Below are 111711 nucleotides of genomic sequence, written 5' to 3' on the forward strand. Positions count from 1 at the left end.
GCGAACGTCCCACCCCAGGGCGGCGTACACCGGCATCCCGCCGGAGTGCGCCGCCCGTTCCCCTGCACGGGCGAGGCCCCGGCACACAGGCCAACGCACCGCGTGACAAGGCCGAAACGCGCCCCCGCGCGCACTCGCGAACCCTTGACAGTGGTTCCACGCGCGTCAAACCTGGGCGCAGAGCCGCTCGCCCCAAGGGGAGGCGAAGATGCCTGCAGCGCGGGAATCGCTACTGGACGCCGCTTACACGGCGCTGGTGCGCCGGCCCTGGTCCGCCGTACGGATGGTGGACGTGGCCGCGGCGGCCGGAGTGTCCCGGCAGACGCTCTACAACGAGTTCGGCAGCAAGGACGGTCTCGCCAGGGCGCTCGTGAGGAGAGAGGCCGACGGCTATCTCGCCGGGGTGGACCGCGCTCTCGCCGGGCACAGCGATCTCTGCGACCGGCTCACCGCCACCGCCGAGTGGACCGCTTCGGCGGCCCGGGACAACGTCCTCGTCCACGCCATGCTCACCGGCTGCTGGAGTGAGCGGCTGCCCGCCCCGGTCCTGACGGCCGTGCCGTCCACCTCCGTCGTACCGGCCCAGCGCCGCGCCGACGGGCCGCTGCCCTCACCCGGCGACTTCGTCGCCCTCGTCCGCGACCGGGCCGCCACTCTCCTGGCCGGCCCCGGCACGCCCAAGTCCGACACCGCCGAGCTGGCCCGCTCCTGCGAACTCGCCGTCCGGCTCGCCCTGTCGTGTGTGGCCGCGCCACCCGGCGAGGGCGGCGTCGCCGACCTGGTCCGCAGCGCCCTTCACCGGCAGGCCGGCTGACAGGGCGTCAGTGCGCCGACCCCGACAACTGCAGCCCGACCACACCGATGATGACCAGACTGATCGACACGATCTTCAGCGTCGACACCAGGTCACCCAGGAACACCATGCCGTAGATCGCCGTCCCCGCCGCCCCGATGCCGGTCCACACCGCGTACGCCGGGCCCACGTCGAGCTTTCTCAGCGCGAGGGTCAGCAGCCCGAAGCTGCCGAGGGCGAAGATGCAGAACGCGACCGTCGGCCAGAGCCGGGTGAAGCCGTGCGACAGCTTCAGGCACACGGCGAAGCCGGTCTCCAGCAACCCGGCCACGATGACCAGCAGCCACGCCATGAGTCGTCCTCCCGTATCCCACGTTCAGTGACCGCTTCTTCAGTTTCACCGAGCTCGTCAGGCTATGGCCAGGCTTGCGCCCCGCTTGGGTGCGATTATGCACTTACCGTCCGCACGCCATGACAAACAACGCGAAGGTCAGTCGCCTTCCGTTCGCTCCCGTGTGGCCAGCAGCCGCCGCAGCGAGTACAGCCGCGCGGGATCCGCGTGCCCCTCGGCCACCCACGCGTCCAGCGCGCAGTCCGGCTCGTCGTGGCTGCACGCGCGCGGGCAGCCCTCGGTGCCCGGCTCCAGATCGGGGAAGGCGTGGATGACCTGGGACGGGTCCACGTGGTGCAGCCCGAAGGACCGCAGGCCCGGCGTGTCGATCACCCAGCCGGCACTGCCCGACAGCGGCAGCGCCAGCGCCGAGGTGGTGGTGTGCCGGCCGCGGCCCGTCACCGCGTTCACATGCCCGGTCGTACGCCGCTGATCCTCCGGCACCAGCGAGTTGACCAGGGTCGTCTTGCCGACGCCGGAGTGGCCTACGAACGCGGTGATCTTGCCGTCGAGCTGCGCGCGCACGCGGGCGACGGCGGTGCCGTTCTGCAGTTCCTCGCGACTGGTGACGACGTAGGGGATGTCGAGGTGGCCGTACAGCTCCAGCAGCTTGTCGGGCGGGGCGAGGTCCGACTTGGTCAGCACCAGCAGCGGGTCCAGGCCGCCGGCGTAGGCCGCGACCAGGCAGCGGTCGATCAGGCGGGGGCGGGGCTCCGGGTCGGCCAGGGCGGTGACGACCGCCAGCTGGTCGGCGTTGGCCACGACCACGCGCTCGTACGGATCGTCGTCGTCCGCCGTGCGGCGCAGAACGGAGGTGCGCTCCTCGATGCGCACGATCCTCGCGAGTGAGTCCTTCTTGCCCGTCAGGTCGCCCACGATGGCCACCCGGTCGCCGACGACCGCGGCTTTGCGGCCGAGCTCGCGGGCCTTCATCGCCATGACCACGCGGCCCTCGACGAGGCAGGTCAGACGGCCCCGGTCGACGGTGAGGACGAGGCCCTCGGAGGCGTCCTCGTGCTTGGGGCGGATGTTCGTCCGGGGCCGGGTGTTCCGGCGGCCCGGACGGGTGCGGATGTCGTCCTCGTCGGTGTGCTTGCCGTAGCGGCGCATGACCTGATCCCCGCGTCCTACGCCCCGAGCATCCCGGTCCACAGATCGGGGAAGTCGGGCAGGGTCTTGGCCGTCGTCGCCACGTTCTCGATCTGCACGCCCTCCACCGCGAGTCCGATGATCGCGCCGGCCGTGGCCATGCGGTGGTCGTCGTAGGTGTGGAAGATGCCGCCGTGCAGCCGGCGCGGGCGGATGTGCAGACCGTCGGCGGTCTCGGTCGCGTCACCGCCGAGTTCGTTGATCTCCTTGGTCAGCGCGGCCAGCCGGTCCGTCTCGTGCAGGCGCAGATGGGCCACGCCGCGCAGGGTCGACGGGGAGTCCGCGAGGGCCGCGACCGCCGCGATGCCCGGCGTCAGCTCCCCGACCTCGCCCAGGTCGACGTCGATGCCGTGCACCGAGCCGGAGCCGGTGAACACCAGCCCGTACTCGGTCAGTTCGCAGGAGCCGCCCATCTCGGTGAAGATCTCGCGCAGCCGGTCGCCGGGCTGTGTGGTGCGGGCCGGCCAGTCCGGGACGACGACCTTGCCGCCGGTCACCAGCGCCGCCGCCAGGAACGGCTGGGCGTTCGACAGGTCCGGCTCGATGACCAGGTCCCGGCCGAGCAGGGCCCCCGGCGAGACCCGCCAGACGTTCGGCTCGCCGCCCGACTCGGGCGTGTCCACCTGGGCGCCGACCGCGCGCAGCATGTCGACGGTCATGCGGATGTGCGGCATGGAGGGCAGCGTGGCGCCGGTGTGGCGGACCTCGACGCCCTGGTTGAAGCGCGGGCCGGACAGCAGCAGGGCGCTCACGAACTGGGACGAGGAGGAGGCGTCGATGGCGACCGTGCCGCCGTCCAGGGCGCCGCTGCCGTGCACGGTCAGCGGCAGCGCGCCGCGGCCGTCGTCGTCGATCCGGGCGCCGAGCCGGCGCAGCGCGTCGATGACCCCGTTCAGCGGGCGCTCGTAGGAGCGAGGGTCGCCGTCGAAGCGGACGGCGCCGTCGGCGAGCGCGGCGACCGGCGGCAGGAACCGCATCACCGTGCCGGCGTTGCCGACGTCGACCGTGGCCGGGCCGCGCAGTCCGGTGGGGAGCACACGCCAGGCCTCGCCGGTGCCGTCGGGGCCCACGCCCTCCTCGATCTCGATGCCCATGGCGCGCAGCGCGCCGGCCATCAGCAGGGTGTCGCGGGAGCGCAGGGGGCGGCGCAGCCAGCCGGGCTCGGAGGCGAGGGAGGCGAGGACCAGGGCGCGGTTGGTGACCGACTTGGACCCGGGCACGTGGACCGTCGCGTCGACGGCTCCGCTCGCGTGCGGGGCGGGCCAGAGGGCGGTGTCTGCGGTGTTCGGGGCCATGCCTTTACTTTATAAGCAGGCCGTCGCCCGAGTGCGGCGCCGTGGGGGCCTGCCGCGCTCGCGTGGTGGAGCCGCACATCGCGGCAGCCCCGGACCCCTCGAGCCGGCCGTCACATCTCGAGCAGCCAGCGTCCCCCGCCGATGAGCGAGCACAGCGACACCGCGTGGAACAGGAAGAACCACAGCCCCGCCGGCACGTGCGTCAGCCGCGACAGCTGGTCCGCGTCCGAGTCGCCCGCCCCGCCCCGCGCCCGCTTCGCCTGGAGCTCGAAGGCCGGGCGGACTCCGCCGATCAGCAGGAACCACACCACCGCGTACGCGAACGCCGCCTGGACCTGAGGGCCGGCCAGCCAGGACACCAGCACGAACAGGCCGCCGGTGACGATCATGGTCAGGGCGCCGTAGGCGTTGCGGATCATCACGAGCATGGAGAGGAGCAGGGCCGTCGCCAACCACAGCAGGAGCGTGATGCGGCCGGAGCCCAGCAGGGCCGCCCCGCCGAGACCCAGCAGGGGCGGGGCGGTGTAGCCCGCGGCCGCGGTGAGGATCATGCCGATGCCGTGCGGCTTGCCGCGGCTCACGGTCAGGCCGCTGGTGTCCGAGTGCAGGCGTATGCCGGTGAGGGTGCGGCCGGTGAGCAGGGCCACGAGCCCGTGACCGCCCTCGTGGGCGATGGTGATGGCGTTGCGGGAGACGCGCCACAGGGCGTGCGGGATCACCACGGCGGCCGCGGCGGCCAGGGTCGCGATCACCACCCACAGGTCGGGGTCGGGCTGCGTGCCGGAGACCTCGTCCCAGAGGGAGGCGAGCGAGGCGATTGCGGTGCTGTCCATGTAAGGCGTTGGCTCCCTGTGGGCGAGTCGACGGGGGGCCGGCGCGTAGCGCCGTCGTTGGGGGGTGGTGGTCGGGTGACGGGTGGGCCTGGCAGTGTGGCACGTATGTGCGGACGGTATTCAGCGAGTCGTAGGCCAGAGGATCTCGCAGGAATCTTTGAGGTCGAGAAGTGGGAGCCCGAGGAGACCCTCGAGCCGGACTACAACGTGGCGCCCACCAAAGAGGTCTACGCCGTCCTGGACCGCCCTCTGAAGGACGCGGACGACCCGCGGCCGGTTCGGCAGCTGCGCACGCTGAAGTGGGGACTCGTCCCGTCCTGGTCGAAGACCCCCGAGGGCGGCGCCCGGATGATCAACGCCCGCGCGGAGACCGTGCACGAGAAGCCGTCCTACCGCCGCGCCTTCACCTCCCGGCGCTGCATCCTGCCCGCCGACGGCTACTACGAGTGGGTCACCGGCACCCAGGAGCGCGAGCTGGAGGTCGAGGGCAAGAAGAAGCGGCCCCGCAAGCAGCCGTACTTCGTGACACCGGCGGACGGGTCGGTCTTCGCGATGGCCGGGCTGTACGAGTTCTGGCGCGACAGGACGCTGCCGGACGACCACCCGCAGGCCTGGTGGGTGACCTGCTCAGTCATCACCACGGAGGCCGAGCAGAGCCCGCTCGCGGTGTCACCGGCCGACGGGCCGCGAGCGCTCGCCGAGATCCACCCCCGGATGCCGCTGATGCTGACGCCCGACCGCTGGGACGCCTGGCTGGACCCGTCCCGCACGGACGCCGACGACCTGCGCGAGCTGCTCGCCCCGCCCCCCGCCGGGCTGATGCGCGCCTACCCGGTCGCCACGGCCGTCAGCAACGTCCGCAACAACGGGCCGGAGCTGCTGAAGGAGCTGGAAGGGCCCGAAGAGGGCACACTCTTCTGACGTGACGCATGTGACGAAGGCGACCAGTACGACCACCGAGACCGTCGAGACCGACGCCGGAACCGCCCGTATCACCTGGCACGAGGCGAAGCAGGCCCGGCTGGTCCTCGCCGTCAGCCACGGCGCGGGCGGCGGCATCGAGGCCCGGGACCTGAAGGCCCTGGCCGAGGTCCTGCCCGCCCACGGCGTGACCGTGGCCCGGGTGGAGCAGCCCTGGCGGGTGGCCGGGAAGAAGCTGGCGCCCGCTCCGAAGACCCTGGACGCCGGCTGGCGGGGCATCTGGCCCGCACTGGCGAAGTCGGGTCTGCCGGTCGTCTCCGGCGGGCGCAGCGCCGGGGCCCGAGTGGCCTGCCGCACCGCCACCGAGCTGGGCGCCCACGCCGTACTCGCGCTCAGCTTCCCGCTCCACCCGCCGGGCAAGCCGGAGAAGTCCCGCGCCGACGAGCTGCTGGGCTCCGGGGTGCCCACCCTGGTCGTGCAGGGCGGCAACGACCCGTTCGGGAAACCGGAGGAGTTCCCCGAGGGGACGTACGCGCTCGTGGAGGTCCCGTACGGGGATCACGGCTTCGCTGTGCCCAAGCGTGCGGACATCTCGCAGGACGAGGCCGTGGCGGTCGTCACGGACGCGGTTGTGGAGTGGACCGGGTCACTCGGGTAAAGCTTCGGGAATGCCGGGGCGGCGGTCACTGTTGTGCGGGACGTACGTGCTGGAGACCAGCACCGACGTCGTAGGAGAGGGAGTCCGCCGCATGGGTTCGACCATCTGCCCGCCCGTCACCCGCCATCACCCCGTGGACGGGCTGCGTCCGGCAGAATCTGATTCGACCCGCAGCAGCCGCGCCGACCTGGACTGGACGGTGCTGCACGCGGCCAAGACCGCCCCTGTTCGGGCGGCGGGCGGACCGGATCGTCGTCTATCCTCCGATTCGGGTGAGACCGGTCTCGGTCTCACGAGAACACTCGAGGAGGTGGGTCCGGTCACTGGGACCGACGCAGGGACCGAAAACGGCCAGGCGGAGCAGCCCGATGGCCAGGGCGGCACGGGCGCGGAGACGGCCGCGGAGCGCAGTGCGCGCTTCGAGCGGGACGCGCTCGAGTTCCTCGACCAGATGTACTCGGCCGCGCTGCGCATGACGCGCAACCCGGCCGACGCCGAGGACCTGGTGCAGGAGACGTACGCCAAGGCGTACGCGTCCTTCCACCAGTTCCGCGAGGGCACCAACCTCAAGGCGTGGCTGTACCGGATTCTCACCAACACCTTCATCAACTCGTACCGCAAGAAGCAGCGCGAACCTCAGCGCTCCGCGGCCGAGGAGATCGAGGACTGGCAGCTCGCCCGCGCCGAGTCGCACATGTCGACGGGCTTGCGCTCCGCGGAGTCGCAGGCGCTCGACCACCTGCCCGACTCGGACGTGAAGCAGGCGCTCCAGGCGATCCCCGAGGAGTTCCGCATCGCCGTCTATCTCGCGGACGTCGAGGGGTTTGCCTACAAGGAGATCGCCGACATCATGGGGACACCCATCGGAACGGTGATGTCCCGGCTGCACCGGGGCCGCCGTCAGCTGCGCGGCATGCTGGAGGACTACGCCCGTGACCGCGGGATGGTCCCGGCCGGTGCCGGAGAGACGAACGAAGCGAAAGGCTCGGGGTCATGAGCTGCGGAGAGCCGCACGAGACGGATTGCAGCGAAATCCTCGATCATCTCTACGAGTTCCTCGACCGTGAGATGCCGGACTCGGACTGCGTGAAGTTCGAGCACCACTTCGAGGAGTGCTCGCCCTGCCTCGAGAAGTACGGGCTCGAGCAAGCCGTGAAGAAGCTCGTCAAGCGCTGCTGCGGGCATGACGACGTGCCGGGCGACCTGCGGGACAAGGTCATGGGGCGGATCGAGCTGATCCGCTCCGGCCAGGCCGTCCCCGACCAGGACGTCACGGCCTCGCCCGCCACGCCTCAGGAGTCCTGACACTCCTGCGCTTTTCAACTACCCCACCCCAGAACGGGTAGTCCCCCTCGAACACGTCACTCGAACGTGCGAATCCGCGGGATATCGGCCCGTGGACCCCCTGCCGCCGCCCTAGGCTCCGGGCCTGACGGTCATGGCCGGGGGAGGGGCTCATGGAAGCGGTACCGGCACGGGCACGTGTCTACATCGCCTGTGTCGCCATAGCCGCGCTGCTCTGCCTGCTCCCGCCGCCGGGCGTGCGCACGCCCTGGTGGGCGGTCGCGCTGCTCGCGGCGCTGTACGCCGGCTGTGAGCGCGTCGCCCGGTCCCGGTTCGTGGGGATCTCCTACCCGGCAGGGACCTTCTACCCCGTGCTGCTCGCCGGCGCCTTCCTGCTGCCGGCGCCCGCCGCGGCGCTGGTGGTCGTCCCCGGTGCGCTGCTCTCGCAGGTCGGGCGGCGGCCCGTGGCGCTGCGGCGCGTCTGGCGGGCCGCCCAGCTCGTTCTCGGGGTGTGGGCCGCGGCCACGGTGCACTGGCTGCTCGGCGGGCGGGACGCGGTCGTCGCGGGCGACGTCCCCTACGCCCTCGGTCCGGCCGGGGCGGCCGTGCTGGCGTTCTGCCTCGTGCTCGCGCTGCTCGACGGCGGGATCCTGGCCGCGGCGGAGCGGGTGCCGGTGCGGCGGGCCTGGCGGGGACTGGTGGCGCGCTCGCTCGCGCCGATCGCCGTGCACGGCCTCGCGGGGCTGATGATGGCCGTCCTGTGGCGCAGCCCCTACGGGCCTGTCGCCGCGCTGCTCGTGCTGCTGCCCATGTGCGTCTCGTGGTGGGCGTTCGCGCAGTACCACCGCGAACGCGCGGCCCATCAGGCCACCATCCGGGCGCTGGTGCAGGCCGTCGACATCAAGGACGGGTACACCCGCGGGCACAGCGAGCGCGTCGGGCAGGCCTCCATGATGATCGCGCGCGAGCTGGGCATGGCCGACGAGCGCGTCGAGGTGCTCCGCTTCGCCGGGATCCTGCACGACGTGGGCAAGCTGGGCGTGCCCACCCGGCTGCTCAGGAAGGACGGTCCGCTGACGCCCGAGGAGCGGCGGGTGATCGAACTGCACCCCGAGTACGGGCACGAGATGGTGCGCGGCATCGGCTTCCTCGGCGAGGCCCGCGCCGCGGTGCTGCACCACCACGAGCGGCTCGACGGCAGCGGCTACCCCTACGGCCTGGTGGGTCGTCAGATCCCCGAGTCCGCACGGGTCGTGGCGGTCGCGGACGCCTTCGACGCCATGACCTCCACCCGGAGCTACAGCAGGGCCCGGCCCGTCGCCGTGGCCCTGGCGGAGCTGGAGCGGTGCGCGGGCAGCCAGTTCGACCCGGTGATGGTCGAGGCGCTCGTCGAGGCCGTCAGGCGGACGGGATGGCACCCGGCGGTGACCGCAGACGACGAGGAGACCCGCCCGCCCCGGGTGCCTCAGCCCGGCGCACCCCTCCCCAGCCGCCCGGGAGCACACCGATGAGCGCCTACCGGCCGCCACCGCTCCTCACCCTCGTCCACGCCTGCGCCGCCCTCCTCGCCGCCGGCTCCCTCGCCGTCACCCTCTACCAGGGGCTCGAGGAACGCCGGGTCGCTCTCGCCTTCGGCGTCCTCGTCGCCGTCGGCGAACTCACCCGGCGCAACGGCGCGCAGATCCGGGAGCCGGCGCCGCTCGGGGCCGCCGCGGCCCTGTCCTACGCCCTGCTCGGGGAGGCCGGCGGACGGGCCACGCACCACGGCCCCGCCCAGGTCGTCGCCGTCGTCCTGGCCGCCTCGCTGCTCGGCAGCGTGCCGCACGTCGCGCGCGGGCAGGGGCCCACCCTCGACCACCTGGCGCGCCGCGTGCTCACCGTCGGATTCGTCGCCGTGTGTTTCCAGGCCCCGTACAACCGGGGGATGTTCGACGACTTGGGCGGCCCGGCCTACGCCCTGCTGCTGCTCGCGCTGCTGTCCCTGACCGCGCTGTGCGACGCGGTGCTCGCCGCCGCCCAGGCCCACACCCGCACCGGCTGGCCCTTCGGGCCGGTCCTGCGGGACGAACTGCGGGCCGTGTGCGGCATCGGGTCCGCCGTCATCGCCACCGGGGCGGTGATGGCGCTGGCGGTCGCCGTCGTGGGGCTGTGGGCGCTGCCCGTCTTCTCCGTGCCGCTGCTGCTCGCCCAGATGTCGTTCCGCCGGTACGCCGCCGTCCGGGCCACCTACCGGCAGACCATCGCCTCCCTCGCCCGGGCCACCGAGGTCGCCGGATACACCCCCTGCGGCCACGCCCGGCGCGTCGCAGCGGTCAGCCAGGCGGTGGGGCGTGACCTGGGGCTGACCGAGCCCGAGCTGGCCGTACTGGAGTACGCCGCGCTCATGCACGACATCGGCCAGCTGAGCCTCGTCGACCCGGTGCCGGCGGGCGCCACCGCCGCGCTGCCCGCCGCGGAGCAGCGGCGGATCGCGCTGCTCGGCGGAGCCGTCGTACGGCAGACGGGCGTCGACGAGGCGGTGGCCGTGGTCGTGGAACGGCAGGCCGACCCCTACGCCGAGCAGCCGCTCGCCGCGCAAATCGTCCGGGCCGTCAACGCGTACGAGGAGAAGTCCCGGGAAGGAGGGCCCGGCGGGCCGCTGACGGCGCTGGAGGAACTCCGGCTCGCCACCGCCGGGACGTACGCCCCGGAAGTGGTGGAATCACTGGCACGAGTACTGGCAAGGAGCAGTCTGACCCTGCCCGTGACTGGGTAACCCATGGGTAATGAGCGCCCTCGAGGCCGTACGTGGTTGGATGCGAAGGAGAAGGTGTCCGGGGGCTCGAAACACAGCTACGGCCAGCCCACCGCACGGAACTGGCAGGCGGGAATCGTGAGGATCTTCGGCAAGGGACGGCACCGGCCCTCCGCCTCCTGGCGGCAGGCCACAGACCGGGCGTTCACCCTCATCGGCGACGGCCGGTACGAGGACGCAGGCGCCCTGTTGACACGTGCCGCCGATCTGGAGCCCTGGCTTTCCGAGTCCTGGTTCAACCTCGCGCTGCTGCACAAGTTCCGGCACGACTGGGAGCAGGCGCGAGCGGCCGGACTCAGGGCCGTGGCGCTGCTCGACCGGGATACCGGAGCGCCTGACTGGTGGAACGTCGGCATCGCCGCGACCGCGCTCCAGGACTGGCCGCTGGCCCGGCGCGCCTGGCAGGCCTACGGGCTGCGGGTGCCCGGGGCGGCCAACGACTCCGGTGAGCCCCTCGGCATGGACCTCGGCAGCGCGGCCGTACGGCTGTCCCCGGAGGGGGAGGCCGAGGTCGTGTGGGGGCGGCGGCTGGATCCCGCGCGGATCGAGGTGCTGTCCATCCCGCTGCCGTCGTCGGGGCGGCGCTGGGGTGAGGTCGTCCTGCACGACGGGGTGCCGCACGGGGAGCGGACGACGGCCGCCGGGCACACGTACCCGGTGTTCGACGAGATCGAGCTGTGGGCGCCGTCGCCCGTGCCGACGTGGGTGGTGCTGCTGGAGGCGGCGACGGAGGCGGACCGGGACGCGCTGGAGCAGCTTGCCGCGGACGCCGGGTTCGCCGCGGAGGACTGGTCCTCCTCGGTGCGGTTGCTGTGCCGGATGTGCTCGGAGTCCCGGATGCCGTCCGACGAGGGCGACGGGGAGCATCTCGATCCGCATGATCACAGCGAGCCGGGGCATCCCGGGCCGCTGGGGCACCGGACGGACGGGCAGCTGTGGGTTCCCGAGCGGGAGTGCGGGTTGGCGGCGCCGGCTTCGCTGGTTCGGGGGTTGCTGGACGGGTGGGTCGCCGACAGTCCGGATTCTCGGGATTGGCGGGATTTGGAAGAGGTGTGCTAGGTCGTCCCGCGGGTGCGGCGCCGTGGGGGCTGATCGCGCAGTTCCCCGCGCCCCCGAGGCAAGAAGGGGCGTCCGAGACCGGCGTAATCTGTATCAGCATCTCAGCCCGGTCAGTTTCAGGAAGGCGTACGTAACGTCATGGCTCAGCAGGACACCGATCAGCAGCACGCGGGCGTGCTCCCCGTCGATGACGAGGGGTACGTGATCGACACGGAGGACTGCGAGGAGCGCGAGGCGGCCTGGCGGGAGCGGGGGACCTCGCGGCCGATCACGGTGGTCGGGAACCCGGTGCTGCACAAGGAGTGCACGGACGTCACCGACTTCGGTGACGAGTTCCAGCAGCTCGTCGCGGACATGTTCGCCAGCCAGCGCACCGCCGAGGGCGTGGGCCTGGCCGCCAACCAGATCGGCGTCGACGCGAAGGTCTTCGTCTACGACTGCCCGGACGACGAGGGTGTCCGGCACACCGGTGTCGTCTGCAACCCCAAGCTCGTCGAACTGCCCGCCGAGCAGCGCCGCCTGGACGACAGCAACGAGGGCTGCCTGTCGGTGCCCACCGCGTACGCGCCGCTCGCCCGGCCCGACTACACCGAGGTGACCGGGCAGGACGAGAAGGGCAACCCGATCCGGGTGCGCGGCACCGGATACTTCGCACGGTGTTTGCAGCACGAGACGGACCACCTGTACGGCTACCTGTACATCGACCGGCTCTCCAAGCGCGAACGCAAGGACGCGCTGCGGCAGATGGCCGAGAACGAGCCCCGCTACCCCGTGGTGGCCAACGACTGAGACCTCAGCCTCATCAGGCGCACGGCGTCTGTTCGGGTTTCCCACCCCGAACAGACGCCGTTCGACTGCGCCGTTCGCCTGTCCGTCGCATGTTCGATCGCTTCTGCTCTCCTGGTGATCCACCGGTAGTCACACAGCGGGAGGTTCCCGGCACTGTGGGGTAGTGAATGAAGCAAATACGTTCCCAGAACGGTCAGTTGTAGTGCTGAATGGGATGAGCGGGGTATGCAACGGCGCACGCCCGGCACGAAGGGAGGGGCGGCCCGCGCCAACTGGCGTCTGAGAGGGGTTAGTTCGTGCATGCTTTGTCACACGGCACCACATCGACACCGACCGCGATCGCAGTTCCACCGTCGCTCTCTCTCCCGGTGATCGAGGCGGCGTTTCCCCGGCAACTCCACCCGTATTGGCCGAAGTGCCAGGAGAAGACCCGGGCCTGGCTGCTCGAAAAGCGGCTCATGCCGGCGGACAAGGTGGAGGAATATGCCGACGGCCTTTGCTACACCGACCTCATGGCCGGGTACTACATCGGCGCCTCCGACGAGGTCATACAGGCGATCGCCGACTACAGCGCGTGGTTCTTCGTCTGGGACGACCGTCACGACCGCTACATCGTGCACGGCCGCCCTGCCGCCTGGCGGCTGCTGCGGGACCGGCTGCACTCGGCCCTCGACTCCCCCGGGGAGCACCTGCACCACGAGGACCCACTGGTCGCCGGGTTCGCGGACAGTGTGCTGCGGCTGTACGCGTTCCTGCCCCAGACGTGGAACCTCCGGTTCGCCCGGCACTTCCACGCGGTGATCGACGCGTACGACCGGGAGTTCCACAATCGCACCCAGGGAATCGTCCCGACGGTCGAGGAATACCTGCGGTTGCGCCGGCTCACCTTCGCGCACTGGATATGGACGGACCTGCTGGAGCCGACCGCCGGATGTGAACTCCCGGACACCGTGCGGAAACACCCGGCATACCGGCGGGCGGCGCTGCTGAGTCAAGAATTCGCCGCCTGGTACAACGATCTCTGTTCGCTTCCGAAAGAGATAGCGGGCGACGAGGTGCACAATCTCGGAATCAGTCTTATCACCCATGAGGGGCTGACTCTGGAACAGGCGGTCGCGGAAGTGCGGCGCCGTGTCGAGGAATGTATCGCCGAATTCCTCGATGTCGAACAGGAAGCCTTACGGTTTGCCGACGACCTCGCCGACGACTCCGTGCGGGGAAAGGAACTGAGCGCCGCTGTGCGGGCCTGCCTGAGTAATATGCGGAACTGGTTCAGTTCCGTCTACTGGTTCCACCACGAGTCAGGCCGGTACATGGTCGACAGCTGGGACGACCGGTCCACACCCCCGTACGTCGACAACGAAGCGGAAGGTGAGAAATGACCGTCGAGTCTGTGAAGCCCGAAACCCCGCCGGCCGTGGAACTGCGGGAGCCGCCCCGGGCGGGCGGTGGTGTCCCCGTCCTGGGGCACGGCTGGAAGCTGGCGCGCGACCCGCTGGCGTTCATGTCCCGGCTGCGCGACCACGGCGACGTCGTGCGGCTGAAGCTCGGGCCGAAGACGGTGTACGCGGTCACCGCCCCGGCCCTGACCGGTGCCCTGGCGCTGAGCAACGACTTCATCATCGCCGGGCCGCTGTGGGAGTCCCTGGAGGGCCTGCTCGGCAAGGAGGGCGTGGCCACGGCGAACGGACCGCGGCACCGGCGCCAGCGGCGCACCATCCAGCCCGCCTTCCGGCTCGACGCCATCCCCGCCTACGGCCCGATCATGGAGGAGGAGGCCCACGCGCTCACCGAGCGCTGGAAGCCCGGCGAGACGATCGACTGCACCTCCGAGTCCTTCCGGGTGGCCGTGCGCATCGCGGCCCGCTGCCTGCTGCGCGGCGACTTCATGGACGAGCGGGCGGAGCGGCTGTGCGTCGCCCTCGCCACCGTCTTCCGGGGGATGTACCGGCGGATGGTGGTCCCGCTCGGACCGCTCTACAACCTGCCGCTCCCGGCCAACCGCGAATTCAACCGGGCATTGGCTGATTTGCATCTCCTCGTCGACGAGATCATCGCCGAGCGCCGGGCATCCGGTCAAAAGCCGGACGATTTGCTGACGGCATTGCTGGAGGCCAAGGACGAGAATGGCGACCCGATCGGGGAACAGGAGATCCACGATCAAGTCGTCGCGATCCTCACCCCCGGCAGCGAAACCATCGCCTCCACGATCATGTGGCTGTTGCATATGCTCGCGGAGCACCCCGAACACGCGGACCGGGTGCGTGACGAAGTGCAAGCCGTCACCGGTGGGAGGCCGGTGGCATTCGCAGACGTCCGAGGACTCAGGCACACCAACAATGTCGTCATCGAGTCCATGCGTTTGAGCCCCGCCGTCTGGATTCTGACGCGCCGGGCGGTGCGGGACACGGAACTCGGTGGATACCGTATTCCGTACGGGGCGGACATCATCTACAGCCCGTACGCGATCCAGCGCGACCCGAAGTCGTACGAGCGGAACCTGGAGTTCGACCCCGACCGCTGGCTTCCGGACCGGGTCAAGGACATCCCGAAGCACGCCATGAGCCCCTTCAGCGTGGGCAACCGCAAGTGCCCGAGCGACCACTTCTCGATGGCCCAGCTGACGCTGGTCACGGCGGCGCTGGCCACCAGGTACCGGTTCGAGCAGGTGGCGGGTTCCAGGGACGCCACCCGCGTCGGCATCACGCTGAGGCCGCACGACCTGCGGGTGCGGCCGGTCGCACGATGACGCCAGCCGGGTCTCAGGCGGCCGCCTCGGGGCCTCTGAACGTGCGCCGGTAGGCGTTCGGGGTGGTCCCCACCGCCCGGACGAAGTGGTGGCGCAGTGTGGCCGCGTTGCCGAACCCCGTTCGGCCGGCGATCGTGTCCATGGTCTCGTCCGTCGCCTCCAGCAGCCGCTGGGCCAGCAGCACGCGCTGGCGCAGGACCCAGCGGTAGGGAGTCGTACCCGTCTCCTGCTGGAAGCGGCGGGCGAAGGTGCGCGGCGACATGTGGGCGCGGGCGGCCAGCTGCTCGACGGTGACCTCCTCGTCGAGATGGCGCTCCATCCACGCCAGCACCTCGCCGATCGTGTCGGCCTCGGAGTGCGGCAGCGGGCGCTCGATGTACTGGGCCTGGCCGCCGTCGCGGTGCGGCGGCACCACCATCCGCCGGGCGATCTTGTTGGCGACCTCGGAGCCCTGCTCCTTGCGCACCAGGTGGAGGCATGCGTCGATACCGGCGGCCGTGCCGGCGGAGGTGATCACCGGGTCCTCGTCGACGTAGAGCACGTCCGGCTCGACGGCGACACGCGGGTACTGCCGGGCGAGTTCCTTCGCGTGCTTCCAGTGCACGGCGCAGCGGCGGTCGTCCAGCAGCCCGGCAGCGGCCAGCACGAAGGCGCCGGAGCAGACGCTGAGCACCCGGGCGCCGCGGTCGACCCCGCGCCGCAAGGCGTCCAGCAGCTCGGGCGGGAACGCACGGGACGCATAGCTCTGCCCGGCCGGCACGGCGATCAGGTCGGCCCTCTCCAGCCGCTCCAGACCGTGTTCGACGTGCAGTGAGAAGCCCGAGTTCATGCGCAGGACCGGGCCCTCGGCCGAGGCGACGGCGAAGTCGTACACCGGCAGGCCGTCGTCGCTGCGGTCGGTACCGAAGACCTCGCACACCACACCGAGTTCAAAGGGGTTCACGCCGTCGAGGAGGGCGACGGCCACGTTCTGCAGCATGCCTTCAGTGTGCCTCCCCGGTGGCAGTAATTCGAGGGTCCACGGCAGTACTGCCACTGACGGTAAGGAGTAATCGGCGCGACAGTGGTGTCCATGAACACGAACCAGGCACAGACACTCATCGCGATGGTCTTCGTACTCGGGACGCTGGTCCTCCTGGTCCTCCCGTCCGTGCTCGGTCTGGTACGCGAGCGGCGCATCGACCGTCAGATCAGGGAGGCCCAGGAGATCCGTGAAGGCGAACCGGCTCAGAAGTCCTCGTCCAGGTCGACGGTGCCCTCCACCGCCACCTGGTACGCGGAGGGCCGCCGCTCGAAGAAGTTGGTCAACTCCTGAACCCCCTGGAGCTCCATGAAGGAGAAGGGGTTCTCGGAGCCGTACACCGGAGCGAAGCCGAGGCGGGTGAGCCGCTGGTCGGCGACGCACTCCAGGTACTGCCGCATCGACTCGGTGTTCATGCCCGGGAGGCCGTCGCCGCACAGGTCGCGCGCGAACTGAAGCTCGGCCTCGACGGCCTCCCGCAGCATGTCCGTCACCTCCTGCTGGAGCCGGTCGTCGAAGAGCTCCGGCTCCTCCTTGCGGACGGTGTCGACCACCTCGAAGGCGAAGGACATGTGCATCGTCTCGTCGCGGAACACCCAGTTGGTCCCGGTGGCCAGGCCGTGCAGCAGGCCCCGGCTGCGGAACCAGTAGACGTAAGCGAAGGCGCCGTAGAAGAACAGGCCCTCGATGCAGGCGGCGAAGCAGATCAGGTTGAGCAGGAACCGGCGGCGGTCGGCCCGGGTCTCCAGCCGGTCGAGCTTGTCCACCGAGTCCATCCACGTGAAGCAGAACGAGGCCTTCTCGCGGATGGACGGGATGTTCTCCACGGCCGCGAAGGCCGCAGCACGGTCCTCCGGGTCGGGCAGATAGGTGTCGAGCAGCGTCAGATAGAACTGGACGTGCACGGCTTCCTCGAAGAGCTGCCGGCTCAGATACAGCCGCGCCTCGGGGGAGTTGATGTGCTTGTACAGCGTCAGCACCAGGTTGTTCGCGACGATCGAGTCGCCCGTCGCGAAGAAGGCGACCAGCCGGCCGATGAGGTGCTGCTCGGCGGGGGAGAGCTTGGCGAGGTCGGCGACGTCCGAGTGGAGGTCGACCTCCTCCACGGTCCAGGTGTTCTTGATGGCGTCCCGGTAGCGCTCGTAGAAGTCCGGGTAGCGCATGGGGCGCAGCGTGAGCTCGAAGCCGGGGTCGAGAAGGTTCTGGGTGCTCATTACTGGCAGGCCTCGCAGGACTCGGGGTTTTCCAGGGAGCAGGCGACCGCTTCGGGGTCCGGGGTGGCCTGCACGGGGACGGTGGCCTGGGCGGCGCGGGCGATGCGGGTCGCCGGGCGCGAGCGCAGGTAGTACGTCGTCTTCAGCCCGGACTTCCAGGCGTAGGCGTACATCGAGGAGAGCTTGCCGATGGTCGGCGTCTCCAGGAACAGGTTCAGGGACTGGGACTGGTCCAGGAACGGGGTCCTGGCCGCCGCCATGTCGATCAGACCGCGCTGCGGGATCTCCCACGCCGTGCGGTAGAGGGCACGCACGTCCTCGGGGATCCAGGCGAAGTCCTGCACCGAGCCGCTGGCCTCACGCAGGGCCTCCCGGCTGCGCGCGTCCCACACGCCGAGCCGCTTCAGCTCGTCCACCAGGTAGGAGTTGACCTGGAGGAACTCGCCCGACAGCGTCTCGCGCTTGAACAGGTTGGACACCTGCGGCTCGATGCACTCGTAGACGCCCGCGATGGAGGCGATCGTCGCCGTGGGAGCGATGGCGAGGAGCAGGGAGTTGCGCATGCCGGTCGCGGCGATGCGCTCGCGCAGGGCCGACCAGCGCTCCGGCCAGGTGAGCTCCGTGTCGTAGTGGTCGGGGTGCAGCACGCCCCGGGCCGTGCGGGTCTTCTCCCAGGCCGGCAGCGGGCCGTTGCGCTCGGCGAGGTCGGCGGAGGCCTCGTACGCGGCGAGCATGATGCGCTCGGCGATGCGGGTGGACAGCGCCTTGGCCTCGGGCGAGTCGAAGGGCAGGCGCAGCTTGAAGAAGACGTCCTGCAGGCCCATGGCGCCGAGGCCGACCGGGCGCCAGCGGGCGTTGGAGCGGCCCGCCTGCTCGGTCGGGTAGAAGTTGATGTCCACGACCCGGTCGAGGAACGTCACGGCCGTACGGACGGTCTCGTCCAGCCGCTCCCAGTCCAGGCCGCCGGTCGATGTATCGACAAACGAACCCAGGTTGACCGAGCCCAGGTTGCAGACCGCCGTCTCCCCGTCGCTGGTGACCTCCAGGATCTCCGTGCAGAGGTTGGAGGAGTGGACGACGTGGCCCGGCTCGGCCGTCTGGTTGGCGGTGCGGTTGGCGGCGTCCTTGAAGGTCATCCAGCCGTTGCCGGTCTGCGCGAGGGTGCGCATCATGCGCCCGTACAGCTCACGGGCGGGCAGGGTCTTCCTCGCGAGGCCCTTCGCCTCGGCCGCCCGGTACGCGGCGTCGAACTCCTCGCCCCACAGGTCGACCAGCTCGGGCACGTCCGAGGGGGAGAACAGCGACCAGGGCGCGTCGGCGTTCACGCGCCGCATGAACTCGTCCGGCACCCAGTGCGCGAGGTTCAGATTGTGCGTACGGCGGGCGTCCTCACCGGTGTTGTCGCGCAGCTCCAGGAACTCCTCGAGGTCGGAGTGCCAGGTCTCCAGGTAGACCGCGGCCGCGCCCTTGCGGCGCCCGCCCTGGTTCACGGCGGCGACCGAGGCGTCGAGGGTCTTCAGGAACGGGACGATGCCGTTGGAGTGCCCGTTGGTGCCGCGGATCAGTGAACCGCGGGCGCGGATGCGGGAGTACGCGAGTCCGATCCCGCCGGCGTGCTTCGACAGCCGGGCCACCTGGTGGTACCGGTCGTAGATGGAGTCCAGCTCGTCCTTGGGGGAGTCGAGGAGGTAGCACGACGACATCTGCGGGTGCCGGGTGCCCGAGTTGAAGAGGGTGGGGGAGGAGGGGAGGTAGTCGAGGCGGCTCATGAGCCCGTAGAGAGCCGCGACCTCGTGCAGTGCGCGTGGGGTGTCGTCCTCGGCGAGGCCGCTCGCCACCCGCAGCATGAAGTGCTGGGGCGTCTCGACCACCTTGCGGGTGATCGGGTGCCGAAGCAGATAGCGGCTGTGCAGCGTGCGCAGCCCGAAGTAGCCGAAGCGGTCGTCGGCGCCGGTGTCGATCAGGGCGTCGAGCCGGGCCGCGTGCAGCCGGACGAACTCGGCGGTGCGGTCGGCGATGAGACCCTCGCGGTGGCCGGCCGCGACGGACTCGGTGAAGGACGTGACGCCCTGCGAGGCGGCCTCTTCGCGGATGCCGATGGTCAGCAGCCGGGCGGCCAGCCGCGAGTAGGCGGGGTCCTCGGAGATGAGACCGGCGGCCGCCTCCGTCGCCAGCTCGCGCAACTCCGACTCGTCGGCCCGCGCGGACCGGCCGCGCAGCGCGGCGGCGGCGACCCGGCCGGGGTCGGCGTCGGGGAGGTCGGCGGTCAGCTCGGTCAGGGTCCGCAGCAGCGCGGCACCGGGAGCGTCGTGCTCTTCTTCGGCGGCTGAGACCGGTTCGGCTGGCGCGATGGTCACGTGGGGCTCTCCCTCGCTCGGCACGGGGGCCTCGTCGAGGGCAGGGGGCAGCACACGAGCGCACGCGGCGTCGCGTCCACCGGCCCATTCCACGAGGCCCGGACGTCAGGGCACACCGGCCGGGTGGCCGGGTGCGCTGTCGGCAGGTCCTCGGACTGACTCTCGTGCACGAAACATGCACAAGTACACCGTTGCGGGACAGTTCCGGATTCGCACCGGATTCCCCTGCGGCGGCAGCGAGCATGAGCATACATCTTGTGCCGGGTTCCGAAGACACCCCCAGATGTTGTGTCGCGCTGGTTTCAGAGCGTCAACTGGCAGGCGAGGAGAGTGAGGTCCGCCGGTGTGAACGACGGCGGGCCGCCGTGAAGGGTGATCACGGCGGCCCGCTGCGGGTCGTTCGTGGCTTGTCGCGCGGTTCCCCGCGCCCCTGAGCCGGTTCAGTGAGCGGAGCCCGCGGTGGCCGGGGGAAGCTCCACCCGGACCCCCGGGTCGCCCGCGTCCGCCATGTAGTCCTCCGGCTTGGTCTCGTCGATGCCGTCGGGGGCCTTCAGGGCCCTCAGGACGAAGGTCAGGACGACCGTCACCACGACGTTCAGGACGAACGCCGTGAGGCCGATGTAGCCGATCTCCCCGATGCCCGGGATCTCCTTCGCGGAACCGCCGAAGTGCTTCTGGGTCGGGGAGGCCACGCCGTATGCGGCGACCGTGCCGTAGATCATGCCGACCGCCCAGCCGGCGAGCAGGGCCCAGCGGTGGAACCAGCGGGTGAACAGGCCGCCGACCAGGGCCGGGAAGGTCTGCAGGATCCAGATGCCGCCCAGGAGCTGGAAGTTGATGGCGACCGTCTTGTCCATGGTGAGGACGAAAGCCAGCGCGCCCACCTTCACCAGCAGGGAGACCAGCTTGGAGACCTTGGTCTCCTGCGCCGGTGTGGCGTCCGGCTTGATGAAGTCCTTGTAGATGTTACGGGTGAAGAGGTTCGCGGCCGCGATGGACATGATGGCCGCGGGCACCAGCGCGCCGATGCCGATCGCCGCGAACGCCACGCCCGCGAACCAGTCCGGGAACATCGTCTCGAACAGCTGCGGGATCGCCAGCTGCCCGTTCTGCACCTTGATGCCCGCCGCGATCGCCATGAACCCGAGCAGCGCCAGCAGGCCCAGCATCAGCGAGTACAGCGGCAGGATCGTGGTGTTGCGGCGGATCACCTCACGGCTCTTCGAGGACAGCGTCGCCGTGATCGAGTGCGGGTACATGAAGAGGGCCAGGGCGGAGCCCAGCGCCAGCGTGGCGTACGTCCACTGGCCGGCCTCGGCCGGTACCAGCGCACCGCGCGGCGCGCCCGTCGCCGGGTTGGTCTGGCTGTACGCCTCGCTCGCCTTGGCGAAGATGTCGTCGAAGCCGCCCAGCTTGATCGGGATGTAGATGATCGCCACCGCGATGACGATGTAGATCAGCGTGTCCTTCACGAACGCGATGAGCGCGGGGGCCCGCAGACCCGACGAGTACGTGTACGCCGCCAGCACGCCGAACGCGATCAGCAGCGGCAGGTCCTTGACGAACCAGTTGGTGTTCTCGCCGCCGCCGACGCCCATCACGTCCAGCACGGCCTGGATGCCGACCAGTTGGAGCGCGATGTACGGCATCGTGGCCAGGATGCCGGTCAGCGCCACCGCCAGGGACAGGCCCTTCGAGCCGTAGCGGCCGCGCACGAAGTCGGAGGTGGTGACGTAGCCGTGCTTGTGGGACACCGACCACAGGCGGGGGAGGAACGTGAAGATCAGCGGGTACACCAGGATCGTGTACGGCACCGCGAAGAAGCCGGCGGCGCCCGCCGCGTAGATCGCCGCCGGCACGGCGACGAAGGTGTACGCCGTGTACAGGTCGCCGCCGAGCAGGAACCAGGTGACCCAGGTGCCGAACGAGCGGCCGCCCAGGCCCCATTCGTCGAGGCTGTGCTCGTTCTCGGCCTTGCGCCAGCGCGCGGCGAGGAAGCCCATGACCGTGACGGCCAGGAAGAAGAAGATGAAGACGGCGAGTGCGACGCCGTTCACGCCGTCCTTCACTGCGACGCACCGCCCTTCGCGGCCGAGCGGGCGCGCTGGTCACGCTGCCACAGCTTGTAGGCGATCATCGTCAGGGCGGTGGAGATGAGCACCCACGCCATCTGGTACCAGTAGAAGAACGGGATCCCGATGAAGGCCGGGTCGGTCTTGGCGTACGAGCCGACCCACAGCATGGCCACGAACGGCGCTATGAGGCAGACGGCGATGACGACGCGCAGGGGCGTCACCACCGGCCCTCCGCTGGCTTCTGGGGCTTGCGACATCAGGCGGCTCCGTCCCCTCAGTGATCACCTGTGCAATGCGCAGGCAATCTAGGTCAGGGCGCGGCGACAGCGGAACCCCTCGTCCGCAATGCGGTACCCAACCGAAACCAGGCCTCGGCGACAGCCCTCAGCAGCGGCAAAGCCCTCTCCGCAGGCCCCGGTCGACAGGTCCTAGTCGACAGGCCGCTTGAGCCGGGCCACGAACTTGTACCGGTCCCCGCGGTAGACCGACCGCACCCACTCCACCGGCCGGCCTTCCCGGTCCAGCGAGTGCCGGGAGAGCATCAGCATCGGCAGGCCGACGTCCGTGCCGAGCAGGCCGGCCTCGCGCGGGGTGGCCAGTGACGTCTCGATGGTCTCCTCGGCCTCCGCGAGATGGACGTCGTAGACCTCGGCCAGCGCCGTGTAGAGGGACGTGTACTTCACCAGCGAGCGTCGCAGCGCCGGGAAGCGCTTCGCGCTCAGGTGGGTGGTCTCGATGGCCATCGGCTCACCGTTGGCCATGCGCAGCCGCTCGATGCGCAGCACGCGTCCGCCGGGCGTGATGTCGAGCAGCCCGGCCAGGCGGTCGTCCGCGGTGATGTAGCCGATGTCCAGCAGCTGCGAGGTGGGTTCGAGGCCCTGGGCGCGCATGTCCTCGGTGTACGAGGTCAGTTGCAGCGCCTGCGAGACCTTCGGCTTGGCGACGAAGGTGCCCTTGCCCTGGATGCGCTCCAGCCGGCCCTCGACGACCAGCTCCTGCAGAGCCTGGCGCACCGTCGTGCGCGAGGTGTCGAACTCCGCCGCCAGGGTGCGCTCGGGCGGGACCGGCGTGCCGGGCGCCTGGGTCTCCGTCATGTCGAGCAGGTGCTTCTTCAGGCGGTAGTACTTGGGCACGCGTGCGGTACGGACGGGTACCCCGTTCTCGTTCTCCGCACTGCTGACGTCGGTGCTCATGCTCCGCCTTCCCGGCTCGGTCTGCCGACACGATCCCACTTGTATACCGTCGGCGCCTCTTTTGGTCTAGTCCACCATTCCCTGTGGTCTACCCGCAGTATGCCGTGCCCGCCCGGGTTTTCGCTGGCTTCTTACTTAAAGGTTCCTGCATATGTAGGTCGCATAACGGCTGGTCAGGGCCCTCTCGCGGCCCTTGACAGGCCTTCTGGTCTGGTCCAAGCTCCCCGTACTGGTCTACACCATTGGTCCAGGCCCGGCCCCACGTGCACTGCGGGGAGCCAGGGGGGTTGTGGGATCCCTGAGGAGGGTGGCGTGAAGCGCAAGCTGACAGCCGCGATCGGTATCGCGGGCATGATGGTCTCCATCGCGGCGTGCGGCGGCGAGGGTGGCGGGGGTTCCGACAAGGGCGCGGACGCCAAGGAGCTGACCGTCTGGCTCACCGTCGACGCACAGAACAACTGGCCGGAGCTGGTCAAGGCCGCCGACGCCGCGGTGAAGAAGAAGCACCCCGGCCTCAAGATCAACCACGAGTACTACGGCTGGCCCGACAAGAACGCCAAGCTCGACGCCGTCCTCGCCACGGACAAGGCCCCCGACGTGGTCGAGATGGGCAACACCGAGATGCTCGGCTACATGGTCAAGGGCGCCTTCGCCCCCCTCGACCAGGCCGGGTTCGACAACGCGGAGGCCTGGCTGGACGGTCTCAAGGCCTCGGTCACCTACGAGGGCAAGACCTACGGCGTCCCGTACTACGCCGGTGGCCGCGTCGCCAACTGGCGCAAGAACGTGGCGGCTTCCGTCGGGGTGAAGTCGGCACCCAAGACGTACAAGGAGCTGACCGCCGCCCTGGACGAGATCCAGAAGAAGCAGGGCGACAAGTTCAGCGCCTGGTACCAGCCCACCCGCGACTGGTACGCGGCCATGTCCTTCGTCTACGACGCCGGCGGCGCCATCGCCACCGAGTCCGGCGGCCAGTGGAAGGCATCCCTCTCCTCGCCCGAGTCCCTCAAGGGCCTCACCGAGTTCAAGAACGTCGTCGACAGCTACATGCACGGCGACAAGACCAAGGACGAGTCCGACCGCTACATCGTCTACGGCCAGGGCAAGTCCGCCATGATCTTCGCCGCCGCCTGGGAGGGCGCCACCTCCGAGGACCCGAAGAACGACAAGAGCGGCAAGCTCAAGGGCAACCTCGAGAACTTCGTGATGCCCGGCCCCTCCGGCAAGAACATGCCCGTCTTCCTGGGCGGCTCCGACCTCGCCGTGCCGGTGAAGTCCGACGCCCAGGCCCTGGCCGCCGAGTGGATCAACGCGTTCACCGGCTCCTCCGGGCAGAAGGGCCTGATGGCCAAGGGCAACCTGCCCAACAACAAGACCGACCTCGCGACGCTGAAGAACGACCCGAAGACGGCGGTCCCCGCCACCGCGGCCGAGTCCAGCTGGTTCGTCCCCATGGCTCCCGGCTGGGGCCAGGTCGAGAAGGCCCAGATCCTTCAGACCATGCTGCAGAACATCGGCACCGGCAAGAAGTCCGTCGAGGCCGCCGCCAAGGAGGCGGACGCCGCGATCGACAAGGTCATCAACACCAAGTGACCTGAGTGCAGGGCCCCGTCGCCCCCGCGGGTCGCGGGGGCGGGGCCCTGATTCTCGTACGACCTGAGGGACCGCCAAGGAGCGCGCGATGAGTGCCGCAGACACCACCACCCCTGCCAAGGTGCCGCCACCGCGGCAGGCACCGCCGCCGCCCCCGAGGGACCGGCGGCCCCGCGGGCGGCGCACGTCGGGCGGGGCCGGCGCCCCCTGGCTGCTGCTCGCGCCCTGCCTGCTGATCCTCGCCCTGGTCATGGGCTATCCGCTGGCCCGGCTGGTCACCCTGTCCTTCCAGAAGTTCGGACAGTCCCAGCTGTGGGGCTTCCAGCCGGCCGAGTCCGTCGGCTTCGACAACTTCGCCAAGGTGCTGGGCGACCAGGAGTTCTGGGCCGTCGTCCTGCGCACCGTCGTCTTCGCGGCCGGCGCCGTCGTCTTCACGATGGTGATCGGCATGGCCCTCGCCCTGCTGCTCCAGCGGGTCTCCGGCTGGCTGAAGATGCTCATCAACATCGTGCTGGTGGCCAGCTGGGGCATGCCGGTGATCGTGGCGACCACGGTCTTCAAGTGGCTCTTCGACTCCGACTACGGCGTCTTCAACGCGCTGCTCAGCAAGCTGCCCGGCGTCGAGATGATCGGCCACAACTGGTTCGCCAGCGGCCCCGAGGGCCTGGCCGTGATCATGCTGCTGGTGATCTGGGGAGCCGTGCCCTTCGTGGTCATCACCCTCAGCGCCGGCCTCACCCAGGTCCCCAAGGAACTGGAGGAGGCCGCCCGCCTGGACGGCGCCGGCTCCTGGGGAGTCTTCCGCTATGTCACCCTGCCCGTCCTCAAGCCGATCATCGTGATGCTCACGACCCTGTCGGTCATCTGGGACATGGGCGTCTTTCCTCAGGTGTTCGTCATGCGCAACGGCCACCCCGAGCCGGAGTTCCAGGTCCTCAACACCTACTCCTACGACCGGGCGTTCGTGGTCAACGACTACGCCCAGGGATCGGCCATCGCGCTGATCACCGTCCTGCTGCTGCTCGGCGTGGTCGCCGTCTACATGCGGCAGATGCTGAAGATCGGAGAGGTCGAATGAGCAGCACTGTGGCCCCCCGGCGGGCGCCGAAACTCTGGTGGAACCTCCTCGGCCTCCTCGTCTTCGTCATCGCGGGCTTCCCGCTCTACTGGATGCTCAACACGGCGTTCAAGCCCGCCGAGGACGCCATCGACCCGGACCCGAGCCTGCTGCCGACCGGCCTCACCTTCGACAACTTCGGCCGGGCGCTGGACATCGCCGACTTCTGGGGCCCGGTCGGCCGCAGCCTGGTCGTGTCGCTGGCCGTCGTCGTCATCGGCATGGTCGTCGGGCTGCTGGCCGCGCTCGCCATCTCCCGCTTCGCCTTCCGCGGCCGCAAGATCGTGATCGTGGGCATCCTCGCGGTCCAGATGGTCCCGCTGGTCGCCATGATCATCCCGGTGTTCCTGCTGCTCAACGACCTGGGCCAGTACGACCGGCTGACCGGCCTCATCATCACGTACCTGACCTTCGTCCTGCCGTTCACGGTGTGGACGCTGAGAGGCTTCATCGTCAACATCCCGAAGGAACTGGAGGAGGCGGCCATGGTCGACGGCTGCTCCCGCACGGGCGCCTTCCTCCGGGTCGTCTTCCCGCTCCTGGCCCCCGGCATGGTCGCCACCTCGGTCTACGGCTTCATCCAGGCCTGGAACGAGTACCTCTACGCCCTGATGCTGCTCAGCCAGAAGAACCAGACCGCGACCGTCTGGCTCGGCAACTTCACCACCAAGCACGGCACCGAATACGCCCCGATGATGGCCGGAGCCACGATGATGGCCTTGCCGATCGTCGCCCTCTTCCTCCTCGTCCAGCGCAAGATGGCCGCGGGCCTGACCGCGGGCGCAGTGAAGGGATGACCTCACCCGATGACGACACTCGCCAGCGGCACCGACACGCTCACCCGCGACGCCCTGACGGTCCTCCAGCCCGGCTTCACCGGCACCACCGCCCCCGACTGGCTGCTGCGCCGGGTCGGTGAGGGGCTCGCCTCCGTCGGACTGTTCGGCCGCAACATCGCCTCCCCGAGCCAACTGGCCGCCCTGACCGCCCAGCTGCGGGCCGAGCGCGACGACGTCCTGGTCGCGATCGACGAGGAGGGCGGTGACGTGACCCGCCTGGAGGTGCGCAGCGGCTCCTCCTTCCCGGGGAACCACGCGCTCGGCGCGGTCGACGACGTGGAGCTGACCCACCAGGTCGCCCACGAACTGGGCCGCCGCCTCGCCTCCTGCGGCGTCAACCTCAACTGGGCCCCGTCCGCCGACGTCAACTCCGACCCCCGCAACCCGGTCATCGGTGTCCGCTCCTTCGGCGCCGACACCGAGCTGGCCGCCCGCCACACCGCCGCCTATGTGACGGGCCTGCAGTCCGCCGGAGTCGCCGCCTGCACCAAGCACTTCCCGGGTCACGGCGACACGGCCGTCGACTCCCATCACGCCCTGCCGCGCATCGGCGTCTCCGCCGAGGTGCTGGCCGAGCGCGAGCTGACCCCGTTCCGCGCCGCCATCGCCGCCGGCACCCGGGCCGTCATGAGCGCCCACATCCTGGTCCCGGCCCTGGACCCCGACCGCCCCGCCACCCTCTCCCGCCGCATCCTCACCGGCTTGCTGCGCGGCGAGCTCGGCTACGACGGCCTCATCGTCACCGACGGCATGGAGATGCGGGCCATCGCGGGCACCTACGGCATCGAACGCGGCAGCGTCCTCGCCATCGCCGCGGGCGCCGACGCGATCTGCGTCGGCGGCGGCCTCGCCGACGACGCGACCGTACTGCGCCTGCGGGACGCCCTGGTCGCGGCCGTGCGCGGGGGCGAACTCCCGGAGGAACGCCTCGCCGAGGCCGCCGACCGGGTGCGGGCACTGGCCCGCTGGGCGGGAACCGCGGGCCGCCCGGCCGAGAGCGCCCACGGCACCGAGATCGGCCTGCACGCCGCCCGCCGCGCCCTCACCGTGACCGCCGCGCCGGGCCTCGGCAGCCCGGGCACCTTCCAGCCCCTCACCGAACCCCCCTACGTCGCCGCCCTCACCCCCGTCGCCAACATCGCCGTGGGCGACGAGACGCCGTGGGGCGTCGCCGCGGAGCTCATCCACCTCCTGCCGGGCACGGTGACGGGCAGCTTCGCCGCCGGGGACGGCCCGGAGGGCGAGGCCGGTGAGAGCGCCGGAAGGGCGGCGCTCCAGGCGGCCGGCACCCGCCGCATCGTCGCCGTCGTCCGCGACGAACACCGCCACCCCTGGATGGCCTCGGCCCTCGACACCCTGCTCGCGGCCCGCCCCGACACCGTCGTCGTCGAGATGGGCGTCCCCCAGGCCGCCCCGCGAGGCGCCCTGCACATCGCAACCCACGGCGCGGCCCGCGTCTGCGGCCGGGCGGCGGCCGAGGTGATCGCCGGGGTCACGGGGCTGTGAGAGCACGTCCGTGAACCGGCCGGTCCGGCGTGGCCGTGCAGGCCCGGCCGAGGGCGCCCCGTGGCGATGCGTTCAGGCCGGTTCACGAGTCTCTTTGCCGACGGCACGGTCGAGGTCGTCGGACCCGACGGACCGGTCCCGCTCCTGGACCGACCCGCCGCGAGGGCGACGCCACCGGCGCGGCCCGCCGCCGGCTGCCGAGTTCCGCCGACGGGGACGCCACCTGGGGCCCGACCAGTCGCCCCGTACCGCAGTGGACCCGCCCCGGCGCCCCCCCCGGTGGACCGGGATCATGGTTGTAAGGCTACATCCGAATGTAGTTCTTCTTATACATGAGCGAGCAGGTGCACAACAGGTTGGCCGTGGTGCGTGCCGAACACAAGGTGTCGCGCCAGAGCCTGGCCGAGGCAGTGGGAGCCCACTACCAAACCATCGGCTACATCGAGCGGGGGCAGTACAACCCGAGCCTCGACCTGGCGCTGAAGATCTCGAAGTTCTTCGGCCTGCCGGTCGAGGCCCTGTTCTCCCTCGAACCGTTCCGCCCGCTCACGGACGAGGTCTACGGGAGGAACCAGCAATGACGACGACAAGCCTGACCCGCTACGACCGGAGCATGCTGCGGCTGATGAACGACCGCCGCGCAGCGGCCTGGTACGCCACGGCAGCGCGCCGCCGCCTGGCCGTCGCCGCCCATGTCACCCTCACCGCGGCCATCGGCGGCCTGATGACCCATTGCCTCCTCGCCGAGGGTGAGCCGCTGTGGGCCGTAGCCGTGATGGCGGTGCTGCTGCTTCCCTGGATGGTCGCGACCGGCGTGATCAACGGCGCCACCCGCGGCCTGCTGGAACTGCGCGAACGCGCGCTGGACGAGCGCCAGTCGGCAGAACGCAGCCGCGTCCTGGCCCGGGCCCACCGCGTGACGACCCTGCTCCTGGCAGCGGTGGTGGTCACCCTGCTGATCACGGGCGGGGTCGCCGGCGACGCCCCGAAGGCCTATGCAGCTCCCCTGCTCATCGCCGTCCTCGTCGTCCACTGGTTGATGCCCCTGTGGGTGGCCGGCTGGCGCGCCCAGGACGAACCGGTCGACGACGACGTACTGGAGCCGGGGGCTCTCGGCCGCTAGGGCTCTCGGCCGTCAGGGCTCTCGTTCGGATCAGGTGGCGGGGAAGCGCCGGTGGGGTCCGGTGTCGGTGGTGGGGCCCGGTGCCGCTGGGAGGTCCTAGATCCCCTGCCACTCCGGCTTGTTGACGTAGGTGTGCCGGAAGTAGTCCGCCAGTTTCAGCTTCGACGCGGCGGCCTCGTCGACGACGACGGTCGCGTGCGGGTGGAGCTGGAGCGCGGACGCGGGGCACACCGCGGCGATCGGCCCCTCCACCGTCGCCGCGACCGCGTCCGCCTTGCCCTCGCCGGTGGCGAGCAGCACCAGATGCCGGGCCTCCAGGATGGTGCCGATGCCCTGCGTGATCACGTGGTGCGGCACCTGCTCGATGTCACCGTCGAAGAAGCGCGCGTTGTCGATGCGGGTCTGCTCGGTCAGGGTCTTGATCCGCGTCCGCGAGGCCAGCGACGAGCACGGCTCGTTGAACCCTATGTGCCCGTCGGTCCCGATCCCGAGCAGCTGAAGGTCCACACCCCCGGCTTCCGACAGCGCCTTGTCGTACGCCTCGCACGCCCCCTGCACGTCCTCCGCCGTGCCGTCCGGACCCGTGAACTGGTCCATCCCGATCCCGAGCGGCTCCAGCACCTCACGCCGCAGCACCGAGCGGTACGACTCCGGATGGTCGGCGGGCAGCCCCACGTATTCGTCGAGCTGCGCGATCCGGGCCCGCCCGACGTCCACGGCACCGGAGCGCACCTTCGCCGCCAGCGCCTCGTACACGGGCAGCGGCGTCGAGCCGGTGGCCACGCCGAGCAGTGCGCCGGGCTTGCGCCGGAGCAGCTGAGCCATGGCCTCGGCGATGAGCTCGCCGCCTGCCTTGGCGTCCGGAACGATGACAACTTCCACGCTGGGCCTGCCGATCTGAGAGGAGTGCTCAACTGGGACTGGACCCGGGAGGGGTCGTGTGGTTTAGACCAATCTAACAGAGCGGTCCTGTCCCTCCCAGGGTGAACTCCGCCGCTCCCACGCGGGCAGCGCCGACCTGCCGGCCAGGTCACCAGCGGGTGAACAGCGCCGCTCCGCACGGCGTGTGGCGGGGGAATCGAGGCCCCCGGGCGGGCGCTGTCCGGCCCGGGGGAGTGGAATGGGGTCTGCAGCGTCCCGCCCCCGGAAGGAACCCGCCATGACAGCCGCCGCCACACCGGACGCCCTCGGCGAGCTCCCGGGCCGGACCATGGCCCGTGAGATGGCGGAGCAGCCCGCCGTCCTGCGCAGGATCCTTGCCGAGGGCGCTCCCGCCATCCAGGACGTGGCCCGGCAGATCGCCGCCCGCGCGCCCCGCTTCGTCCTGCTGGCCGCCCGCGGCACCTCCGACAACGCCGCCCTGTACGCCAAGTACCTCCTGGAGATCCGGCTCGGCCTGCCCTGCGGACTCACCTCGATGTCCACCACCACGGCCTACGGCGCCCGGCCCGACCTCACCGACGTCCTCGTCGTCACCGTCAGCCAGTCCGGTGGCTCCCCGGACCTGGTCGCCTCGACCCGAGCCGCCCGCGAGGCCGGCGCGATCACGCTGGCCGTCACCAACAACCCGGACTCACCGCTCGCCGGCGTCTCCGAGTACCACATCGACATCATGGCCGGACCGGAGAAGGCCCTCCCGGCGACCAAGACCTACACCGCCTCCCTTCTCGCGCTCTACCTCTTCGTCGAGGGCCTGCGCGGAGGCGACGGCGCGCCCGCGCAGGTGTTGCCGGACCTCGCCGGGCAACTGCTCGCCCGGCAGGACGAGGTGCGCACCCTCGCCGCCCGCTACCGCTTCGCCGAGCGCATGGTGATCACCTCTCGCGGCTACGGCTATCCCACCGCCAAGGAGGCCGCCCTCAAGCTGATGGAGACCAGCTACATCCCCGCCCTCTCCTACTCCGGCGCGGACCTGCTGCACGGACCGCTCGCCATGGTCGACAACGTCTCCCCGGTCATCGCCGTGGTCACCGACGGGAAGGGAGGCGAAGCGCTCCAGCCCGTCCTGGACCGGCTGCGCGGCCGCGGCGCCGACCTCGTCGTCATCGGCCCCCGGCACCAGGTCGAGCAGGCATCGGCCGGCTTCGTCCTGCCCACGGGCGACGTGGCCGAGGAGGTCCAACCCGTGCTGGAGATCATCCCCCTCCAGCTCCTGGCCTACGAGGTCACCATCGCCCGGGGCCAGGACCCGGATGCGCCCCGCGCACTGGCGAAGGTGACGGAGACTCGCTGAGGAGGGGGAGTTCCCGGGGGAGGGGAGCCTCGGGAGTCTTCGGAGGAAGGGGAGTCCTCGGAAGAGAGGGCAGTTCTCGAACGACATCGCGGCGGGAGCGGCCTGGCTACTTCGGCCACCGAGGCCCACCGCGCAGCCCGGCCGCCGCGCCTACGTAAGCGAACCCCCCGTCACATCCACCCAGCTGCCCGTCACCCAGCGCCCGCCGTCCGACACCAAGAACGCCACCACGTCGGCGACCTCGGCCGGCTCGCCCACCCCGCCCAGTGCCGATATCGCCGCGGCCTTCGCCCGTCCGTCGGGGCTGCCGTGCAGCAGCGCTGCCGTGTTGTCCGTGTCGATGATCCCCGGCGCCACCGAGTTCACCGTGATGCCCCGGCTTCCCAGCACCTTGGACAGGTCCCGTGAGAGGACGTCCAGCGCGCCCTTCGTCATCGCGTACGCCACGTAGTCCGGCATCACCGCCGTACGGGCCAGACCCGAGGAGACGTTGACGACCCGGCCGCCGTCCCGCAGGCGCGTCATGCCGTGCTTGAGGATGAAGAACGGCGCCTTCACGTTCACCGCGAAGACCTCGTCGTACTCCCGCTCCTCCAGCTGCCCGATTGGCCGCGCGTTGGCGACCCCCGCGTTGTTCACCAGGATGTCCAGCCCGTCCGCGTGCCGGTCGAACTCCTCCCACAGAGCCTCGGCGTCCCCCGGGACCCCCAGCTCCACGCCCACCGCGAACGCCGAGCCCCCTGCCCTCTCGATCGCCGCGACCGTCTCCTTCGCCGCAGCCTCGTTCCTGCCGTAGTGCACCGCGACCCGCGCGCCGTCGCGCCCCAGCCGCTCGGCGATTCCTCGCCCGATGCCCCTGCTCGCCCCCGTGACGAGTGCCGTCCTGCCCGTGAGCACGCCCATGGCGGCGCCCCCCTTCTCATTTCCCTAGCGGTCGCTACAGAAATGACCGTACAGCAGACCGCCGACATTTCTCTAGTGCCCGCTATAAAATGCATCCCATGGTGAACGACGACGGAACCGTGAAGGCCTCGAAGGGACCCGACCCCGCGAGCGCGAGAGCCGCCGGGGATGGCAAGGCCAGGACCCGGCCCCGCGGGCGCCCCCGCTCCTTCGATCGCGAGACCGCGCTGGAAAAGGCCCTCCTGGCCTTCTGGGAGCACGGTTACGAGGCCACCTCCGTCTCCGACCTCACCCGCGTCATGGACATCGGCGCTCCCAGCCTCTACGCGGCCTTCGGCGACAAGCGGTCCCTCTTCGAGGAGGTCGTCCGCGTGTACGGCACGGGATACGGATCCTTCACCGACCGTGCCCTCGCCGAGGAACCCACCGCACGGGCCGCCGTCGAGCGCATCCTGCGCGAGGCAGCCACCGCGTACACCGAACCCGGCCACCCGCACGGCTGCCTCGTCGTCCACGCTGCCGCGAACTGCTCGAACCCCGAGGTGGAGCAGTCGCTGCGGGACCGCCGCAACGCCAACATCGCCGCGTTCGAGAGCCGTATCAGGGCCGATGTCGCCGCCGGCGTGCTGCCGCCGGCCATCGACGCCGTCGCCCTGGCCCGTCATACCGGAGCGATGATCCAGGGCATGTCACAACAGGCGCGCGACGGGGCGAGCCGGGAGGAACTGGAGGCGGTCGCGGAAATTGCCCTGTCCATCTGGCCCCGCACAGGAACCCACACGGGTTAGGCTGCCTGCTGGACGCCGGTGCGTCCGACACGTCGCGGAAATGACAACAACGAACAGCCTCCCACGCATGGACACCCGCAAGTGGTCTAGTCCACAATGCGTGACGAGAGCGCGTGTGCAACGCGCACCAGCCTCCGTCTTCCCCGCACAGGAAGACGGACCGAGGAACCGAGGCTCTCTGCCCTGACTGCCCCGGCTCCTCATCCTTCGGCCGACCGGGACCGCACACCCCACGGCCGATGCTGCTCCGGGCTGCGGTGCCGAGAGGGTTGAGGGTCCCTCTCAGGCGCCGCGGCCCGCGGGTGTTTCAGGGCCGTACGAACCCCCGGGTACGCTCGCACACGTGCCCTCCATGAACGAACTCGTACGCCAGCACACCGCCCTCGACGACACCGATCTCGAGTGGCTGCACCTGCTGGTCTCGGAGTGGCAGCTGCTCTCCGACCTCTCCTTCGCCGACCTGGTCCTGTGGGTCCCCACCAGCGACGGCACCCGGTACGTCTCGGTCGCCCAGATGCGGCCGAACACCGGCCCGACCTCGTACCAGGACGACATGGTCGGCCATCTCGTCCCGCGCGGCCGCCGCCCGATGCTGGACGCCGCCCTCGATGAGGGCCGTATCGTGCGCGAGGGCGACCCCGAGTGGCGCGAGGAAGTCCCCGTCCGGGTCGAGTCGATCCCCGTACGGCGGGAGGGGCGCGTCCTCGGCGTCATCGCGCGCAACACCAACCTCCTCACCGTGCGTACCCCGAGCCGCCTGGAGCTCACCTATCTGCAGAGTGCCTCCGACCTGGCGCAGATGATCGCGGCCGGGTCCTTCCCGTTCGCGAACCAGCAGCTCGACATGGACGCCTCGCCCCGTGTGGGCGACGGCCTGATCCGGCTCGACGCCGACGCCATCGTCCAGTACGCCTCCCCGAACGCCCTGTCCGCCTACCACCGGCTAGGCCTCGCCTCCGACCTCGTCGGCCAGCACCTGGGCAGGACCACCGCCGACCTCGCCCCGACCCGGGGCCCGGTGGACGAGGCACTCGCCAAGGTCGCCAGCGGCTGGGCGCCGCGCGAGTTCGAGATCGAGGCCACCGACGGCGTCATCCAGTTCCGCGCGATCCCGCTCAAGCCGAAAGGCACCCGCATCGGTTCCCTCGTCCTGCTCCGCGACGTCACCGAACTGCGTCGGCGAGAGCGCGAGTTGATCACCAAGGACGCGACGATCCGGGAGATCCACCACCGCGTCAAGAACAACCTCCAGACGGTGGCGGCGCTGCTCCGCCTCCAGGCCCGGCGCATCGAGTCCGACCGCGGGCGCGAGGCCCTAGAAGAGGCAGTGCGGCGAGTCGGATCGATTGCGATCGTGCACGAGACGCTCTCCCAGAACCTGGACGAGCGTGTGGAGTTCGACGACATCGCCGACCGCGTACTGGCCATGGTCGCGGAGATCTCCCCGGGCAAGGTCGCGGGCCGGCGCACCGGCCGCTTCGGCATTCTCGACGCCGAGGTCGCCACGCCGCTGTCGATGGTGCTGACCGAGGTGCTGCAGAACGCTCTGGAGCACGGCTTCCGTGAGGGCGACACCGGCACGGTCGAGGTCTCGGCGGTCCGCGGTGGTACGACCAAGGAAGCCCGGCTGCTGGTCACGGTCCAGGACGACGGGATCGGCCTGCCGGAGGGGTTCGATCCGCACACCGCCGGCAATCTCGGCCTGCAGATCGTGCGGACTTTGGTGGAGGGCGAGTTGGGTGGCACCTTTGACATGGTCCCGGCCCCGGAGCGCGGCACCCGCGTGATCCTGGACATCCCGGTACCGCCGCAGAAGTAGCCGGCTCCGCAGCTTCGGAGAAGGTGCCGGAAAAGCAATGAGCCCCGGGCCACCAAGTGGCCCGGGGCTAAAGCTCGTTGCTGCTTAACTAAGCGCATCGGGGGAACTGCGCGCTGCGGCTCGGGGGCGGGAGATGCGTACTCGCTGTACGCGCCGCCAAGCTCAGGCTGTCAGCAGGGGTGGGTTGTCAGGCGGAGGCCTGACGGGCCCGGTTGCGGGCGGCGCGGCGCTTCATGGCGCGGCGCTCGTCCTCGCTGAGACCACCCCAGACGCCGGAGTCCTGGCCGGACTCGAGCGCCCACTGCAGACACTGCTCCATCACCGGGCAGCGACGGCAGACGGCCTTGGCTTCCTCGATCTGCAGCAGCGCAGGACCGGTGTTGCCGATGGGGAAGAAGAGCTCGGGGTCTTCCTCGCGGCAAACGGCGTTGTGACGCCAGTCCATGGCTGCTACCTCTCCTTGGTATTACGTGCAGGGCTTGCTTGTGAATGTGAACGCTTTCACGAATCCCTCAACAAGTGAAGGGCCGACCGCCAGGTTCCCTGACGTAGGTCCTGTGAGTTGAAGAGGGGTTCTGGTGATCAGTGGAGGCCGGTGTTGCGGGCCGTCCCGATCGCCATGTAGAGACTCGCAAACCTCAGCGGCGGACACAACCCCTTCCGGAAAGTTTTTTTTGATTCTTCGGTGTCGACTAGGTCACAGCCGTACTTCCATGGGGTGGATCCTGGCCTAAACGTTCGAGTGAAAGGACTTTAGCCAGTTCTGCTCACACAATCACACGCAGTGCACGGCGTACGCCTGTGAACGTCACGCTTGTTCGCAGCCCCAGGTGGTCACCGTCCATCTGGAGGGGGAGCGGGACCTTCGAATGCAAGGTGAACTCTGTCAAGTCATGCAGAGAGGTGGCGTGCTTGCCATGGGGTCCACGCTCGGGGGACGAAGTGAGCAACTGGGTGCCATACCGGGCAACCGCCGCAGTGGACAGGCGGCTGAGACCGAAGAGATCGAGGCCGGTATCGAACGAGGCTTTAGGTGCCGCGTAGATCGGGCGATTCCCCAGAAACGTCCAGGGCGAGGTGTTCGAGACTATGGACAGCACCAGATCGGTGACCGGATCCTCTCCGGCCCGCTCCAGCGTGATCGTCCCGTTGCGGCGGTTCGGCTCGCCGAGGAGCTGACGCACGACCTGGCGCACGTAAAGAGCGTGTGTGGATTTCCGGCCGCGTTCGCGATGCTGCTCCACACGACCCACCACACCGGCGTCGAAGCCGAGCCCCGCGTTGAAGGTGAACCAGCGGGCCGGCACCGCCTCGTCCTCCGTGCCCGGCGTGCCCGAGGTCAGCCCCAGGCCGACGGTCCGCTCGCTGCCGTCACGCAGGGCGTCCAGCAGGGCGCCGGTGGCCTCCACGGCGTCGTTGGGCAGACCCAGGGCGCGGGTGAAGACATTGGTGGAGCCGCCCGGGACCACGGCGAGGCCGGGCAGGTGGCCCGGAGCGGGGCCGGCGTGCAGGAGGCCGTTGACCACCTCGTTGACCGTGCCGTCGCCGCCGAGGGCCACCACCAGGTCGATGTCGTCGCTGTCCGCGGCGTGCCGGCCCAGGTCCCGTGCGTGACCGCGGTACTCGGTGGTGACCGCTTCCAGCTTCATCTCGCTGGCGAGCGCATGGATCAGTACGTCGCGTGTGCGCGCACTTGTAGTGGTTGCCGCCGGATTGACCACGAGAAGTGCACGCATGACTGGCAGCGTACCTACTGGGGGGTACCTGGCCCATACCGAGGTAGGGATCAGGTAAGAGGGCGGGGGTGAACCTCGCTACGGGGGGCGCGTACGACCAGGGCTACTCTTCAGGGGTGAGCAGTGAGCAGACCCCCACCACCGAGGAAACCACCGGTCCCCGCCCCCGGCGTCTGACGTACGCCGCGCTGCTGGCCGCACTGGAGGGGCTCGCTCTGGTCGTCGGCGGCGTCTGGATCCTCGTCCTCGGCCTCACGGGCCATCCGGACGACCGGCAGCAGGCCGTGACCGGGGGCATCACACTGATGGTGCTCGCGCTGCTCCCGCTGCTCGCGGCCCGTGGACTGCTCGCCCTGCGCAGCTGGAGCCGCGGTCCGGCCGTGATCACCCAGCTCTTGGCGCTGCCGGTGGCCTACAACCTGCTGCAGGCCGACAGCATGGCCATTCCGGGCGGGATCGCCCTCGCGGTCGTGGCCGTCGCGTCGCTCGTGCTGCTGGTGAACCCCGAGACGACCCGGGCCCTCGGGATCCGCGGGCCCGGCAACCCCGGCAACCTGGAGAAGTAGCCGTCACTCCTCGACGAGGAGCTTCTCCCGCAGCTGTGCCAGCGTGCGCGCCAGCAGCCGGGAGACGTGCATCTGGGAGATGCCGACCTCCTGCGCGATCTGCGACTGGGTCATGTTGCCGAAGAACCGCAGCAGCAGGATCCGCTTCTCACGCGGCGGGAGATCCTCCAGCAGTGGCTTGAGAGACTCCCGGTACTCCACGCCCTCCAGCGCCTCGTCCTCCGCGCCGAGGGTGTCCGCGACCGCCGGGGACTCGTCGTCGGTGTCGGGAACGTCCAGGGACAGCGTGGAGTACGCGTTGGCGGACTCCAGGCCCTCCAGGACCTCCTCCTCCGAGATCGCCAGCTTCTCGGCGAGCTCGTGGACCGTGGGGGAGCGGCCGTGCAGCTGCGAGAGCTCGGCCGTGGCCGTGGTCAGCGCCAGGCGCAGCTCCTGCAGCCGGCGCGGGACGCGCACCGCCCATCCCTTGTCGCGGAAGTGCCGCTTGATCTCGCCGACGACCGTCGGGGTCGCGTACGTCGAGAACTCCACGCCGCGGTCCGGGTCGAAACGGTCGACCGACTTGATCAGGCCGATCGTGGCGACCTGGGTGAGGTCGTCCAGCGGCTCGCCGCGGTTGCGGAAGCGGCGCGCGAGATGCTCCACGAGCGGCAGATGCATCCGGACCAGCTGGTTGCGCAGCTCCGCGTACTCGGGGCTGCCGCTGCTCAGGGTGCGCAGCTTGAGGAACATGTCGCGCGCCCCGCTGCGGTCCGGAGAACCGTGCTGTGCGTGATGTGCGCGCGGCGTCTGATCCTCGGAGTGTCGCTCGTGCTCGCTCATCGTCCCGCCCGTCGCCCTTCCCCGAGCCCTCGCCTCCTCCGACACTCTCGACTTCGCGCGAGTGGGGGGACCCCCCTGGGCCGGGGATGCGGCGATCCCCTCGCCCGGAGGCGCGCTCCGCACGGCACCGTCCCGGTCCGGTCGCCCGCCGCCCGGGAGGACGGCCCCCGTGGAGTCGTCCTCGGGATGCGGGCGGGCCTGCTCGGGGATGCCGTCGATGCCGTCCGCCATGCGCCGGGCACCACTCGGGCCGCTCGTGCCCGTGCCTTCGGCCGGCAGCTCTCGTGTGCCGCGCTCTTCGTCCCGCACCGGCCCGTCCTCGCTCCTCACGCCGGCCCGGGTCCCGCGCCGCGCTGTTTGTAGAGGCTGATCGAAACGGTTTTGTCCTTGTCCACGGCAGAGGAGACCTTGCCCGCGAGGGCGGACAGGACGGTCCAGGCGAAGGTGTCCCGAGACGGGGCATGACCATCCGTGGTCGGTGCCGAGACGGTGACCTCGAGTGAGTCGTCGACGAGGCGGAAGACACAGCTGAGCACCGAGCCGGGCACGGCCTGCTGAAGCAGGATCGCGCAGGCCTCGTCCACCGCGATGCGCAGGTCCTCGATCTCGTCGAGGGTGAAGTCCAAACGGGCTGCGAGACCGGCCGTGGCCGTACGCAGCACCGACAGGTAGGCCCCCGCGGCCGGCAGCCGGACTTCCACGAAGTCCTGGGTCGCGGGCTCGCCTGCGATCTGGGACACCCTCACCTCCATGGTGGTACAAGCGTTTCAGGGCCGAGGGTCGCCCCTCGGGGGGTAACGCGATACGTAGTTCAGCGGTGACGCTATCGCGCTCTCGACGGTCCTGTCCCCGGGACCCCAACCCCTTGTCGTCACTCACAGTAAACCTGTGTATACGCTCCGTGTCTAGGGGTTGGGCGGGCCCAAATGGGAAGAGCGCGCGCCGGGTTGACGTACCCAGACGTCAGACGGTCGAACCGTCCGCCGCCGGGGTCCTGTCGTGTCACACCAGGACATGGTCCACGAAACACCAACGCCAGGTCTCCCCGGGCTCGTGAGTCCGCATCACCGGGTGACCGGACTCCTTATGATGCTCCGCCGCGTGCCGTCCCGGTGAGGAGTCGCAGCAGCCGACGTGACCGCAGCTGAGGCACAGCCGCAGTTGCACCGGATCCATGCCCTCCGCCAGGCACTCCGGACACGTCTCGCTGAGCGGGCCGGGTTCGGGGTGCGGCAGCGCGTCGGCGTGCGTGCACTGTTTCATGATTGCCAGGTTACGACGGTCGGGCGGAAGAGCGTCGAAAAATGAGGGCGGGCGAGAACGATGGACGTGATGCCACTGCTGCTGCTCGTGGCGGGCAGTGCCGCGATCGCCGCGGCCGCGCGGCGCACCCCGGTGCCGGCGCCACTGCTGCTGGTGGCCGTGGCACTGGCGGTCAGCTACGTCCCAGGGGTGCCCGAGTACACGCTCGACCCGCACATCGTCCTGCCGCTCATCCTGCCCCCGCTGCTGCACACCGCCGCCACCGACAGCTCCTACCTCGACCTGCGGGCGCAGCTGCGGCCGGTCGCGATGCTGTCCGTCGGGTACGTGCTGTTCGCGACCTTCGTCGTCGGCTGGGCCCTGTACCTGATCGTGCCGGGCATGCCGCTGACCGCTGCCCTGGTCTTCGGGGCGGTGGTGGCGCCCCCGGACGCGGTCGCGGCGACGGCGGTGGCCCGCCGGGTCGGGCTGCCGTCGCGGATCACCACGATCCTCCAGGGCGAGTCCCTGCTGAACGACGCCACCGCGATCACCGCCTACCGGGTGGCCCTGGCCGCCGCCGTCGGCGAGGGCGCGACCTGGGCCGGGGGCATCGGCGAATTCCTGCTCGCGGCGGTCGGCGGCGTCGTGGTGGGCCTGCTGCTGATGGCGCCGATCCACTGGCTGCGCACGCACGTGAAGGAGGCGCTGCCGCAGAACACGCTCTCCCTTCTGATCCCGTTCGTCGCGTACGCCGTCGCCGAGCAGGTGCACGCCTCCGGTGTCCTCGCGGTCGTGGTCGTCGCGCTCTACCTGGGGCACCGCGCGTGGGAGGTCGATTTCGCGACGCGTCTGCAGGAGGAGGCGGTCTGGAAGATGGTCGCCTTCGTCCTGGAGTCGGCGGTGTTCGCGCTGATCGGACTGCAGCTGCCGGTGGTCCTGAAGGGCCTCGGGGAGTACGAGGGAGCCGAGGCCGCCTGGTACGCGGTCGCCGTCTTCCTGATCGTCGTCGCGACCCGGTTCGTCTGGGTGTACCCCGCCACCTTCCTGCCGCGGCTGCTGTCGGCCCGGGTGCGGGAACGGGAGGAGAACCCGACCTGGAAGGGGCCGTTCGTCATCGCGTGGGCGGGGATGCGGGGCGTGGTCTCGCTGGCCATCGCCTTCTCGATCCCGCTCACCATGCACGACGGCGAGGAGCCGTTCCCGCAGCGCAACCTCATCCTCTTCCTGACCTTCACGACCGTCATCGGGACCCTCGTGGTGCAGGGCCTGACTCTGCCCCCGCTGATCCGGCTGCTGAAGTTCCCCGGGCGGGACGCCCAGACCGAGACGCTCGCCGAGGCCAATGCCCAGGCGCAGGCCTCCAGGGCCGCCGGACGGCGCCTGGACGAGCTCCTGGCCGACGAGCGCAACGCACTGCCCGCCCCGCTCGCCGACCGGCTGCGCATCGTCCTGGAGCGCCGCCGCAACGCCGTCTGGGAACGGCTCGGGCAGGCCAACCCGGTCACCGGGGAGTCCGTCGACGACACCTACCGGCGGCTGTCGCGGGAGATGATCAGCGCCGAGCGCGAGGTGTTCGTGAGGCTCCGGGACGGCCGCTACATCGACGACGAGATGCTGCGGACCCTGCTGCGCAGGCTGGACCTGGAGGAGGCGGCGGCCTTCCGCGAGGCGGCCTGACGACGGGGCGGCTTGACGACGGGGCGGCTTGACGACGGGGCGGTGCCTCAGGGGAAGGGGCGGCCGGTGACCACGGCCGCCACGGCCGTGCCGCGGGGGAAGGCGCCTTCGCCGGCCAGGGTGACCAGTCCGAACAGCAGCTTGGCGACATACAGGCGCTCGACGGGCAGGCCGTGCCGGTGCTCGAAGTCCGCCGCGAAGGCGTCGAGCTCGGCGGGCACGCGCGCGTAGCCGCCGAAGTGGAAGCGGTCCTCCAGGCTCCAGGTGCCGCGCCGCCCACCGAAGGCCTCACGCTGCAAGGCTTCCGTCTCGGCGGCCAGGAACCCGCCCCTGAGCACCGGCACGCCCAGGGCCCGCCGGCCGGGAGCGAGACCGGCGGCCAGCCCCGCGAGCGTGCCACCGGTGCCGCAGGCCACGGCGACGACCTCGGCGTGGCCGCGCAGCTCGGCGCCGAGCGCCCGGCAGCCGCGTACGGCCTCGGCGTTGCTGCCGCCTTCGGGGACGACATACGCCTCCTCGGCGCCCGCCGCGCCCAGGATGCCCGCCAGGATCCGCGGCTCGGACTTGCGGCGGTAGGTCGCCCTGTCGACGAAGTGCAGCCGCATGCCGTCGGCCGTACAGCGGGCCAGCGAGGGGTTGAGGGGCCGGCCGGCGAGCTCGTCGCCGCGTACGACACCGACCGTGGGGATGTTGAGCAGCCGGCCGGCCGCGGCCGTGGCGCGCAGGTGGTTGGACCAGGCACCGCCGAAGGTGACGACGGTACGGCCGGCCGCCGCGGTCAGGTTCGGCGCGAGCTTGCGCCACTTGTTGCCGATCAGCTCCGGGTGGATCAGATCGTCCCGCTTCAACAGCAGCCGCACGCCCCGACGCTCGAACCGGCTGTCCACGGCTTCCTGCACCGGCGAGGGCAGCCGGGGGCGCAGCGCGGCGAGTCCGGGGGTGTCGGGGCTGGTCACCGGGCCATTGTCACCCGGGAGTGGGGGAGGCGGGGGCTCGGGGCTGACGCCGTTCTCCGCGCCCGTTCTCCGCGCCCGGGCACCCGATCCGAGGCCTGGACGCGGGTGCTTCCGAACGCCGCAACGGGCCCCCTCTGCCCAGCAGCGCGAAGATCCATTCCCGCTCTTTCGGGTAATAGCACCACGACGTTGAGTGAGGAAGGCTTGCCCGTGCACATCGATGCCCGAGGCATATGGGCGTCGGTCACAACCGGGAGGGCAGTTCTCTATGTCGGTAGGCGAAGAGGTCCGCACGGAGCAGACCAAGCCGCAGCAGAGTCTCGGCACGGCGGCCGCGCGGAACCTGGCCACCACGACCAAGTCCGTGCCGCAGATGCAGGAGATCAGCTCCCGCTGGCTGCTGCGGATGCTGCCGTGGGTCGACATCCAGGGTGGTACGTACCGGGTGAACCGGCGGCTGACGTTCGCCGTGGGCGACGGCCGGCTCACGTTCGTGAAGACCGGCGACCGTGTCGAGATCATCCCCGCGGAACTGGGCGAGCTGCCGGCACTGCGGTCGTACGAGGACGAGGAGGTGCTCTTCGAGATCGCCCGCCGCTGCGAGCAGCGGGAGATCGCGGCGGGCGACGTGATCGCGTCGTTCGGCAGCCCGGCCGACGAGGTGTACCTCCTGGCGCACGGCAGGGTCGAGAAGGTCGGCACAGGCCCCTACGGGGACGACGAGTCCCTCGGAGTCCTCGCCGACGGTGCCTACTTCGGCGACGACGCGCTGCTGAACGAGGACGCGATCTGGGAGTACACGGCCCGCGCCCTCACCGCGTGCACCGTGCTCGTGCTGCCCCGCCAGGAGTTCGAGCAGGTCGCGGAGCGCTCGGACACCCTGCGCGAACACCTCCAGCAGCGCCGCGCGATCCCCTCGCAGCGCTCCAACAAGTACGGCGAGAAGGAGATCGACCTCTCCTCCGGCCACTCCGGCGAGCCGGACATCCCGCACACCTTCGTCGACTACGACGCCCGGCCCCGTGAGTACGAACTGAGCGTCGCCCAGACCGTGCTGCGCATCCACACGCGCGTGGCCGACCTCTACAACCAGCCCATGAACCAGACCGAGCAGCAGATCCGGCTGACGGTCGAGGCGCTGAAGGAGCGCCAGGAGCACGAGCTCATCAACAACCGCGACTTCGGTCTTCTGCACAACTGCGAGTACGACCAGCGGATCCAGCCGCACGAAGGCGTGCCCGGCCCGGACGACATGGACGAGCTGCTCAGCAGGCGCCGCGGCACCAAGATGCTCCTCGCCCACCCGCGCGCCATCTCCGCGTTCGGGCGCGAGCTCAACAGGCGCGGGCTGGTGCCCGAGACCATCGACATGGCCGGCAACCGCATCCCGACCTGGCGCGGTGTGCCGATCTTCCCGTGCAACAAGATCCCGGTCTCGGACGCCCGTACGACGTCGATCATCGCGCTGCGCACCGGCGAGGCCGACCAGGGCGTCATCGGTCTGCGCGCCTCCGGCATCCCGGACGAGATCGAGCCGAGCCTGTCGGTGCGCTTCATGGGCATCAACGAACAGGCCATCATCAAGTACCTGGTCACGGGCTACTACTCGGCCGCGGTCCTGGTACCGGACGCGCTCGGCGTCCTGGAGAACGTCGAGATCGGCCGCTGGCGGTGACGCTCCCGGTATGCCTGCCGTGTCCCCGCCCGTCAGGGCGGGTACACCCTCGGGGTACGCGCCCAGCGGCAGCGGAAGCGCCATCGTCCGCTCATTCTCCGAGGCGGTCCCATGGGTGAGTCCCTCACGGAGTCCAGGACGGAGACGGCGCTGCCCGCCCCCGGTGGGCAGCGCGGCGCCGAGCCCCGGCAGGCTGCCGGGGCTCCGGATGGGCGGGGGCCGATCGGGACGCAGCGGGACGGCGGGCCGGCACCGGCCGACGGGCACGAGGCGGTCATCCTGCTGGAGCGGGCCCGGGCGGAGGTCGATCCGGTGCTGCGGGCCGCGCTCGGCTCGCTGCCCGGGCCGATGCGGCGGATCGCGCTCTACCACTTCGGCTGGGAGCAGGCCGACGGCACCCCGGTGGAGGGGGGCTCCGGCAAGGCGATCCGGCCCGCGCTGGTCCTCGCCGCGGCGGCCGCCCTCGGCGGGTCCGAGGCGCGGGCGGGGGCGGCTCGGGCAGCCGCCGCGGTGGAGCTGGTCCACAACTTCACACTGCTGCACGACGACGTGATGGACCGGGACACGACCCGCCGTCACCGCCCCACCGCGTGGACCGTGTTCGGCGACGCCGACGCGATCCTCGCCGGGGACACCCTGCAGGCGCTGGCCCTGCGACTGCTCGCCCAGGACCCGCACCCGGCGTCCCCGGCCGCCGCCGCCCGGCTCGCGGACTGCGTGGTCGAACTGTGCGCGGGGCAGCACGCGGACACGGCCATGGAGCGGTGCGCCCCCGAGGAGGTCACGCTCGACGAGGTGCTCGCCATGGCGGAGGCCAAGACGGGCGCTCTGCTCGGAAGCGCCTGTGCGATCGGCGGGCTGTACGCGGGCGGGTCGGACGCGGAAGTGATGGCGCTGGACGCGTTCGGCCGGGAGGCCGGGCTCGCCTTCCAGCTCATCGACGACGTCATCGGCATATGGGGCGACCCTCGCCGCACCGGCAAGCCCGTCGGTGCCGACCTGGCGGCCCGCAAGAAGTCGCTGCCGGTGGTGGCGGCCTTCGCCTCCGGCACACCGGCGGCGGCCGAACTCGCCGAACTGTACGCACGACCCAGCGAGAAGGAGGACCTGGACCACATCGCCCTGACAGTGGAGCGCGCGGGCGGCCGTGACTGGGCTCAGGGTCAGGCGGCCGACCGGATGGCCCGGGCGATGCAGCAGCTGGCCCGAGCGGTGCCGGACCCGGAGGCGGCGGGCGGTCTGCTGGCACTCGCCGAGTTCGTCACGCGGCGCACCAGTTGACGACCCGCAGCAGCGGACGGCCCGCGTCGGTCGGTGGCCCGCAGCGGTTGTCGGCCGACGGCAGTCAACGGCCGCGGTGGTGGTCGTCCGCGATCAGTCGTCGACCACCGGTAGCCGATGACCGACCGCGGTTGCCGGCCGTCAGCACCCATGGCCGACAGCAGCCGATAGACGGCAGCAGCCGATGACCGGCAACACTCGATGGCCGGCAACGGCCGGCGACAGGCAGCACCAGCGACGCCCCTTCGGGCGACCGAAGGGCAGGACCCCGGAGCGCCGGGGCTGTGCGGCTCCTGACACCGCACAGTCACCGGCCTCCGATCGGCGGGTCCCGCACTTCCCCACGGTGTGCGGGGCCCGCCCCCCTTCCCGTATCAGTCGAGTTTGGGCAAACGTTCGATCCAATCCCGCCAAGATCCTGCTCGGATCCCCCCGTGCGGGCCAACCCCCCTACGATCGACGCCCGTCGGGACGAGCGAAGGGGCGGGGCATGGGTGTGGCCATCCGGACGGCGGGCGAAGAGGACAGGGAGCTGATCGTCCGGCTTCTGGACGAGGCGTTCCAGGACGACCCCGTGAGCGGCTGGGTCTTCCCCGGTGCGGAGGACCGCCGTGCCAAGCACCCCGGGCTCATGGCTGCCTTCACCGACATCGTGCTCGCGGCCGGCCGCATTGACGTCACCGAGGACGGCTCGGCCTGCGCCCTGTGGCTCCCCATGCCCGCCGACGAGGGCCACGACGACCACGACGCCGAGGACGAGGGCCCGGCCCAAGTGCGGGAGGCCGTCGACCCGGACAACGAGCGCATCGAGACGATCGGCCGGCTGACGGCCGCGGTCCATCCCACCGGACGGGCCCACGAGTACCTGTGGATGATCGGCGTGGCCCCCGGCCGCCAGGGCGAGGGCCTGGGCACCGCGCTCATCGAGGCCGTCCTCGACCGCTGCGACCGAGAGGGCCTGCCCGCCTACCTGGAGGCCAGCAGCGCCCGCAGCCGCAGACTGTACGAGCGACTCGGCTTCGAGCCCGCCGGCCCGGTCCTCGACCTCCCGGACGGCCCGGCGATGTGGCCCCTGTGGCGTGAGCCCAGGCCGCACCGGCCCGCCTAGGGAGTGTCCGCAATGTCCCGCCTGCCGCGTGAGGCCCGGCACGCTCCCCGAGTGCCTTGAGGGCGTGCAACAAGGTCTAGAGGTCTCGTCCGCCCTGCCCCCTTCGGCGGCACCGTCGCCACGAACCGCTCCATCAGTCCCTTCGGCACGGCGCGACCCGCGACCGCACGGGCTGTCCGGTCACGGCCATGGGGTCGTGCATGAGGGCCGTGACCAGCGAGCGGTCCCTCGGCCTGGTCATCAGGTCGGCGACCACGTCGGGGTCCGGCGCGAGCCGTGCGTGCAGCCGCGTGTCGATTTGGCGCAGCAGGTCGGCGCGTCCGGTGAGGTAGTTGAAGGCGGTACCCACGGGCACCCCGGCCTCGACACCGGCGTCGCCGAGGGCGGCCCGACGCCCGGGGGTGTGCCGGTCATGCGGAGTCTCTTCTCCCACTTTCGACGGCTCGCGTAATTCCCTTGCAACCACTACAGCAGGAGTGACTACAACTGAAGTCGTTACAGCGGCAGCCTAGGAAAAGAGACCGGCTTGCGAAAGCTCACGTACTTCATCGCCTGTTCCCTCGACGGCTTCATCGGCGACCCGGACGGCGACGCATCGGCGATGCTCCGTTTCGTCGACGAGGAGTTCCTCGCCTTCCTCAAGGCGGAATACCCGGAGACCGTGGCCACCCACGGCCGCCGGGCCCTCGGCATCGACGACCTGCCGAACAAGCGGTTCGACACCGTCATCCAGGGGCGGGGCAGCTACGAGCTCGCCCTGAAGGAAGGCATCGCCAGCCCCTACGCCCACCTGCGCGAGTACGTCGCCTCCAGCACCCTGAAGGAGTCGCCCGACCCGAACGTCGAGATCGTCGCGGACGACCTGGTCGGCAGGGTCCGCGAACTGAAGTCGGAGGAGAGTGAGTTCGACATCTACCTGTGCGGCGGCTCGAAGGTCGCCGGTGAACTGATCGACGAGATCGACGAGCTCGTCATCAAGGCCTACCCGCTCGTGTACGGCACGGGCATGCCGATGTTCGGCTCCGGCTTCGCGATCTCGGAGTTCATCCTCGAATCGGTGCGCACGTTCGGCAACGGCGCGGTGGTGCGCACGTACGGCAGGAAGCGCTGAGCCTTCGACCGGCCTACCCTGAGGACATGGGCAGCGATCAACGCGTCTGTCCGGCCTGCGGACAGCCAGTGGAAACAGTCGTCCGGCGCCACAAGACGCTGGGCGCATGGGTCCCGCTCTGGGTGGCGGGCCCGTGCAGTAACCCCGCGTGCGGGGGCTACGGCGCGGAGGGTGCCGACAGCGGCCACGCGGGCGAGGGCACCCGGCCCGCGGAAGGTGACCGGGGCGCCGAAGGTCCCGGGCCCGACGAGCATGCCCGGCACGCCGGTGGAGCCCGGCCCTCCGGGGACACCGTCCCATATGCCGCGAATCCGCCCGAACCGGCCCCGGGAGAATCCGTCAAGAAGAATTCCTGAGCCCGTGTCGAGATGCGCGGCCCGGCTCCGACGTCCCCTGTGAGAGCCGCCCACCGGGGCGGTGAGAGCCGAAGGAGCGGACTGATGAAGTACCTGGTCATGGTGCAGGGCACACAGGCGGACTACGAAGCCATGCGCGGCAAGGCGTCGGCGAACTCCCCGGCCTGGAGCGAGGAGGAGCTGCGGACCATGTTCGCCTACATGGGCGCCATCAACGACGACCTCTCCGAGAGCGGCGAGCTCGTCGACGCGCAGGGACTGGCCGAGCCGGCGCAGACCCGGCACGTCACCCTCGGTGACGGCGGTAAGGCCGTGATCACCGACGGGCCGTACAGCGAGACCAAGGAGCTGCTGGCCGGCTACTGGGTCCTGGAGTGCGAGAGCCTGGAGCGGGTCACGGAGATCGCCGACCGCGTCTCCCGCTGCCCCCAGCCTGCTGGTGCCCCCGACCACCCGGTCGTGATCCGCCCGATCATGGACGGTTCCGGGGACATCTGACGAACCGGCCCACGCCGACGGACACGCTGGTGAGGAGCACACCCGAGATCGAGGACCTGCTGCGCGGCAACGCGCCGCAGGTCCTCGGCGCGCTGGTCAGACGGTACGGGCACTTCGACGCCGCCGAGGACGCCGTGCAGGAGGCGCTGCTCGCGGCGGCCGGGCAATGGCCCTCGGCGGGCGTGCCCGGCAATCCGCGCGGCTGGCTGATCAAGGTCGCCTCGCGGCGGCTCACCGACGCCCTGCGCAGCGATCAGGCCCGCAGACAGCGCGAGGAGCGGGCGGCCGCGCTCGCGCCCCGGGACGCCTTCACAGCGCCGCCGCCCGGGGAGCGGGCGCCCCGCGAGGACGACACGCTCTCGCTGCTGTTCCTGTGCTGCCATCCGGACCTGTCGCCGCCCGCCCAGATCGCGCTCACGCTGCGCGCCGTGGGCGGTCTGACCACAGCGGAGATCGCCCGGGCGTATCTCGTCCCGGAGGCGACCATGGCGCAGCGGGTCAGCCGGGCCAAGCAGAAGGTGCGGGGCGTGCGCTTCGGCCGCCCGGACCGCTGGGAGCAGCGGCTGCCGTCCGTCCTGCAGACCCTCTACCTGATCTTCAACGAGGGCTACACGGCCACCTCCGGCTCCGCGCTGCAGCGCCGCGACCTCGCGGGCGAGGCCGTGCGGCTGACCCGCACGGTCCACCGGCTGCTGCCCGGCGACTGCGAGGTGGCCGGTCTGCTCGCGCTGATGCTGCTCACCGACGCCCGGCGCGACGCGCGCAGCGGTCCGCGCGGCGAGCTGATCCCCCTCGACGAGCAGGACCGCGACCGCTGGGACAGACCCGCGATCGAGGAGGGCGTCGCGCTGGTCACCCGGGCCCTGTCCCGGGGCCGCCCGGGGCCGTTCCAACTGCGGGCCGCGATCGCCGCCGTGCACGACGAGGCGCCCTCGCCCGAGGCGACCGACTGGGCCGAGATCCTGGGCCTGTACGACGTGCTCGTCGGCCTGGTCCCCGGCCCGGTCGAACGCCTCAACCGCGGGGTCGCCGTCGCCATGGTCCACGGGCCGCGCGCAGGACTGGCCGAAGTGGACTCCCTGGCCGACGAGTTGAAGGGCCACCGCCTGGACGCCGTACGAGGCCACCTCCTGGAGCGCGCGGGCGAGCCCGAAGCAGCCCGGGCCGCCTACGAGTCGGCGGCCGCGCAGACCCTCAGCCTGCCCGAGCAGCGCTATCTCCGGGCCAGGGCGGCGCGGTTGAGCGACTAGCGTGTGAGACACGGGCAGACCGGGGGAGCGGCGTCGCCGGGTGTGGCGCCTGGTGGTGATCGTGTGGGTGCTGGTCGTGGCCGTCGCGGGCGGGCTGACGCTGTGGATGCGGGACTCGACGGAGCCTCGAAGGCCGTACGTCTGAGAGGAGACGAATCCACGGACGCGGGGCACCGGTTCGAACAGCACCGCCGCCTCCCCGCGACCGGATCCGAACGCCCCCTAGCCGCGCGGCCCGCCCGTCACCGGGTCCCGGGTCGTCAGGCAGTACGTGCCGCCCGCCGGGTCCCGCATCACCGTCCAGCCGGAGAAGCCGGCCACGCAGACGGCCCCGAGTTCCTCGTGCCGCGCCCGGGTCGCCGCGACGTCCGCGCAGGCGAGGTCGAGGTGGGCGGAGGCCGGGCGTTCCTCGCCGAGGCGTTGCAGGAGCAGACGGACCGGCAGGCCGGGCGGCGGCTTGACCACGTGGAACTCCGGGAGGGACCCCGGCAGCGACTCCCAGCCGTCGAGCAGCGCGCTCCAGAATTCGACCTCCCTCCCGTAGCCCGAGGACGGGACGTCCACGCACACCTGGTCGAGCCGGCTGCCCCGCACCACGTCCGGCCGTGACGACTGCCCGCGCCAGGGGTCCGCGCAGAACAACTGCCCGCCGGGCGAGCGCAGCACGACGAGTGACCCGAGGTCGGCCACCACGCTCGCACCGAGCCGAACCGCCGTGGCGGCGAACTCCGGTACGTCGTCCACGCAGAAGTCGATGTGCGCGCCGCCGGAGCCGGCGCCGACCGCCTGTACCTTCACGTACGCGTCGGCGCCGTCGGGGAGCAGAGTGCCGAATTCATCCTGCTCCCCGCGCAGTTCGGACAGGCGGGTGTCCGTGACCGTCGTCCAGAAGTCGCAGGCGGCGCCGAAGGCCTCACGCGGGCGGTCGATGAAGGCGTACGTCCAGCTGATTCTCATGGGCGCGATCGTAGAGGGCACGCTCCACCGCCACCTGCGTGAACCTTGACCAGCCCTTGCCGCACCGTCCCCGTCCATTGGCTGCGCTTGTTTGCATTCAGGAATGGACCACATCACGTTCCTCGTCATCGTCATCGTCACCGCACTCGCCTTCGACTTCACCAACGGTTTCCACGACACGGCGAACGCGATGGCCACGTCCATCGCCACCGGCGCGCTCGCTCCCCGTACGGCGGTCCTGATCAGCGGTGTCCGCAACGTCATCGGTGCCTTCCTGTCCACCGAGGTCGCCAGGACCATCTCGGGCGGCATCGTGAACGACACCCTCGTCTCCCCGGGCATGATCTTCGCGGGGCTGGTCGGCGCGATCCTGTGGAATCTGCTGACCTGGCTGGCCGGTCTGCCGTCGAGCTCCTCGCACGCCCTGTTCGGCGGGGGCGTCGCGGGCCGGATGGCGGTCGCCTGGACGGTCACCCTGCCCGCCGCCGCGCTGGTCGGGGGTCTGGCCGCCGCGGTCGTGCGGCACGGCGGGGATCTCGGCACGGCGGCCGTCGCGCTGGTCGGCGTGGCCCTGGCCGCGGGCATCGTGGTCATCTCGCACCGCAACCCGGTGCACGCGCACAACGTCAACGATGCACGAGAAGTCAGTATCCGCACCGAGCCGCCGGCCAAGGTCGGCACGGCCGCCTGACCGACGGGGAGCCGGGCACGCATCTGGACCGGACCGCACTCGGCCGGTCCGCCGATTGCCGGAGTGGGGACGACGGTCCGGCAGGCCGCCGGTCGCGCCCTGACGTTGTCGTAAGGCCCGCTGGTGTCAGGCGGCGGACAGGGCGCTCAGGGCGGAGTCCAGGCGGGCGGTGGCGTCGTCGGCGACGGGCTTGAGGGTGTCGAGGCCGGTCAGGGTGACCATGGTGCCCGGGTCGAGGGCCTGGACGAGCGTGGTGTCGCCGTCACGGCGGACGACGACGTTGCAGGGCAGGAGCAGGCCGATGCCGCGGTCGGCTTCCAGGGCCTGGTGGGCGAGCGGCGGGTTGCAGGCGCCGAGGATCAGGTAGTCCTCCATGTCGTGGCCGAGCTTGGCCTTGAGGGTGGCCTTGACGTCGATCTCGGTGAGGATGCCGAAGCCCTGATCGGCCAGGGCCTTGCGTACTGCGGTGACGGCGGTGTCGAAGTCGGCGCCGAGGCGGACGGTGCGGTCGTAGGACACGGGCACTCCCGGATGGTGCGGAACAACTGATCCCCCTATACCCCGCCGGGTACCCGCGGGGCGGAGGGCGATGTCTTCAGCGGGGGTCCTTCCGCTCCTGGAATACCCCCCTGGGTATCCCTGTTAGGGTGAGTGTCCAATACCCCCCGGGGTACATCGTCCGAGAGGAGTCGTGAGCCGTGTTCTTTGTCGACACCCTGGAATTCGAGGGCCTGGGCAACCGCAGCTACCTGGCCGGCGGACCCGGTGCCGCGGTGGTCGTCGACCCGCCGCGCGACATCGACCAGGTCATCGCCGCAGCGGCCCGCCGCGGGGTGCGCATCGCCTTCGTGGCCGAGACTCATGTCCACAACGACTACGTCACCGGCGGCCTGGAGCTGGCCCGCGTCACCGGCGCCCAGTACCTGGTTCCGGCCGGGGCGCGCGTGTCGTTCGACCGCACCCCCGTCGCCGACGGCGACACCGTGACGGTGGACGAGGGCCTGGTGCTGCGCGCGATCGCCACTCCCGGGCACACCCCGCACCACACCTCCTACGCCCTGACCGAGGACGGGCACGGTGTGGCGGCGTTCACCGGTGGGTCCCTGCTCATCGGCACCGTGGGCCGCCCGGACCTGGTCGAACCACGGCTGACCGAGCAGCTGGCCCGTGCCCAGTACGCCTCCGCCCACCGGCTGGCCGACGAGCTCGACGACGAGGTGCCGGTGCTGCCCACCCACGGGTTCGGCAGCTTCTGCTCCTCATCCCAGGCCGAGGGGGACGCGACCACGATCGGCAGGGAACGCAAGACCAACGACGCGCTGACCCTGGACGTGGACACCTTCGTCGCCCAGATGCTCGACGGCCTGGACGACGTACCCGCCTACTACGCGCACATGGGTCCGGCCAACGCCGCGGGCCCCGCACCCGTAGACCTCACCCCGCCGAGGCGTGCGGACGCCGAGGAGATCGCCTCCCGGCTGGCCGCGGGCGAGTGGGTGGTGGACCTGCGCAGCCGCATGGCCTTTGCCGAGGGGCACGTGGCCGGATCGTTCAACTTCGAGGGCGAGGGCAAGCTCGCCACCTACCTGGCCTGGCTGATCCCGTGGGGCAAGCCCGTGACTCTGCTCGCCGACACCCCGGAGCAGATCACCCACGCGCAACGGGAACTCGCGCGGGTGGGCATCGACCGCCCTGCCGCCGCCGCCACCGGCGACCCGGCCACCTGGATCCGCGCCGGTGAACAGCCCGCCTCCTTCCCCCGCGCCCGCTTCGCCGACCTCGCCGGTCTCCGTGAGCGAGGCGACGACGTGGTCGTCCTGGACGTGCGCCGGGACGCGGAGCGTGCGGGTGGCTACATCCGCGGTTCGGTTCACATCCCGATCCACGAGCTGCACGGCCGCATCGGCGAAGTACCGCCCGGAACGGTCTGGGTGCACTGCGCCGGCGGGATGCGCGCGGCGATCGCCGCCTCCCTGCTCGATGCCGCCGACCGCGATGTGGTCGCCGTCGACGACGGCTTCGACGCGGCGGCGGATGCCGGGCTGCCCCTGACCTCCGGCTGATGCCGACCGTTCCCCCACAAGGAAGGAAGCGTGTGATGTTCCTCTTTCACCGAGACGGGCTGCGCGTCACGGTCGACGAGGCACGCAGCCGTACCAGTGGCGATCAGCCCGGTGCCGTCCTGCTGGACGTCCGTGAGAAGCCCGAATGGGCCGCTGGCCACGCCCCGGGCGCCGTCCACGTACCGCTGACGGAACTGGTCGCCGGCGGCACCCTGCCGGCCGAGGCGGAGGGCCGGCCGCTGGTGGTGATCTGCCGCAGCGGTCACCGCTCTCAGCAAGCCGCCACGCTCCTTGCCGAGCGCGGAGCGCAGGCGGTGGATGTCGAGGGCGGCATGAACGCGTGGGCCGCCGCGGGGCACCCGGTCGTCGACGAGCGCGGGAACAGCGGCCGGATAGCGTGACCGTACTCGTTCTCGCCCTCGTCGCCGGGGCCGTCATCGGTCTCGCTCTCGGAGCTCTGGGCGGCGGTGGCAGCGTCCTAGCCGTACCGGCGCTGATCTACCTGCTCGGCTTCACCCCGGCGGCGGCCACCACGGCCAGCCTGATCATCGTCACCGCCACCTCCGCCACCGCCCTGTACGCCCACACCCGCGACGGGAACGTGGCATGGAAGACAGGAGCGCTGTTCGCCGCGGCGGGCATCGTCCCCGCCTACCTCGCCGGCGCCGCCGCCGGGCGCCTGCCCGAAGCCGTGCTGACGGCCGCGTTCGCGGTCATCGCCGCGCTGGCGGCCCTGCGCATGCTGCGACCGTCCGCGTCCGACCCGCCGGACAGGATCCGTCCCGGCAGGGCGGCCGGTGCCGGTGCCGGACTGGGAGCCGTGACGGGCTTTCTGGGGGTCGGTGGGGGATTCCTCGCTGTGCCCGCCCTCGTGAGTGTCCTGGGGCTGGCCATGCGGCGGGCGGTGGGCACCAGCCTGCTCGTCATCACGGTGAACTCGCTGGCCGCGCTCACCGCTCGCACCGGCACCGGTGGCGGACTCCACTGGGAGATCATCGGCCCCTTCACCGGAGCCGCGATCCTCGGCGCCTGGGACGGCAAACGGCTCGCGACGAAGATCTCCGGCACCACCCTTCAGAGGATCTTCGCCGGCGTACTGCTGGCGGTGGCGGCCTTCATGCTCGGTGACGTGATCGTCTGAACACGAGGAACGCCAACGGCGCAGACGGGGGCGGAAAGAGCTTCTCCCGACCTGTCCCGTGCGGGCGCCGAGGCGGCGGCCGGCTGAGTGACCGCCCTTTCGCGGGACCGCCTTCCGTTCGGCTCCCGTCAGACCAGCTCCACCACACTCCGACACGTAAGGAAGACATCTGCCATGACCACGCCCACGCCCCTCGCCTCCGACGAGGCGCGCACCCGCCTGCACGAACTGACCGTGATCGACGTGCGCACTCCGGGCGAATACGCCGGCGGCCATCTCCCCGGCGCGCTGAACATCCCCCTCGACCAGATCCCGCGCGCGCTGCCCGACATCCGACACGCCGCCGGTCGCGGTGACGTCCTGGTCGTCTGCGCCTCGGGCGCCCGCTCCGAGAACGCCTGCAGGATCCTCGCGGAGAACGGCGTCACCGCCGCCACCCTGTCGGGAGGCACCGGCGCCTGGGCTGCGGACGGCCACGAGCTGCACCACCCCCCGGGCGCAGCGCGTGCCACCTGGGGCATGGAACGGCAGGTGAGGCTCACCGCGGGAGCGATCGTGCTGCTCGGCCTGCTGCTCGGGCTCGTCGTCCACCCCGCGTTCCAGCTCATCTCCGCCGGCATCGCGGGCGGCCTGGTCTTCTCCGCCCTGACCAACACCTGTGGCATGGCCGCCATGCTCGCCAAACTGCCCCACAACCGTCCCCGCGCCGCCGACCTCGACCAGACGCTGGCCGCACTGCGCAACCGCTGAGCCACGCGCCAAGGGAGGGGCCCGGTGCCGGATCCCTCCCTTTGCACAGGCCAGGCCTGCGGCCCAGGGCCCGCTACCTGCGTGCAGCCGGCTCCGACGCCGTCACACCTGACGAGCCGGCGGGGCGGCCGGTGCCGCGGAACCACGGGTCAGGCCAGAGAGAGGAACAGCTTCTCCAGCCGACCGCGCATCTGCTCCCGGTCACCGGAAGCGGCCATGTCCGCATCGGTCAGGCAGTGCTGCAGACCGGTGGCGATGATGGCGAAACCCGCCTTGTCCAATGCCCGGGAGGCCGCTGCGAGCTGCGTGACCACGTCCTCGCAGTCCCGCCCCTCCTCGATCATCTTGATCACCCCGGCGATCTGGCCCTGCGCCCGGCGCAGCCGGTTGACCACCGTTTTCAGTTCTTCAGCCGCCATCGCCAGTTCCACAAGCCACACTCCTTCGAGATACCCCCTTGGGTATCCTACCGAAGGGGTAACCCCATCCGAGCAAAGGAAAATCCCCGTGGCCCTCACCACCCTCACCGCCGACCAGGCCAACGCCCGCCTGCACGAACTGACCGTCATCGACGTGCGCACCCCCGGCGAGTACGCCTCCGGCCACCTGCCCGGCGCCCACAACATCCCCCTCGACCACCTCGATACCGCCCTGCCCGCCCTGAAGGCCGCCGCCGGCCGCGGCGATCTCCTCGTCGTGTGCGCATCCGGCGCCCGCTCCGCCACCGCCTCCCGGCGCCTGGCCGATCAGGGCATCACCGCCGCCACCCTCACCGGCGGCACCACCGCCTGGACGCAGCTCGGCCACGACACCCACCGCCCCGCCGGCACCCGCACCCCCTGGGCCATGGACCGCCAGGTCCGCCTCGCCGCCGGAACCCTCGTCCTGACCGGCCTCATCGCCGGACAACGCTGGAGCGCGGCGCGTTGGCTGTCCGGGGGCGTCGCCGGAGGCCTGGTCTTCTCCGCCCTGACCGACACCTGCGGCATGGCCAAGATCCTCGCCAAGCTCCCCGGCAATCAGCCCAAGACAGCCGACCTGGACGCCACCCTCGCCGCCCTGACCGGCTGACGGCACCAGACCCCCGTAGCACCGCTGACGCTGCCCCGCTGAGCGGTCCGTCCCATCCACCGTCCCGTCGAGCGCATCGACCGGACGGCGACCGCACAGCTCGCCGCCGCCCTCCTGGCAGCACACCTGGCACGGCGGGCACGTCGCGACGAGCCGGGCTAGGTTGATTCAAGGGATCTGTCTCGGGAAACGTGATGGCGAAGATGGATGGGCAGGCGATCGGCTGGATGCGGGTGTGGCCGGTGCCAGTCGTGGCCGGTCTGCTGCTCATCGGCTACGCCGTTTTGCGGCCGGCGCGAAACGGCCGAGGAACTGCCCACGGGTCCGGTTCGGATTCGGTGGCGCGACGGCTCCTCGATGAGCGCTGTGCCCGCGGGGAAATCGACAAGCGGGAGTACCAGGACCGGTGGAGGGCGCTGCGGTGACCGGCGCGCCGATCAGCCGACGCCGGGCCTTGGGCCTGATCGGACTGGGCACGGCCGGCGTCGCCGCCGGCGCGGCCGGCTGCGGCACCGGTCTGAGCGCCCCGAGCAGGGGCGCCACGGGCCAGGACCTGGCCCAGCCGCCGGTGCTGGCCAGTCGCGACGGGGTCCTGAACGTGTCGCTGACCGCCGCTCCCGGCGTGCGCCTGGCCGGGCGGGACACCCAGGCATGGGGGTACAACGGCACCTGCCCGGGGCCGACGCTGCGGGTACGGCCCGGGGACCTGCTGCGAGTGCGGTTGGTCAACCAGCTTGACCAGCCGACCAACCTGCACACCCACGGCTTGCACGTGTCCCCGCGCGGCAACGGCGACAACCCGTTCGTCACCGTCGACCCCGGCGGCGGCTTCGACTACGCGCACCGGATCCCGGCCGACCACCCGCCCGGCACGTTCTGGTACCACCCGCATCACCACGGCACCGTCGCCGACCAGATCTTCGCGGGCCTGGCCGGGGCGCTGCTGGTCGACGGCGGACCGGGCCCGGACCTGCCGGTGACCGACGACCTGGCCCTGCTGGTCACCGACATCACCCTGGACGGGGCCGGCCGGGTCGCCGCGCCGAACACGATGGCCAGGATGATGGGCCGCGAAGGCGACCTGGTGCTGGTCAACGGCCAGCACCAGCCCGTCATCACCGCCGCCCCCGGCGATGCGCAGCGGTGGCGCGTCATCAACGGCTGTGTCTCCCGGGTGCTCGCGCTGAGGCTGGAGGGTCACCGGCTGACCCAGCTCGCCCTGGACGGGACGTTCCTGCCGGCCCCGGCCGAGCGGGACCAGGTGGTGCTGGCCCCGGGCAACCGGGCCGACCTGCTGGTGCGCCCCGTCCGCGGCGGCCGGTACACACTGGTTGCCGACCCGTACGACCGGGGCAGCATGGGCATGATGGGCGGCGGCCGGCCCGCATCCGGTCCGGTAACCCTGGCCACCCTGGAAGTCTCCGGACCGGCCGCGACACCGCCGCCGCTGCCGGGCGCGCTACCGGCCCCGCCCGCCCTGCAAGGCCGGGTGGCGGGTCAGCGTCGGCTCACCTTCGCCATGGGCATGATGGGCGACACGGGCACGCGGATGTTCACCATCGACGGGCGCACGTTCGACCCGGACCGTGACGACCAGACCGTCCCGCTCGACACCGTCGAGGAGTGGACCGTGGTCAACACCAGCCCCATGGATCATCCGTTCCATCTGCACGTCTGGCCGTTTCAGGTGCTGGCGACCAGCACCGGTGTACCCTCCATCGGGCTGCGCCAGGATGTCGTGCTCGTGCCCGCACGGGGCTGGGTACGGCTGCGTATCCCGTTCACGGATCACCCCGGCCGCAGCGTCTACCACTGCCACATTCTCGACCACGAGGACCTCGGCATGATGGCCACCGTCAACGTCCACCGCTGACGGGCTGCCCGACCGACCCGGCTTCCTGCCGCGATGCCGACATCTGCGGCGGGGTGAGTTGCTCGGCCTCAAGGTGTCGGACCTCGACTTTCCGGCCGGCACCATCCGTACGCCCACCCTTGCGGCCGGGCGAAGAAGACCGCACCCGGACCGTCAGGGACGCCATGCTCGGCGGCCTGCGGACCGGGTGCGGACAGGATGACCGAGCGACCAAGGAGGTCGCAGGTCACAAGGCATGATCAAAGATCAGGCCTTCTTGGTCTCCCAGAAGATCTTGTCGATCTGGGCGATGTAGTCCAGCGCCTTCTGGCCGGTGGCCGGGTCGGTCGAGCCCTTGGCGGCCGAGAGGGCCTTCAGGGCGTCGTTGACCAGCTGGTGCAGCTCCGGGTACTTCTCGAAGTGCGGGGGCTTGAAGTAGTCGCTCCAGAGCACCGAGACGTGGTGCTTCGCGAGCTCGGCGCGCTGCTCCTTGATGACGGTGGCGCGCGCCTGGAAGTGCGGGTCGTCGTTGGCGGCCATCTTCTCCTGCACGGCCTTCACCGACTCCGCCTCGATGCGGGCCTGGGCGGGGTCGTACACACCGCAGGGAAGGTCGCAGTGCGCACTGACCTTGACCTTGGGGGCAAACAGGCGGGAAAGCATGGAGCATTCCTTCCTCGTGATCGTCTTCTCACAGGGGACATTACTCCGTGGGGGACGGCTTTTCGCGGGTGCCCCCATGGGCTTAGGACAAAAGTCCGGGGTGAGACTGAGACTGGTGGAGGAAGAACCGGGGAGGTGCCGGGTGATGCCGGAGCTGTCGCAGGAGTCCGAGCGGGGGCGACCGGCCCCCTTCGGGGTGGCCGAGGTGACCGGGCCGTCCATGGTGCCCACGCTGTACCACGGGGACCGGCTCCTGGTGCACTACGGGGCGCGGGTCAGGCCCGGGGACGTCGTCGTGCTGCGGCACCCGTTCCAGCAGGACCTGCTGGTCGTCAAGCGGGTCGCCCAGCGGCGCGAGAGCGGCTGGTGGGTGCTCGGGGACAACACCTACGCCGGCGGCGACAGCACCGACTACGGCGTCGTGCCCGACGACCTGGTGCTGGGGCGGGTCCGGTTCCGCTACCGGCCGCGCAGGTCCGGCCGGCGGTCGCCCTGGGCGCTGCTGGGCTGGGTGCTGTCGGCCGCCAGGCCCGTCCTCTCCGACCGGTCGGCCTCCAGGCGTTTGCGGGCGCGGTAGGCCGCCACGTTGGCGCGGGTCGCGCAGCGGTCGGAGCAGTAGCGCCGGGAGCGGTTGGTGGAGGTGTCGAGGTAGGCGTTGCGGCAGGGCGCGGCCTCGCACAGGCCGAGGCGGTCCACGCCGTACTCGGTCAGGTGGAACGCCAGGCCCATCGCCGCGATCGCCGCGTAGCCCGCGGTCGCGTTCGACGGGTGGTCCGCCAGGTGCATGTGCCACAGGGGGCGGCCGTCGTCGTCGCGGACGTCGTGCCCGGAGATCTGCGGGCTCACCGGGAACTCCAGCAGCAGCGAGTTCAGCAGGTCGACGGCGAGCCTCTCGTCGCCGGTGTCGGCCGCCTCGAAGACCGCGCGCAGCCGGGCCCGGACCGAGCGGAAGCGGGTGACGTCCGCGTCGGTGGCGCGGCGGGCCGCCGACTGGCTGGGCCCGAACAGATCGCGGACGGCCTCGACCGACGTCAGGGCGTCTTTGCCCCGGGCCGGTTCCTCGGTGTTGACGAGGCGCACGGCATAGTCCGAGTAATAGGCCAGTTCCACTTGTAGTCCTTACGGAGGGGCTTCATTGTCGTGAGCGCGGACTTGTAACAGCTGATGGTGCTTCCAGGGTATTACGAGGGAGGGGCTCGATGACGGACGCGGACATCACCACGGCCACCGCCGACTGGCACGCCTGGCAGGAGAGCTGGGACCGGCAGCAGGAGTGGTACCTGCCCGACCGCGAGGAGCGGTTCCGGATCATGCTCGATGGGGGTCCCCCATGCCTTTCGGGCTATGGGGGAGGTCGAGGCCCTCGTGGGCACCGCCCCGCGCGTCCTCGACCTCGCCTGCGGAACGGGCAGCATCACCGCCCGGCTGCCGGCCCGCTTCCCGGACGCCACCAGCACCGGCGTCGACCTCGACCCGGCGCTCCTCGCCATCGCCGAGGGCACCTTCGCGGGCGACAAGCGGGTCGGCCTCGTCACCGCCGACCTCAAGGACCCCGGCTGGCCGGCGAAGCTGCCGTACGACGCGTACGACGCCGTGCTGACCGCGACGGCCCTGCACTGGCTGCACCGGGAACCCCTCGCGGACCTCTACGGCCGGGTCGCGGGACTCGTCCGCGCCGGCGGCGTGTTCATGAATGCGGACCACATGATCGACGAGACGACGCCCCGGATCAACGCGGCGGAGCGGGCGCAGCGGCACGCCCGCATGGAACAGGCCAGGGAATCCGGTGTCCTCGACTGGACCGAGTGGTGGCAGCTCGCCGCCGAGGACCCGGTCCTCGCCGCACCGACGGCCCGGCGCTACGAGATCTACGGCGACCACGCCGACGGTGACATGCCGCCGGTGGAGTGGCACGCGCGCGTGCTGCGCGAGAAGGGATTCGGCGAGGCCAGGCCGGTGTGGTGCTCGCCGTCGGACACTCTGCTGCTCGCCATGAAGTAGCCCGTGCGAAGGGGGCGGTACGGAGATCCCGTACCGCCCCCTCGCCGTGCGCAATGTCAGAGCACCTTGGACAGGAACGACTTCGTCCGCTCGTGCTGCGGGTTCGTCAGCACCTCGCGCGGGTGACCGGATTCGACCACCACACCGCCGTCCATGAAGACCAGGCTGTCGCCCACCTCGCGGGCGAAGCCCATCTCGTGGGTGACGACGATCATCGTCATACCGGACTCGGCCAGGTCGCGCATGACGTCCAGGACGTCACCGACCAGCTCCGGGTCCAGCGCCGAGGTCGGCTCGTCGAACAGCATCAGCTTCGGGTCCATGGCGAGGGCCCGGGCGATGGCGACGCGCTGCTGCTGACCGCCGGAGAGCTGGGAGGGGTAGTTGCCCGCCTTGTCGGCCAGGCCCACCCGGTCCAGCAGTTCCAGGGCGCGCTCCCGGGCCTTGGCCCTGCTCACGCCCTTGACCTGGACCGGCGCCTCCATGACGTTCTCCACGGACGTCATGTGCGGGAACAGGTTGAAGCGCTGGAAGACCATGCCGATGTCCCGGCGCTTGACCGCGACCTCGCTGTCCTTCAGCTCGTAGAGCTTGTCGCCCTTCTGCCGGTAGCCGACCAGATCGCCGTCGACGTACAGGCGTCCGGCGTTGATCTTCTCCAGGTGGTTGATGCACCGGAGGAAGGTCGACTTGCCGGAGCCGGAGGGGCCGATGAGGCAGAACACCTCGCCGGACTTCACCTCCAGGTCGATGCCCTTGAGGACCTCAACGGGGCCGAACGACTTGTGAACGCCCTCGGCCTTGACCATGGCGGTCATGCGGTGCCTCCCGTCGGCTTGGAGCGGCTGGACAGGGACAGCACGTTCGCCCTGATCTTCTGGAACGGCGTGGCCGGCAGCGACCGGCTCGAACCACGCGCGTAGTACCGCTCCAGGTAGTACTGGCCGATACTGAAGATCGACGTCATCAGCAGGTACCAGGCCGCCGCCAGGAACAGCATCTCGGCGGGGGCGCCGGAGGTCTGGCCGATGTCCTGGGCCACGCGGAACAACTCGGAGTACTGGACGACCGAGACCAGCGAGGTCGTCTTCAGCATGTTGATGACCTCGTTGCCCGTCGGCGGCACGATCACGCGCATCGCCTGCGGGATGACGATCCGGCGCAGCGTCTTGGAGTGGCTCATGCCCAGCGCCTGCGACGCCTCGGTCTGGCCCTCGTCGACCGAGAGCAGACCGGCACGGCAGATCTCCGCCATGTACGCCGCCTCGTTGAGGCCGAGGCCAAGCAATGCCGTCAGGAACGGGGTCATGAAGTCCGACCACTCGTCCCGGTAGAACGGCCCGAGGTTGATGTACTCGAAGACCAGGCCCAGGTTGAACCAGACCACCAGCTGCACCAGGACCGGGGTGCCCCGGAAGAACCAGATGTAGAACCAGGCGATCCACGAGGTCACCGGGTTCTTCGACAGCCGCATCACGGCGAGCATGATGCCGCCGACGACGCCGATCACCATGGACAGGACGGTGATCAGGAGGGTCCTGCCCACGCCCTGCAGGATGCGGTCGTCGAAGAAGTAGTCCGGGATCGCGCCCCAGTTGATCTTGCCCTGGGAGAACGCGTAGATGACCCCGACCAGCAGGGCGATGGCGACGGCGGCGGAGACGTACCTCCCGTAGTGCCGGACCGGGATGGCCTTGATGGCCTCCGGTCCGGCCGGGGGTGTGTCAGCCGGCGTCTTGTCGATGTCAACAGTCACGGGTGTTGCCTTTCAGTGCCGCTGCGCCGCGGTCACTTGCCGCCGTTGATCGTGGCTTCGTCGATGGAGCCCTCGGTGACGCCCCACTTCTTCATGATCTTCTCGTACTCGCCGTTCTCGATGATGGCGTCAAGGGCGGCCTTGAGGGCGTCCCGCAGCTCCGTCTGGTTCTTGGCGACCGCGATGCCGTACGGGGCGGCCTCGACCTGCTCGCCGACCAGCTGGAAGTCCTTGCCGCCACCGGAGGTCTTCACCGCGTACGCGGCGACCGGGAAGTCGGACGAGCCGGCGTCGGCGCCGCCCGCGCGCAGGCGGGTCTGGGCCTGCTGGTCGTTGTCGAAGGGCTCGATGGCGATCTTCTTGCCGGAGGGGCACTTCTTCGACTCGGCCTTGGCCAGGTCCTCCGAGACCGTGCCGCGCTGCAGCACGATCTTCTTGCCGCACAGGTCCGACCAGGTCTTGATGCCCTGGTCGTCGCCCTTCTTGGTGTAGATCGAGACACCGGCGGTGAAGTAGTCCACGAAGTCGACGCCCTCACCGACCTTCTTGCCGGTGTCGGAGTCGATGCCCTCCTGGCGGTCCTTGGTGTCGGTCATCGCGGACATGGCGATGTCGTACCGCTTGGAGCGCAGACCCGTGATCAGCGTGTCGAAGGTGCCGTTCTCGAACTGGAAGTCGACCCCGAGCTGCTTGCCCATGGCGGCGGCGAGGTCCGGGTCGATGCCGACCACCTTGCCGGAGCCGTCCTTGAACTCGACCGGGGCGTAGGCGATGTCGGAGCCGACCTTGATGACACCCTTGTCGCGGATGGCCTGCGGCAGCTTGTCGGCGAGCGGGGCCGAGGCCGCGGTGTCGCTCTCCGAGCCGTTGTCCTTGGTCTGGTCACCGCAGCCGGTGAGCATCAGCGTGCCTGCGACCGCGATCGCACCGACCGCTGCTAGCCGGGAACGAGCGGCGGTCGTACGACGGGTGGAGCTTGCGGTCATGGTGGGTTCCTCCGGCGGATGGGTGGAGTTGCCGATGGGGCGGGCCGCTGCCGATGGGCTCGGCACGGCCGTGGCAATGCCGAAGGGTTCGGCAGTGCCGTGGGTCGACGAGAGCACACCTCTTCGAGTGTCGCGACCTCGTGTGATTACGGCATCTTGCCATTCGGACTGCGCCATTCTGGGGGCCAGCCATGTCAAAATCGGATAACGGGCGACCCCCGAACCGCATCACTCCGGTACATCACGGCCGGACCTTCTATGGGAATGACCCCTTCCGGCCGGACGATCTTCGGTAAATCCCGAGATTTCGATACGGGGACCGCGAGCTTTGCGGATGCTTGAGTGGTTGTAGCTGCTCTGTCCAGCTCTTGTCCTGATTTTGGACGAAGAGTCAGAGTGTCGTCATGTGACCTTCGCGTTATGGACTCGTCGTCGATGCGGTCCGTCCGGTAAGAAGGGTCTTTACACCCCTCATCCGGGGCTCAGGGCGCGTGTGCGGCGCGCCCGTCGCGTACGCGCCCGTACGTATACACGTACACAGCACGACATGGGCCTACGCGGTGCCCGCCCACCCCTCACCAGGAGTGGCCACCCTCAAACCAATGAAGATTTAAGGGGTAAAACGAAGTGGCAGCGGAGATCGTCAATCCTCGCAGCGAGAGCAAGACCGGCGATACGGATCACGAGGGCAGTGCGGAGCCCCTCGACTCCTTCGACCCGGCGTTCGCGCTGCACCGCGGCGGCAAGATGGCTGTGCAGGCCACCGTGCCGGTCCGTGACAAGGACGACCTGTCCCTGGCGTACACGCCCGGCGTCGCGAAGGTGTGCAGCGCGATCGCGGAGCAGCCGGAGCTCGTGCACGACTACACGTGGAAGTCGTCGGTCGTGGCCGTCGTGACGGACGGTACGGCTGTTCTGGGGCTCGGTGACATCGGGCCCGAGGCCTCCCTCCCGGTGATGGAGGGCAAGGCGATTCTGTTCAAGCAGTTCGGTGGCGTGGACGCGGTTCCGATCGCCCTGAACTGCACGGACGTCGACGAGATCGTCGAGACCGTGGTGCGGCTCGCGCCCTCGTTCGGCGGGGTCAACCTGGAGGACATCTCGGCACCCCGGTGCTTCGAGGTCGAGCGGAAGCTGCAGGAGCGGCTGGACATCCCGGTCTTCCACGACGACCAGCACGGAACGGCCGTGGTGACGCTGGCCGCCCTGCGGAACGCCGCGCGGCTGAGCGGGCGGGCGCTGGGTGAGCTGCGGGCCGTCATCTCCGGCGCCGGTGCGGCCGGGGTCGCCATCGCGAAGATGCTGGTCGAGGCCGGGATCGGGGACGTCGCGGTGGCCGACCGCAAGGGTGTCGTGTCGGCGGACCGTGACGACCTCACGCAGGTGAAGCGGGAGCTGGCCGGGTTCACGAACAAGGCCGGGATCACCGGATCGCTGGAAGCGGCGCTGGACGGGGCCGATGTGTTCATCGGCGTGTCCGGTGGGACGGTTCCGGAGTCCGCGGTGGCGACGATGGCCAAGGGTGCGTTCGTTTTCGCCATGGCGAACCCGAACCCCGAGGTGCACCCCGAGGTCGCGCACAAGTACGCGGCGGTCGTCGCGACCGGGCGGTCGGACTTCCCGAACCAGATCAACAACGTGCTGGCGTTTCCGGGAATTTTCGCGGGGGCGCTGCAGGTGCGGGCCTCTCGGATCACCGAGGGGATGAAGCTGGCTGCCGCTGAGGCGCTGGCGGCCGTGGTCGGGGACGACCTCGCTGCCGACTACGTCATCCCGTCGCCGTTCGACGAGCGGGTCGCGCCGGCGGTCACGGCCGCGGTGGCGGCTGCGGCTCGGGCCGAGGGTGTGGCTCGGCGCTGACGTCGGTGAGTGGCCCCGTCCCGGGATCGGGCGGGGCCATTTTTCTTTTTGCGTTGGCGTGCGGCTGTTCGGGTGGTGTCGCCGGTGCCTCCGACGGTGGGGGTGTTGTGCGCCTGCGGGTGCCTTGGGGCGGGACGCCGGGCTGCCCCAGCAACACGTCGCGCACCTGGCAAGAGGGCATGTCTCACAGGGGCGGATGGTTCCTTCGGTCCCTCGCGGAACCTATCGTCAAGGTCATGTTCGCTGTCTACGCCGCCCGAATCGACCGCGACCAGCCGCTGTCCGGCCTGGAGTTGGGAGAGCGTCCGGCTCCCGAGGCCCGTCCCGGCTGGAGTACCGTCACGGTCAAGGCCGCCTCCCTCAACCACCATGACCTCTGGTCCCTGCGTGGCGTGGGCCTCGCAGAGGACAAGCTGCCGATGATCCTCGGCTGTGACGCCGCCGGTGTCGACGAGGACGGCAACGAGGTCGTCCTGCACTCCGTGATCGGACAGAGCGGGCACGGGGTCGGCCCGAAGGAACCCCGTTCCATCCTCACGGAGCGCTACCAGGGCACCTTCGCCGAGCAGGTCTCCGTGCCGACCTGGAACATCCTGCCCAAGCCCAGGGAGCTCTCCTTCGCGGAGGCCGCCTGTCTGCCCACGGCATGGCTGACCGCGTACCGGATGCTGTTCACCAACGCGGGTGTCCGCCCCGGTGACTCCGTGCTGGTGCAGGGCGCCGGCGGTGGGGTCGCCACGGCCGCCATCGTGCTGGGCAAGGCCGCCGGGCTCCGGGTCTTCGCCACCAGCCGGGACGAGGCCAAGCGGAAGCGGGCCCTGGAGCTCGGGGCCGTCGAGGCGCTGGAGTCCGGGGCGCGGCTGCCGCAGCGGGTCGACGCCGTGATCGAGACCGTCGGTGCCGCCACCTGGTCGCATTCCGTGAAGTCGCTGAAGCCCGGCGGCACGCTGGTCATCTCCGGGGCCACCAGTGGCGACCGCCCCTCGCACGCCGAGCTGACCCGGATCTTCTTCCTCGAGCTCAAGGTCGTCGGGTCCACGATGGGCACCAAGGACGAGCTGGAGGACCTGCTCGCGTTCTGTGCCACCACCGGCGTGCGGCCCGTCATCGACGAGGTCATGCCGATGGACCGGGCGCGAGAGGGCTTCGAACGGCTGGCCTCGGGTGAGCAGTTCGGGAAGGTCGTGCTGACGAATCCCTGAGTCCCCTGGAGGGTGCGTCGACGGTCGGTCCGGTGCGGGCCGGCCGTTTTCGTATGTCAACTGTGGTTGACGCGGGCGGAGCGTCAACGTAGGTTGACATCATGACCGAAGCGACCGATCTGGCCGAGCGTGCCGGTGACCGTGATCCACGGGTTGGCCTACGGGCCGTCGCCGCGCTGCGTCGGCTGCTGGAGCAGTTGGAAGCCGTACAGGTGCGCAATGCGCGCAACCAAAGCTGGTCGTGGCAGGAGATCGCCACCGAACTCGGTGTGAGCAGGCAGGCCGTGCACAAGAAGTACGGGAGGCATTGATGTTCGAGCGGTTCACGAAGGACGCCCGGGACGTGGTGAAGAGTGCGTACGCGTATGTGGAGGGTGGTGGGGGCGGGCATGTGGAGCCGGAGCATCTGCTGCTGGCGCTGCTCGACCGGGAGGGCAGCCGTGGCTCCTTCGCGCTCGCCGCTGTCGGGCTCGGTGAGCGGCGGGAGTCCGTGCGGGAGGCGCTGCGTGAGGCGCGGCGGCGGGCCGGCCTGACGCAGGCCGAGGCCGATGCGCTCGCCGGGCTGGGGATCGATGTGGAGGAGATCGTCGCCCGGGTGGAGGAGGTGCACGGGGTCGGCGCCCTGGCCGGCGACCGGAAGGACAAGCGGTGGTGGTCGGGGCGTTCCTCCTTCGGGCGGGGGGCCAAGGACGTGCTGGAGCGCTCCTTGCGGGTCGCTCTCGCCCAGCGGGACCGGCACATCGGGGACGAGCACATCCTGCTGGCCCTCACCACGTGCCCCGGAGTGCCGGCCGAGGTCCTGGCCGACCACGGGGTGACGTACGCGTCCCTGGTGCGGGTGCTGTACGGCAGTGGTGGCGAGGCCAAGGCCGGCTGACGTGCCTGAACCTCGGCGCTGCCCGCTGTGGGCGCCTACTTCCTCTGGCTGCGCAGGAGGGCTCCTATGTGGGCCGCCGCCGTCGACAGGTGACGGCGGGCGTCGCGCAGTTGGTCGGGGGTGACCCCGTGGTCGCGGGCCGCGTCGCGGATGTCGTCCCGGAAACGGTCGAGCAGGCGGTCCAGGTCGCGGGCGGGGTCGCCGGTGGAGTCCGTGGCGTCCTCGTGGGCCCAGGCCGGTTCGTAGGCGGCGGGGAAGTCCTCCGAGGGCTGTGAGTGCGTCGGCTCCGCGGCCGGCTTGCCGGCGCCGGTCCAGTCGAAGCCGAGGTCCTTGCCGAAGTCCTTGCCGTAGTCCTTTCCGAACTCGCCCACCTCCTTGACCAGTTCGCTCAGGCCCTCGCGCAGACCCGTCGGCCAGTCGCCGCGGGCGAAGTGGTCCTGCACCTGCTCCTGGACGCGGCGGGTGATGCGCTGCACCTGCTCCTGGGCCTGGGCCCGGGCATGCTCCTGGGCCTCCTTCGCCTGGCGGCGGGCGCGCTGGGCGTCCTCGCGGGCGCGGCGGCTCTCGTCCTTGGCGCGCCGGGCCTGCTCCTTCCACTCCTGCCGGGCACGGCGCATCTCCTCCTTGGCGATGCGCCACGTCTCCTTGTCGCCGTACTGCGAGAAGTCGCCGTAGGGGGCGCCCGCAGCGCCGTCGGTCCCGGTGCCGGTGTCCTGGCGGGCCTCGGTCGCCGCGGCGCGCATCTCGCGGCGCAGGTCGCCGGCGGCTCCGCGCACGTCGGCCCGGATCTCCGCGGCCAGTTCCGCGACCGACTCCCGGATCTCCAGTTCCAGGTCGGCCAGCTCGCCGCTGCGGTCGGCCAGCTCGGCGCGGCCCGCGTCCGTGATCGAGTAGACCTTGCGGCCGCCCTCGGTGGTGTGGGTGACCAGGCCCTCGGCCTCCAGCTTGGCCAGGCGCGGGTAGACCGTGCCCGCCGACGGTGCGTACAGCCCCTGGAAGCGCTCCTCGAGGAGACGAATCACCTCGTAGCCGTGGCGGGGGGCCTCGTCCAGCAGCTTCAGCAGGTAGAGGCGGAGGCGGCCGTGGGCGAAGACGGGAGGCATGTCAGAGCACCTTCTTGTCGGTCGTGCCGTCGGCCGGGGCGGTGGTGGGGTCTTCGCCCGGGCCGGAGACGGAATTGTCTCCCGAGCCGTCCTGAGGGCCGCCGGCCGGGGCTGCCGCCGCGCCGCTGCTGCCGGGCCGGGGGTCCCCCGGCTCGTCGTGATCGTCCTCCCCGGCCGGGCGGCGCAGCAGGGCGATCGAGCCGGAGACGGTGGTGGCCCGCAGTTTGCCGGTGCCCGCGCCGAGGCGGCCCGTGATCTTGTGGGCTCCCCACTGGCCGTGCACCCGCAGGCCGTCGAAGGCGTTGGAGACGGAGCCGCTCGCCGTGTTCGCCTCGACGTCCGCGTCCGCCGGGTACGGCAGCCGGATCGCGATCTCGCCCGAGACGCTGGTCAGCCGGACGTCCGTCGGGCCGTTCGGGTCGAGGTCGACGATCATCGAGCCGCTGACCGATTCCGCCCGCACGGAGGGGCCGGAGCCCTCGACCACCGTGAGATCACCGGAGACCGAGTTGAACCGGAGGTCGCCGGTCACGTCCTGGGCCTCCAGATTGCCGGAGACCGTCTCGGCGCGGACCGGGCCGGACAGGCCCACGAGCGTCGTGTCGCCGGTGACGCCCTTCGTCACCGAAGGGCCCCGGATCCCGGAGATCACGGCGGCCGCGCCCACCACGCCGACCTCCACGCGGGTGCCGGCCGGGACGGCCAGGGAGACCACCGCGCTGCGGCGCCAGCCCTTGCGGTCCAGCCACTTGAGGAAGCCCTTCCAGGGCAGGTCCTCGTAGGCCACCGTCAGAACGCCGTCCTCTTGGGTCACCACCAGGGGCGGCCCCTCGATCTCGGAGATCTCCAGGCGGGCGGAATCTTCGTCCGTGCCCACCACGTTCACCGTTCCGTTGACGAGACGCACGTGCAGATCGCTCACGGGCTCGTCGAAGGTGAGCTTCCTCGGTTCCGTGACGGACCACTCGGACATGGTGCAGACCTCCCCGATTCGACGCGCCATATCGCGTCCTCTCGTATTCACGATATATCGCGGTCGGGGAAAGTCAAGACACCCGTTCTGGGGATGGCTGGGCGGTCAGAAGTGCTCAAAGTGTGACGATTCGCCCTACCGTGTGAGCATGCCGACGGAAGCTGCCCGCACCGGTCCCGCGCCTGGGGCGCTACTGCTGTGCCGGGCCGCGCCCGCGTCGGTCGCCCCGGTCGCCCACCTGCTGCGCGAACCGATGCAGCTCACGCGCGCGGGCGACGCATGGAGCGTTCTCGTGCCCGAGGGCGGGCCCTGGCGGGACGCCGCCGAGTCCGTCGACCGTGTGGTCACCGGCTGGGCCACAGCCCTCGCCGTCGGCGCGCCCTGGCCCGTCCTCGCCCTGTGGTGGGACACCGACCACGCGGGATTCACGCTCGCGTCCGGCTTCCGCCGCCCGGTCGGCTTCGTATGGCTCGCGAGCGGCGTCCCGGCGGGGGAGGGCGAGGCGATGCGTACCTTCGCCGCCCGCATGGGCCTCGACCCCGTCCTGGACGTCCAGGCCCTGGACCGCCTGGCGAAGCCGGACTCCGCGGCCGACGCCCGCGCCCGTCTGCGCGGCCTGCTCGCGGTCCTCGCGCGCGCGGGTGTCTCCCTGCCCGCCGAACTCGCCCCCGGCGAACCCGCCCACCGCCTCCGGGAGGTCGCCGCCCGCCGGCCCGACAGCCTGCCCGTCGAGTGGCCGGGCCGGCGCGAGGCGGTCGCGGAACGCGACACCGTCGCCCACAGCCGCCTCGGCCCGTGGATGCCCTGGACCGGCGGGCCCAGAGCCCGTGCCCTGGCCTTGGCGCAGGTGGCGGCGGGCCTGCCGCTCCTGGTCCGGGGCCTGCGGCGGCGGGGCGGCGGCTGGGCCATTGCCGGAGCCCTGCTCCTCGCGCACGGCGCGCTGGGCCTGACGTACGACTTCACACACCCACGCGACTGACGCGTCCCACGCGTCTGACCGCCCGGCGGTGACGGGTCTCCTACTCGTCGTCCTCGTCGTCCAGCCGCGCCAGCCACGTCGCCAGCCGCTCCACCGGCACTTCGAAGTCAGGGTTGAGATCGACGAACGTCCGCAGCTGCTCGGCGAGCCACTCGAAGGTGACTTCCTCCTCGCCGCGCCGCTTCTCCAGTTCCTCGATGCCACGGTCCGTGAAGTACATGCCCCCAAGGATATGTGCGCGCAAACGGCCGGGCCGCACCCCCGAAGCGGGGATGCGGCCCGGGCACGCGGGACACGCGAGGGCGGTTTACGCCTCGAACACCTCACGCACCAGCTGCTCCTGCTCGGCCTGGTGCCGCTTCGCGGAGCCCACCGCCGGGGACGAGCCGTGCGGGCGGGAGATGCGCCGCAGTCGCTCGCCGTGCGGGACCTCCGCGCCGACCGCCAGGTCCAGGTGGTCGATCAGGTTGAGCGCGATGAACGGCCAGGCACCCTGGTTCGCCGGCTCCTCCTGGGCCCACAGGTACTTCTCGGCGTTCGGGTACTTCTTGATCTCCGCCTGGAGCTCGGTACCCGGCAGCGGGTACAGGCGCTCGATGCGGATGATCGCCGTGTCCGTGACGCCGCGCTTCTGACGCTCGGCCTCGAGGTCGTAGTAGACCTTGCCGGCGCAGAAGACGACCTTCTTGACCGCGGCCGCGTCCACCGACGCGTCGCCGATGACCGGCTGGAACTGGCCCGTCGTGAACTCCTCCGCCTTGGCCGCCGCCGCCTTCAGGCGCAGCATCGACTTCGGCGTGAAGACCACCAGCGGCTTGTGGTGCGGGTTGTGCACCTGCCACCGCAGGAGGTGGAAGTAGTTCGACGGCGACGTCGGCATGGCGACCGTCATGTTGTTCTGGGCGCACATCTGGAGGAAGCGCTCCGGGCGGGCCGAGGAGTGGTCCGGGCCCTGGCCCTCGTAGCCGTGCGGCAGGAGCAGGACGACTCCGGACGTCTGGGCCCACTTCTGCTCGGCCGACGAGATGAACTCGTCCACGACCGTCTGCGCGCCGTTGACGAAGTCGCCGAACTGCGCCTCCCACATCACGAGCGCCTCGGGGCGGGCCAGCGAGTAGCCGTACTCGAAGCCCATCGCGGCGTACTCGGAGAGGAGGGAGTTGTAGACGTTGAGCCGCGCCTGGTCCTCGGAGAGGTACTGAAGCGGCGTGTACTCCTCGCCGGTGCTGCGGTCGATGATGACCGCGTGGCGCTGGCCGAACGTACCGCGCTGCGAGTCCTGGCCGGCCAGACGGACCGGGACGCCCTCCAGCAGGAGGGAGCCGACCGCGAGGGTCTCGCCCATGCCCCAGTCGATGGTGCCGTCCTCGACCATCGACGCCCGGCGCTGCAACTGCGGCAGCAGACGCGGGTGGACGGTGATGTTGTCGGGGATGTTGACCTGGGACTCGGCGATCCGCTTGACGACCTCCGTGGTCACCGCGGTGTTCACGGCGACCGGGAACTCGGCCTGCGGGTCCGAGGACTCGACCGTCGCCGGCTGGGACGTGGCCTCACGGACCTCCGTGAAGACCTTCTCCAGCTGGCCCTGGTAGTCCTGCAGCGCCTGCTCGGCCTCTTCCAGGGTGATGTCGCCGCGACCGATGAGGGACTCGGTGTAGAGCTTGCGCACCGAGCGCTTCTTGTCGATCAGGTCGTACATCAGCGGCTGGGTGAAGGCCGGGTTGTCCGACTCGTTGTGACCGCGGCGGCGGTAGCAGATGAGGTCGATCACCACGTCCTTGTTGAACGCCTGGCGGAACTCGAAGGCGAGCCGCGCGACGCGGACCACGGCCTCCGGGTCGTCGCCGTTCACGTGGAAGATCGGGGCCTCGATCATGCGGGCCACGTCCGTCGCGTACATGGAGGAACGCGAGGACTCGGGGGCCGCGGTGAAGCCGACCTGGTTGTTGATGACGATGTGGACCGTGCCGCCGGTGCGGTAGCCGCGCAGCTGCGACATGTTCAGGGTCTCGGCCACCACGCCCTGGCCCGCGAAGGCCGCGTCGCCGTGGATCGCCACCGGCAGGACGGTGAAGTCCGTGCCGCCCTTGTTGATGATGTCCTGCTTGGCGCGCGAGACGCCCTCCAGGACCGGGTCCACCGCCTCCAGGTGCGAGGGGTTCGCGACCAGGGAGACCTTGATCTGCTCGCCGTCGAGACCGGTGAAGGTGCCCTCGGCGCCCAGGTGGTACTTCACGTCGCCGGAGCCGTGCATCGACTTCGGGTCGAGGTTGCCCTCGAACTCGCGGAAGATCTGCGCGTACGACTTGCCGACGATGTTGGCGAGGACGTTCAGCCGGCCGCGGTGGGCCATGCCGACGACGACCTCGTCCAGGCGGGACTCGGCGGCCGAGTCCAGCACGGCGTCCAGCAGCGGGATGACGGACTCGCCGCCCTCCAGGGAGAAGCGCTTCTGGCCGACGTACTTCGTCTGAAGGAAGGTCTCGAAGGCCTCGGCGGCGTTCAGCCGGCGCAGGATGCGCAGCTGCTCCTCACGCTCCGGCTTGGTGTGCGAGCGCTCGATGCGGTCCTGGATCCACTTGCGCTGCTTCGGGTCCTGGATGTGCATGAACTCGACGCCGGTGGTGCGGCAGTACGAGTCGCGCAGCACGCCGAGGATGTCGCGCAGCTTCATCAGGGACTTGCCGGCGAATCCGCCGACGGCGAACTCGCGCTCCAGGTCCCACAGGGTGAGCCCGTGCTCCGTGATGTCCAGGTCGGGGTGCTTGCGCTGCTGGTACTCCAGCGGGTCGGTGTCGGCCATGACGTGGCCGCGGACCCGGTAGGAGTGGATCAGCTCGAAGACGCGGGCGGCCTTCGTGACGTCGTCGTCGTGCGACGCGTCGATGTCCTTGAGCCAGCGGACCGGCTCGTAGGGGATGCGCAGCGCCTCGAAGATGTCGTCGTAGAAGCCGTTCTCACCGAGGAGGAGGTTGGCGACGATCCGCAGGAACTCGCCGGAGGCGGCGCCCTGGATCACCCGGTGGTCGTAGGTCGACGTGAGCGTCATGACCTTCGAGATGCCGAGCTTGTTCAGGGTGTCCTGGGAGGTGCCCTGGAACTCGGCCGGGTAGTCCATGGAGCCGACGCCCATGATCACCGACTGGCCGGGCATCAGACGCGGCACGGAGTGGACGGTGCCGAGGCCGCCGGGGTTGGTCAGGGAGACCGTCACGCCGGTGAAGTCGTCCATGCCCAGCTTGCCGTCGCGGGCGCGGCGGACGATGTCCTCGTAGGCCTGCCAGAACTCGAAGAAGTTCAGCGTCTCGGCCTTCTTGATGCCCGCGACCACGAGCTGGCGGTCGCCGTTGGGCTTGACCAGGTCGATGGCGAGGCCGAAGTTGACGTGCTCCGGCTTGACCAGGGTCGGCTTGCCGTCCTTCTCCGCGAAGGAGTAGTTCATCGACGGCATGGCCTTGATGGCCTGCACCATCGCGTAGCCGATCAGGTGCGTGAAGGAGATCTTCCCGCCCCGGGCGCGCTTCAGGTGGTTGTTGATGACGATGCGGTTGTCGAAGAGCAGCTTCACCGGGACCGCGCGCACGGACGTGGCCGTGGGCACCTCCAGGGAGGCGTTCATGTTCTTCGCGACCGCGGCGGCGGGACCGCGCAGCACGACCTGCTCGGGGCCCGAGGGGGCCTCGCCGGCGGGCTCGGCCTTCTTCGCGGCGGCCGGCTTCGCCGCCGGGGCGGCCTGCGCCGGAGCGGGGGCCTGAGCCGGGGCCTGTGCGGCGGGCTTCGCCTGGGCCGGAGCCGAGGCGGGGGCCGGCGCGGCGGCGGGCTTCTCGGCCACCGGGGCGGGGGCCTGGGCGGGGGCGGCCGGAGCGGCCGCCGGAGCGGTGGTGGTCTCCGCGGCCCCCGCGGCCGCGGTACCCGCCGGAGCCGGGGCGGCGGCCGCCCCTGGCTTGTAGTCGGCGAAGAAGTCCCACCAGGCTCGGTCTACCGAATTCGGGTCCTGGAGGTACTGCTGATAGATCTCGTCGACGAGCCACTCGTTGGCACCGAACGACGCGGCAGGGTTCTTCCCCGCTTGGTCGGTGTCGGTCGAGATGCTCGAGTTACTGGGGGACTGTGGCGACACGGCGGCAACCGCCCTCTTCCGCTTCACAAGATGATGGACAGCGGGAATCAAGGCTACGCCCCCTGGACGGGGAAGGTCAGGTCGGGCCCATGCAACGTCGTGCAAGTCACATCTGGAACTGTGTTTCGGGGCTTGAAATGGCGGGAAACAAGCGTGGTTCCGCTTAACGAGGGAAGAGCGGGGCAGGGCCCCCGGGCGCCGATGGCGCGGGCCTGTGCCTGATCACACGTGTCCGTCAGCGCGGACGCCCGTGGATCTTGTGGCTCCGGTTCGAACTTTACGTCAACTTGGCACGGATGACAGTCCCGGAAGAGTGACAAGAATCCGGCAACCTCGCTCGGATTCAGCCACTCCGATCCGGCCCCCGTGCAGGTCCACCGCCCAGCGGGCGATCGCCAGGCCGAGACCCGTGCCGCCGTCGCTGCCCGGCCCCTGCCGCTTGGCGCTGCCGCGGTTGAACCGCTCGAAGACGCGGTGCCACTCGGACTTCGGAATGCCGGGGCCCTCGTCCAGAACTTCCAGTTCCAGCGACTCCGGCAGGGCGCCGCGCCGCGCCTTGACCGTCACGCGGCCGTGCGGCGGGCTGTGCTTGACCGCGTTGTCGATGAGATTGGCGACGACCTGGTGGATGCGCTCCGGGTCGGCGTGCGCCGTCAACTCCGGCGGGGAGACGTCGAGGTGCAGATGGACGTCCGTACGGGTGTGACTGCCCGAGCCGGTGGCGATGCCCGCGCGCACGGAGGCGACCATGTTGGCCTCCTTCAGCACGCCGGACAGATACGGCCACACCTCGAACCGCCGCTGTTTCAGCGGAACGACGCCGTTGTCCAGCCGGGACAGGTCCAGCAGCGTCTCCACCAGCCGCCCGAGGCGCTCGGTCTGCTTCAGCGCCGTGCGCATCGTCTCCGGGTCGGCCTGCGTGACACCGTCGACGATGTTCTCCAGCACCGCGCGCAGACCCGCGATGGGCGTGCGCAGCTCGTGGGAGACATTCGCCACGAGTTCCTTGCGCTGGCGGTCCTGGGCCTCCAGCTCGTCGGCCATGGCGTTGATCGTCACGGCCAGGTCGCCCAGCTCGTCACGGCGGTTCTCCCGCGTCCGGCGGGTGTAGTCGCCCTGCGAGATGGAACGGGCCACCGCGGTCATCTCGTCCAGCGGCGCCGTGAGCGAATGGGCCACGAACTGCGTGATGAGAAGTGTGGCGATCATCGAGAAGACCGTGATGAAGCGCAGCTCCGTCTGGGTGTGCACCGCGATCACCGACAGGCCGGTGGTGATCAGCACCGAGATGACGACCAGCGCGCCCAGCTTGGTCTTGATCGAGAACGGGCTCACCCCGCCCCAGGGATCCGGCTCCCCGGGGATTCTCCGTCCGGCCGGCCCACCGCTCATGGCGTCGGGGTCTCCAGGGCGTATCCGACGCCGTGCACCGTGCGGATCCGCTCGGCGCCGATCTTCCGGCGCAGCGCCTTGATGTGGCTGTCGACCGTGCGGGTGCCGGAGGCGTCCGCCCAGTCCCAGACCTCGGCGAGCAGCTGCTCACGGGAGAGCACCGCACGCGGGGTGTTCGCCAGGCACACCAGCAGGTCGAACTCGGTGGGCGTCAGGTGGACGTCTTCGCTGCGCACCCGGACCCGGCGCTGCGCGTGGTCGATCTCCAGCTCACCGAGACGCAGGATGCCGGAGCGGGGGGTGGCCGCCGCGATGGCGGCCCGCTCCACCCGGCGCAGCAGGACGTGCACGCGCGCCGCCAGCTCCCGCATGGAGAACGGCTTGGTCATGTAGTCGTCGGCGCCGACACCGAGGCCGACCAGCATGTCGGTCTCGTCGTCGCGCGCGGTGAGCATCATCACCGGCACCGGGCGGGCGGCCTGCACGCGCCGGCAGACCTCCAGGCCGTCGAAGCCGGGCAGCATGATGTCGAGGATCAGCAGGTCGGGCTGCCAGGCCTCGGCCGTGTCGACCGCGGCCGGTCCGTCACCCGCTGTCTGCACGAGGAATCCCTCGGCCCGCAGGCGGGTCGCGATGGCGTCCACGATCGTCGCGTCGTCCTCGACCACCAGGACCCGGCGCTGTGCGCCCGGAGTAGCCGTCGCCGAACCGTTGTGGGAGGTCTGTGTCTGCTCCATCGCCCGCCCCTGGGGTGTGCTTTCCGGAATCAGTGGGGTGATTCCTTCTGACTGGCTATGCCTGCGCATGGTTGCGATTGACGCTTGAATGATCGGCGTCAGAGGAGCAGCGTACGGGGAGTCAGCACACCTTTGCTATCCAGGGCGGATGCCGAGGTGCACGACGTCCGGCACGCCCCGGGCAACCGGGATCTCTTCGGTACGCACCTGTTGGAACCCGGCATTCCGCAAGGTTTCTTCGAATTCCGGAGACGGCTGGGCGGACCAGACAGCGAGAACCCCGCCGGGTCTCAACACCCTTGCGCAGCTTGCCAGTCCGGCCTGCCGGTAGAGATTTCCGTTGCCCTCCGTGACGGTCCAGCCGGGGCCGTTGTCGATGTCGAGGCACAGGGCGTCGTACGTGTCGGATGTCTCATTGACGTGTGCGACGAGATCGGCTTCGACGATTTTCGCGCGGGGGTCCGACAGGGCTCGGGCGGAGAGCGCGGAGAGCGGGCCGTCGAGATGCCATTCGACAATCGCGGGCTCGCGCTCCACCACCGTGATCCGCCCCCAGCGCGGGTCCGCGGCGGCGTGCGCGAGGGAGAAGCCGACGCCGAGCCCGCCGATCAGGACGTCGGGGCGGTCGCGTCCGGCCAGGGCGTCCAGTGCCGCGTCGACCAGCCGCCGCTCCGAACGGCCGTCGGAGGTGTCCATCAGGAAACAGCCGTTGGCGATGATCTCCAGCCGGTCACCGTGCCGCCGCAGCACCACTTCACCGTGCGGGCCCTCGCGACGGTCCAGTACATCGGGAATGTCGTACGAGGTAGGCATGGGGGCATCCTGGCAGGGGAGGGGGGTGTGGCGCGCGGCATTTCGCCTCGCCCTGTGGGACGCGGGGCGAGGCTTTCGGGTTGCTGTGCATCGGCTCTCGCGTGGCGCTGGTCACAGACAGAGGGGCTGTCCGGGGCGAAGGCTGGGACGCGACGGAAGGAGCGCCCGTGGTGGAACGCACCGCGCCGCCCCACGAGACGGCCGCACCGGCGCCGGCGGGCGCGCCCGTCTCCGACGTGCCGGGGCTGCTGGACGGGGTGCCGCGGCAGCGCGGTCCGCGCGCGACGGCGGTCGCGGGAGGGTGGGAGCCCGTTCCGGCGGCGGAGCCCCGGCCGCAGAAGCTCCGCCCCTGGTGGCTGCTGCCCACCCCCACGGGAACGCCGTTCACCTTCGGATACGCGATCGTCCTCTGCCTCACCTCGCTGATCTCCGCGTACGCGGACCCGGCCCTCGTGCACGCCCTCCTCCAGGGCTCCAGCACGGATGTGACGCACCTGGTGCGCACGCCCGGGCTGGTGCTGATCGGCAGCGCGCTGTGGGTCGCGGGCGGGGTGACCTCGCCGTTCGCCATCGCCTTCGTGCTGGTGCTTGCCGCGCTGGAGCGGCGGATCGGGGGTGTGCGCACAGCCGGTGTCTTCCTCCTGGGACATGTGGCGGCCACCCTCGCGACCGAGGTCCCGGTGGGTCTCGCCGTCCTGGCCGGGCACCTCCCCGGCAGCTCCCTGCACCGCCTGGACTACGGCGTCAGCTTCGGCGTCGCCGCCGGCATCGGCGCCCTGGCCGGTCTGCTGCCGCTGTGGCTGCGCCTGCCGCTGCTGGCCGGCTTCGGCTGGATGCTGCTCCAGGACCTGCTCGCCTTCACCGACCCGATGACGAACTGGGGGCACCTCATCGCCCTGGTGATCGGTGTGGCGACCTGGCCCCTGGTCCGGCGGTGGCGCGACGGCCGGCGTCTCCTCCAGGCCGCCCATCAGGCGTAACGCCCCTCTTGTCTTAGATCGCTCACAGCGAACACCCCCTGGGAACATCCGGCCTCTCCCGAGCATTGAGTCGGCATAGCTCAACTTGACTGCCGAAGGGGAGATCATGGCTTCGACGTCCACACCGCTCACCCTGCCCGTGCTGCCGCTCGACGGCGAGGTCGTGCTGCCGGGGATGGTGGTCCCGCTGGACCTGAGCGACTCCGAGGTCCGCGCCGCGGTGGAGGCCGCTCAGGCCGCTGCCCGGTCAACGCCCGGAAAGCCCCGGGTACTCCTGGTGCCACGCATCGACGGGACCTACGCGCACACCGGTGTCCTCGGCACCGTCGAGCAGGTCGGCCGGCTCGCCGACGGCGACCCGGGCGCCCTGATCCGCGGCCGGAGCCGGGTGCGCATCGGCGCGGGGACGACCGGTCCCGGTGCCGCACTCTGGGTCGAGGGCACCAGCGTCGACAAGACCGTCCCGGAGCCGTTGCCCGGGCAGACCGCCGAACTGGTCAAGGAGTACAAGGCCCTCGCCACCGCCTGGCTGCGCAAGCGCGGCGCCTGGCAGGTCGTCGACCGGGTCCAGGCCATCGACGACGTCTCGGCGCTCGCCGACAACTCCGGCTACTCGCCGTTCCTCACCACCGACCAGAAGGTCGAACTGCTGGAGACCGCCGACCCGGTGGCCCGGCTGAAGCTCGCCACCCAGCAACTGCGCGACCACCTCGCCGAGCAGGACGTGGCCGAGTCCATCGCCAAGGACGTCCAGGAGGGCGTCGACAAGCAGCAGCGCGAGTTCCTGCTGCGGCGTCAGCTGGAAGCCGTCCGCAAGGAGTTGCGTGAGCTGAACGGCGAGCAGGACGGCGAGGAGTCCGACGACTACCGCACCCGCGTGGAGGCCGCCGACCTGCCCGAGAAGGTCCGCCAGGCCGCCCTCAAGGAGGTCGACAAGCTGGAGCGGTCCTCCGACCAGTCGCCCGAGGGCTCCTGGATCCGCACCTGGCTCGACACGGTCCTGGAGATGCCGTGGAACGAGCGCACCGAGGACGCGTACGACATCCGGGGCGCCAAGGCCGTTCTGGACGCCGAGCACTCCGGCCTGGAGGACGTGAAGGAGCGGATCACCGAGTACCTGGCGGTGCGCAAGCGGCGTGACGACCGGGGCCTCGGCGTGGTCGGCGGGCGGCGTGGTGGTGCCGTGCTCGCGCTCGTCGGGCCGCCCGGCGTCGGCAAGACCAGCCTGGGCGAGTCCGTCGCCCACGCCATGGGCCGCACGTTCGTCCGCGTCGCCCTCGGCGGCGTCCGGGACGAGGCCGAGATCCGCGGCCACCGGCGTACGTACGTCGGCGCGCTGCCTGGCCGGGTCGTCCGGGCCATCAAGGAGGCCGGGTCGATGAACCCGGTCGTGCTCCTCGACGAGATCGACAAGGTCGGCTCCGACTTCCGCGGCGACCCGGCCGCGGCCCTGCTCGAAGTCCTCGACCCGGCGCAGAACCACACCTTCCGGGACCACTACCTGGAGGTCGAGCTGGACCTGTCGGACGTCGTCTTCCTCGCCACGGCCAACGTCCTGGAGGCGATCCCGGAGGCCCTGGCCGACCGGATGGAGATCGTCCGCCTGGACGGCTACACCGAGGACGAGAAGGTCGTCATCGCCCGCGACCACCTGCTCCCGCGCCAGCTGGAGCGGGCCGGGCTGGACCAGGACGAGGTGACCGTCGACGAGGGCGCGCTGCGCAAGCTCGCCGGCGAGTACACGCGCGAGGCGGGCGTGCGCACCCTGGAGCGGTCCATCGCACGGCTGCTGCGCAAGGTCGCCGCCCAGCACGAACTGGGTGAGCGGAAGCTGCCCTTCACCGTCCGGGACGAGGACCTGCGCGACCTGATCGGCCGGCCGCACCACGTGCCCGAGTCCGCCCAGGACCCGGCCGAGCGGCGGACGTCCGTGCCGGGCGTGGCGACCGGGCTCGCGGTGACCGGAGCGGGCGGCGACGTGCTGTTCGTCGAGGCGTCGCTGGCCGACCCGGAGACGGGCGCGGCCGGGCTGACCCTGACCGGACAGCTGGGCGACGTGATGAAGGAGTCCGCGCAGATCGCGCTGAGCTTCCTGCGCTCCCGCGGTGCCGAGCTGGAGCTGCCGGTGGCCGACCTCAAGGACCGGGGTGTGCACATCCACTTCCCGGCGGGCGCGGTCCCCAAGGACGGCCCGAGCGCCGGCATCACCATGACCACGGCCCTCGCGTCCCTGCTGTCCGGCCGGCTGGTCCGCACCGACGTGGCGATGACCGGCGAGGTCTCGCTGACCGGGAGGGTCCTGCCGATCGGCGGCGTGAAGCAGAAGCTGCTCGCGGCGCACCGGGCCGGGGTCACCACGGTGATCATCCCCAAGCGCAACGAGCCCGACCTGGACGACGTCCCGGCCGAGGTGCTGGACAAGCTCGACGTCCACGCCGTGACCGACGTCCGCCAGGTCCTGGAGCTGGCGCTCGCGCCCGCGACCAACGGGGCGGCGGAGGTTCCGGTCGCGGCGTGACGACGGTGCCCCTCAGCGGGCTCCGTCCGCGGTGGCCGGACAGGGGAAGGCCCGGGCTCTCGTGAGGAGGCCCGGGCCTTCACTGTGTGGTGGCCCTGTGGACACGGACGCCCTGACCTGCGGAATACTTGCCGAACTGCGGTGATGGCGGCAGGTGGCGGAAAATCCCAGTACCGGAATTCTCAGGACCGGGCGACGACCGAGGCAGGGGCTGACGTGCACGAGGGCGGCAACGACGACGGACACCGCGACGCCGGTGTGGCCGGAAGCGGTGTGGACCAGCCTGCCTTCCTGGCGCTGGAGCGCGAGCTGACCGTGCTGCTGCGGCGCGCCCGGGCCAGCCAGGGCGAGATGGCCCGCGAGGTCCACCCGGACCTGGAGTCGTCCGCGTACGGCCTGCTCGTCCGGCTGGACGAGTGCGGAACGCAGCGGGCCACCGAGCTCGCCGCCTACATCGGGGTCGGCAAGGCGACGATGTCCCGCCAGCTGCGCGCCCTGGAGGAACTCGGGCTGGTCGCGCGCGAGCCCGACCCCGCCGACGGACGCGCCTGGCTCGTCGCCCTCACCCAGGAGGGCCACGACCGCGTCCGCCGGGTCCGGGAGGCCCGCCGCGCCCGCTACGCCGGTCGCCTGGCCGACTGGGACTCCCGCGAGGTCACGGAACTGGCCCGGCTGCTCAACCAGCTCAACCGCGGCATGGAGAAGTAGGGCCGGGCAGCCGCCGGCGACGGCCCCTAGAACTCGACGTACACGGCCGTCGCGTCGTCGTGCCGCTTGCTCCGGCCCAGGAACGTCACGGCGTCGTCCGACCGCTCCAGCGCCCGGACGCGGGCCACCAGTGCCTGCGGGCCCTCCTTGCGGATCAGGTGGAGGCAGTCGGTCCAGTCGCCCTCCTCGAACCGCTCGACCCAGCGGGTCGCGCCGTCCGTCAGCGCGGCCAGGGCACGGACCTGGTCGCGGGGCACGGTTCCGGCCACCGCCCGGGCCGCCACCGAGGGATCCGCGGCCGCCGTGAAGAAACCGCCCTCCATGTTGCGGAGCGTGGAGTCCACCAGCGCGTCCGTCGCCAGCGCCGAGCGGGGGAGCAGGGCCAGCCGGTCGTCGAGGACCGGGGTCACCAGGCCGTCCGGGGACTCCAGGAGAAGAGCCGAGTCCGACAGGACCAGGTACTCCACCGTGTCCGGAGTCCAGCGGGCCGCGACCACCGTGGCCTGAGGCGTCCTGGGGTGAGAAAGGTCACAGGTTGCGGCGTGTGCCTCGGAGGTACGCGCGATGGCACGGGACAAGGCGTCGGCCAGGGGGACATCCGGGAGTGAAACGGTCAGTTCGGTCAGTGCTCCACCGAGGCGTGCGGTGAACCAGGGGACGGAATGCAGACAGCCCGTCCCGGTCTTCGGCGGTGTGACCCCGTCCAGGACGACGACCGAGCCGCCCTGTCCCGAGGCCGGTAGTCCGACACCGGCGAAGTCCTCGTTGGGGCGGTCGGAGTCTCCCGGCTCCGAGGCGAGTTCAGTACGCATCCAGCCAGTCTGCACGAGCCCTTCACAAGGTTCGCAAAACGCTGGCCATGGTTGCCGGATCGACGCAGCCGCGCAGGTCAGACGCCGGGTTTGGGATGGAATGATTTGTTCCGGGAAGACGTGGTGGCGAATACTGCCACCGGCCGTCGCCGTCGTCCAACCGGCGTGCCGCGCGCGGCTGCTGGAACGGCCTGCGGAACTTGCCCCTCAACTCCCGTCCGAGGTTCACTCCTTCGGGTGGCGGGTCAGGTGATGCGCGTGCGCTGCCCACCGGCGCTGGGAGGGTCGGTAAGTGTACCGGGAGTACGCACCAGTTGACGGAGCGTCATCCGGGCCCAAGGGTTCACGAGTCAGGAATGCGAGCACCGGTGCAGAAGACGCGGCCTCGTCGCACAGGCAAGCAGACGGCCCCCGGTCGGGGCGCTGAGCCGACGCCCCCCACCGGCAAGGGCCGCCCCACGCACGTACGCAACCGGCTGATCGTCGCCGTGGCCGTGGTCGCCGCGGCCATCGCCGGTGCCGGAGCCCCGTCCGTCCTCGCCGCCTCCGGGGAACTCCACGACTCCCAGGAGCTGGTGACGCTCGCGGAGCAGACGCAGGACGCCCTCGCCCTCGCGCACTCCCTCGCCGACGAGCGGGACGACGTCACCTCCTACATCGCGGCCGGGCGCCCCAAGTCCAAGGCCCCCTCCGAGCAGCGCAGCGCCCGGGTGGACCGGCAGGTCGAGGAGCTGCGGTCCGACACCGACACGCCCGCCTCGCTGCGCTCGGACCTCGACGGCATAGCGGCCGTGCGCAGGGCGGCGCTCACCGGCAAGAGCAGCGCCCTCGAAGCGCACCAGGCGTACTCCACCGCCATCACCGAACTCCACGGGCTCGCCGAGCAACTGGCGCAGCAGACGCCGCCGCGCGCGGGTGCCGGCGGCTACGCGCTGGCCGAGCTGGACTCCGGCGTCCAGCAGGCCGCCGCGGCCCGCGGGCTGCTGCTCGCCGCGCTGAGCGTGCCGCGCAGCACCGAGACGGTCATCGACCCCGTCACCGGCCTGCCGACCGAGACCTCCACCTCCTCGGACGCCGACACCCGGCAGCGCGACGCCCTGAGCGCCGCCGCCCAGCAGGCCCGGCTGCGCTCCGACGCGGCCCTGGCCGACTTCCGCGGCACCGCGCCCAAGCCGGCCCGTGCCTCCTTCGACTCCACGGTCACCGGCACCGAGGTCAACTCCGCCGACAAGTACCTCGCCACCCTGACCGACCAGCCGACGCTCTCCCGCAGCGACCTCGCCATCGGCACCAAGAAGCTGGACGCGGCCCTGTCCGCCCGCGTCGACCTGATGCGGGGCGTGGAGTCGGCCCTCTACGACCGCCGCACCAAGGACCTCGAGGCGCTGCGCGACGACGACGTCACCGCGCTGGAGATCCGCATCGCCGTCCTCGGCGCCCTCATGCTGCTCGCCGTCGGTGTCGCCACGGGCATGGCCCGCAGCCTCACCCGTCCGCTCGCGGTCCTGCGCCTGGGGTCGAAGCGGCTCGCCGAGGCCGACGACCCGGTGGCCGAGGAGCCGGTGAAGTTCACGGGCCGCAACGACGAGTTCGCCCAGGTCGTGCGCTCCGTCAACGCCCTGCACACGCACGCGGCCGCCCTCACCGAGCGGATCACCACGCTGGAGTCCGACCGCAAGCACCTGGTCGGCCAGCGTCAGAAGATGGCCGACGCACGCGAGGAACTGCGCGGCGAACTCGCCGAGTCCGCCGCCCAGCTGGAGCGGCTGCGCACGGCCATCGGCGGGACGTTCGTCAACCTCGCCCTGCGCACCCTCGGACTGGTCGAGCGGCAACTGGCCGTCATCGAGAACCTGGAGGAGCGCGAGCAGGACCCGGACCGGCTCGCCACGCTGTTCAAGCTCGACCACTTCGCGACGGTCATGCGCCGGCACAGCGAGAACCTGCTGGTCCTCGCCGGTACCGAGCACGTCCAGCACGCCGCCGGGCCGGTGCCGCTGGTGGACGTCGTCCGTGCCGCGGTGAGCGAGATCGAGCGGTACGAGCGGGTCCGGATCGCCGCGCTGCCGCCGCACGCGCACATCGCCGGGTTCGCCGCGGACGACCTCTCCCACCTGCTGGCCGAACTCATGGAGAACGCCACCTCGTTCTCCCCGCCCGACCTGCCCGTCGAGATCTCCGGCTGGCTCCTGGAGAACGGCGAGGTCATGCTCTCCGTCCAGGACGAGGGCATCGGCATGACCGAGAACCGGCTGGAGCGCCTCAACTCCCGCCTCACCGACTTCGACCCCGAGGCGCCCTACGACCAGGAGGGCGAGGACGGTCTCGGCCTCGGCCTGTACGTCGTCGCCCGGCTCGCCCACCGCCACGGCGTGCGCGTCCAGTTGCGCGAGCAGAAGCAGGGCGGTGTCGCGGCGGTCGTCGTCCTGCCGCGCACGCTCCTCGCCGCCGCCCCGCCGGTGGCCGTCCCGACGTCCGGCCCCCTCGCCGGCACGACCCCCTCCTTCTCCTTCCCGGGCGCCGACGCCGAGGCCAACTCCAACGTCCTGCACGGTCGCGCGGCCGGCGACGACCCGTTGGTGGCCCTGGCGGAGAAGGCGGTACGGCAGGACGAGGCGGCGGAGATCACCACTGCCGCCCAGCACCCGGAACCGACCGGGAAGCCGGAACGGGCCGAGGCGACGGAGGCACCCGAGGCGGCAACCCCGGCGGCACACACCGGGTCGGCCACGCAGGCCGACCTGGCGACGAACGCAGAGTCGGCGACGCACGCCGAGTCGGCTGTGCACGCCGACTCTGCAACGCTCGGCGACCTGGCGAAGCCCGCTGAGCCGGCCGCGCCCGCCGACCTGACGACGCCCGCTGAGCCGGCCGCGCCCGCCGGCCCGGCGACGCAAGCGGAGTCGGCGACGCCCGCCGAGCGGGCCGTGCACGCCGACCCTGCGACGCACGTCGGACCCGCGACGCCTGCGGAGCCGGCCGCGGGCGACGACCTGGGGATGCTCACCACCCCGGCCGCTCCCGCCGGCCTGGCGACGCCCGCTGAGCCGGCCGCGCCCGCCGGCCCGGCGACGCAAGCGGAGTCGGCGACGCCCGCCGAGCGGGCCGTGCACGCCGACCCTGCGACGCACGTCGGACCCGCGACGCCTGCGGAGCCGGCCGCGGGCGACGACCTGGGGATGCTCACCACCCCGGCCGCTCCCGCCGACCTGACGACGCCCGCTGAGCCGGCCGCGCCCGCCGCCCCGGCGACGCACGCCGAGTCGGCCGTGTACACCGACCCTGCATCGCCCGTCGGCCCCGCGACGTCTGCCGAGCCGGCCGTGCCCGGCGACCTGGCGACGCCCACTGGGCCGGCCGCGCCCGCCGACCCGGCAACGCCCGCCGCCCCGGCGACGCCGACCCAGCCTGCGCCCCGCGCCGACCCCGCCACGACCACCGCCCCCGTGGAGTCCCCCGCGGAAACCACGATGGAGCTGCTGATCCCGTTGCAGCCGGGGGCGTCGGACCCGGTCGGGGGTGAACACGCGGGCGCCGGTGGGGAGACCGGCCCGCCGTGGGCAGCCGCACCCGAGGAAGCGACCCGCACCGGCGACGCGGACGAGAGCCCGGAGCACGAGCGCGCGCCCGATGAGGAGGAGGACCGCGTCACCGACAAGGGCCTCCCCAAGCGCACCCCGAAGATCACCGCACAGACCACCGCCCCGCGCCAGCGCAGCGGCTCCGTCGACGCCGAAGCCCTGCGCCGCCGTCTCGGCGGCTTCCGCCAGGGCGCCCAGGCCGGCCACCGCGACGTGGAGGCGGAGATCGCCGAGCGGACGGCCTCGCACCAGCGGCCGGCCACCGGCGGAGCAGGACCAGCTGAACCCGAAGAAGCCACGGGGGGCACAGTCGAGGAGGCAAGCAGTTGACCGCTCCCAGTACCTTCGGACTGATCGGACTGAGCAGTGAGGCCCGCAACCTGCACTGGCTGCTGACCAACCTCGTCGAGGAGGTACCCGGCATCCTCTCGGTCGCGGTCGTCTCGTCCGACGGGCTGCTGCTGCTCTCCTCCGACAACCACCGCAACAAGGAGGCGAGGGAGGCCCTGCAGGCCCGCGGGACCCGGCGTACCGGCCCGCGCGGCTCCGCCGCCGACCTGGCCACCATCGTCTCCGGCATCGGCAGCCTCACCATCGGAGCCGCCAGGCTGATGGACTTCGGCGGGGTGCGGCACACGATGATCGCGATGGACGAGGGCAGCCTGTTCGTGATGTCGATCAGCGACGGCTCGCTGCTCGGCGTCCACGGTTCCGCGGACTGCGACATGAGCGTGGTGGCGTACCACATGGCCCTGTTCGTCGGCCGCGCCGGTCACGTCCTGACGCCCGAACTCCGCAGCGAGCTCCGTAAATCCCTGGAGGATTCCCAGACGACGGGGAGTGCCCGATGAGTACGCCGAAGCATCACCTCCCGGTCCGCGGCGGCGACCGCAAACCCGCCCGGGTCCGCCCCTACTCGCTCACCGGCGGCCGTACCCGCTTCGGCCACGTCCTCCTCGTGGAGACGTTCGTGGCGAGCACGGCCGCGCTGGAGGCCCCGGAGGAGCGCAAGGAGCTGACGAACGGCTCCCTCTCCACCCGCGTCATGCCGGAGCTGCGGGCCATCGTCGAACTGTGCCGCCGGATGCGTACGGTGGCCGAGATCGCCGCGCTGCTGAAGATGCCGCTCGGCGTGGTCCGCGTGCTCCTCAGCGACCTCGCGGACCAGGGAAAGATCCGTGTGTACGGAACGGGCACCGGCCATGGCACGGGCCGCCCGGACCGAGCTCTGCTGGAAAGGGTGCTGAGTGGACTCCGTCGTCTCTGACGTCGCTCACGGCGTCTCTGGTTCGTCCCCGTTCGTCCAGCCCGGCGAGAGCATGCACGCCTGGGAGACGGACCGCACCCGAGCCCCGATCGCCACGAAGATCGTGGTGGCGGGCGGCTTCGGCGTGGGCAAGACCACGCTGGTCACCGCCGTCTCGGAGATCACGCCCCTGCAGACCGAGGCGCTGATGACCGAGGCGAGCGAGGCGACCGACGACCTCACCGCCACACCGGGCAAGTCCACCACCACCGTGGCGATGGACTTCGGGCGCATCACGCTCGACGACGACCTGGTGCTCTACCTGTTCGGCACGCCGGGCCAGCAGCGGTTCTGGTTCATGTGGGACGACATCGTGCGCGGCGCCATCGGCGCCGTCGTGCTGGCCGACACCCGCCGCCTGAAGGACTGCTTCCCGGTCCTGGACTACTTCGAGAGCTCCGGACTGCCCTACGTGGTCGCGGTCAACCACTTCGACGGCAGCGAGCTGTTCGAGCCGGAGGATGTGCGGGAGGCCTTGACCATCCCGCAACACATACCTGTCATGATCATGGACGCGCGTCGCCGGATCTCCGTGATCGAGACCCTCCTGGCCCTCGTGGGCCACGCGCTCGACGAAACCCCCGAGTAGAGGACAGCCCCGCATGCGGAAGATACTCGTCGTCGGAGCCGGTCAGTCCGGGCTCCAGATAGCTCTCGGCCTCCAGTCGCAGGGGTACGAGGTCACCCTGATGTCCAACCGGACGGCGGACGAGATCCGCACCGGCCGGGTCATGTCGACGCAGTGCATGTTCCACACCGCCCTGCAGCACGAGCGCGATCTCCAGCTGAACTTCTGGGAGTCCCAGGCCCCGAAGATCGAAGGACTCGGCGTCTCGGTCGCCGCGCCCGGCTCCTGGGCCGAAGGCCCCGCGGCCCGGGCGATCGACTGGCTGGGCAGGCTCGACGGGTACGCGCAGTCGGTCGACCAGCGCGTGAAGATGGCCGGCTGGATGGAGACGTTCGCCCAGCGCGGCGGACAGCTCGTCATCCACGGCGCGGCCGTCGGCGACCTCGACTACTTCTCCCGCACCTACGACCTCGTGCTCGTCGCGGCCGGCAAGGGCGAACTGGTCCAGATGTTCGGCCGCGACGCGGAGCGCTCCCCGTACAGCGAACCGCAGCGCGCGCTGGCCGTCGCGTACGTGCACGGCCTCGGCCCGCGCCCCGAGCACCCCGACACCGAAGGGGTCCGCTGCAACCTCGTGCCGGGTGTCGGCGAGCTGTTCGTCATGCCCACCCTGACCACCTCCGGCCGCGCCGACATCCTGTTCTGGGAGGGCATACCCGGCGGCCCGCTCGACGCCTTCAACGGCGTCAAGGACCCCGCGGAGCACCTCTCCCTGACCCTGGAACTCATGGAGCGGTACGTCCCCTGGGAGTACGCGCGGGCCACCAAGGTCGAACTGACCGACGCGGGCGGCACGCTGGCCGGGCGCTACGCCCCCACCGTCCGCAACCCGATCGGCCGCCTTCCCGGCGGTGGACTCGTGCTGGGCGTGGCGGACGTCGTCGTGGCGAACGACCCGATCACCGGGCAGGGTTCCAACTCGGCGTCCAAGTGTGCCGCCGCGTACCTCTCCTCGATCGTCGAGCACGGCGACAAGCCGTTCGACGAGGAGTGGATGCGGGCCACGTTCGACCGCTACTGGGACACCGCCCAGCACGTCACCAAGTGGACCAACACGATGCTCGCGCCGCCGCCGGAGCACGTCCTGAACCTCATCGGCGCCGCCGGTGGGCTCCAGCCGGTCGCCGACCGCTTCGCCAACGGCTTCAACGACCCGTCCGACTTCGAGAACTTCTTCTACGACCCGGACAAGACCCAGGCCTACCTGGCCGAGGTGTCCGGCGCGGGCGCCGCGTAACCCTCGTAGCCCTCGTCCGACCCGTCCGTGGCGCCTTCGGGGAGCTCCGGCGGCTCGTAGCGCCGCAGGGGCTCCCCGTCCGGGTCCGGTCGCACGGCGCCCAGGACCGGGTTGGCCGCGATCGGTGACACCTTCACCTTCGCGCCCGGCCGGGGTGCCTGGACGACCATGCCGTCGCCGAGGTAGAGCGCCACGTGCGTGGCCTTCGGGAAATACACGATCAGGTCGCCCGGGCGCAGCTCGTCCAGCGGGATCCGCTCCAGCTGCTTCCACTGCTCCTGGCTGGTCCGGGGGATGGGCGTCCCGGCCTCGGCCCAGGCCTGCGAGGTCAGCCCCGAGCAGTCGTACGTCTTCGGGCCCTCCGCGCCCCACTCGTACGGCTTGCCGAGCTGCCGCACGGCGTAGCGCAAGGCCCGGCCGCCCTCGGCCGACGGGGTGCGGACACTGCTGCTCCCGCTGATTCCCCCGCTGTCCTCGCCCTCGCCTTTGTCGCTGCTGCGGTCGCTGCCGAGCGCGCCGGACGCCATGAACTTCTCCTGGGCCTTCGCGATGCCGTCCTGCTCGAACTCGGCGAGGTCGGTGAGCTGGTCGCGGCTGAGGGAGGCGAGCAGTCCCTCGACGTCGTGGAGGCGGGCGCGGACCTCGTCCCGTTCCTTCTTGCGCCGCTCGGTGAGGGCGAGCTGCCGGTCCAGGGCCGTGCGGGCCTTGCGGGCCAGCTCCTGGGCCTTGCGCTCGTTGCCGGTCAGCCGGCCGATGGTGTCGGCCCGCTCCTGTGCGAGCCTTCCGATCACATGGCCCTGGTCGATCGCGTGCTGCGGGTCGCGGGCCAGGAGCAGGCGTACGTACGGGGAGATGTCGGTGCTGCTCTGGTACTGCTGCCGGGCCAGCCGGCCGGCCGCGCCCCGGCTGTCGTGCAGCGAGAGCCGGGCGCGGGCGAGGGCGCGCTCCAGGCGGTCGGTCTCGGCGCGCTGCTTCTTCAGCTTCTCCTCGGTGGCGTTGTAGGCCTCGGTGGCCTCCTCGGCCTTCCTGTACAGCTTCTGAAGGTCTGTCAGCAGCTCGGCGACGTGCCGCTGTTCCGTGTCCGGTTCGGGAACGGCCGCTGCCGGGACGGGGGCCAGGACGGTTCCGGCCGCCGTCGCCGCGATGCAGACCAGACGCAGAAGCTTTCCTGACATGCCATCACCTCCGTTGCGGGGGCGGCGTGGTGCCGCCGGACACCGTGAGGATCAGGCGTGGGCGAGCGGCGCGCGCGGTGAGTGTGCGCGGTTCGGCGCAACGGGGTCACCCGTCGGCGTCGTCCGGCTTGCCGGGCGGCGTGGCGTCTGGATTGCCGCGGGGCGTGGCGTCCGGCTTCGACCAGGGCCAGTTGAGCCGGCGGGCCGGGACGCCCTCCGGGGCGTACTCGTACTTCCAGCGGTTGGTCAGGCCGACCTTGCCCGGTCCCCGTGGGACCCGGCGGTAGACGAGCACGGTGTCCGGTCCGCCGTCGGGGTCCGGGACGGGGATGCGGTACGTCTTGGGCGGGTGGCCGGTGATGCCGACGAGGACGGGCAGGACTCTGCCGTCCATGGGGCCGCCCTCGAAGGGGGTGTCTTCGCTCTTCACGGGATCAGTGTCAGACATCCTCGGCGAGCGCCTGGACCAGGGCGTCGGTCTGCGGGTCGCGGCGGGCGGTCACCGTCAGCATCGCCACGAACTGCTCGACGAGCCAGTCGCGGAGCTCCTCGGCCGAGGGCTGCTTGTCCTCGTCCAGCCAGATGAGCGACGACGCCTCCACGGCGGTGATCCACATGCGGATGGTCATGCGCAGGCGCGGACCCGGCTCGGTGACCTCCAGGTGCCTGACGATGTGCTCGGCGGCGGCACGGCGTACGCCGTCGACGATGGCGGTGGTACGGGAGGTCTCGACGACGCTGCCGCCCTGGAGGAGGGCGCTGAACCCGGCGTCGTGCTGGTCGACGAAGGTGACGTAGCGGTCGAGGGCGCGGGAGAGGCGGGGGAGGAGGGGGCCCTCGCGGGGTTCGTCGAAGCAGTGCTGGAGCTCGTCGGCGGCGGAGCGCAGGGCGGCCTCGTAGAGCTGCTGCTTGCCGCCCGGGAAGTAGCGGTACACCAGGGGCCGCGAGACCCCGGCCGCCTCCGCCACGTCGTCGAGGGACACCTCCTCCGGGGCGCGGTGGGCGAAGAGGTTCAGCGCGGAGGTGAGCAGCTGACTGCGGCGTTCCTCGACGCTGAGTCGCCGGTAGGCGGGGGTGGGGGCGGCTGGTGTCATGCCTCGAAGCTTGACGTGCTCCCTGGCCTAAAGTCCAGGGACGTCGGCCTGGGTCGCTGACCCTTCCGGGGGCTTCCTGCTTCACCGCGCTGCGCGGACACGGGTGCCCGTCTTACCGGCGCTCCACAGGCGTTTAGCGTCTCCGCCCGTCCGGCGGCGACGATACGGCGTCCCTCGAAGAGGACGTTGCGGGCTGCGTTGTGGTCACGGTCGTGCACCGTGCCGCACGCGCCGCACGTCCACTTGCGGACGTGCAGGGGCTTGGGGCCGTCCCGGAACCCACAGGCCGAGCAGACCTGAGAGGACGGGAAGGCACGGTCCACTTTGGTAAAGGTGCGGCCGTGCTTGACCGCCTTGTACTCCAGCATGCCGACGAACGCGGACCACCCCGCGTCGTGCACGGACGTGGCGAGCCGGGTGCGGCCGAGACCGGACACCGCGAGGTTTTCCACGTACACCGCTTGGTTGTCGCGGATGATCTGTGTGGATGCCTTGTGGTGGAAGTCCCGGCGCCGATTGGCCACACGCGCGTGCTGGCGTGCGATCTTGATGCGGGCCTTGGCCCGGTTCTTCGATCCCCTGACCTTGCGCGACAGCTCCCGCCCGAGGCGCTTGAGTTTCTTCTCGGCCCGGCGCAGGAAGCGCGGGCTGTGGATCTTGGTGCCGTCGGACAGGACCGCGAAGGCGGACAGGCCCAGATCGATCCCGGTGTCGGTCTCCAGCTCGGGGAGGATGTCCGGCTCGGTGTCCACGACGAAGCCGAGGAAGTAGCGGCCGCAGCTGTCCTTGGTGACGGTCAGGGACGTGGGCGCGGCCGGCAGAGGGCGGGACCACTTGACCTTGATGTGGCCGACTTTGGCCACGTACACCGCGCCGTCGTCCCGAAGGGAGAAGGCGTTGGCGTTGAGGCGGATCGACTGCCGGGTGTCCTTCTTCGACTTGTACCGGGGCGGGCACACCTTCCGGCCCTACCGCTTGCCGCTCAGGCTGTCGAAGAAGTTCTTGTAGGCGGTGTCCAGGTCCCGCAGGGACTGCTGCAGTACGACCGCCGACACGTCGGCCAGCCAGGCACGCTCCTCGGTGCGCTTGGCCTGGGTGATGCGCAGACGCGACAGCTCCGCCGACTTCACATACGGCAGCCCCGCCGCGTGTGCGTGCTTCCGGTCGCGCCGGCAGTCGTTCCACACCACGCGGGTGCACCCGAACGCCCTCGCCAGCGCACGGCACTGGGCGGCGTCCGGGTAGGCCCGGTAGTTGTAGCGGAGCTGCATACGGATCACCGTATGGATGCTTCGCGACCGCTCGCGGCGAAAGATCACATCCAACCGGAATTGTACGCGATGTGAGCAAATACGTTCGAGGGCTTTGAGGTGAGTCTCTCCATCGCGTCGGGCAGCCGCTCAGTAGTCACCCTGCATGGGCTTGATGGAGCCACGTGGCTACGCCAGCAGCCCCGACGACTTCCACAGGCGTCGTCCGACTCCCCGCAGCACCCCGATGTCGTCGAGGAAGTCGGTCAGGCGCTTGGAGCCGTTCTGCATGACCTCCCGGCGGTGTCCGCTCGCCCGTACCTGGGCGAGAGCCTCTCGCTTGTCCAGGCCCACGTTGGTGTAGACGTCGGGGTTGACGAAGGCCACCGAGAAGACGCGGGCGAACTCGCCGGAGGTGATGCGGGTGAACTCCTGGGACCACTTGGGGGCCGTCACCATCTGGCGGCGGAGTTCCTCGCGGGCGTAGCGGACGTGGCGGGCCTCCTCCACGACGTGGATGCGGGTGACGCCGCGGACCAGGGTCTGTACGCGCTCGTCGGGGAACGTCAGCCGCTGCATCCAGTCCAGGACCTCCTCACCCAGCAGGGTCGCCGTGAAGGAACCCGGCGTGGTGGAGATGGTCTTGAACAGGCGGCCCAGGTGCTGGTGCGCGCGGCTGACCGGGTACCAGGGCGTGTCGCCCTGGGCTATCAGCCGGGCGAACATCTTGGAGTGCCGGCACTCGTCCTCGATCTCGGTGAGCGCGTAACGGACGTGCGCGCTCGTGGCCGCCTTGTCGTAGATGTGCCGCACCAGCAGCTGCATCAGGATGATCTCGAACCAGATGCCCAGGGACGCCAGGGCCGCCGCCTCGTGCTGGGAGAGCAGGATCCGCTGCTCCTCGCCCATCCGCTTCCACAGCGGGGTGTCGTAGAGCGACACCAGCTCCGGCGGCCAGAACCACTTGCCCTCCTCGAAGGGCGCGTCCCAGTCCAGCTCCTTGTCCGGGTCGAAGGAGTGCTTGGCGGAGGAGTCGAGCAGCCGCTGGGCCACCTGCTCCCGGTCCTTCAGCAGGCCGAGGGCATCGCGCAGGCCGTCGAGCGCGTCGGCTTCCGTCAGGGTCGTCATGGCTGCCCACCTCGTTGTGCACACGTCACTGTTTCTCTTATGAGACTGCCTGTCAGCAAGCTCGTCAATCCCCTGCGCGCTACTTGTTGACCCGATGTCTACCTTCTGTGAGCCTGCGGGCATGCCGACCTTCGACCTGTACACCGAGGAACCGGAAGAGCCCGTCCGGCAGGTGCCGGCGAGCGGCGCGGCCCGTTTCAACTGGGAGTACGACGACGGGCGCGAGCGCCTCCTGGCCCTCTACCAGAAGGGCAAGGACAAGCAGTGGGACGGCCGGAAACTGCCTCCTGGCCCTCTACCAGAAGGGCAAGGACAAGCAGTGGGACGGCCGGAAACGCATCGACTGGGAGGTGGAGGTGGATCCGTACGATCCGCTCGGGACCCCCGACGAGGCGATGTCCCTCTACGGGACCAGGCACTGGGCGAAGCTGACGGACAAGGACAAGGGCGACCTGCGCCGGCATTACGCCTCCTGGCAGTTCAGCCAGTTCCTGCACGGCGAGCAGGGCGCGATGATCTGCGCCGCGCGGATCGTGGAGTCGGTCCCCGACCTGGACGCGAAGTTCTACTCCGCGACCCAGACCATGGACGAGGCCCGGCACGCCGAGATCTACGGCCGCTTCCTGCACGAGAAGATCGGGCTGCTGTACCCGATCAACGACAACCTCCAGTCCCTGCTGGACGACACGCTGCGCGACGCGCGCTGGGACATGCCGTACCTGGGCATGCAGGTGCTGATCGAGGGCCTCGCACTGGCCGCCTTCGGCATGATCAGGGACACGACGGACAAGCCGCTGCCGAAGCAGATCCTCGCGTACGTCATGCAGGACGAGGCCCGGCACGTGGCCTTCGGGCGGATGGCCCTGCGCGACTACTACCGGCAGCTCACGGACGCCGAGCTGAGGGAGCGCGAGGAGTTCGTCATCGAGGGCTGCTACCTCATGCGCGACCGGCTGCGGGGCGTGGAGGTCCTGGAGAACTTCGGCATCCCGAAGGCCGAGGCGGAGGAGTGCAGCGAGCAGTCCGAGTTCCTCACCCTGTTCCGCAAGCTCCTCTTCAGCCGCATCGTCCCCTGCGTCAAGGACATCGGCCTGTGGGGCGAACGCCTCCAGCAGGCCTACGTCGACATGGGCGTCCTGGAGATGGGCGACTCCAGCCTGGACCTGCTGATGTCCGAGGACGAGGAGATCGCCGAGCGACTCGACGCCGAGCGCTTCGCGGCGGAGGAGAAGGAGCGGGTGGCGGAGGTGCGGGGGGCGATCGACGCGGGGCGGCGGGCCGTGGAGTGAGCGCCCGTCAGAGTGCGCAGCCCAGTCCCTCCGGCACTTCGCCGAGCAGCGGTGCCGCGCCCTGGGGCGGGAACTGGGTCCGCAGCGTGAAGGCGTACGGGGTCGGGCCGTGGGTGCGGATGTGGAGGAGGCGGGCTTCCGCCTCCGTGGCCGTGGGGCGGTGGCCTGCCGGCACCCACCACAGGGCGACCATGGCCTCCTCGATGCGCTCGAACCTCCCCCACTGCCTTAAGGGCGTGGGGGGACCCCCACGCGACGACGGGCGAGCATCTCCCGGTGCCCGCCCTGGTACATGTACGCCGTCAGCGAGTCGGCGTCGCGCCACACCGACATGTTGAGGATCAGCCAGGAGTCGCCGAAGACGGACACGTCCGTGGCGTTGCCGGTGTCGCCCTGCAGGCGCCAGACGAAACCGTCGGCCGCGTCGGCGTCGGCGTTCACCGGGTCCAGGTTGTCGACGAAGTCCTTCAGCCGCGGGGAGTCCAGCGGTGCCTTGAGACGGGCGATGTTGACCTCGGCGAGTTCGTACGTGGCAGCGGGCTCAGTCATGTACCGAGCGTTAGGTCGGGAGTTTTCGCGGTGGTAGTCCCGTCTCACCAACTGGGCAACCCTCACCGGGACTTGAGCACCGCCTCCATCACCGCCCGCGCGATCGGCGCCGCGTCACCGCCTCCGCTGATGTCCCCGCGCTCCGCCTCCGCGTCCTCCACGACGACCGCGACCGCCACCCGCGCCGCCAGGTCGCGCTCACCCTGCGCCCAGGAGACGAACCAGGCGTACGGCGTCCCGGAGTTGCCGAGGCCGTGCTGGGCGGTGCCGGTCTTGCCGCCGACCTTGGCGCCGCGGATGGCGGCTTTGCGTCCGCCGCCGTTCTCGACCACGTCCCGCATCATCGCCCGCAGCCGGACGGCGGTGGACGGGTACATCGCCTGGCGGATCGCCCGCGAGCCGGCCGTCGCGAGGGTGCTGCCGCCCGGCCGGGTCGTGCGCTCCACCAGGTAGGGGTCCCGCACCTGCCCGCCGTTGGCCACGGCCGCAGCGACCATCGCCATCTGGAGCGGGGTGGCGCGGGTGTTGTACTGGCCGATCGACGACAGCGCCAGCTGTGCCTTGTCCAGGGTGGTGTCGAAGGTGGACCGGGCCACCGGGAAGGGGATTCTCAGCTCCCCGTTGTTGAAGCCGAAGGCGTGGGCCGTGGCCGTCATGCCCGTCACGCCCACCTCCACACCGAGCTTGGCGAACACCGTGTTGCAGGAGAGGGTGAAGGCCTTGCGCACGGAGGCGTCCTTGCAGCCCTTCGACGCGTTGGTCAGGCGCGTCCGCGTCCCGGGCAGCCGGTAGGGGTCGGGGGAGCCGGTCGGCGCCTCCAGGTCCGTGACCACACCGGCGTCCAGCGCGGCGGCCGCGGTGACGACCTTGAAGGTGGAACCCGGCGGATACGTCTGCCGCACCGCCCGGTTGAGCATCGGGCGGTCCTTGTCCGCGTTGAGCCGCGACCAGGCCCGGGCCGCCGCCGAGCCGTTGCCGGACAGCGGCTGCGGGTCGTAGGACGGGGCGGACACCAGGGCCAGGATCCGGCCGGTCGACGGCTCCAGCGCCGCCACCGCGCCCTTGCGGCCCGCGAGCCCCTTGTAGGCGGCCTCCTGAGCGGCCGGGTGGAGTGTCGTGACCACGTCTCCGCCGGCGTTGCGCGCACGCGTGAAGTCGTTCCACAGCGGGAAGGGCGCGAGCATCGGATCCGCCCCGGACAGCACGCCGTCCTCGGTGCCCTCCAGGAGCGTCGTCCCGTACAGCTGGGAGGCGAAGCCGGTGACCGGGGCGTACAACGGGCCGTCGGTGTAGGTCCGTTCGTAGCGCAGGTGCTCGCGGGTGTCCCTGGAGCCGGTGACGGGCCGCCCGCCGACCAGGATGTCCCCGCGGGGCTGCTCGTAGCGGGTGATGTCGGGCCGCCGGTTGGCCGGGTTGCGGTCGTACGACGGCGCCTGGACGACCTGGACGCGGGCGGCGTTCAGCAGCAGGGCCACCAGCAGCAGGGCGCAGAAGTATCCGGCGTGCCGGATGTGCGGGGTCACCGGGCGTCCTGCCCGTCGTAACTCCGCCGGGCCGAGTCGCTCACCCGGGCCAGCAGCGCCACGATCGCCCAGTTGGTGACCACCGAGGAGCCGCCCTGCGCCAGGAACGGCATCGCCATGCCGGTCAGCGGGATCAGGCCGGTCACGCCGCCCGCGATCACGAACACCTGGAGCGCCACCAGCGAGGCGAGGCCGACCGCCAGCAGCCGGCCGAAGGGCTCGCGCTGCGCGAGGCCCGCGCGAAAGCCGCGCTCCACCAGCAGGCCGTAGAGGAGGAAGATCGCGGACAGGCCGGCCAGGCCGAGCTCCTCGCCCGCGGTGGCCAGGATGAAGTCGGACTTCACGGCGAAGCCGATGAGGAACGAGTGGCCGAGTCCGAGGCCCGTGCCGAGCATGCCGCCCTCCGCGAAGGCGAACAGCGACTGGGCGAGCTGGTTCGCGCCCTCGCCCGCCTCGATGGAGGCGAAGGGGTGCAGCCAGGTCTCGATCCTGCTGTGCACGTGCGGCTCAAGGCGGCCCACGGCGACCGCGCCCAGCGCGGCCAGCAGCAGGCCGACCGCGATCCATCCGGTGCGGCCGGTGGCGACGTAGAGGAGGACCACGAACAGGCCGAAGAACAGCAGCGAGGTGCCGAGGTCGCGTTCCAGGATGAGCACGCCCACGCTCACCAGCCAGACGGCGACGATCGGGCCGAGGACGCGGCCGGTGGGGAGCTGGAGCTTCCAGACGCGGCGGCCGGTGTAGGCGAGGGCGTTGCGGTTCGCCGCCAGGTACGCGGCGAAGAACACCGCCAGCAGCACCTTCGCGAACTCGCCCGGCTGGATGGAGAACCCGGCGATGCGGATCCAGATGCGGGCCCCGTTCACCGCCGGGAACAGGATCGGCAGCGTGAGCAGGACCAGGGCCGCGACCACACAGACGTACGTGTAGCGCTGGAGCACCCGGTGGTCGCGCAGCAGCAGGACGACCAGGATGAACAGCGCCACGCCCAGCGTCGACCACACCAGCTGGGCCGGTGCCGCCCGGTCGCCCGGGGTTTCCAGGTCGAGCCGGTAGATCAGCACCAGGCCGAGCCCGTTGAGCAGCACCCCGATCGGGAGGAGCAGGGGGTCGGCGTACGGGGCGCGCAGGCGTACCGCCAGATGGGCCAGCAGCGCCAGTACACCGAGGCCGGCGCCGTAGCCCGCGGCGCCGGGCGGAAGCGCTCCGTGCCGGGCGATGCCCACGGCGCAGTAGCCGTACACCGACAGCAGGACGGCCAGCACGATGAGGGCGAGTTCGATGCCCCGGCGCCGGGGGAGGCGGCGGACGGCGGGCGCGGGCGGGTCCGCCGTCGCCACGGTGATTCCGGCCTTGCTCATGTCCGGAACCTACCCAAACAGTGCGCCTTGTGTACCTTTGGGTGATCGAGTGTCAGCACCAGCGTGGCGCGGGGCCGACGTTGTCGATGTACCGGGCCGCGCCCCAGGCCCAGGTGCCGTCCGTCAGCAGGTACCAGAGCGGATTGCCCTGCACGGTCTCGCCGCCGGTCTTGCAGAAGATCTTGACGATGTCGCCCCGGTGGGCGTATCGGATGATCTGCGAGCCGCGGTTCGGGGCGCTGCGCAGCGCCAGCGTGTTCGCCGTGACGACACCCTCGTAGAGGCCCTGGTCGTGGTGGTTCTGGTGATTGCCGTTGCCGCCCGCCGGGTCCCAGTCGTCGTGCGCGGCGGCGGCGGGCGTGACGGCGGCCGCGGCGGCGAGGAGCCCGGCGGCGGTGGTTATGGAGAGACGGGTGCGCAGGGACATGGGGGATACCTCCATGTGGTGGCGAACGTGCCGAAACTGACTAATCGCCACATTAGGGGCGCCCAGGGGGTGCCGCCCCTCACGCTGGGCCATAGGAGGGCGGGCCCCGGGCTCTCACTCCGCCGCGAGTTTCAGGGTGGCCACCGCCCCGCCCTCCGGCGCGTTCGCGAACTCCAGCCGGGCTCCCAGCACCTCGGCCTGCCCCCGCGCGATGGTCAGCCCCAGCCCGTGCCCCCGCGTACCGCCCTCCGTGCGGAACCGCTGCGGCCCGTGCGCGACCAGGTACTCGGGAAACCCGTCCCCGTGGTCGCGAACGGTCACCACCGGACCGTCCACGGTCAGCACCACGGGCCCCCGCCCGTGCGTGTGCGCGTTCGCCACGAGATTGCCCAGCACCCGCTCCAGCCGCCGCCGGTCCGTCTCCACGGACGCATCCCGTAGGACCCTGACCTCCGTGCCGTTCCCCGCCGCCCGCACCGCTCGCTCGGCCAGCGGCCCCAACCGCTCGGTGTCCAGCTCCAGCCGCTCCCGGCCGGTGTCCAGCCGGGAGATCTCCAGCAGGTCCTCGGTGAGGGTGCGCAGCGCCGCCACCCGGTCGCGGACCAGTTCCGTCGGACGGCCCGGCGGCAGCAGTTCCGCCGCCGCGTGCAGCCCGGTCAGCGGTGTGCGCAGCTCGTGCGCGACATCCGCCGTGAAGCGCTGCTCGGCGAGCAGTTTGCCCTGGAGCGAGGCCGCCATGGAGTCCAGCGCGGCGGCGACCGCGGCCACCTCGTCCTGCGGGCTGGCCATCGCGCGCGGGCCCGTGCGGGGGTCGTTCACGCGCGCGTCCAGGTCGCCCGCGCTGATCCGCCGGGCCACCAGCGCCGTGGTGTGCAGCCGCCGCGTCACCCGCGTCACCGCGAACGCCCCGACCAGCAGCGTCGCCCCGATCGCCAGGCCCGAGGACCACACGATCGCCCGGTCGAGGCCGTCGATCGTGCGGGCCTGCTGCGAGTAGTCGACCGCCACGGCCAGCGCCCGCTCGCCGTCGACGGGGCCCGCCGCCCACATCGTGGGGCGTCCCGCGCGGTCGGCGACCATCGTGCCGCGGTCCCCGGCCACCGCCAGCTCCCGCAGCTCCCCGGGCAGCTCCGGCGGATCCACCCCGGCGCCCCGCCGCAGCGTGTCCCCGGCCTCGTACCGCTCCGTCGCCTGCGCCAGCCGCTGCAACGCCTGGTCGCGGGCCTGCCCCACGGTCTGGTTCGTCACCTGCACATGCACCAGGACGCCGAGCAGGGCCGCCAGCGCGCAGCACATCACCGTGATGAACGCGGCGGCCTTCGCGGCGAGCGTTCCGGTCCACTGGGGGAGTGCGGGTCTCATCCGCCGCTCGCCGAGGGGGAGCCGGACGGGGAGCCTGACGTGGACCCGGACGGGAAGAGGGTGGGGGAGGCCGAAGGGCGCCGGGAGTGCTTGCGCGGGCCGGTGCGCAGCATCTCGTCGTGGGTGAGGAGCATGGCCCGCTGGTCCCGGTCCCAGGTCCACTGCAGCCGGTACTCGTAGCCCGCGACCTCCGACGGCGAGCGGATGACCAGGGAACGCCCGGCCAGCTCGACGCCGCTCAACGCGTCCTCCCACGACATCACCTGCACCAGCCGGTGCTTCTCGACGGTGTAGACGCGGACCGCGGTCATCTTGCCGGGCAGCAGCGGGAAGCCCAGCGTCAGGTCGTCGCGCCCGTCGCCGGTCAGGTCCCGGTAGTACGGCCTGAGCACCGGGCACTTCCCCTGCCCCGGGCCCTTCGCGCAGTCGGCCATCCTGCGCTTGGTGTCGCGGTAGGGCGCCTTGTCGCCGTCGTAGTCGCCGGGGCTCCCGGCGATCTCGGCCCGGACGATCTCGACCGGGTCCACCCGGCGGATGTCGTCGCCGGGGACCTTCACCCCCTTGACCACCTCGGTGTTCACCTCGCCGATCTCGAACGCCGGGCTCGACGCCGGGGTCAGCTCCGGCCAGAGCCGGGCCGGTCCCTCCGCCGTCGGGGTCGACCCCGCGCCCTCCAGCCCGCCGGCGTCCCCGCAGCCCACGGCGGCGGCCAGCAGGAGGGCGACGACGGCGAGGCGACGGGCGGCCTGTCCGGGGCGGCTGAGGGGCACTGCACTCCTGGCGGTTCGTGGGCGATCACACGGCACGGACGCGACCGTCGGCCGCGTACACCTTATTCGTAGGGAAGTCCCATTTGCGCGAGAGGGCGGCCGTATGCGGGCGGTCGTGGGTGCGCGGCCGTAGCTATGCCGCCGTAGGTGTGCGGTCGCAGGTGTGCCGTGCTACTCGGTGAGCTCCTCCAGCAGCCGGGCCGTGGCCAGCCCGGCCCGCAGGTACTCGACGAACAGGTCGTTGTGCAGCGCCCAGGGCGAGCGGCGGGCCCGGATCAGCCGGATCGCCGCGTCGGCGGAGCTGCCCTGGCGCATCAGCGCGTGCGCGACGACGAGACCGGAGCGGTTGTACCCGTGGTAACAGCGGACGAGGACCCTGCGGCCCTCGTCCAGCGCCTCGCACGCGGCCTCGGCCAGCCGGATCACCCCGGCGAGCTGCGTCCCGTCCAGCGGCCCGTCGGGGATGGGCCACACGTGGTGCCGGACACCCGGATCGGGCCCGTGCCCCGGCAGCCGCAGCAACGTCTGCACGAGCTCGAACTCGTCCCGTACGACGGCGAACTCCGGATGGCCCAAGGCCCCCGTGTACTCGTGACCGCCCATCCAGAGCCCGGGGACGACCTCGTTCCACGGACTCTCCGGGGCGGGCACGTCGGGTTTACTGCGGGTACGCAACGGCGCCTCCCCACCATTACCGCCCGAGGGTCCGCGGGCAGGCCCAACTCCTCAAAGGTAACCGGCTTCTTGCCCCCGCAGCACCCCGCCTGTTCCCATGGACTGGGGTGATGGTGCATGAGCGGACTGCGCGTCATACCGACCTGGCGGCACGGCCGGGAGCGGCTGTACGTCTGCCTCCCGGACGGCAGGAACATCGCCTGGTACGACCGTGAGGCGGCCCGGGTGAACCTGCTCGGCGAGGACCGCGAGGACGACGTCCTGCGGGCCCTCGGGCCCTTCATCACCGGCTCCGTGACGGTGGGGCCGCCCCCGGTGCCGACCCCCGCCGAACTGGCCCGCCTCTCCCTCCACCCCGACGACGACCTGGCCCCCAACCGCCCCGGGGAGGCCCTCATCGTCGCCCTCGACCGTGACCCCGGCCCCACCCACCGGCTGCGCCCCGACCCGCGCCGCAGGGCCCTGGCGGCCGAGCAGACGGTCGGCGACGCCCTGGACCGCCTCGACGGCGCGGGCTGGCACGCCCTGCACTCCGTGCCGCTCCCCGGGGGCGACCGCATCCACCACCTGCTGATCGGCCCCGGCGGGCTCTACGCCGTCCACACGCTCCACGCCCGCAAGCAGCGCGTCCGGATCACCGACCCCATGGTCACCCTGGGCCGCCGCGACCCCCACCCACTCCTCCGCCGCCTCCGCGGCGACGCCGACCGCGCCTCCTACGCCCTGACGGCCGAGGTCCGCCCGGTACTCGCCCTGGTGGACCCGGCGGCCCTCTCGATCCCGGCCGCCCCACGGGAGGTCCACGTCCTGACGGCCGAGGAGGTGGAAGGCCTGTCCCGACGGGACGCAGTCCTGAAACCGGCGGACGTGGAGGCCCTGCACGCGATGGCCCGCGACCGGAACACGTGGGCGCGGGTGTGAAGGATGCGAGGGTCGGGCGGGCGGGCGCCCTGACACCGAACGAACGGCGTACACGTTTGCGGGCAGTGCGAGGTCGGGTCGAGCGGCTCGAGCACACGCCGACGGACCGCCCGGGCTGATGCCGCCCGCGCAGAGGGCCGGGCCGGGCGGGGCATGAGGCCCCGGCGGCCCGGCGGCGGCGCGATGGCCCCGGCCGGTCGTGGCGTACCCGGCGTCGCGGTCTGTCGCCCGCCCCGCGACCGCGGCGGCCCGGCCGCGTTCTCGTCGAGGGCCGGAGGGGGCACGTCGTCGTAGCACTGCCCGCCGGGAAGATGCCCGGGCCCGCCGGAAGCCCAGGCCGTCCGGCGGCGGATCGACGGCCCCGGCCGGTCGTGGGCGTACCCGGGGCCGCAATTCCGCCGGCTGTCCGGCTACGGCAGTGTCCCGGCCCCGTTCGTGTCCAGGAGCGGTGCGAGCAGGTCGCCGTAGTCCTGGATCCTCGGGGCGATGTCGACCGCATGGAAGTCCAGCCGGCCAGGCGTACGGCACTCCTCGATCTCCCCCCAGGTCACCGGGGCCGAGACGGTCGGTTCCGGGCGGGCCCGGAGGGTGTAGGGGGCCGCCGTCGTCTTGCGGGCGGCGTTCTGGCTCCAGTCGACGAAGACCTTCCCCGGTCGCAGGCTCCTGGTCATCCGGTGAAGCGCCAGCCGGGGCATGGCCTTCTCGGCCTCGACGGCGAGCGCCTTGGCGTACTCGGACACCCGCTCGGAGGACGCCCCGCGCACGGCGGCGAGCAGATGCAGCCCCTTCGAGCCGGAGGTCTTGGCGTAGGCCTCGATGCCGTCGCGCGCGAGCCGTTCCCGCAGCCACAGCGCGACCTCGCAGCACTGCACGATGCTCGCCGGGGCCCCCGGATCGAGGTCGAACACGATCCGGTCGGCCTCGTCCGGAGTGTCGACGAGCCACTGGTGGGTGTGGAACTCGGTCACGAGGTTCGCCGACCACATCAGGCTCGGCAGATCCTGCACCAGGACCATCCGCGAGGGCCCCTCGACCCGTGGCACCTCGGCGGTGGTGACCCACTCGGGCGTACCCGGCGGCACGTTCTTCGCGAAGAACACCTGCCCGTCCGGACCGTCCGGGTAGCGCAGGAAGGACACCGCCCGGTCCCGCAGATGGGGCAGCAGGACCTCGGCGACGGTGGCGTAGTAGTGCAGCACCTCGCCCTTGGTGAAGCCGGTGGCGGGATACAGCACCTTCTCCAGATTGCTGAGAGCGAGCCGTCGCCCCTCCACCTCTGTGATAGGCGCCATACGATAAGAATCCCACGCAAACCGTGACGAACGCTCCCGAGCGTGACCGGAAGGGTGCTGCACGTGAGATCCATATGGAACGGCGCCATCTCGTTCGGCCTGGTCAGCATTCCGATCAAGCTGGTGAACGCCACCGAGAGCCACTCGATCTCCTTCCGCCAGATCCACACCGAGGACGGCGGCCGCATCCGCTACCGCAAATTCTGCGAACTGGAGGACCGCGAGGTCACCCAGGGGGAGATCGGCAAGGGCTACGAGGACGCGGACGGCACGATCATCCCGATCACCGAGGAGGACCTGTCCAGCCTGCCGCTCCCGACGGCCAAGACGATCGAGATCGTCGCCTTCGTCCCGGCCGACCGGATCGACCCGCTCCAGATGGACGCCGCGTACTACCTCCAGGCCAGTGGCGCCCCGGCCGCGAAGCCGTACACTCTGCTGCGCGAGGCACTGAAGCGCAGCAACAAGGTGGCGATCGCGAAGTTCGCCCTGCGGGGACGGGAACGCCTGGGCATGCTCAGGGTCGTCGGCGAGGCCATCGCCATGCACGGCCTGCTGTGGCCGGACGAGGTCCGTGCCCCCGAGGGTCTGGCCCCCGACACCGACGTCACCGTCCGTGACCAGGAACTGGACCTGGCCGACGCCCTGATGGACACCCTGGGCGAGGTCGACCTGGAGGACCTGCACGACGAGTACCGCGAGGCCGTGGAGGAGGTCATCGCCGCGAAGGCCGCCGGCGAGGCCCCGCCCCAGGCCCCGGAACCCGCCACGGGCGGCAAGGTGCTGGACCTGATGGCGGCCCTGGAGAGCAGCGTCCGCGCGGCCCGCGAGTCCCGGGGCGAGGACGCCGGGCACGCCGAGGTGAAGTCGCTCCCGCAGCGCGAGACGGCCCGCGCGGCCCCCAAGCAGACCGGCGGCAAGAAGTCGACGTCCACCGCGAAGAAGACGGCGGCCAAGAAGACCACGGCGGCGAAGAAGTCGACGGCCAAGTCGGGCCAGGGGTCGGCCAAGAAGACGGCGTCGAAGAGCACCGCGAAGAAGACGACCGCGAAGAAGTCGTCGTCCCGCAAGCGCTCGGCCTGACCCGCTTCAGCCGCAGGCCCTGGCATGCCACGGCCTGCGGCGCGCCACGAACCGGGTCCTCGATCGCTCTCGCGCCTGCGGCGACCGCTGGGGACCGCCGTGCCGATCCTGACCACACCGCACGGCGGCCACGGCGAGCACGCCCGCGTGCCGTGCGGTCCCGGGGCGGTCCCGAGGTGGTCGTCCCGGAGGTCTGCCGCTGCGGGTCCTCAGGTCAGGCCACCCGCCTCTCCTCCGGCCCGGATTCCTCTTCCTCCTCGTCCGGCAGGTGGACGTCGTCGACGGAGATGTTGACCTCCACGACCTCCAGGCCGGTCATCCGCTCCACCGCGTTGATGACGTTGGTCCGGATGTCCGCCGCGGTGTCGGCGATGGCGGCGCCGTACTCGACGACCACATCGAGATCAACGGCGGCCTGGCGCTCGCCGACCTCGACCTTCACCCCCTGGGTGACCCCGCTGCCCCCGCCCGGCACCCGCTGACGCACGGCCCCGAAGGCCCTGGTCACTCCTCCGCCGAGGTTGTACACCTCGGGAATCTCCCGGGCCGCCATGCCCGCGATCTTCGCGACGACCGTGTCCGCGATGGCGGTGCTGCCGCGGGTGCCGGGAGCACCCCTGCCGCCCTGCGATGTCGCCCCGTCCTGCCTGCCCGCTGTGTTCGTGCGCTGAGTGGTCTCCGTCATGACCGTCACCTCGATGATCGGTGAGGGGGTGAGCAGCGTCGTTCCCCTCCACGGTAGAACAACGGTGCGTATGGGGCGAAAGTGGCGATTCACCCCAAGCGCGCTTCACCCTTCCCGGGTGAGGCCCTCCCCGTCTTGCCGTGGGCACGCTGAGAACGGCACGCGACATCGGCCGGGGCCGCCCCGCGCCGACCGCGCCCGGATGGAGGACAGACATGAGCGCGCAGTACCTCGCCTACGACTTTCCGCTGTTGAGCGCTTTCTGGACCGTGCTCTGGATCTTTCTGTGGATCATGTGGTTCGTCCTGCTCTTCCGGATCGTCGTCGACATCTTCCGCGACGACTCCCTGAGCGGCTGGGCCAAGGCCGGCTGGCTGGTGTTCGTCTGCGTCCTGCCGTTCCTCGGCGTGTTCATCTACGTGATCGCCCGCGGCAAGAACATGGGCAGCCGCGAAGTGGCGCAGGCGCGCGCCCAGCAGGAGGCGTTCGACAGCTATATCCGGGACACCGCGAAGGGCGGCGACAGGCGGTCCGGCAGCGTCGACGACCTCGCCAGGCTGTCCGAGATCCGCGCCCGTGGCGACATCACGGACGAGGAGTTCCGCAGGGCGAAGGAACTGGTCCTGGCCGGCGGTCACCCCTCACCGGACGACCTGGGAACCAGGCGACCGGCATGACCACCACGCACCCGGGAGGCGCCCGTACGTCCATGCGGGAATGGGCCACCGGCGTGACCGTCTTCGCGGCCATCATGCTCATGATCGGCGGCATTCTCGACATCATGCGCGGCATCGCGGAGATCGCCGACGACGGCATCTTCGTCTCGACGCGGAACTACGTCTTCGCGTTCGACCTCACCGCCTGGGGCTGGATCCACCTCGTCCTGGGCGTGCTCGCCGTCGTCGTCAGCTTCGGGCTGTTCATGGCGTCGACATGGGCCCGCGTCGTCGGCGTGGGCATCGCCGGCCTCGTCATCATCGCCAACTTCCTCTCCCTGCCGTACTACCCGGTCTGGTCGGTCGTGATGATCACCATCTCCGGGTTCATCATCTGGGCCCTGTGCGTGATGAGAAAGGACGACGCCTTCGTCCCGTTCGAGAGTCCGCGGGACAGGTGACAAGGCGGCCGGGGCGCGGGCGTGCCATCGGGCGTGCTCACGTGCCGGCGGTCGTCGCGCGCGGGTGAGCCGAGGCTGGGATGCTGACAGGGAGAGTCCTGCCCGTAGCCTGGACGGACAGAGGTCGTGAGCATCGTGGCCGTGACCGAAGATCGTGATCAGGACCCGCGCCCGCCGGGAGTGGTCGATCCCTCCGGTGCCCCGCTTCTGAGAGCCCGTTTCGCACTGCCCACCCGTCCCGCCACGTTCCTGCGTCGCGAGCGGCTGGTCAAGCACCTCGACCGAGCGTTGCTGACGAGCCTGACGATGGTCAACGGCTCGTCGGGCGCGGGCAAGACCCTCCTGGTCGCCGACTGGGCCACGGACCTGGAGACCCCGGTCGCCTGGCTCGCCGTCGACGCGGACGACTGGGCTCCCGGGCTCTTCTGGGCCCATGCGCTCCAGGCGCTGCGCGTAGCCGGCGTACCGGTGCCGGAGGAGGTCGGCTCTCCGGCGAAGGCGAGCCACGTGGACCGCGGGATGCTGGCCCGCGTGGCCGCCGAGCTCGACGGCCGCGACCGCCCCGTGGTCCTCGTACTCGACGACTACGACCGCGTGACCGACCCCGAGATCGCCGGGCAACTGCACTTCGTCCTGCACCACGCGGGACAAGGACTGCGCCTGGTGCTCATCACCCGCACCGATCCCCTGCTGCCGATGCACCGGTACCGGGCCTCGGGCGAGATGACGGAGATCCGCGACGCGGAGCTCTCCTTCACGCGGGAGGAGGCCGCCCAACTCCTGGCACTCCACGGTCTGCGTCTGCCCGCGGGCGCCGTGCGCGCCCTGGTCGCGCGCACCCAGGGGTGGGCCGCGGGCCTGAGACTGTGTGCCCTGGCGGCCCGGCAGAGCGCGGATCCCGAGACGTACGTCAAGCAGTTCGAAGCCAGCCGCAGTGCCGTGGCCGACTTCCTGCTGGCCGAGGTGCTCGACCTGCAGACGCCCGACACCCAGGACCTGCTGCTGCGCATCAGTGTCCTGGAGCGGTTCTGCCCCGATCTGGTCAACGCCCTGACGCTGCGGACCGATGCCGAACCTGTCCTGGCCGCGTTGCACCGTGAGAACGCCTTCGTCCAGTATCTCGGCCGCTCGTGGTACCGGCTGCATCCCCTGTTCGCGGAGATCCTCCGCGCCCATCTGCGCGAGCGTGCCCCCGGGCTGGAGCCCGAACTGCACCGCCGGGCCGCGCTGTGGCTGAGGCGTTCCGGAGCCCTGCCCGAGGCGCTCGCCCAGGGGGCCGCCGCGGACGACTGGGAGTTCACCGCCGGCGCGGTCGTCGACGACCTGGCGATCGGCCAGCTGTTCACCGGCCTGCGCAGCGAGGACCTGTGCAGCCTGTTCGCGCGGATGAGCCCCGAGACCACGGGACCGGCCGCCGACCTCGTCCGCGCGGCTCGCGAGCTGGCTCACCACGACCTCGAACACGGCCTGCACCACTTGCACCATGCCGAGGAGATCCTTGCCGGAAGCGGGCCCGACCCGGCCGCCGCCCGGCTCAGCTGCGCCCTGCTCGAGGCTCTGGCGGCACGGCTGACGGGTTCTCCGGGCCGGGCGGAGAAGGCCGCCGAGACGGCACAGTCCCTCCGGCAGGAGGTGCCGGCCCACCTCCTGGACGAGCATCCCGAGCTCACCGGCCTCCTGCTCACCCACCTCGGCTGCGCCCGTCTGTGGGCCGGCCGTTTCGAGGACGCACGCGTGGTCCTCTCGACGGTCGCCGGGCACCGCGGCGGAGCCCCGATGGCGCTGCCCCGCCTGGAGTGCCTCGGCCACCTGGCGCTGATCGACTACTTGCAGGGCTGGCCGGGCCGGGCGGAGCACAGGGTCCGGGAGGCGGCGAGCGAGGCGGAACGGTACGGCCTGCCCCGGCGGTCGGGCTCCGGCATCGGCCGGCTCGTCCTGGCCGCCGTGCTGGTCGAACGCGACGAACTCCGCGAGGCGCGGGCCCTGCTGGAGGACGTGACCGCCTCTCCCGCCGTCCTCGAAGACCCGGTGATGCAGGCAAGCAGGGCCCTCGCCGAAGGACGCCTGCAACTGGCCAGGGGAGACACCCGAGGCGCGCTGGAGACAGCGAACTCCTCCGTCCCCGCGGCCGTGACCTCACCCTGGGCGGAGGACCACGCCGCGCTGGTCGCCTCCGCCGCCCACCTGACCCAGGGCCGCCCGGAGACGGCCGAGAGGGTCCTGGAACACGCGGCACACCACCGGCCGGCCTGCGCGGTCCAGGCGGCACGGGCGCGACTGGCGGCAGGGCACCGCGACGAGGCGCTGGACATGCTCGACAGCCTGCCGGGCGATGACCGGACCGGCCCGGCGGTGACCGTCCGGGCCACCCTGGTCCGAGCCGAGGCCGCCCACCGGGCAGGGGACCGCGAGACCGCCCGCCGTCTCGTCGCCGAGGCGCTCCTGGACGCCCGGCGCGACCGGTTGCGCCGGCCGTTCCTGGAGACCGGCCCCTGGATCCGCCCTCTGATCGGCACGGACCCGCTGCGCGCCCTGGCCGGGGGCCGGCTCGCGGACAGCCCCGTTCCCCGGGCGCCCACGGCGACCAGGGAACCGGCGCTCGTCGTCGAGGAACTGAGCGCACGCGAGTGCGACGTCCTGCGGCGACTGGGCGAGATGATGTCCACGGAGGAGATCGCCGCCGACCTCTACGTGTCCGTGAACACCGTGAAAACCCACCTCAAGAGCATCTACCGCAAGCTCGCGGTGAACCGGCGCAACGACGCCGTGCGCCGCGCACGGGAACTGCGGCTGCTGTGAACCCCTTCCACGCGAGACCACGGGGCTGGGCGACGGACGCGGCGAGAGGACCGGCCGACGCCCTCGCCCCGACCGCGGCGATCACCTCCGGCGAGCAACTCGGCGACTTCCCACAGGCATTCACCCACCTCGCACCCATCCCGGCCGCTCTCTCCCCCGACGAGCAACTCGACAACGCCGGGCAGTGAGGGGTCATGGGCCGACGGGAGGAAGCCGCGACGCACCGGACCGACCGGGACACGGTCCGGGCACGCAGGGCCGAACGCCGGGCCCACATGGACTACACCGGCGGCGTCTACGGCTCGATGCTCGCCGCATCGGTGATCATCGGCGCCGGTGATCTGGGCTCGTTCCCCCGCGCGGAGCTGGTGCTGCTGCTGTTGCTGACGGGCGTCGTGTTCTGGATCGCGCATGTGCACGCCCAGTTGTTCGGCGCGCGCATGGCACAGCGGACCCTGGACCGCGGCACCGTACTGCACGTGTGCCGGGACGAGTGGCCGATCGTCAAGGCCGCCGTCCCGCCGGCCGCAGCCGTCGCCGTCAGTCCGCTGCTGGGGCTCGACGTGGAGGGGTCCCTCTGGCTCGCCCTGTCCGTCGCCGTGGCCGGGCAGGTGGGATGGTCGGTGGCCGCCGCACAGCGCGCCGGCGCCTCCCGGCGCCTGATGGCCGCCTCCGCGTCGGTCAACCTGCTCCTCGGTCTGCTGATCGTCCTGTTCAAGATCGTCTTGACCCACTGACGCGGGCCGTCCGTGCCGCGGTGCGGCGTATCACCTGTACGGGGTGAGGGCGGGCGGTGCCCGGCGGCGGAGGATCGCAGGGAAGGCGCCGTGCGCCTGCCCCAGGCAGCCGGGGGAGAGCAGCTCATGCACTACGAGATCCGCGTCGACGGACACATGTCGGAGACGATGTCCAAGGCATTCCCGGAGCTGGACCACGTGATGATGTCCGGTCAGACCGTCCTGTTCGGGCCGGTCGTCGACGAGGCACACCTCTACGGGCTGCTGGCCCGCTGCCAGGCGCTCGGGCTGCGGGTCGTGGAGATGCGTCAGGTGCCGGAGTGACTCGTCCGGCGGGAGACGGGCGCCGGCGAACCGCGACGACCGGTCCCGTGACACCGGGCCGACCGGTTGCGTGAGCCATGGCCAGGAAGCCCGTCCCCGCTCAGCGCTCCCGCCGGGCGAGGGCGGCGAGGCTCGCGGCGAGTCTGCGCTCGGGGCCGGCGGCCCGGCTGCTGCACCGGTTGTGGGCGGTCAACATCGTCGAAAGCGCCGTGCGGCTGGCCGCCCAGGCCTTCCTCACCGCGCTCCCGCTGCTGATGACGGTGGCGGCGTTCGCGTCGAGCGGAGTACAGGACCTGCTCGCCGACTCCCTCGGCGCGGTTCTCGGGATCCGCGGCGACACGCTGGAGGAAGTACGCCGGTCCTTCGCCGCCACCGGACCGACACGGGAAGCCGTCGGTGCCGTGGGCGTGATCGTCACACTCGTCTCGGCCACGGCCTTCAGCCGGGCGCTGCAGGCGGTCTGCGAGCGGTGCTGGCACCTGCCCCGCGCCCCGCTGGGGGCGGCGGTCTGGCGCTGGCTGCTCTGGCTGCTCGTCTGGCTGGCCGTCCTGCTCGTCCAGGCACCGCTGCGCAAGGGCTTCGGCCTCGGCCCCGTGACCGGGATCGTGCTGTCCTTGCTGTCGGCGACGCTGCTGTGGTGGTGGTCCCAGCACCTGCTCCTGGGCGGCAGGGTCGGCTGGCGCAGTCTGCTGCCGGGGGCGGTGCTGGCCGGAGCGGGCACGGTCGTCCTGAGCTGGGCCGCCCGCCTGCTCACGCCCAGGTCACGCAGCGCAGCCTGGAGGAGTTCGGGCCCCTCGGCCCCGTCTTCACCTTCCTGTCCTGGCTGATCGCCGTCTTCCTGGTGGCCGTCTCGGGCCTCGCGCTCGGCGAGGTGGTCGCGTCCTCCACCTGGTACCGGACGGCTGTAGCCGGCCGCCACCGCGCGCACGCGGACCCGTGACGGTCATACGGACGCCCGCCTCACCCGCCTCGGGTGAGGCAGCCGGGGCGGTGCCGTGGGCACGCTGAGAACGCATGCGGTCTGCGCTGTCCGTCTGCGCCCTGCCCTTCCCGGGAGGGCCGGACGAGCCTCACCGGACACCATCGAAAACGAGGAGCCAGGATGGCCGCCACACACCCCGGACGCACGCACACAGCCAGGCAGGAGTGGGCCACGGGCCTGACGGTCTTCGCGGCCGTCATGCTCATGATCGTCGGAATCCTCGACATCATGAGAGGCATCGCGGCGATCGCCGAGGACGACATCTTCGTCACGACGAGCAACTACACCTTCGCGTTCGACCTCACCAGCTGGGGCTGGATCCACCTCGCCCTCGGCGTGGTCGGCGTGATCGTCAGCCTGGGGCTGTTCCAGGCATCGACATGGGCACGCGTCATCGGCGTGGGCATCGCCGGACTCATCATCATCGCCAACTTCCTCTCCCTGCCGTACTACCCGGTCTGGTCGATCGTGATGATCGCCGCCTCGGGGTTCATCATCTGGGCCCTGTGCGTGGCGAGGAAGGACGAGTCGTTCGAGTAGTCCGAGCACCCACGGCACGATCTCCGATCAGGGCGCCCCGGGGTACGTCGCACCCCCGAACCGGCACGGCCGCGGGTGCGACGTACCCCCG

Annotated in this window: 108 protein-coding genes, 6 pseudogenes and 1 riboswitch; of the genes and pseudogenes, 65 read left to right on the forward strand and 49 right to left on the reverse strand. The window is 71.0% G+C overall.

The window, feature by feature from the left end; genetic code table 11:
- Positions 1 to 208 precede the first annotated feature (208 nt).
- On the forward strand, positions 209 to 814 hold the full coding sequence (locus tag G3I77_RS16945) for a TetR/AcrR family transcriptional regulator (RefSeq protein ID WP_248504620.1): 606 nt from the start codon (positions 209 to 211) through the stop codon (positions 812 to 814).
- A 7-nt stretch (positions 815 to 821) separates the two neighbouring features.
- Here G3I77_RS16945 and G3I77_RS16950 read toward each other — a convergent pair whose 3' ends face one another.
- The 4 genes from G3I77_RS16950 to G3I77_RS16965 form a co-directional block, all read right to left on the reverse strand.
- Positions 822 to 1145, reverse strand: coding sequence for a multidrug efflux SMR transporter (locus tag G3I77_RS16950; RefSeq protein WP_030851564.1), 324 nt, complete (start codon positions 1143 to 1145; stop codon positions 822 to 824).
- Between the two features lie 138 nt (positions 1146 to 1283).
- A complete protein-coding gene (gene rsgA / locus G3I77_RS16955) occupies positions 1284 to 2294 on the reverse strand; it encodes a ribosome small subunit-dependent GTPase A (RefSeq protein WP_248504621.1) in 1011 nt (336 codons plus the stop codon).
- Between the two features lie 17 nt (positions 2295 to 2311).
- Positions 2312 to 3628, reverse strand: coding sequence for a 3-phosphoshikimate 1-carboxyvinyltransferase (gene aroA / locus G3I77_RS16960; protein WP_248504622.1), 1317 nt, complete (start codon positions 3626 to 3628; stop codon positions 2312 to 2314).
- A 110-nt stretch (positions 3629 to 3738) separates the two neighbouring features.
- Positions 3739 to 4461: a M50 family metallopeptidase gene (locus G3I77_RS16965; RefSeq protein ID WP_248504623.1), complete on the reverse strand. Its 723-nt coding sequence runs from the start codon at positions 4459 to 4461 to the stop codon at positions 3739 to 3741.
- Between the two features lie 105 nt (positions 4462 to 4566).
- On the opposite strand from G3I77_RS16965, the gene G3I77_RS16970 reads away from it, so the two are divergent.
- The 10 genes from G3I77_RS16970 to G3I77_RS17015 all read left to right on the forward strand — a co-directional run bounded on the left by G3I77_RS16970 (position 4567) and on the right by G3I77_RS17015 (position 14715).
- Positions 4567 to 5382: an SOS response-associated peptidase gene (locus G3I77_RS16970; RefSeq protein ID WP_248504625.1), complete on the forward strand. Its 816-nt coding sequence runs from the start codon at positions 4567 to 4569 to the stop codon at positions 5380 to 5382.
- 10 nt (positions 5383 to 5392) lie between these two features.
- Positions 5393 to 6040 carry an alpha/beta family hydrolase gene (locus G3I77_RS16975; RefSeq protein WP_248504957.1) on the forward strand — a complete coding sequence of 216 codons (648 nt, stop codon included), beginning with the start codon at positions 5393 to 5395 and terminating at the stop codon, positions 6038 to 6040.
- 310 nt (positions 6041 to 6350) lie between these two features.
- Complete coding sequence (sigR, locus tag G3I77_RS16980) at positions 6351 to 7037, forward strand: sigma-70 family RNA polymerase sigma factor (protein WP_248504959.1); 687 nt, start codon at positions 6351 to 6353, stop codon at positions 7035 to 7037.
- Positions 7034 to 7345, forward strand: a complete 312-nt coding sequence (rsrA, locus tag G3I77_RS16985) for a mycothiol system anti-sigma-R factor (RefSeq protein ID WP_059416550.1) — start codon at positions 7034 to 7036, stop codon at positions 7343 to 7345. The genes sigR and rsrA overlap by 4 nt, the downstream gene beginning before the upstream one ends.
- Positions 7346 to 7497: 152 nt before the next feature.
- Positions 7498 to 8835 carry an HD-GYP domain-containing protein gene (locus G3I77_RS16990; protein ID WP_248504627.1) on the forward strand — a complete coding sequence of 446 codons (1338 nt, stop codon included), beginning with the start codon at positions 7498 to 7500 and terminating at the stop codon, positions 8833 to 8835.
- Positions 8832 to 10079, forward strand: a complete 1248-nt coding sequence (locus tag G3I77_RS16995; RefSeq protein ID WP_248504629.1) for an HD domain-containing protein — start codon at positions 8832 to 8834, stop codon at positions 10077 to 10079. Before G3I77_RS16990 ends, G3I77_RS16995 begins: the two co-directional genes overlap by 4 nt.
- A gap of 117 nt (positions 10080 to 10196) precedes the next feature.
- Positions 10197 to 11177: a tetratricopeptide repeat domain-containing protein gene (locus G3I77_RS17000; RefSeq protein ID WP_033314438.1), complete on the forward strand. Its 981-nt coding sequence runs from the start codon at positions 10197 to 10199 to the stop codon at positions 11175 to 11177.
- Positions 11178 to 11315: 138 nt separating this feature from the next.
- A complete protein-coding gene (def, locus tag G3I77_RS17005) occupies positions 11316 to 11966 on the forward strand; it encodes a peptide deformylase (RefSeq protein WP_248504631.1) in 651 nt (216 codons plus the stop codon).
- Positions 11967 to 12262: 296 nt separating this feature from the next.
- Positions 12263 to 13348, forward strand: a complete 1086-nt coding sequence (gene cyc1 / locus G3I77_RS17010) for an epi-isozizaene synthase (RefSeq protein WP_248504633.1) — start codon at positions 12263 to 12265, stop codon at positions 13346 to 13348.
- Positions 13345 to 14715: a cytochrome P450 gene (locus G3I77_RS17015; RefSeq protein WP_248504634.1), complete on the forward strand. Its 1371-nt coding sequence runs from the start codon at positions 13345 to 13347 to the stop codon at positions 14713 to 14715. The genes cyc1 and G3I77_RS17015 overlap by 4 nt, the downstream gene beginning before the upstream one ends.
- Positions 14716 to 14728: 13 nt before the next feature.
- Here G3I77_RS17015 and G3I77_RS17020 read toward each other — a convergent pair whose 3' ends face one another.
- Positions 14729 to 15694, reverse strand: a complete 966-nt coding sequence (locus G3I77_RS17020) for a GlxA family transcriptional regulator (protein WP_248504636.1) — start codon at positions 15692 to 15694, stop codon at positions 14729 to 14731.
- Between the two features lie 93 nt (positions 15695 to 15787).
- Between G3I77_RS17020 and G3I77_RS17025 the strand changes: the two genes are divergently transcribed.
- On the forward strand, positions 15788 to 16030 hold the full coding sequence (locus G3I77_RS17025; protein ID WP_248504638.1) for a hypothetical protein: 243 nt from the start codon (positions 15788 to 15790) through the stop codon (positions 16028 to 16030).
- Here G3I77_RS17025 and G3I77_RS17030 read toward each other — a convergent pair.
- The 5 genes from G3I77_RS17030 to G3I77_RS17050 form a co-directional block, all read right to left on the reverse strand.
- Positions 15943 to 16950 carry a ribonucleotide-diphosphate reductase subunit beta gene (locus tag G3I77_RS17030; RefSeq protein WP_248504640.1) on the reverse strand — a complete coding sequence of 336 codons (1008 nt, stop codon included), beginning with the start codon at positions 16948 to 16950 and terminating at the stop codon, positions 15943 to 15945. The two genes, G3I77_RS17025 and G3I77_RS17030, sit on opposite strands and share 88 nt — an antisense overlap.
- Complete coding sequence (locus tag G3I77_RS17035) at positions 16950 to 19307, reverse strand: ribonucleoside-diphosphate reductase subunit alpha (RefSeq protein ID WP_248504642.1); 2358 nt, start codon at positions 19305 to 19307, stop codon at positions 16950 to 16952. The genes G3I77_RS17030 and G3I77_RS17035 overlap by 1 nt, the downstream gene beginning before the upstream one ends.
- 123 nt (positions 19308 to 19430) lie before the next feature.
- Positions 19431 to 19564: riboswitch (cobalamin riboswitch) on the reverse strand.
- Positions 19565 to 19747: 183 nt separating this feature from the next.
- Positions 19748 to 21376 (reverse strand): monocarboxylate uptake permease MctP, encoded by a 1629-nt coding sequence (mctP, locus tag G3I77_RS17040; RefSeq protein ID WP_248504644.1) that lies wholly within the window; start codon positions 21374 to 21376, stop codon positions 19748 to 19750.
- Positions 21373 to 21639 carry a DUF3311 domain-containing protein gene (locus G3I77_RS17045; protein WP_248504646.1) on the reverse strand — a complete coding sequence of 89 codons (267 nt, stop codon included), beginning with the start codon at positions 21637 to 21639 and terminating at the stop codon, positions 21373 to 21375. The genes mctP and G3I77_RS17045 overlap by 4 nt, the downstream gene beginning before the upstream one ends.
- A 171-nt stretch (positions 21640 to 21810) precedes the next feature.
- On the reverse strand, positions 21811 to 22575 hold the full coding sequence (locus G3I77_RS17050; RefSeq protein WP_248504648.1) for a GntR family transcriptional regulator: 765 nt from the start codon (positions 22573 to 22575) through the stop codon (positions 21811 to 21813).
- A 312-nt stretch (positions 22576 to 22887) separates the two neighbouring features.
- Here G3I77_RS17050 and G3I77_RS17055 point away from each other — a divergent pair, with 312 nt between their 5' ends.
- From G3I77_RS17055 to G3I77_RS17085, 7 genes and pseudogenes are all read left to right on the forward strand, one after another.
- Positions 22888 to 24168, forward strand: coding sequence for an extracellular solute-binding protein (locus G3I77_RS17055; RefSeq protein ID WP_248504650.1), 1281 nt, complete (start codon positions 22888 to 22890; stop codon positions 24166 to 24168).
- An 88-nt stretch (positions 24169 to 24256) separates the two neighbouring features.
- Entirely contained in the window at positions 24257 to 25246 is a 990-nt protein-coding gene (locus tag G3I77_RS17060; protein WP_248504652.1) for a carbohydrate ABC transporter permease, read from the forward strand.
- On the forward strand, positions 25243 to 26082 hold the full coding sequence (locus G3I77_RS17065) for a carbohydrate ABC transporter permease (protein ID WP_248504654.1): 840 nt from the start codon (positions 25243 to 25245) through the stop codon (positions 26080 to 26082). Before G3I77_RS17060 ends, G3I77_RS17065 begins: the two co-directional genes overlap by 4 nt.
- 9 nt (positions 26083 to 26091) lie before the next feature.
- Complete coding sequence (locus G3I77_RS17070) at positions 26092 to 27630, forward strand: glycoside hydrolase family 3 protein (protein ID WP_248504656.1); 1539 nt, start codon at positions 26092 to 26094, stop codon at positions 27628 to 27630.
- Positions 27631 to 27830: 200 nt separating this feature from the next.
- Positions 27831 to 27932, forward strand: a pseudogene (locus G3I77_RS17075) (DUF899 domain-containing protein); the annotation flags it as partial.
- A gap of 30 nt (positions 27933 to 27962) precedes the next feature.
- Positions 27963 to 28211 carry a helix-turn-helix transcriptional regulator gene (locus tag G3I77_RS17080; protein ID WP_248504658.1) on the forward strand — a complete coding sequence of 83 codons (249 nt, stop codon included), beginning with the start codon at positions 27963 to 27965 and terminating at the stop codon, positions 28209 to 28211.
- Complete coding sequence (locus G3I77_RS17085; protein ID WP_248504660.1) at positions 28208 to 28753, forward strand: hypothetical protein; 546 nt, start codon at positions 28208 to 28210, stop codon at positions 28751 to 28753. The genes G3I77_RS17080 and G3I77_RS17085 overlap by 4 nt, the downstream gene beginning before the upstream one ends.
- Positions 28754 to 28849: 96 nt before the next feature.
- On the opposite strand, the gene nagB is transcribed toward G3I77_RS17085, so the two are convergent.
- Positions 28850 to 29635, reverse strand: coding sequence for a glucosamine-6-phosphate deaminase (nagB, locus tag G3I77_RS17090; RefSeq protein WP_248504662.1), 786 nt, complete (start codon positions 29633 to 29635; stop codon positions 28850 to 28852).
- A 277-nt stretch (positions 29636 to 29912) separates the two neighbouring features.
- Here nagB and G3I77_RS17095 point away from each other — a divergent pair, with 277 nt between their 5' ends.
- Entirely contained in the window at positions 29913 to 30986 is a 1074-nt protein-coding gene (locus G3I77_RS17095) for an SIS domain-containing protein (protein ID WP_248504664.1), read from the forward strand.
- 150 nt (positions 30987 to 31136) lie between these two features.
- Here the strand turns inward: G3I77_RS17095 and G3I77_RS17100 are convergent, their stop codons facing one another.
- Positions 31137 to 31889 (reverse strand): SDR family oxidoreductase, encoded by a 753-nt coding sequence (locus G3I77_RS17100; RefSeq protein ID WP_248504666.1) that lies wholly within the window; start codon positions 31887 to 31889, stop codon positions 31137 to 31139.
- Between the two features lie 98 nt (positions 31890 to 31987).
- On the opposite strand from G3I77_RS17100, the gene G3I77_RS17105 reads away from it, so the two are divergent.
- Both G3I77_RS17105 and G3I77_RS17110 read left to right on the forward strand, forming a co-directional pair.
- Positions 31988 to 32677, forward strand: coding sequence for a TetR/AcrR family transcriptional regulator (locus G3I77_RS17105; protein ID WP_248504668.1), 690 nt, complete (start codon positions 31988 to 31990; stop codon positions 32675 to 32677).
- 352 nt (positions 32678 to 33029) lie between these two features.
- On the forward strand, positions 33030 to 34496 hold the full coding sequence (locus G3I77_RS17110; RefSeq protein ID WP_248504961.1) for a sensor histidine kinase: 1467 nt from the start codon (positions 33030 to 33032) through the stop codon (positions 34494 to 34496).
- 187 nt (positions 34497 to 34683) lie between these two features.
- On the opposite strand, the gene G3I77_RS17115 is transcribed toward G3I77_RS17110, so the two are convergent.
- Both G3I77_RS17115 and G3I77_RS17120 read right to left on the reverse strand, forming a co-directional pair.
- A complete protein-coding gene (locus tag G3I77_RS17115) occupies positions 34684 to 34941 on the reverse strand; it encodes a WhiB family transcriptional regulator (protein ID WP_016639615.1) in 258 nt (85 codons plus the stop codon).
- A gap of 322 nt (positions 34942 to 35263) precedes the next feature.
- Entirely contained in the window at positions 35264 to 36232 is a 969-nt protein-coding gene (locus G3I77_RS17120; protein ID WP_248504670.1) for a diacylglycerol kinase family protein, read from the reverse strand.
- A 116-nt stretch (positions 36233 to 36348) separates the two neighbouring features.
- Here G3I77_RS17120 and G3I77_RS17125 point away from each other — a divergent pair, with 116 nt between their 5' ends.
- On the forward strand, positions 36349 to 36798 hold the full coding sequence (locus G3I77_RS17125) for a hypothetical protein (protein WP_248504673.1): 450 nt from the start codon (positions 36349 to 36351) through the stop codon (positions 36796 to 36798).
- 3 nt (positions 36799 to 36801) lie between these two features.
- Here the strand turns inward: G3I77_RS17125 and G3I77_RS17130 are convergent, their stop codons facing one another.
- The 3 genes from G3I77_RS17130 to G3I77_RS17140 form a co-directional block, all read right to left on the reverse strand.
- On the reverse strand, positions 36802 to 37929 hold the full coding sequence (locus tag G3I77_RS17130; RefSeq protein WP_248504675.1) for an RNA polymerase sigma factor SigF: 1128 nt from the start codon (positions 37927 to 37929) through the stop codon (positions 36802 to 36804).
- A gap of 17 nt (positions 37930 to 37946) precedes the next feature.
- Positions 37947 to 38360, reverse strand: coding sequence for a hypothetical protein (locus G3I77_RS17135; protein WP_003992877.1), 414 nt, complete (start codon positions 38358 to 38360; stop codon positions 37947 to 37949).
- A 262-nt stretch (positions 38361 to 38622) separates the two neighbouring features.
- Complete coding sequence (locus G3I77_RS17140; RefSeq protein ID WP_053672413.1) at positions 38623 to 38883, reverse strand: UBP-type zinc finger domain-containing protein; 261 nt, start codon at positions 38881 to 38883, stop codon at positions 38623 to 38625.
- A gap of 60 nt (positions 38884 to 38943) precedes the next feature.
- Between G3I77_RS17140 and G3I77_RS17145 the strand changes: the two genes are divergently transcribed.
- The gene (locus G3I77_RS17145) at positions 38944 to 40542 is read left to right on the forward strand and encodes a Na+/H+ antiporter (protein WP_248504677.1); all 1599 of its coding nucleotides are present in this window, start codon (positions 38944 to 38946) and stop codon (positions 40540 to 40542) included.
- A gap of 47 nt (positions 40543 to 40589) precedes the next feature.
- On the opposite strand, the gene G3I77_RS17150 is transcribed toward G3I77_RS17145, so the two are convergent.
- Positions 40590 to 41498 (reverse strand): 1-aminocyclopropane-1-carboxylate deaminase/D-cysteine desulfhydrase, encoded by a 909-nt coding sequence (locus G3I77_RS17150; protein ID WP_248504679.1) that lies wholly within the window; start codon positions 41496 to 41498, stop codon positions 40590 to 40592.
- Positions 41499 to 41766: 268 nt separating this feature from the next.
- Between G3I77_RS17150 and G3I77_RS17155 the strand changes: the two genes are divergently transcribed.
- The 3 genes from G3I77_RS17155 (at position 41767) to G3I77_RS17165 (ending at position 45562) form a co-directional block, all read left to right on the forward strand.
- On the forward strand, positions 41767 to 43173 hold the full coding sequence (locus G3I77_RS17155) for a family 2B encapsulin nanocompartment shell protein (RefSeq protein WP_248504681.1): 1407 nt from the start codon (positions 41767 to 41769) through the stop codon (positions 43171 to 43173).
- 111 nt (positions 43174 to 43284) lie between these two features.
- Positions 43285 to 44454, forward strand: a complete 1170-nt coding sequence (locus G3I77_RS17160) for a family 2 encapsulin nanocompartment cargo protein polyprenyl transferase (protein WP_248504683.1) — start codon at positions 43285 to 43287, stop codon at positions 44452 to 44454.
- A gap of 490 nt (positions 44455 to 44944) precedes the next feature.
- Positions 44945 to 45562, forward strand: a complete 618-nt coding sequence (locus G3I77_RS17165) for a GNAT family N-acetyltransferase (RefSeq protein ID WP_248504685.1) — start codon at positions 44945 to 44947, stop codon at positions 45560 to 45562.
- A 184-nt stretch (positions 45563 to 45746) separates the two neighbouring features.
- Here the strand turns inward: G3I77_RS17165 and G3I77_RS17170 are convergent.
- Positions 45747 to 45995: pseudogene (locus G3I77_RS17170) on the reverse strand (hypothetical protein); the annotation flags it as partial.
- Between the two features lie 93 nt (positions 45996 to 46088).
- Here G3I77_RS17170 and G3I77_RS17175 point away from each other — a divergent pair.
- The 4 genes from G3I77_RS17175 (at position 46089) to G3I77_RS17185 (ending at position 48777) form a co-directional block, all read left to right on the forward strand.
- On the forward strand, positions 46089 to 46673 hold the full coding sequence (locus G3I77_RS17175; RefSeq protein WP_248504687.1) for a dihydrofolate reductase family protein: 585 nt from the start codon (positions 46089 to 46091) through the stop codon (positions 46671 to 46673).
- Between the two features lie 26 nt (positions 46674 to 46699).
- Complete coding sequence (locus tag G3I77_RS41210) at positions 46700 to 47029, forward strand: hypothetical protein (protein ID WP_374385449.1); 330 nt, start codon at positions 46700 to 46702, stop codon at positions 47027 to 47029.
- Positions 47030 to 47113: 84 nt separating this feature from the next.
- The gene (locus G3I77_RS17180) at positions 47114 to 47527 is read left to right on the forward strand and encodes a YciI family protein (protein WP_248504689.1); all 414 of its coding nucleotides are present in this window, start codon (positions 47114 to 47116) and stop codon (positions 47525 to 47527) included.
- 29 nt (positions 47528 to 47556) lie between these two features.
- Positions 47557 to 48777 (forward strand): sigma-70 family RNA polymerase sigma factor, encoded by a 1221-nt coding sequence (locus tag G3I77_RS17185; RefSeq protein ID WP_248504691.1) that lies wholly within the window; start codon positions 47557 to 47559, stop codon positions 48775 to 48777.
- A 222-nt stretch (positions 48778 to 48999) separates the two neighbouring features.
- Here G3I77_RS17185 and G3I77_RS17190 read toward each other — a convergent pair whose 3' ends face one another.
- Positions 49000 to 49734, reverse strand: a complete 735-nt coding sequence (locus G3I77_RS17190) for a VOC family protein (protein ID WP_248504693.1) — start codon at positions 49732 to 49734, stop codon at positions 49000 to 49002.
- A gap of 103 nt (positions 49735 to 49837) precedes the next feature.
- On the opposite strand from G3I77_RS17190, the gene G3I77_RS17195 reads away from it, so the two are divergent.
- Positions 49838 to 50425 (forward strand): inorganic phosphate transporter, encoded by a 588-nt coding sequence (locus G3I77_RS17195; protein ID WP_282573023.1) that lies wholly within the window; start codon positions 49838 to 49840, stop codon positions 50423 to 50425.
- Between the two features lie 126 nt (positions 50426 to 50551).
- Here G3I77_RS17195 and G3I77_RS17200 read toward each other — a convergent pair whose 3' ends face one another.
- Positions 50552 to 50944, reverse strand: a complete 393-nt coding sequence (locus tag G3I77_RS17200) for a DUF302 domain-containing protein (RefSeq protein ID WP_248504695.1) — start codon at positions 50942 to 50944, stop codon at positions 50552 to 50554.
- Positions 50945 to 51123: 179 nt separating this feature from the next.
- On the opposite strand from G3I77_RS17200, the gene G3I77_RS17205 reads away from it, so the two are divergent.
- From G3I77_RS17205 to G3I77_RS17220, 4 genes are all read left to right on the forward strand, one after another.
- On the forward strand, positions 51124 to 52488 hold the full coding sequence (locus G3I77_RS17205) for an MBL fold metallo-hydrolase (RefSeq protein WP_248504696.1): 1365 nt from the start codon (positions 51124 to 51126) through the stop codon (positions 52486 to 52488).
- A 35-nt stretch (positions 52489 to 52523) separates the two neighbouring features.
- Positions 52524 to 52889 carry a rhodanese-like domain-containing protein gene (locus tag G3I77_RS17210; protein WP_248504698.1) on the forward strand — a complete coding sequence of 122 codons (366 nt, stop codon included), beginning with the start codon at positions 52524 to 52526 and terminating at the stop codon, positions 52887 to 52889.
- Positions 52886 to 53629, forward strand: coding sequence for a sulfite exporter TauE/SafE family protein (locus G3I77_RS17215; RefSeq protein WP_248504699.1), 744 nt, complete (start codon positions 52886 to 52888; stop codon positions 53627 to 53629). The genes G3I77_RS17210 and G3I77_RS17215 overlap by 4 nt, the downstream gene beginning before the upstream one ends.
- A gap of 174 nt (positions 53630 to 53803) precedes the next feature.
- Entirely contained in the window at positions 53804 to 54379 is a 576-nt protein-coding gene (locus tag G3I77_RS17220; protein ID WP_248504701.1) for a rhodanese-like domain-containing protein, read from the forward strand.
- A gap of 149 nt (positions 54380 to 54528) precedes the next feature.
- Here the strand turns inward: G3I77_RS17220 and G3I77_RS17225 are convergent, their stop codons facing one another.
- Entirely contained in the window at positions 54529 to 54810 is a 282-nt protein-coding gene (locus G3I77_RS17225; protein ID WP_248504703.1) for a metal-sensitive transcriptional regulator, read from the reverse strand.
- Between the two features lie 76 nt (positions 54811 to 54886).
- On the opposite strand from G3I77_RS17225, the gene G3I77_RS17230 reads away from it, so the two are divergent.
- The 3 genes from G3I77_RS17230 to G3I77_RS17240 all read left to right on the forward strand — a co-directional run bounded on the left by G3I77_RS17230 (position 54887) and on the right by G3I77_RS17240 (position 57323).
- On the forward strand, positions 54887 to 55450 hold the full coding sequence (locus G3I77_RS17230; RefSeq protein ID WP_248504705.1) for a rhodanese-like domain-containing protein: 564 nt from the start codon (positions 54887 to 54889) through the stop codon (positions 55448 to 55450).
- 194 nt (positions 55451 to 55644) lie between these two features.
- Positions 55645 to 55875 carry a hypothetical protein gene (locus G3I77_RS17235; RefSeq protein ID WP_248504707.1) on the forward strand — a complete coding sequence of 77 codons (231 nt, stop codon included), beginning with the start codon at positions 55645 to 55647 and terminating at the stop codon, positions 55873 to 55875.
- On the forward strand, positions 55872 to 57323 hold the full coding sequence (locus tag G3I77_RS17240) for a multicopper oxidase family protein (protein ID WP_248504709.1): 1452 nt from the start codon (positions 55872 to 55874) through the stop codon (positions 57321 to 57323). Before G3I77_RS17235 ends, G3I77_RS17240 begins: the two co-directional genes overlap by 4 nt.
- 246 nt (positions 57324 to 57569) lie before the next feature.
- On the opposite strand, the gene sodN is transcribed toward G3I77_RS17240, so the two are convergent.
- Positions 57570 to 57965, reverse strand: coding sequence for a superoxide dismutase, Ni (sodN, locus tag G3I77_RS17245; RefSeq protein WP_007491258.1), 396 nt, complete (start codon positions 57963 to 57965; stop codon positions 57570 to 57572).
- Positions 57966 to 58110: 145 nt separating this feature from the next.
- Here sodN and sodX point away from each other — a divergent pair, with 145 nt between their 5' ends.
- Positions 58111 to 58542 (forward strand): nickel-type superoxide dismutase maturation protease, encoded by a 432-nt coding sequence (gene sodX / locus G3I77_RS17250; protein WP_248504711.1) that lies wholly within the window; start codon positions 58111 to 58113, stop codon positions 58540 to 58542.
- Here sodX and G3I77_RS17255 read toward each other — a convergent pair.
- Positions 58425 to 59075 (reverse strand): CGNR zinc finger domain-containing protein, encoded by a 651-nt coding sequence (locus tag G3I77_RS17255; RefSeq protein WP_248504713.1) that lies wholly within the window; start codon positions 59073 to 59075, stop codon positions 58425 to 58427. The two genes, sodX and G3I77_RS17255, sit on opposite strands and share 118 nt — an antisense overlap.
- Positions 59076 to 59164: 89 nt before the next feature.
- Here G3I77_RS17255 and G3I77_RS17260 point away from each other — a divergent pair.
- Positions 59165 to 59966, forward strand: a pseudogene (locus G3I77_RS17260) (trans-aconitate 2-methyltransferase).
- Positions 59967 to 60022: 56 nt separating this feature from the next.
- Here G3I77_RS17260 and G3I77_RS17265 read toward each other — a convergent pair.
- From G3I77_RS17265 to G3I77_RS17275, 3 genes are read right to left on the reverse strand one after another with little or no spacing between them, the layout of a single operon-like run.
- Positions 60023 to 60784: an amino acid ABC transporter ATP-binding protein gene (locus G3I77_RS17265; RefSeq protein WP_282573024.1), complete on the reverse strand. Its 762-nt coding sequence runs from the start codon at positions 60782 to 60784 to the stop codon at positions 60023 to 60025.
- Positions 60781 to 61722, reverse strand: a complete 942-nt coding sequence (locus G3I77_RS17270) for an amino acid ABC transporter permease (protein WP_248504715.1) — start codon at positions 61720 to 61722, stop codon at positions 60781 to 60783. Before G3I77_RS17270 ends, G3I77_RS17265 begins: the two co-directional genes overlap by 4 nt.
- Before the next feature lie 32 nt (positions 61723 to 61754).
- A complete protein-coding gene (locus G3I77_RS17275) occupies positions 61755 to 62708 on the reverse strand; it encodes an ABC transporter substrate-binding protein (RefSeq protein ID WP_248504717.1) in 954 nt (317 codons plus the stop codon).
- A 627-nt stretch (positions 62709 to 63335) separates the two neighbouring features.
- Between G3I77_RS17275 and G3I77_RS17280 the strand changes: the two genes are divergently transcribed.
- From G3I77_RS17280 to G3I77_RS17295, 4 genes are all read left to right on the forward strand, one after another.
- Positions 63336 to 64568 carry an NADP-dependent malic enzyme gene (locus G3I77_RS17280; protein ID WP_248504719.1) on the forward strand — a complete coding sequence of 411 codons (1233 nt, stop codon included), beginning with the start codon at positions 63336 to 63338 and terminating at the stop codon, positions 64566 to 64568.
- Between the two features lie 236 nt (positions 64569 to 64804).
- Positions 64805 to 65770 carry a zinc-binding dehydrogenase gene (locus tag G3I77_RS17285; protein ID WP_248504721.1) on the forward strand — a complete coding sequence of 322 codons (966 nt, stop codon included), beginning with the start codon at positions 64805 to 64807 and terminating at the stop codon, positions 65768 to 65770.
- Between the two features lie 101 nt (positions 65771 to 65871).
- Positions 65872 to 66081: an HTH domain-containing protein gene (locus G3I77_RS17290; protein ID WP_248504723.1), complete on the forward strand. Its 210-nt coding sequence runs from the start codon at positions 65872 to 65874 to the stop codon at positions 66079 to 66081.
- Positions 66081 to 66647 carry a Clp protease N-terminal domain-containing protein gene (locus G3I77_RS17295; RefSeq protein WP_248504726.1) on the forward strand — a complete coding sequence of 189 codons (567 nt, stop codon included), beginning with the start codon at positions 66081 to 66083 and terminating at the stop codon, positions 66645 to 66647. The genes G3I77_RS17290 and G3I77_RS17295 overlap by 1 nt, the downstream gene beginning before the upstream one ends.
- 35 nt (positions 66648 to 66682) lie before the next feature.
- Here G3I77_RS17295 and G3I77_RS17300 read toward each other — a convergent pair whose 3' ends face one another.
- Together G3I77_RS17300 and G3I77_RS17305 are read right to left on the reverse strand one after the other, a co-directional pair.
- The gene (locus G3I77_RS17300; RefSeq protein WP_248504728.1) at positions 66683 to 67750 is read right to left on the reverse strand and encodes a helix-turn-helix transcriptional regulator; all 1068 of its coding nucleotides are present in this window, start codon (positions 67748 to 67750) and stop codon (positions 66683 to 66685) included.
- Position 67751: 1 nt separating this feature from the next.
- Positions 67752 to 68723: a DUF4097 family beta strand repeat-containing protein gene (locus tag G3I77_RS17305; protein WP_248504965.1), complete on the reverse strand. Its 972-nt coding sequence runs from the start codon at positions 68721 to 68723 to the stop codon at positions 67752 to 67754.
- A gap of 148 nt (positions 68724 to 68871) precedes the next feature.
- On the opposite strand from G3I77_RS17305, the gene G3I77_RS17310 reads away from it, so the two are divergent.
- Positions 68872 to 69702 (forward strand): hypothetical protein, encoded by an 831-nt coding sequence (locus G3I77_RS17310; RefSeq protein ID WP_248504730.1) that lies wholly within the window; start codon positions 68872 to 68874, stop codon positions 69700 to 69702.
- Positions 69703 to 69742: 40 nt separating this feature from the next.
- Here G3I77_RS17310 and G3I77_RS17315 read toward each other — a convergent pair whose 3' ends face one another.
- From G3I77_RS17315 to G3I77_RS17335, 5 genes are all read right to left on the reverse strand, one after another.
- On the reverse strand, positions 69743 to 69922 hold the full coding sequence (locus G3I77_RS17315; RefSeq protein WP_003992906.1) for a DUF6104 family protein: 180 nt from the start codon (positions 69920 to 69922) through the stop codon (positions 69743 to 69745).
- Between the two features lie 87 nt (positions 69923 to 70009).
- Positions 70010 to 73825, reverse strand: a complete 3816-nt coding sequence (locus G3I77_RS17320) for a multifunctional oxoglutarate decarboxylase/oxoglutarate dehydrogenase thiamine pyrophosphate-binding subunit/dihydrolipoyllysine-residue succinyltransferase subunit (protein ID WP_248504732.1) — start codon at positions 73823 to 73825, stop codon at positions 70010 to 70012.
- A 282-nt stretch (positions 73826 to 74107) separates the two neighbouring features.
- Positions 74108 to 75217: a HAMP domain-containing sensor histidine kinase gene (locus G3I77_RS17325; RefSeq protein WP_248504734.1), complete on the reverse strand. Its 1110-nt coding sequence runs from the start codon at positions 75215 to 75217 to the stop codon at positions 74108 to 74110.
- The gene (locus tag G3I77_RS17330) at positions 75214 to 75954 is read right to left on the reverse strand and encodes a response regulator transcription factor (protein WP_030851757.1); all 741 of its coding nucleotides are present in this window, start codon (positions 75952 to 75954) and stop codon (positions 75214 to 75216) included. The genes G3I77_RS17325 and G3I77_RS17330 overlap by 4 nt, the downstream gene beginning before the upstream one ends.
- 135 nt (positions 75955 to 76089) lie before the next feature.
- A complete protein-coding gene (locus G3I77_RS17335; protein WP_248504736.1) occupies positions 76090 to 76767 on the reverse strand; it encodes a spermidine synthase in 678 nt (225 codons plus the stop codon).
- A 170-nt stretch (positions 76768 to 76937) separates the two neighbouring features.
- Here G3I77_RS17335 and G3I77_RS17340 point away from each other — a divergent pair, with 170 nt between their 5' ends.
- The 3 genes from G3I77_RS17340 to G3I77_RS17350 all read left to right on the forward strand — a co-directional run bounded on the left by G3I77_RS17340 (position 76938) and on the right by G3I77_RS17350 (position 80973).
- Positions 76938 to 77747, forward strand: coding sequence for a rhomboid-like protein (locus tag G3I77_RS17340; protein ID WP_248504967.1), 810 nt, complete (start codon positions 76938 to 76940; stop codon positions 77745 to 77747).
- Positions 77748 to 77853: 106 nt separating this feature from the next.
- Entirely contained in the window at positions 77854 to 80265 is a 2412-nt protein-coding gene (lon, locus tag G3I77_RS17345) for an endopeptidase La (RefSeq protein ID WP_248504738.1), read from the forward strand.
- A gap of 216 nt (positions 80266 to 80481) precedes the next feature.
- The gene (locus tag G3I77_RS17350; protein WP_248504740.1) at positions 80482 to 80973 is read left to right on the forward strand and encodes a MarR family transcriptional regulator; all 492 of its coding nucleotides are present in this window, start codon (positions 80482 to 80484) and stop codon (positions 80971 to 80973) included.
- A 26-nt stretch (positions 80974 to 80999) separates the two neighbouring features.
- On the opposite strand, the gene G3I77_RS17355 is transcribed toward G3I77_RS17350, so the two are convergent.
- Positions 81000 to 81785, reverse strand: coding sequence for a protein phosphatase 2C domain-containing protein (locus G3I77_RS17355; RefSeq protein WP_248504742.1), 786 nt, complete (start codon positions 81783 to 81785; stop codon positions 81000 to 81002).
- A 356-nt stretch (positions 81786 to 82141) separates the two neighbouring features.
- Between G3I77_RS17355 and G3I77_RS17360 the strand changes: the two genes are divergently transcribed.
- From G3I77_RS17360 to G3I77_RS17380, 5 genes are read left to right on the forward strand one after another with little or no spacing between them, the layout of a single operon-like run.
- On the forward strand, positions 82142 to 85696 hold the full coding sequence (locus G3I77_RS17360; protein ID WP_282573086.1) for a nitrate- and nitrite sensing domain-containing protein: 3555 nt from the start codon (positions 82142 to 82144) through the stop codon (positions 85694 to 85696).
- On the forward strand, positions 85693 to 86217 hold the full coding sequence (locus G3I77_RS17365) for a roadblock/LC7 domain-containing protein (protein ID WP_248504746.1): 525 nt from the start codon (positions 85693 to 85695) through the stop codon (positions 86215 to 86217). Before G3I77_RS17360 ends, G3I77_RS17365 begins: the two co-directional genes overlap by 4 nt.
- Positions 86214 to 86633, forward strand: a complete 420-nt coding sequence (locus G3I77_RS17370) for a DUF742 domain-containing protein (RefSeq protein WP_248504749.1) — start codon at positions 86214 to 86216, stop codon at positions 86631 to 86633. The genes G3I77_RS17365 and G3I77_RS17370 overlap by 4 nt, the downstream gene beginning before the upstream one ends.
- Positions 86614 to 87261 carry an ATP/GTP-binding protein gene (locus G3I77_RS17375; RefSeq protein ID WP_248504751.1) on the forward strand — a complete coding sequence of 216 codons (648 nt, stop codon included), beginning with the start codon at positions 86614 to 86616 and terminating at the stop codon, positions 87259 to 87261. Before G3I77_RS17370 ends, G3I77_RS17375 begins: the two co-directional genes overlap by 20 nt.
- 13 nt (positions 87262 to 87274) lie before the next feature.
- Positions 87275 to 88537 (forward strand): styrene monooxygenase/indole monooxygenase family protein, encoded by a 1263-nt coding sequence (locus G3I77_RS17380; protein ID WP_248504753.1) that lies wholly within the window; start codon positions 87275 to 87277, stop codon positions 88535 to 88537.
- Here G3I77_RS17380 and G3I77_RS17385 read toward each other — a convergent pair.
- The 5 genes and pseudogenes from G3I77_RS17385 to G3I77_RS17405 all read right to left on the reverse strand — a co-directional run bounded on the left by G3I77_RS17385 (position 88501) and on the right by G3I77_RS17405 (position 93184).
- The gene (locus tag G3I77_RS17385; RefSeq protein ID WP_248504755.1) at positions 88501 to 89712 is read right to left on the reverse strand and encodes an NlpC/P60 family protein; all 1212 of its coding nucleotides are present in this window, start codon (positions 89710 to 89712) and stop codon (positions 88501 to 88503) included. The two genes, G3I77_RS17380 and G3I77_RS17385, sit on opposite strands and share 37 nt — an antisense overlap.
- A 106-nt stretch (positions 89713 to 89818) precedes the next feature.
- Entirely contained in the window at positions 89819 to 90142 is a 324-nt protein-coding gene (locus G3I77_RS17390; protein ID WP_248504757.1) for a hypothetical protein, read from the reverse strand.
- 10 nt (positions 90143 to 90152) lie between these two features.
- Positions 90153 to 90806, reverse strand: coding sequence for a TetR/AcrR family transcriptional regulator (locus tag G3I77_RS17395; RefSeq protein WP_248504759.1), 654 nt, complete (start codon positions 90804 to 90806; stop codon positions 90153 to 90155).
- Between the two features lie 27 nt (positions 90807 to 90833).
- A pseudogene (locus G3I77_RS17400) lies at positions 90834 to 92077 on the reverse strand (RNA-guided endonuclease InsQ/TnpB family protein).
- A 168-nt stretch (positions 92078 to 92245) separates the two neighbouring features.
- Complete coding sequence (locus tag G3I77_RS17405; RefSeq protein ID WP_248504761.1) at positions 92246 to 93184, reverse strand: diiron oxygenase; 939 nt, start codon at positions 93182 to 93184, stop codon at positions 92246 to 92248.
- Positions 93185 to 93305: 121 nt separating this feature from the next.
- On the opposite strand from G3I77_RS17405, the pseudogene G3I77_RS17410 reads away from it, so the two are divergent.
- Positions 93306 to 94473 (forward strand): annotated as a pseudogene (locus G3I77_RS17410) (ferritin-like domain-containing protein).
- Between the two features lie 7 nt (positions 94474 to 94480).
- Here G3I77_RS17410 and G3I77_RS17415 read toward each other — a convergent pair.
- The 7 genes and pseudogenes from G3I77_RS17415 to G3I77_RS17445 all read right to left on the reverse strand — a co-directional run bounded on the left by G3I77_RS17415 (position 94481) and on the right by G3I77_RS17445 (position 101140).
- A pseudogene (locus tag G3I77_RS17415) lies at positions 94481 to 95022 on the reverse strand (DUF3291 domain-containing protein).
- Between the two features lie 62 nt (positions 95023 to 95084).
- A complete protein-coding gene (locus G3I77_RS17420) occupies positions 95085 to 96545 on the reverse strand; it encodes a penicillin-binding transpeptidase domain-containing protein (protein WP_248504763.1) in 1461 nt (486 codons plus the stop codon).
- Positions 96542 to 97906 carry an FtsW/RodA/SpoVE family cell cycle protein gene (locus G3I77_RS17425; protein ID WP_248504765.1) on the reverse strand — a complete coding sequence of 455 codons (1365 nt, stop codon included), beginning with the start codon at positions 97904 to 97906 and terminating at the stop codon, positions 96542 to 96544. The genes G3I77_RS17420 and G3I77_RS17425 overlap by 4 nt, the downstream gene beginning before the upstream one ends.
- 52 nt (positions 97907 to 97958) lie before the next feature.
- Entirely contained in the window at positions 97959 to 98333 is a 375-nt protein-coding gene (locus G3I77_RS17430; RefSeq protein ID WP_248504768.1) for an SH3 domain-containing protein, read from the reverse strand.
- Positions 98334 to 98447: 114 nt separating this feature from the next.
- Entirely contained in the window at positions 98448 to 99695 is a 1248-nt protein-coding gene (locus tag G3I77_RS17435; protein ID WP_248504770.1) for an ATP-binding protein, read from the reverse strand.
- Complete coding sequence (locus G3I77_RS17440; protein WP_248504772.1) at positions 99692 to 100465, reverse strand: hypothetical protein; 774 nt, start codon at positions 100463 to 100465, stop codon at positions 99692 to 99694. Before G3I77_RS17440 ends, G3I77_RS17435 begins: the two co-directional genes overlap by 4 nt.
- Positions 100466 to 100636: 171 nt before the next feature.
- A complete protein-coding gene (locus G3I77_RS17445; protein WP_248504774.1) occupies positions 100637 to 101140 on the reverse strand; it encodes a dual specificity protein phosphatase family protein in 504 nt (167 codons plus the stop codon).
- Positions 101141 to 101257: 117 nt separating this feature from the next.
- On the opposite strand from G3I77_RS17445, the gene G3I77_RS17450 reads away from it, so the two are divergent.
- Positions 101258 to 102061, forward strand: coding sequence for a nuclease-related domain-containing protein (locus tag G3I77_RS17450; RefSeq protein ID WP_248504776.1), 804 nt, complete (start codon positions 101258 to 101260; stop codon positions 102059 to 102061).
- A gap of 410 nt (positions 102062 to 102471) precedes the next feature.
- On the opposite strand, the gene ligD is transcribed toward G3I77_RS17450, so the two are convergent.
- Positions 102472 to 103353: a non-homologous end-joining DNA ligase gene (gene ligD, locus G3I77_RS17455; protein ID WP_248504779.1), complete on the reverse strand. Its 882-nt coding sequence runs from the start codon at positions 103351 to 103353 to the stop codon at positions 102472 to 102474.
- A 54-nt stretch (positions 103354 to 103407) separates the two neighbouring features.
- Here ligD and G3I77_RS17460 point away from each other — a divergent pair, with 54 nt between their 5' ends.
- Complete coding sequence (locus G3I77_RS17460) at positions 103408 to 104436, forward strand: Ku protein (RefSeq protein WP_248504969.1); 1029 nt, start codon at positions 103408 to 103410, stop codon at positions 104434 to 104436.
- 214 nt (positions 104437 to 104650) lie between these two features.
- Here G3I77_RS17460 and G3I77_RS17465 read toward each other — a convergent pair whose 3' ends face one another.
- Complete coding sequence (locus tag G3I77_RS17465) at positions 104651 to 105121, reverse strand: Asp23/Gls24 family envelope stress response protein (RefSeq protein ID WP_248504781.1); 471 nt, start codon at positions 105119 to 105121, stop codon at positions 104651 to 104653.
- Positions 105122 to 105336: 215 nt separating this feature from the next.
- On the opposite strand from G3I77_RS17465, the gene G3I77_RS17470 reads away from it, so the two are divergent.
- The 8 genes from G3I77_RS17470 to G3I77_RS17505 all read left to right on the forward strand — a co-directional run bounded on the left by G3I77_RS17470 (position 105337) and on the right by G3I77_RS17505 (position 111620).
- Complete coding sequence (locus tag G3I77_RS17470) at positions 105337 to 105798, forward strand: SHOCT domain-containing protein (protein ID WP_248504782.1); 462 nt, start codon at positions 105337 to 105339, stop codon at positions 105796 to 105798.
- Positions 105795 to 106238 carry a hypothetical protein gene (locus G3I77_RS17475; RefSeq protein WP_248504784.1) on the forward strand — a complete coding sequence of 148 codons (444 nt, stop codon included), beginning with the start codon at positions 105795 to 105797 and terminating at the stop codon, positions 106236 to 106238. Before G3I77_RS17470 ends, G3I77_RS17475 begins: the two co-directional genes overlap by 4 nt.
- Positions 106239 to 106373: 135 nt before the next feature.
- Positions 106374 to 109037 (forward strand): LuxR C-terminal-related transcriptional regulator, encoded by a 2664-nt coding sequence (locus tag G3I77_RS17480; protein ID WP_248504971.1) that lies wholly within the window; start codon positions 106374 to 106376, stop codon positions 109035 to 109037.
- Positions 109034 to 109225, forward strand: coding sequence for a hypothetical protein (locus G3I77_RS17485; protein WP_248504786.1), 192 nt, complete (start codon positions 109034 to 109036; stop codon positions 109223 to 109225). The genes G3I77_RS17480 and G3I77_RS17485 overlap by 4 nt, the downstream gene beginning before the upstream one ends.
- A 6-nt stretch (positions 109226 to 109231) precedes the next feature.
- Complete coding sequence (locus tag G3I77_RS17490; RefSeq protein WP_374385483.1) at positions 109232 to 109774, forward strand: hypothetical protein; 543 nt, start codon at positions 109232 to 109234, stop codon at positions 109772 to 109774.
- 126 nt (positions 109775 to 109900) lie between these two features.
- Positions 109901 to 110098 carry a hypothetical protein gene (locus G3I77_RS17495; protein ID WP_248504975.1) on the forward strand — a complete coding sequence of 66 codons (198 nt, stop codon included), beginning with the start codon at positions 109901 to 109903 and terminating at the stop codon, positions 110096 to 110098.
- A 77-nt stretch (positions 110099 to 110175) separates the two neighbouring features.
- Complete coding sequence (locus G3I77_RS17500) at positions 110176 to 110925, forward strand: ribonuclease BN (protein WP_248504788.1); 750 nt, start codon at positions 110176 to 110178, stop codon at positions 110923 to 110925.
- 275 nt (positions 110926 to 111200) lie between these two features.
- Positions 111201 to 111620 carry a hypothetical protein gene (locus tag G3I77_RS17505; protein ID WP_248504790.1) on the forward strand — a complete coding sequence of 140 codons (420 nt, stop codon included), beginning with the start codon at positions 111201 to 111203 and terminating at the stop codon, positions 111618 to 111620.
- Positions 111621 to 111711 lie beyond the last annotated feature (91 nt).

The sequence above is a fragment of the Streptomyces sp. D2-8 genome (genome assembly GCF_023184515.1).
Taxonomy (GTDB): domain Bacteria; phylum Actinomycetota; class Actinomycetes; order Streptomycetales; family Streptomycetaceae; genus Streptomyces.

What these genes read in the sequence shown, in the direction of transcription:
- G3I77_RS17190 (WP_248504693.1), bottom strand. Translation starts at nt 49,734, where the DNA reads ATGAGAATCAGCTGGACGTACGCCTTCATCGACCGCCCGCGTGAGGCC.
- G3I77_RS17105 (WP_248504668.1), top strand. Translation starts at nt 31,988, where the DNA reads ATGGTGAACGACGACGGAACCGTGAAGGCCTCGAAGGGACCCGACCCC.
- G3I77_RS17030 (WP_248504640.1), bottom strand. Translation starts at nt 16,950, where the DNA reads ATGAGCACCCAGAACCTTCTCGACCCCGGCTTCGAGCTCACGCTGCGC.
- G3I77_RS17160 (WP_248504683.1), top strand. Translation starts at nt 43,285, where the DNA reads ATGGGTGAGTCCCTCACGGAGTCCAGGACGGAGACGGCGCTGCCCGCC.
- aroA (WP_248504622.1), bottom strand. Translation starts at nt 3,628, where the DNA reads ATGGCCCCGAACACCGCAGACACCGCCCTCTGGCCCGCCCCGCACGCG.
- G3I77_RS17380 (WP_248504753.1), top strand. Translation starts at nt 87,275, where the DNA reads ATGCGGAAGATACTCGTCGTCGGAGCCGGTCAGTCCGGGCTCCAGATA.
- G3I77_RS17425 (WP_248504765.1), bottom strand. Translation starts at nt 97,906, where the DNA reads ATGAGCAAGGCCGGAATCACCGTGGCGACGGCGGACCCGCCCGCGCCC.
- G3I77_RS17325 (WP_248504734.1), bottom strand. Translation starts at nt 75,217, where the DNA reads ATGAGCGGTGGGCCGGCCGGACGGAGAATCCCCGGGGAGCCGGATCCC.
- G3I77_RS17115 (WP_016639615.1), bottom strand. Translation starts at nt 34,941, where the DNA reads ATGGACTGGCGTCACAACGCCGTTTGCCGCGAGGAAGACCCCGAGCTC.
- G3I77_RS17070 (WP_248504656.1), top strand. Translation starts at nt 26,092, where the DNA reads ATGACGACACTCGCCAGCGGCACCGACACGCTCACCCGCGACGCCCTG.
- G3I77_RS17180 (WP_248504689.1), top strand. Translation starts at nt 47,114, where the DNA reads ATGAAGTACCTGGTCATGGTGCAGGGCACACAGGCGGACTACGAAGCC.
- G3I77_RS17495 (WP_248504975.1), top strand. Translation starts at nt 109,901, where the DNA reads ATGCACTACGAGATCCGCGTCGACGGACACATGTCGGAGACGATGTCC.
- G3I77_RS17065 (WP_248504654.1), top strand. Translation starts at nt 25,243, where the DNA reads ATGAGCAGCACTGTGGCCCCCCGGCGGGCGCCGAAACTCTGGTGGAAC.
- G3I77_RS17500 (WP_248504788.1), top strand. Translation starts at nt 110,176, where the DNA reads ATGGCCAGGAAGCCCGTCCCCGCTCAGCGCTCCCGCCGGGCGAGGGCG.
- G3I77_RS17140 (WP_053672413.1), bottom strand. Translation starts at nt 38,883, where the DNA reads ATGAAACAGTGCACGCACGCCGACGCGCTGCCGCACCCCGAACCCGGC.
- G3I77_RS16970 (WP_248504625.1), top strand. Translation starts at nt 4,567, where the DNA reads ATGTGCGGACGGTATTCAGCGAGTCGTAGGCCAGAGGATCTCGCAGGA.
- G3I77_RS17370 (WP_248504749.1), top strand. Translation starts at nt 86,214, where the DNA reads ATGAGTACGCCGAAGCATCACCTCCCGGTCCGCGGCGGCGACCGCAAA.
- G3I77_RS17290 (WP_248504723.1), top strand. Translation starts at nt 65,872, where the DNA reads ATGACCGAAGCGACCGATCTGGCCGAGCGTGCCGGTGACCGTGATCCA.
- G3I77_RS17080 (WP_248504658.1), top strand. Translation starts at nt 27,963, where the DNA reads ATGAGCGAGCAGGTGCACAACAGGTTGGCCGTGGTGCGTGCCGAACAC.
- G3I77_RS16965 (WP_248504623.1), bottom strand. Translation starts at nt 4,461, where the DNA reads ATGGACAGCACCGCAATCGCCTCGCTCGCCTCCCTCTGGGACGAGGTC.
- G3I77_RS17330 (WP_030851757.1), bottom strand. Translation starts at nt 75,954, where the DNA reads ATGGAGCAGACACAGACCTCCCACAACGGTTCGGCGACGGCTACTCCG.
- G3I77_RS17505 (WP_248504790.1), top strand. Translation starts at nt 111,201, where the DNA reads ATGGCCGCCACACACCCCGGACGCACGCACACAGCCAGGCAGGAGTGG.
- sodX (WP_248504711.1), top strand. Translation starts at nt 58,111, where the DNA reads ATGCCGGAGCTGTCGCAGGAGTCCGAGCGGGGGCGACCGGCCCCCTTC.
- G3I77_RS17385 (WP_248504755.1), bottom strand. Translation starts at nt 89,712, where the DNA reads ATGTCAGGAAAGCTTCTGCGTCTGGTCTGCATCGCGGCGACGGCGGCC.
- rsrA (WP_059416550.1), top strand. Translation starts at nt 7,034, where the DNA reads ATGAGCTGCGGAGAGCCGCACGAGACGGATTGCAGCGAAATCCTCGAT.
- G3I77_RS17285 (WP_248504721.1), top strand. Translation starts at nt 64,805, where the DNA reads ATGTTCGCTGTCTACGCCGCCCGAATCGACCGCGACCAGCCGCTGTCC.
- G3I77_RS17315 (WP_003992906.1), bottom strand. Translation starts at nt 69,922, where the DNA reads ATGTACTTCACGGACCGTGGCATCGAGGAACTGGAGAAGCGGCGCGGC.
- G3I77_RS17470 (WP_248504782.1), top strand. Translation starts at nt 105,337, where the DNA reads ATGAGCGCGCAGTACCTCGCCTACGACTTTCCGCTGTTGAGCGCTTTC.
- G3I77_RS17015 (WP_248504634.1), top strand. Translation starts at nt 13,345, where the DNA reads ATGACCGTCGAGTCTGTGAAGCCCGAAACCCCGCCGGCCGTGGAACTG.
- G3I77_RS17050 (WP_248504648.1), bottom strand. Translation starts at nt 22,575, where the DNA reads ATGAGCACCGACGTCAGCAGTGCGGAGAACGAGAACGGGGTACCCGTC.
- G3I77_RS16950 (WP_030851564.1), bottom strand. Translation starts at nt 1,145, where the DNA reads ATGGCGTGGCTGCTGGTCATCGTGGCCGGGTTGCTGGAGACCGGCTTC.
- G3I77_RS17465 (WP_248504781.1), bottom strand. Translation starts at nt 105,121, where the DNA reads ATGACGGAGACCACTCAGCGCACGAACACAGCGGGCAGGCAGGACGGG.
- rsgA (WP_248504621.1), bottom strand. Translation starts at nt 2,294, where the DNA reads ATGCGCCGCTACGGCAAGCACACCGACGAGGACGACATCCGCACCCGT.
- G3I77_RS17490 (WP_374385483.1), top strand. Translation starts at nt 109,232, where the DNA reads ATGGGCCGACGGGAGGAAGCCGCGACGCACCGGACCGACCGGGACACG.
- G3I77_RS17450 (WP_248504776.1), top strand. Translation starts at nt 101,258, where the DNA reads ATGAGCGGACTGCGCGTCATACCGACCTGGCGGCACGGCCGGGAGCGG.
- G3I77_RS17110 (WP_248504961.1), top strand. Translation starts at nt 33,030, where the DNA reads ATGAACGAACTCGTACGCCAGCACACCGCCCTCGACGACACCGATCTC.
- G3I77_RS16945 (WP_248504620.1), top strand. Translation starts at nt 209, where the DNA reads ATGCCTGCAGCGCGGGAATCGCTACTGGACGCCGCTTACACGGCGCTG.
- G3I77_RS17305 (WP_248504965.1), bottom strand. Translation starts at nt 68,723, where the DNA reads ATGTCCGAGTGGTCCGTCACGGAACCGAGGAAGCTCACCTTCGACGAG.
- G3I77_RS17310 (WP_248504730.1), top strand. Translation starts at nt 68,872, where the DNA reads ATGCCGACGGAAGCTGCCCGCACCGGTCCCGCGCCTGGGGCGCTACTG.
- G3I77_RS17220 (WP_248504701.1), top strand. Translation starts at nt 53,804, where the DNA reads ATGACCACGCCCACGCCCCTCGCCTCCGACGAGGCGCGCACCCGCCTG.
- G3I77_RS17300 (WP_248504728.1), bottom strand. Translation starts at nt 67,750, where the DNA reads ATGCCTCCCGTCTTCGCCCACGGCCGCCTCCGCCTCTACCTGCTGAAG.
- lon (WP_248504738.1), top strand. Translation starts at nt 77,854, where the DNA reads ATGGCTTCGACGTCCACACCGCTCACCCTGCCCGTGCTGCCGCTCGAC.
- G3I77_RS17235 (WP_248504707.1), top strand. Translation starts at nt 55,645, where the DNA reads ATGGCGAAGATGGATGGGCAGGCGATCGGCTGGATGCGGGTGTGGCCG.
- G3I77_RS17295 (WP_248504726.1), top strand. Translation starts at nt 66,081, where the DNA reads ATGTTCGAGCGGTTCACGAAGGACGCCCGGGACGTGGTGAAGAGTGCG.
- G3I77_RS17335 (WP_248504736.1), bottom strand. Translation starts at nt 76,767, where the DNA reads ATGCCTACCTCGTACGACATTCCCGATGTACTGGACCGTCGCGAGGGC.
- G3I77_RS17145 (WP_248504677.1), top strand. Translation starts at nt 38,944, where the DNA reads ATGGACGTGATGCCACTGCTGCTGCTCGTGGCGGGCAGTGCCGCGATC.
- G3I77_RS17360 (WP_282573086.1), top strand. Translation starts at nt 82,142, where the DNA reads ATGCGAGCACCGGTGCAGAAGACGCGGCCTCGTCGCACAGGCAAGCAG.
- ligD (WP_248504779.1), bottom strand. Translation starts at nt 103,353, where the DNA reads ATGGCGCCTATCACAGAGGTGGAGGGGCGACGGCTCGCTCTCAGCAAT.
- G3I77_RS17060 (WP_248504652.1), top strand. Translation starts at nt 24,257, where the DNA reads ATGAGTGCCGCAGACACCACCACCCCTGCCAAGGTGCCGCCACCGCGG.
- G3I77_RS17265 (WP_282573024.1), bottom strand. Translation starts at nt 60,784, where the DNA reads ATGACCGCCATGGTCAAGGCCGAGGGCGTTCACAAGTCGTTCGGCCCC.
- G3I77_RS17475 (WP_248504784.1), top strand. Translation starts at nt 105,795, where the DNA reads ATGACCACCACGCACCCGGGAGGCGCCCGTACGTCCATGCGGGAATGG.
- G3I77_RS17045 (WP_248504646.1), bottom strand. Translation starts at nt 21,639, where the DNA reads ATGTCGCAAGCCCCAGAAGCCAGCGGAGGGCCGGTGGTGACGCCCCTG.
- G3I77_RS17100 (WP_248504666.1), bottom strand. Translation starts at nt 31,889, where the DNA reads ATGGGCGTGCTCACGGGCAGGACGGCACTCGTCACGGGGGCGAGCAGG.
- G3I77_RS17020 (WP_248504636.1), bottom strand. Translation starts at nt 15,694, where the DNA reads ATGCTGCAGAACGTGGCCGTCGCCCTCCTCGACGGCGTGAACCCCTTT.
- def (WP_248504631.1), top strand. Translation starts at nt 11,316, where the DNA reads ATGGCTCAGCAGGACACCGATCAGCAGCACGCGGGCGTGCTCCCCGTC.
- G3I77_RS17195 (WP_282573023.1), top strand. Translation starts at nt 49,838, where the DNA reads ATGGACCACATCACGTTCCTCGTCATCGTCATCGTCACCGCACTCGCC.
- sodN (WP_007491258.1), bottom strand. Translation starts at nt 57,965, where the DNA reads ATGCTTTCCCGCCTGTTTGCCCCCAAGGTCAAGGTCAGTGCGCACTGC.
- G3I77_RS17155 (WP_248504681.1), top strand. Translation starts at nt 41,767, where the DNA reads ATGTCGGTAGGCGAAGAGGTCCGCACGGAGCAGACCAAGCCGCAGCAG.
- G3I77_RS17355 (WP_248504742.1), bottom strand. Translation starts at nt 81,785, where the DNA reads ATGCGTACTGAACTCGCCTCGGAGCCGGGAGACTCCGACCGCCCCAAC.
- G3I77_RS17085 (WP_248504660.1), top strand. Translation starts at nt 28,208, where the DNA reads ATGACGACGACAAGCCTGACCCGCTACGACCGGAGCATGCTGCGGCTG.
- G3I77_RS16990 (WP_248504627.1), top strand. Translation starts at nt 7,498, where the DNA reads ATGGAAGCGGTACCGGCACGGGCACGTGTCTACATCGCCTGTGTCGCC.
- G3I77_RS17435 (WP_248504770.1), bottom strand. Translation starts at nt 99,695, where the DNA reads ATGAGACCCGCACTCCCCCAGTGGACCGGAACGCTCGCCGCGAAGGCC.
- G3I77_RS17025 (WP_248504638.1), top strand. Translation starts at nt 15,788, where the DNA reads ATGAACACGAACCAGGCACAGACACTCATCGCGATGGTCTTCGTACTC.
- G3I77_RS17430 (WP_248504768.1), bottom strand. Translation starts at nt 98,333, where the DNA reads ATGTCCCTGCGCACCCGTCTCTCCATAACCACCGCCGCCGGGCTCCTC.
- G3I77_RS17395 (WP_248504759.1), bottom strand. Translation starts at nt 90,806, where the DNA reads ATGACACCAGCCGCCCCCACCCCCGCCTACCGGCGACTCAGCGTCGAG.
- G3I77_RS17120 (WP_248504670.1), bottom strand. Translation starts at nt 36,232, where the DNA reads ATGCGTGCACTTCTCGTGGTCAATCCGGCGGCAACCACTACAAGTGCG.
- G3I77_RS17210 (WP_248504698.1), top strand. Translation starts at nt 52,524, where the DNA reads ATGTTCCTCTTTCACCGAGACGGGCTGCGCGTCACGGTCGACGAGGCA.
- G3I77_RS17165 (WP_248504685.1), top strand. Translation starts at nt 44,945, where the DNA reads ATGGGTGTGGCCATCCGGACGGCGGGCGAAGAGGACAGGGAGCTGATC.
- G3I77_RS17275 (WP_248504717.1), bottom strand. Translation starts at nt 62,708, where the DNA reads ATGACCGCAAGCTCCACCCGTCGTACGACCGCCGCTCGTTCCCGGCTA.
- G3I77_RS16995 (WP_248504629.1), top strand. Translation starts at nt 8,832, where the DNA reads ATGAGCGCCTACCGGCCGCCACCGCTCCTCACCCTCGTCCACGCCTGC.
- G3I77_RS17095 (WP_248504664.1), top strand. Translation starts at nt 29,913, where the DNA reads ATGACAGCCGCCGCCACACCGGACGCCCTCGGCGAGCTCCCGGGCCGG.
- G3I77_RS41210 (WP_374385449.1), top strand. Translation starts at nt 46,700, where the DNA reads ATGGGCAGCGATCAACGCGTCTGTCCGGCCTGCGGACAGCCAGTGGAA.
- G3I77_RS17405 (WP_248504761.1), bottom strand. Translation starts at nt 93,184, where the DNA reads ATGACGACCCTGACGGAAGCCGACGCGCTCGACGGCCTGCGCGATGCC.